This is a genomic window from Bradyrhizobium sp. PUT101, assembly GCF_052043945.1.
Lineage (GTDB): Bacteria > Pseudomonadota > Alphaproteobacteria > Rhizobiales > Xanthobacteraceae > Bradyrhizobium.
This window is the reverse complement of sequence record NZ_CP197207.1, coordinates 1,893,520-2,008,862: the sequence shown is the minus strand read 5'-3', so window position 1 is coordinate 2,008,862 and position 115,343 is coordinate 1,893,520. Positions and strand designations below refer to the sequence as shown.

Annotated in this window: 93 protein-coding genes and 3 pseudogenes (2 of these 96 only partly in view); 60 read left to right on the top strand and 36 right to left on the bottom strand. The window is 62.0% G+C overall.

The annotated features are described in order from the left end of the window. The 6 genes from ACSHT2_RS09795 to ACSHT2_RS09770 all read left to right on the top strand — a co-directional run. A protein-coding gene (locus ACSHT2_RS09795) for an HlyD family secretion protein (RefSeq protein ID WP_440641379.1) crosses the window boundary here: on the top strand, positions 1 to 1,160 show its 3' portion. 76 nt of this gene lie to the left of the window's left edge; only the last 1,160 of its 1,236 coding nucleotides appear in the window; its start codon lies beyond the left edge, outside the window; it ends in the stop codon at positions 1,158 to 1,160. 32 nt (positions 1,161 to 1,192) lie between these two features. Further along, positions 1,193 to 1,609 (top strand): hypothetical protein, encoded by a 417-nt coding sequence (locus ACSHT2_RS09790; protein WP_440641378.1) that lies wholly within the window; start codon positions 1,193 to 1,195, stop codon positions 1,607 to 1,609. Between the two features lie 97 nt (positions 1,610 to 1,706). After that, complete coding sequence (locus ACSHT2_RS09785) at positions 1,707 to 3,608, top strand: sensor histidine kinase (protein ID WP_440641377.1); 1,902 nt, start codon at positions 1,707 to 1,709, stop codon at positions 3,606 to 3,608. A gap of 104 nt (positions 3,609 to 3,712) precedes the next feature. Further along, the gene (locus tag ACSHT2_RS09780; protein ID WP_440642807.1) at positions 3,713 to 5,350 is read left to right on the top strand and encodes a DUF3300 domain-containing protein; all 1,638 of its coding nucleotides are present in this window, start codon (positions 3,713 to 3,715) and stop codon (positions 5,348 to 5,350) included. Beyond that, a complete protein-coding gene (locus tag ACSHT2_RS09775; protein ID WP_440641376.1) occupies positions 5,347 to 6,261 on the top strand; it encodes a DUF2950 domain-containing protein in 915 nt (304 codons plus the stop codon). Before ACSHT2_RS09780 ends, ACSHT2_RS09775 begins: the two co-directional genes overlap by 4 nt. After that, complete coding sequence (locus ACSHT2_RS09770) at positions 6,245 to 6,709, top strand: hypothetical protein (protein WP_440641375.1); 465 nt, start codon at positions 6,245 to 6,247, stop codon at positions 6,707 to 6,709. The genes ACSHT2_RS09775 and ACSHT2_RS09770 overlap by 17 nt, the downstream gene beginning before the upstream one ends. A 471-nt stretch (positions 6,710 to 7,180) precedes the next feature. Here the strand turns inward: ACSHT2_RS09770 and ACSHT2_RS09765 are convergent. The 3 genes and pseudogenes from ACSHT2_RS09765 to ACSHT2_RS09755 all read right to left on the bottom strand — a co-directional run bounded on the left by ACSHT2_RS09765 (position 7,181) and on the right by ACSHT2_RS09755 (position 11,068). Beyond that, a pseudogene (locus tag ACSHT2_RS09765) lies at positions 7,181 to 8,528 on the bottom strand (tyrosine-type recombinase/integrase). 636 nt (positions 8,529 to 9,164) lie between these two features. Next, positions 9,165 to 9,569 carry a helix-turn-helix transcriptional regulator gene (locus tag ACSHT2_RS09760; protein ID WP_440641374.1) on the bottom strand — a complete coding sequence of 135 codons (405 nt, stop codon included), beginning with the start codon at positions 9,567 to 9,569 and terminating at the stop codon, positions 9,165 to 9,167. Positions 9,570 to 9,652: 83 nt separating this feature from the next. After that, positions 9,653 to 11,068 carry a TolC family outer membrane protein gene (locus ACSHT2_RS09755; RefSeq protein ID WP_440641373.1) on the bottom strand — a complete coding sequence of 472 codons (1,416 nt, stop codon included), beginning with the start codon at positions 11,066 to 11,068 and terminating at the stop codon, positions 9,653 to 9,655. 518 nt (positions 11,069 to 11,586) lie between these two features. On the opposite strand from ACSHT2_RS09755, the gene ACSHT2_RS09750 reads away from it, so the two are divergent. Beyond that, positions 11,587 to 11,844 (top strand): hypothetical protein, encoded by a 258-nt coding sequence (locus tag ACSHT2_RS09750; RefSeq protein WP_440641372.1) that lies wholly within the window; start codon positions 11,587 to 11,589, stop codon positions 11,842 to 11,844. Between the two features lie 245 nt (positions 11,845 to 12,089). Here the strand turns inward: ACSHT2_RS09750 and ACSHT2_RS09745 are convergent, their stop codons facing one another. The 5 genes from ACSHT2_RS09745 to ACSHT2_RS09725 form a co-directional block, all read right to left on the bottom strand. Next, entirely contained in the window at positions 12,090 to 12,716 is a 627-nt protein-coding gene (locus tag ACSHT2_RS09745) for a sterol desaturase family protein (protein WP_440641371.1), read from the bottom strand. Positions 12,717 to 13,030: 314 nt separating this feature from the next. Further along, entirely contained in the window at positions 13,031 to 14,437 is a 1,407-nt protein-coding gene (locus ACSHT2_RS09740) for an efflux transporter outer membrane subunit (RefSeq protein ID WP_440641370.1), read from the bottom strand. After that, complete coding sequence (locus ACSHT2_RS09735) at positions 14,434 to 17,718, bottom strand: efflux RND transporter permease subunit (RefSeq protein WP_440641369.1); 3,285 nt, start codon at positions 17,716 to 17,718, stop codon at positions 14,434 to 14,436. Before ACSHT2_RS09735 ends, ACSHT2_RS09740 begins: the two co-directional genes overlap by 4 nt. Next, a complete protein-coding gene (locus ACSHT2_RS09730) occupies positions 17,715 to 20,822 on the bottom strand; it encodes a multidrug efflux RND transporter permease subunit (RefSeq protein WP_440641368.1) in 3,108 nt (1,035 codons plus the stop codon). Before ACSHT2_RS09730 ends, ACSHT2_RS09735 begins: the two co-directional genes overlap by 4 nt. Continuing rightward, positions 20,819 to 21,880, bottom strand: a complete 1,062-nt coding sequence (locus ACSHT2_RS09725) for an MdtA/MuxA family multidrug efflux RND transporter periplasmic adaptor subunit (RefSeq protein ID WP_440641367.1) — start codon at positions 21,878 to 21,880, stop codon at positions 20,819 to 20,821. The genes ACSHT2_RS09730 and ACSHT2_RS09725 overlap by 4 nt, the downstream gene beginning before the upstream one ends. A 426-nt stretch (positions 21,881 to 22,306) precedes the next feature. On the opposite strand from ACSHT2_RS09725, the gene ACSHT2_RS09720 reads away from it, so the two are divergent. The 5 genes from ACSHT2_RS09720 (at position 22,307) to ACSHT2_RS09700 (ending at position 30,462) form a co-directional block, all read left to right on the top strand. After that, positions 22,307 to 23,026, top strand: coding sequence for a response regulator (locus tag ACSHT2_RS09720; protein ID WP_440641366.1), 720 nt, complete (start codon positions 22,307 to 22,309; stop codon positions 23,024 to 23,026). A gap of 155 nt (positions 23,027 to 23,181) precedes the next feature. Further along, the gene (locus tag ACSHT2_RS09715) at positions 23,182 to 24,378 is read left to right on the top strand and encodes an ATP-binding protein (protein WP_440641365.1); all 1,197 of its coding nucleotides are present in this window, start codon (positions 23,182 to 23,184) and stop codon (positions 24,376 to 24,378) included. A gap of 1,188 nt (positions 24,379 to 25,566) precedes the next feature. Beyond that, on the top strand, positions 25,567 to 26,592 hold the full coding sequence (locus tag ACSHT2_RS09710; protein ID WP_440641364.1) for an HlyD family secretion protein: 1,026 nt from the start codon (positions 25,567 to 25,569) through the stop codon (positions 26,590 to 26,592). A gap of 2 nt (positions 26,593 to 26,594) precedes the next feature. After that, entirely contained in the window at positions 26,595 to 29,336 is a 2,742-nt protein-coding gene (rbbA, locus tag ACSHT2_RS09705; RefSeq protein ID WP_440641363.1) for a ribosome-associated ATPase/putative transporter RbbA, read from the top strand. 1 nt (position 29,337) lies between these two features. Continuing rightward, positions 29,338 to 30,462 (top strand): ABC transporter permease, encoded by a 1,125-nt coding sequence (locus ACSHT2_RS09700; RefSeq protein ID WP_440641362.1) that lies wholly within the window; start codon positions 29,338 to 29,340, stop codon positions 30,460 to 30,462. An 84-nt stretch (positions 30,463 to 30,546) separates the two neighbouring features. Here ACSHT2_RS09700 and ACSHT2_RS09695 read toward each other — a convergent pair whose 3' ends face one another. The 5 genes and pseudogenes from ACSHT2_RS09695 to ACSHT2_RS09675 all read right to left on the bottom strand — a co-directional run. Beyond that, on the bottom strand, positions 30,547 to 31,047 hold the full coding sequence (locus ACSHT2_RS09695; protein ID WP_440641361.1) for an EF-hand domain-containing protein: 501 nt from the start codon (positions 31,045 to 31,047) through the stop codon (positions 30,547 to 30,549). 616 nt (positions 31,048 to 31,663) lie between these two features. Beyond that, positions 31,664 to 33,133, bottom strand: coding sequence for a type II and III secretion system protein family protein (locus ACSHT2_RS09690; RefSeq protein WP_440641360.1), 1,470 nt, complete (start codon positions 33,131 to 33,133; stop codon positions 31,664 to 31,666). Between the two features lie 712 nt (positions 33,134 to 33,845). Continuing rightward, on the bottom strand, positions 33,846 to 36,155 hold the full coding sequence (locus tag ACSHT2_RS09685; RefSeq protein ID WP_440641359.1) for a TonB-dependent siderophore receptor: 2,310 nt from the start codon (positions 36,153 to 36,155) through the stop codon (positions 33,846 to 33,848). Between the two features lie 591 nt (positions 36,156 to 36,746). After that, positions 36,747 to 37,065: pseudogene (locus ACSHT2_RS09680) on the bottom strand (winged helix-turn-helix domain-containing protein); the annotation flags it as partial. A 998-nt stretch (positions 37,066 to 38,063) separates the two neighbouring features. Beyond that, a pseudogene (locus ACSHT2_RS09675) lies at positions 38,064 to 38,267 on the bottom strand (sugar ABC transporter ATP-binding protein); the annotation flags it as partial. A 575-nt stretch (positions 38,268 to 38,842) separates the two neighbouring features. On the opposite strand from ACSHT2_RS09675, the gene ACSHT2_RS09670 reads away from it, so the two are divergent. Further along, positions 38,843 to 40,801 (top strand): primary-amine oxidase, encoded by a 1,959-nt coding sequence (locus ACSHT2_RS09670; RefSeq protein ID WP_440641358.1) that lies wholly within the window; start codon positions 38,843 to 38,845, stop codon positions 40,799 to 40,801. A gap of 67 nt (positions 40,802 to 40,868) precedes the next feature. Then, on the top strand, positions 40,869 to 42,032 hold the full coding sequence (locus ACSHT2_RS09665) for an MFS transporter (RefSeq protein WP_440641357.1): 1,164 nt from the start codon (positions 40,869 to 40,871) through the stop codon (positions 42,030 to 42,032). A gap of 17 nt (positions 42,033 to 42,049) precedes the next feature. Here ACSHT2_RS09665 and ACSHT2_RS09660 read toward each other — a convergent pair whose 3' ends face one another. Continuing rightward, positions 42,050 to 43,081, bottom strand: coding sequence for a response regulator transcription factor (locus tag ACSHT2_RS09660; protein ID WP_440641356.1), 1,032 nt, complete (start codon positions 43,079 to 43,081; stop codon positions 42,050 to 42,052). Positions 43,082 to 43,700: 619 nt separating this feature from the next. Here ACSHT2_RS09660 and ACSHT2_RS09655 point away from each other — a divergent pair. The 8 genes from ACSHT2_RS09655 (at position 43,701) to ACSHT2_RS09620 (ending at position 54,320) form a co-directional block, all read left to right on the top strand. Then, entirely contained in the window at positions 43,701 to 44,984 is a 1,284-nt protein-coding gene (locus ACSHT2_RS09655) for an ABC transporter substrate-binding protein (RefSeq protein WP_440641355.1), read from the top strand. Further along, positions 44,984 to 45,760, top strand: coding sequence for an ABC transporter ATP-binding protein (locus ACSHT2_RS09650; RefSeq protein ID WP_271529227.1), 777 nt, complete (start codon positions 44,984 to 44,986; stop codon positions 45,758 to 45,760). Before ACSHT2_RS09655 ends, ACSHT2_RS09650 begins: the two co-directional genes overlap by 1 nt. Continuing rightward, positions 45,757 to 46,524: an ABC transporter ATP-binding protein gene (locus ACSHT2_RS09645; protein ID WP_440641354.1), complete on the top strand. Its 768-nt coding sequence runs from the start codon at positions 45,757 to 45,759 to the stop codon at positions 46,522 to 46,524. Before ACSHT2_RS09650 ends, ACSHT2_RS09645 begins: the two co-directional genes overlap by 4 nt. Positions 46,525 to 46,527: 3 nt before the next feature. Then, complete coding sequence (locus ACSHT2_RS09640; RefSeq protein WP_440641353.1) at positions 46,528 to 47,409, top strand: branched-chain amino acid ABC transporter permease; 882 nt, start codon at positions 46,528 to 46,530, stop codon at positions 47,407 to 47,409. A 3-nt stretch (positions 47,410 to 47,412) separates the two neighbouring features. After that, the gene (locus tag ACSHT2_RS09635; protein ID WP_319339121.1) at positions 47,413 to 49,062 is read left to right on the top strand and encodes a branched-chain amino acid ABC transporter permease; all 1,650 of its coding nucleotides are present in this window, start codon (positions 47,413 to 47,415) and stop codon (positions 49,060 to 49,062) included. Between the two features lie 78 nt (positions 49,063 to 49,140). After that, positions 49,141 to 51,465: a N,N-dimethylformamidase beta subunit family domain-containing protein gene (locus tag ACSHT2_RS09630; protein WP_440641352.1), complete on the top strand. Its 2,325-nt coding sequence runs from the start codon at positions 49,141 to 49,143 to the stop codon at positions 51,463 to 51,465. An 82-nt stretch (positions 51,466 to 51,547) separates the two neighbouring features. Further along, a complete protein-coding gene (locus ACSHT2_RS09625) occupies positions 51,548 to 51,913 on the top strand; it encodes a hypothetical protein (protein ID WP_440641351.1) in 366 nt (121 codons plus the stop codon). 67 nt (positions 51,914 to 51,980) lie between these two features. Then, on the top strand, positions 51,981 to 54,320 hold the full coding sequence (locus ACSHT2_RS09620) for a N,N-dimethylformamidase beta subunit family domain-containing protein (RefSeq protein WP_440641350.1): 2,340 nt from the start codon (positions 51,981 to 51,983) through the stop codon (positions 54,318 to 54,320). 367 nt (positions 54,321 to 54,687) lie between these two features. Here the strand turns inward: ACSHT2_RS09620 and ACSHT2_RS09615 are convergent, their stop codons facing one another. Further along, complete coding sequence (locus ACSHT2_RS09615) at positions 54,688 to 56,307, bottom strand: AMP-binding protein (protein WP_440641349.1); 1,620 nt, start codon at positions 56,305 to 56,307, stop codon at positions 54,688 to 54,690. Between the two features lie 520 nt (positions 56,308 to 56,827). On the opposite strand from ACSHT2_RS09615, the gene ACSHT2_RS09610 reads away from it, so the two are divergent. The 6 genes from ACSHT2_RS09610 (at position 56,828) to ACSHT2_RS09585 (ending at position 63,996) form a co-directional block, all read left to right on the top strand. After that, the gene (locus tag ACSHT2_RS09610) at positions 56,828 to 57,688 is read left to right on the top strand and encodes an alpha/beta fold hydrolase (RefSeq protein WP_440641348.1); all 861 of its coding nucleotides are present in this window, start codon (positions 56,828 to 56,830) and stop codon (positions 57,686 to 57,688) included. Between the two features lie 79 nt (positions 57,689 to 57,767). Then, positions 57,768 to 59,390, top strand: coding sequence for a GMC family oxidoreductase (locus ACSHT2_RS09605; protein ID WP_440641347.1), 1,623 nt, complete (start codon positions 57,768 to 57,770; stop codon positions 59,388 to 59,390). Positions 59,391 to 59,490: 100 nt separating this feature from the next. Beyond that, on the top strand, positions 59,491 to 60,249 hold the full coding sequence (locus ACSHT2_RS09600) for an alpha/beta fold hydrolase (RefSeq protein WP_440642806.1): 759 nt from the start codon (positions 59,491 to 59,493) through the stop codon (positions 60,247 to 60,249). Positions 60,250 to 60,388: 139 nt separating this feature from the next. Beyond that, complete coding sequence (locus ACSHT2_RS09595; protein WP_440641346.1) at positions 60,389 to 61,405, top strand: alcohol dehydrogenase; 1,017 nt, start codon at positions 60,389 to 60,391, stop codon at positions 61,403 to 61,405. Positions 61,406 to 61,532: 127 nt separating this feature from the next. Then, positions 61,533 to 62,312, top strand: a complete 780-nt coding sequence (locus tag ACSHT2_RS09590) for an alpha/beta fold hydrolase (RefSeq protein ID WP_440641345.1) — start codon at positions 61,533 to 61,535, stop codon at positions 62,310 to 62,312. Between the two features lie 70 nt (positions 62,313 to 62,382). After that, entirely contained in the window at positions 62,383 to 63,996 is a 1,614-nt protein-coding gene (locus ACSHT2_RS09585) for a GMC family oxidoreductase (protein WP_440641344.1), read from the top strand. Positions 63,997 to 64,152: 156 nt separating this feature from the next. Here ACSHT2_RS09585 and ACSHT2_RS09580 read toward each other — a convergent pair whose 3' ends face one another. Genes ACSHT2_RS09580 through ACSHT2_RS09560 form a run of 5 tightly spaced genes read right to left on the bottom strand, consistent with a single transcriptional unit; the run spans position 64,153 to position 68,610 of the window. Further along, positions 64,153 to 64,977 (bottom strand): SDR family NAD(P)-dependent oxidoreductase, encoded by an 825-nt coding sequence (locus ACSHT2_RS09580; protein WP_440641343.1) that lies wholly within the window; start codon positions 64,975 to 64,977, stop codon positions 64,153 to 64,155. A gap of 53 nt (positions 64,978 to 65,030) precedes the next feature. Beyond that, positions 65,031 to 66,524: a CoA transferase gene (locus tag ACSHT2_RS09575; protein WP_440641342.1), complete on the bottom strand. Its 1,494-nt coding sequence runs from the start codon at positions 66,522 to 66,524 to the stop codon at positions 65,031 to 65,033. Positions 66,525 to 66,558: 34 nt separating this feature from the next. After that, a complete protein-coding gene (locus ACSHT2_RS09570; RefSeq protein WP_440641341.1) occupies positions 66,559 to 67,503 on the bottom strand; it encodes a 3-hydroxyacyl-CoA dehydrogenase NAD-binding domain-containing protein in 945 nt (314 codons plus the stop codon). Between the two features lie 22 nt (positions 67,504 to 67,525). Beyond that, positions 67,526 to 67,978 carry a lipocalin-like domain-containing protein gene (locus ACSHT2_RS09565; protein ID WP_440641340.1) on the bottom strand — a complete coding sequence of 151 codons (453 nt, stop codon included), beginning with the start codon at positions 67,976 to 67,978 and terminating at the stop codon, positions 67,526 to 67,528. A 41-nt stretch (positions 67,979 to 68,019) separates the two neighbouring features. Then, positions 68,020 to 68,610 carry a DUF302 domain-containing protein gene (locus ACSHT2_RS09560; protein WP_440641339.1) on the bottom strand — a complete coding sequence of 197 codons (591 nt, stop codon included), beginning with the start codon at positions 68,608 to 68,610 and terminating at the stop codon, positions 68,020 to 68,022. Positions 68,611 to 69,201: 591 nt separating this feature from the next. On the opposite strand from ACSHT2_RS09560, the gene ACSHT2_RS09555 reads away from it, so the two are divergent. The 4 genes from ACSHT2_RS09555 to ACSHT2_RS09540 all read left to right on the top strand — a co-directional run bounded on the left by ACSHT2_RS09555 (position 69,202) and on the right by ACSHT2_RS09540 (position 73,329). Then, positions 69,202 to 69,849 carry a response regulator transcription factor gene (locus ACSHT2_RS09555; RefSeq protein ID WP_440641338.1) on the top strand — a complete coding sequence of 216 codons (648 nt, stop codon included), beginning with the start codon at positions 69,202 to 69,204 and terminating at the stop codon, positions 69,847 to 69,849. 266 nt (positions 69,850 to 70,115) lie between these two features. Continuing rightward, a complete protein-coding gene (locus tag ACSHT2_RS09550) occupies positions 70,116 to 72,299 on the top strand; it encodes a PAS domain-containing protein (RefSeq protein ID WP_440641337.1) in 2,184 nt (727 codons plus the stop codon). Further along, the gene (locus tag ACSHT2_RS09545) at positions 72,296 to 72,943 is read left to right on the top strand and encodes a response regulator transcription factor (protein ID WP_440641336.1); all 648 of its coding nucleotides are present in this window, start codon (positions 72,296 to 72,298) and stop codon (positions 72,941 to 72,943) included. The genes ACSHT2_RS09550 and ACSHT2_RS09545 overlap by 4 nt, the downstream gene beginning before the upstream one ends. After that, positions 72,940 to 73,329 (top strand): response regulator transcription factor, encoded by a 390-nt coding sequence (locus ACSHT2_RS09540; protein WP_440641335.1) that lies wholly within the window; start codon positions 72,940 to 72,942, stop codon positions 73,327 to 73,329. Before ACSHT2_RS09545 ends, ACSHT2_RS09540 begins: the two co-directional genes overlap by 4 nt. 102 nt (positions 73,330 to 73,431) lie before the next feature. On the opposite strand, the gene ACSHT2_RS09535 is transcribed toward ACSHT2_RS09540, so the two are convergent. Then, positions 73,432 to 74,238: an enoyl-CoA hydratase/isomerase family protein gene (locus ACSHT2_RS09535; RefSeq protein WP_440641334.1), complete on the bottom strand. Its 807-nt coding sequence runs from the start codon at positions 74,236 to 74,238 to the stop codon at positions 73,432 to 73,434. Between the two features lie 112 nt (positions 74,239 to 74,350). On the opposite strand from ACSHT2_RS09535, the gene ACSHT2_RS09530 reads away from it, so the two are divergent. After that, positions 74,351 to 75,907: a class I adenylate-forming enzyme family protein gene (locus ACSHT2_RS09530; protein ID WP_440641333.1), complete on the top strand. Its 1,557-nt coding sequence runs from the start codon at positions 74,351 to 74,353 to the stop codon at positions 75,905 to 75,907. Between the two features lie 22 nt (positions 75,908 to 75,929). On the opposite strand, the gene ACSHT2_RS09525 is transcribed toward ACSHT2_RS09530, so the two are convergent. After that, on the bottom strand, positions 75,930 to 76,799 hold the full coding sequence (locus ACSHT2_RS09525; protein ID WP_440641332.1) for an IclR family transcriptional regulator: 870 nt from the start codon (positions 76,797 to 76,799) through the stop codon (positions 75,930 to 75,932). A 233-nt stretch (positions 76,800 to 77,032) separates the two neighbouring features. Here ACSHT2_RS09525 and ACSHT2_RS09520 point away from each other — a divergent pair, with 233 nt between their 5' ends. Further along, positions 77,033 to 77,899, top strand: a complete 867-nt coding sequence (locus tag ACSHT2_RS09520; RefSeq protein ID WP_440641331.1) for a MaoC/PaaZ C-terminal domain-containing protein — start codon at positions 77,033 to 77,035, stop codon at positions 77,897 to 77,899. Between the two features lie 5 nt (positions 77,900 to 77,904). Here ACSHT2_RS09520 and ACSHT2_RS09515 read toward each other — a convergent pair whose 3' ends face one another. Together ACSHT2_RS09515 and ACSHT2_RS09510 are read right to left on the bottom strand one after the other, a co-directional pair. Continuing rightward, on the bottom strand, positions 77,905 to 79,431 hold the full coding sequence (locus ACSHT2_RS09515) for an acyl-CoA synthetase (RefSeq protein ID WP_440641330.1): 1,527 nt from the start codon (positions 79,429 to 79,431) through the stop codon (positions 77,905 to 77,907). Between the two features lie 40 nt (positions 79,432 to 79,471). Continuing rightward, a complete protein-coding gene (locus ACSHT2_RS09510) occupies positions 79,472 to 80,623 on the bottom strand; it encodes an acyl-CoA dehydrogenase family protein (RefSeq protein WP_440641329.1) in 1,152 nt (383 codons plus the stop codon). A gap of 121 nt (positions 80,624 to 80,744) precedes the next feature. Here ACSHT2_RS09510 and ACSHT2_RS09505 point away from each other — a divergent pair, with 121 nt between their 5' ends. From ACSHT2_RS09505 to ACSHT2_RS09465, 9 genes are all read left to right on the top strand, one after another. Then, positions 80,745 to 81,158 carry a Zn-ribbon domain-containing OB-fold protein gene (locus ACSHT2_RS09505; protein WP_440641328.1) on the top strand — a complete coding sequence of 138 codons (414 nt, stop codon included), beginning with the start codon at positions 80,745 to 80,747 and terminating at the stop codon, positions 81,156 to 81,158. A 3-nt stretch (positions 81,159 to 81,161) separates the two neighbouring features. Beyond that, on the top strand, positions 81,162 to 82,301 hold the full coding sequence (locus tag ACSHT2_RS09500; RefSeq protein ID WP_440641327.1) for a thiolase C-terminal domain-containing protein: 1,140 nt from the start codon (positions 81,162 to 81,164) through the stop codon (positions 82,299 to 82,301). 62 nt (positions 82,302 to 82,363) lie between these two features. Then, positions 82,364 to 83,278 carry an SDR family NAD(P)-dependent oxidoreductase gene (locus tag ACSHT2_RS09495; RefSeq protein WP_440641326.1) on the top strand — a complete coding sequence of 305 codons (915 nt, stop codon included), beginning with the start codon at positions 82,364 to 82,366 and terminating at the stop codon, positions 83,276 to 83,278. Between the two features lie 57 nt (positions 83,279 to 83,335). Beyond that, complete coding sequence (locus ACSHT2_RS09490) at positions 83,336 to 84,580, top strand: ABC transporter substrate-binding protein (RefSeq protein WP_131873507.1); 1,245 nt, start codon at positions 83,336 to 83,338, stop codon at positions 84,578 to 84,580. A gap of 7 nt (positions 84,581 to 84,587) precedes the next feature. After that, the gene (locus ACSHT2_RS09485; protein ID WP_131873509.1) at positions 84,588 to 85,307 is read left to right on the top strand and encodes an ABC transporter ATP-binding protein; all 720 of its coding nucleotides are present in this window, start codon (positions 84,588 to 84,590) and stop codon (positions 85,305 to 85,307) included. After that, a complete protein-coding gene (locus ACSHT2_RS09480; RefSeq protein WP_131873511.1) occupies positions 85,300 to 86,004 on the top strand; it encodes an ABC transporter ATP-binding protein in 705 nt (234 codons plus the stop codon). The genes ACSHT2_RS09485 and ACSHT2_RS09480 overlap by 8 nt, the downstream gene beginning before the upstream one ends. 12 nt (positions 86,005 to 86,016) lie before the next feature. Further along, positions 86,017 to 86,880, top strand: coding sequence for a branched-chain amino acid ABC transporter permease (locus ACSHT2_RS09475; protein ID WP_440641325.1), 864 nt, complete (start codon positions 86,017 to 86,019; stop codon positions 86,878 to 86,880). Continuing rightward, the gene (locus ACSHT2_RS09470) at positions 86,877 to 87,869 is read left to right on the top strand and encodes a branched-chain amino acid ABC transporter permease (protein WP_440641324.1); all 993 of its coding nucleotides are present in this window, start codon (positions 86,877 to 86,879) and stop codon (positions 87,867 to 87,869) included. The genes ACSHT2_RS09475 and ACSHT2_RS09470 overlap by 4 nt, the downstream gene beginning before the upstream one ends. A gap of 98 nt (positions 87,870 to 87,967) precedes the next feature. Continuing rightward, positions 87,968 to 88,258 carry a hypothetical protein gene (locus ACSHT2_RS09465; protein WP_440641323.1) on the top strand — a complete coding sequence of 97 codons (291 nt, stop codon included), beginning with the start codon at positions 87,968 to 87,970 and terminating at the stop codon, positions 88,256 to 88,258. A 595-nt stretch (positions 88,259 to 88,853) separates the two neighbouring features. On the opposite strand, the gene ACSHT2_RS09460 is transcribed toward ACSHT2_RS09465, so the two are convergent. Together ACSHT2_RS09460 and ACSHT2_RS09455 are read right to left on the bottom strand one after the other, a co-directional pair. Next, the gene (locus ACSHT2_RS09460; RefSeq protein WP_440641322.1) at positions 88,854 to 89,363 is read right to left on the bottom strand and encodes an ANTAR domain-containing response regulator; all 510 of its coding nucleotides are present in this window, start codon (positions 89,361 to 89,363) and stop codon (positions 88,854 to 88,856) included. Positions 89,364 to 89,437: 74 nt separating this feature from the next. Next, positions 89,438 to 90,613, bottom strand: a complete 1,176-nt coding sequence (locus ACSHT2_RS09455) for a transporter substrate-binding domain-containing protein (RefSeq protein WP_440641321.1) — start codon at positions 90,611 to 90,613, stop codon at positions 89,438 to 89,440. Between the two features lie 405 nt (positions 90,614 to 91,018). Between ACSHT2_RS09455 and ACSHT2_RS09450 the strand changes: the two genes are divergently transcribed. The 11 genes from ACSHT2_RS09450 (at position 91,019) to ACSHT2_RS09400 (ending at position 102,366) form a co-directional block, all read left to right on the top strand. Continuing rightward, entirely contained in the window at positions 91,019 to 92,419 is a 1,401-nt protein-coding gene (locus ACSHT2_RS09450) for an amidase (RefSeq protein ID WP_440641320.1), read from the top strand. A gap of 17 nt (positions 92,420 to 92,436) precedes the next feature. Continuing rightward, positions 92,437 to 93,432, top strand: a complete 996-nt coding sequence (locus ACSHT2_RS09445) for an acetamidase/formamidase family protein (protein WP_440641319.1) — start codon at positions 92,437 to 92,439, stop codon at positions 93,430 to 93,432. A 58-nt stretch (positions 93,433 to 93,490) separates the two neighbouring features. Continuing rightward, complete coding sequence (locus ACSHT2_RS09440; protein ID WP_440642805.1) at positions 93,491 to 94,708, top strand: urea ABC transporter substrate-binding protein; 1,218 nt, start codon at positions 93,491 to 93,493, stop codon at positions 94,706 to 94,708. A gap of 92 nt (positions 94,709 to 94,800) precedes the next feature. Continuing rightward, complete coding sequence (locus ACSHT2_RS09435) at positions 94,801 to 95,667, top strand: ABC transporter permease subunit (RefSeq protein WP_440641318.1); 867 nt, start codon at positions 94,801 to 94,803, stop codon at positions 95,665 to 95,667. Positions 95,668 to 95,679: 12 nt separating this feature from the next. Then, complete coding sequence (locus ACSHT2_RS09430) at positions 95,680 to 96,750, top strand: branched-chain amino acid ABC transporter permease (RefSeq protein WP_440641317.1); 1,071 nt, start codon at positions 95,680 to 95,682, stop codon at positions 96,748 to 96,750. Positions 96,751 to 96,752: 2 nt separating this feature from the next. Beyond that, the gene (locus tag ACSHT2_RS09425; RefSeq protein WP_440641316.1) at positions 96,753 to 97,472 is read left to right on the top strand and encodes an ABC transporter ATP-binding protein; all 720 of its coding nucleotides are present in this window, start codon (positions 96,753 to 96,755) and stop codon (positions 97,470 to 97,472) included. Beyond that, positions 97,462 to 98,187 carry an ABC transporter ATP-binding protein gene (locus tag ACSHT2_RS09420; RefSeq protein ID WP_440641315.1) on the top strand — a complete coding sequence of 242 codons (726 nt, stop codon included), beginning with the start codon at positions 97,462 to 97,464 and terminating at the stop codon, positions 98,185 to 98,187. Before ACSHT2_RS09425 ends, ACSHT2_RS09420 begins: the two co-directional genes overlap by 11 nt. 47 nt (positions 98,188 to 98,234) lie before the next feature. After that, complete coding sequence (locus ACSHT2_RS09415) at positions 98,235 to 98,996, top strand: SDR family NAD(P)-dependent oxidoreductase (RefSeq protein WP_440641314.1); 762 nt, start codon at positions 98,235 to 98,237, stop codon at positions 98,994 to 98,996. Between the two features lie 187 nt (positions 98,997 to 99,183). Continuing rightward, positions 99,184 to 100,587: an amidase gene (locus ACSHT2_RS09410; RefSeq protein WP_440641313.1), complete on the top strand. Its 1,404-nt coding sequence runs from the start codon at positions 99,184 to 99,186 to the stop codon at positions 100,585 to 100,587. Positions 100,588 to 100,809: 222 nt separating this feature from the next. After that, positions 100,810 to 101,631 carry a helix-turn-helix domain-containing protein gene (locus tag ACSHT2_RS09405; RefSeq protein ID WP_440641312.1) on the top strand — a complete coding sequence of 274 codons (822 nt, stop codon included), beginning with the start codon at positions 100,810 to 100,812 and terminating at the stop codon, positions 101,629 to 101,631. A 69-nt stretch (positions 101,632 to 101,700) separates the two neighbouring features. After that, positions 101,701 to 102,366, top strand: a complete 666-nt coding sequence (locus ACSHT2_RS09400) for a DsbA family oxidoreductase (protein WP_271533080.1) — start codon at positions 101,701 to 101,703, stop codon at positions 102,364 to 102,366. 5 nt (positions 102,367 to 102,371) lie between these two features. Here the strand turns inward: ACSHT2_RS09400 and ACSHT2_RS09395 are convergent, their stop codons facing one another. The 6 genes from ACSHT2_RS09395 to ACSHT2_RS09370 form a co-directional block, all read right to left on the bottom strand. Further along, positions 102,372 to 103,541 (bottom strand): GNAT family N-acetyltransferase, encoded by a 1,170-nt coding sequence (locus ACSHT2_RS09395; RefSeq protein WP_440641311.1) that lies wholly within the window; start codon positions 103,539 to 103,541, stop codon positions 102,372 to 102,374. Between the two features lie 106 nt (positions 103,542 to 103,647). Then, positions 103,648 to 104,127, bottom strand: a complete 480-nt coding sequence (locus ACSHT2_RS09390; protein WP_440641310.1) for a DUF6789 family protein — start codon at positions 104,125 to 104,127, stop codon at positions 103,648 to 103,650. 31 nt (positions 104,128 to 104,158) lie between these two features. Further along, entirely contained in the window at positions 104,159 to 105,598 is a 1,440-nt protein-coding gene (gene ccoG, locus ACSHT2_RS09385; RefSeq protein WP_440641309.1) for a cytochrome c oxidase accessory protein CcoG, read from the bottom strand. A gap of 36 nt (positions 105,599 to 105,634) precedes the next feature. Continuing rightward, positions 105,635 to 105,838: a YgaP family membrane protein gene (locus ACSHT2_RS09380; RefSeq protein ID WP_028181089.1), complete on the bottom strand. Its 204-nt coding sequence runs from the start codon at positions 105,836 to 105,838 to the stop codon at positions 105,635 to 105,637. A gap of 28 nt (positions 105,839 to 105,866) precedes the next feature. Then, the gene (trxC, locus tag ACSHT2_RS09375; RefSeq protein WP_440641308.1) at positions 105,867 to 106,310 is read right to left on the bottom strand and encodes a thioredoxin TrxC; all 444 of its coding nucleotides are present in this window, start codon (positions 106,308 to 106,310) and stop codon (positions 105,867 to 105,869) included. Beyond that, a complete protein-coding gene (locus ACSHT2_RS09370) occupies positions 106,307 to 107,593 on the bottom strand; it encodes an NAD(P)/FAD-dependent oxidoreductase (RefSeq protein WP_440641307.1) in 1,287 nt (428 codons plus the stop codon). The genes trxC and ACSHT2_RS09370 overlap by 4 nt, the downstream gene beginning before the upstream one ends. Positions 107,594 to 107,708: 115 nt before the next feature. On the opposite strand from ACSHT2_RS09370, the gene ACSHT2_RS09365 reads away from it, so the two are divergent. The 4 genes from ACSHT2_RS09365 to ACSHT2_RS09350 all read left to right on the top strand — a co-directional run bounded on the left by ACSHT2_RS09365 (position 107,709) and on the right by ACSHT2_RS09350 (position 112,716). Continuing rightward, positions 107,709 to 108,017: an ArsR/SmtB family transcription factor gene (locus ACSHT2_RS09365; RefSeq protein WP_440641306.1), complete on the top strand. Its 309-nt coding sequence runs from the start codon at positions 107,709 to 107,711 to the stop codon at positions 108,015 to 108,017. 124 nt (positions 108,018 to 108,141) lie between these two features. Continuing rightward, complete coding sequence (locus ACSHT2_RS09360; protein WP_440641305.1) at positions 108,142 to 109,128, top strand: efflux RND transporter periplasmic adaptor subunit; 987 nt, start codon at positions 108,142 to 108,144, stop codon at positions 109,126 to 109,128. Further along, complete coding sequence (locus ACSHT2_RS09355) at positions 109,125 to 112,349, top strand: efflux RND transporter permease subunit (RefSeq protein ID WP_440641304.1); 3,225 nt, start codon at positions 109,125 to 109,127, stop codon at positions 112,347 to 112,349. The genes ACSHT2_RS09360 and ACSHT2_RS09355 overlap by 4 nt, the downstream gene beginning before the upstream one ends. Before the next feature lie 10 nt (positions 112,350 to 112,359). Then, complete coding sequence (locus tag ACSHT2_RS09350; RefSeq protein WP_440641303.1) at positions 112,360 to 112,716, top strand: carboxymuconolactone decarboxylase family protein; 357 nt, start codon at positions 112,360 to 112,362, stop codon at positions 112,714 to 112,716. A 78-nt stretch (positions 112,717 to 112,794) separates the two neighbouring features. Here ACSHT2_RS09350 and ACSHT2_RS09345 read toward each other — a convergent pair whose 3' ends face one another. The 4 genes from ACSHT2_RS09345 to ACSHT2_RS09330 form a co-directional block, all read right to left on the bottom strand. Continuing rightward, positions 112,795 to 113,121 (bottom strand): hypothetical protein, encoded by a 327-nt coding sequence (locus ACSHT2_RS09345; RefSeq protein WP_440641302.1) that lies wholly within the window; start codon positions 113,119 to 113,121, stop codon positions 112,795 to 112,797. 114 nt (positions 113,122 to 113,235) lie between these two features. Continuing rightward, positions 113,236 to 113,706, bottom strand: coding sequence for a PaaI family thioesterase (locus ACSHT2_RS09340; RefSeq protein ID WP_440641301.1), 471 nt, complete (start codon positions 113,704 to 113,706; stop codon positions 113,236 to 113,238). Between the two features lie 19 nt (positions 113,707 to 113,725). Continuing rightward, positions 113,726 to 114,307 (bottom strand): bifunctional transcriptional activator/DNA repair enzyme AdaA, encoded by a 582-nt coding sequence (locus ACSHT2_RS09335; protein ID WP_440641300.1) that lies wholly within the window; start codon positions 114,305 to 114,307, stop codon positions 113,726 to 113,728. Between the two features lie 98 nt (positions 114,308 to 114,405). Continuing rightward, positions 114,406 to 114,810: a hypothetical protein gene (locus ACSHT2_RS09330; RefSeq protein WP_440641299.1), complete on the bottom strand. Its 405-nt coding sequence runs from the start codon at positions 114,808 to 114,810 to the stop codon at positions 114,406 to 114,408. A gap of 153 nt (positions 114,811 to 114,963) precedes the next feature. Between ACSHT2_RS09330 and ACSHT2_RS09325 the strand changes: the two genes are divergently transcribed. Next, on the top strand, positions 114,964 to 115,188 hold the full coding sequence (locus tag ACSHT2_RS09325; protein ID WP_319329653.1) for a hypothetical protein: 225 nt from the start codon (positions 114,964 to 114,966) through the stop codon (positions 115,186 to 115,188). 10 nt (positions 115,189 to 115,198) lie between these two features. Further along, positions 115,199 to 115,343: the 5' end (the start) of a pyrroloquinoline quinone-dependent dehydrogenase gene (locus tag ACSHT2_RS09320; RefSeq protein WP_440641298.1), read on the top strand. 1,889 nt of this gene lie beyond the right edge of the window; the window shows 145 of its 2,034 coding nt (coding positions 1-145); it begins with the start codon at positions 115,199 to 115,201; its stop codon lies off the right edge, out of view.

Below are 115,343 nucleotides of genomic sequence, written 5' to 3'. Positions count from 1 at the left end.
GGTTCGGTAAGGAGATCACGCTGTTCTCCGTTTGGTACGAGCTCCGCTGGGGCATCACCGGCTGCCTGATGCTGACCGTGGCGCTGATCACCAGCGTCTTCTTCTTTCATCCGGCGACCTCAAACGCGGCGTTGCTGTTCCGGACCGTCCCGATCCTGCCCGAGGGATCAGGCCGTGTCGCCGAAGTTAATGTCGGCTATAGCCAAACCGTGAAGAAGGGCGACGTCCTCTTCAGGCTGGACAATTCCAAGCAGACAGCTGCGCTTGAAACGGCCAAACGCAAGGTTGCCGAGGTTGACGCTTCCATGGCGTCCGCAAAGGCTGACGTCGTCAAGGCCGAGGCGCAGATCCAGGAGGCCAGGGCCAGCTACCGGCAGGCAAAGGACGAACTCGACGTCAAGACGGAATTGCAGCGTCGCAATCCTGGGATCGTGCCGCAGCGTGATATCGAGAAGCTTCAGGTCGTCGTCGACCAGCGTCAGGCCGGCATCGACGCCGCAACTGCGGCGAAGGAATCGGCGACCCTACAGGTGTCGACCCTGCTGCCGGCGCAAAAAGCGAGCGCGGAGGCCTCGTTGGCAGAGGCGCAGGTCGATCTCGACAAGACTTTCGTTCGCTCCGGCGTCGACGGCCGCGTCGAGCAATTTCTCGTGCGTGTCGGCGACGTCGTCAACCAGCTGATGCGACCGGCCGGAATTTTGATTCCGGAAGGCTCGGGTCGGTCGCGGCTGCAGGCTGGCTTCGGCCAGATCGAAGCGGGCGTGATGAAGGAGGGCATGGTTGCAGAGGCAACCTGTATCTCCAGACCATGGGCTGTAATTCCATTGGTCGTGACCGCGGTACAGGACTATATCGCGGCCGGACAGTTTCGGACCGGAGAGCAGCTCATTGAGGCGCAGAACCTCGCCAAGCCGGGGACGATCCTGGTGTTCCTCGAGCCCCTCTACAAGGGGGGGCTTGATGGCGTGACGGCCGGCAGCACCTGCATCGTGAACGCGTACACCAGCAACCACGAAGAGATCGTCGATCCCAAGACTTCGACCGGGAGGCGGATCGTCCTTCATGCGATCGACGCGATCGGTTTCGTCCATGCACTGCTACTACGGATCCAGGCGCTGCTGCTGCCATTCAAGACTCTGATCTTCAGTGGTGGACATTAAATCAAAGCGATTTGATCTGAAGGAAACGATGAATGTCTGAGCTGAGAAAGTCGGCTGTCGCGGTGGCGCTTTCATTGTGTGCGACATTTGCATTGACCGGGCGCGCCGATGCGTTCGACCTGAATGGTGCCTGGGCCACGAGCGCCGATCAATGCGATAAGGTGTTTACTCGTGAAGGAGGCAAACTAGGCTTTAGCGAGATGTCCGAAGTATACGGAGGTGGCGTCATTGTTGATGGCGATCAGCTCATTGGCAAGTTCGCGCGCTGCAAGGTCAGGGCCAGAAGGGATAGCGGCACAGGCATCAATCTGATCGCGGCTTGTGCTACCGATATCATGCTATCCAGTGTTCAGTTCAGCTTGAAGGCGCTGGACACGGACAGTATCGCCCGGCTGTTTCCGGGCATGGAAGACATGGAGGTCAGGTATCACCGCTGCGCACCGCGATAAGATCACGTGGCCGCAGACTTAGCGACATTAAGACTAGTGCGTCGTTGCTCAAGATGTGCTGTTATGAACTCATTCGGACGAGGTCTTCGGAGAAAGCATGAGCGGACGCAAGCTCATTGCGTCGAGCAAGTCCCGGGCCGCCGCGATCGCGCTGTTGTGCCTCGGATTGGCTTGGTTGAGCGGTCGAGCCCAGCCTTCACATGCTGCCGGGCAGCCTGAGGTCAACCCGCGCGAACCCAGGCGCGTTCTGTTGTTGCACTCCTTCGGGCGAGACTTCTTACCTTGGAGCGAATACGCCCGCAGCATCAAGACCAATCTCGAGCAGCGATCACCGTGGCCGCTCGATGTTCAGGAGCATACCCTCCTGACCGCACGATTCACGGCGCCGGGTCCCGAAAGACCCTTCGTCGAGTATCTTCGATCGGTCTATCAGGGCCGTCCGCCTGACATCGTCATGAGCGTCGGGGGACCCGCCGCGGGTTTTGTGCAGAGGCACCGGGCGGAGTTGTTCCCGAATGCGCCGATGGTCCTCACAACGGTGGAAGAACGCCTGATCGACCGAGCGAGCCTGACCGAGAAAGACACTGTCGTTTCAGTCCGCCACGACTTTGTCACCGCATTTCGCAACGTTCTCCAGGTGCTGCCAGATACGCGGACGATCGCCCTCGTCATCGGTGCGTCCAAGCTGGAGAAGTTTTGGCTTGAGGAGCTGAAGAAGGAAGTTGGATCGCTGGAAGATCGTGTCTCTTTCGTCTGGTACGGCGATTTGTCATTCGACGAGATCCTGAAGCGGGCCTCGGCGCTACCGCCGCAAACGGCCTTGTTCTGGGGCTTGATGTCGGTCGACGCGGCGGGCGTCATTCACGACGGGGAGAGTGCACTGCATCGCCTTCGCGCCGTCGCGAACGCACCAATCTTCTGCTTTGAGGAGACCTTCTTCGGGCGGGACATTGTCGGCGGTCCCATGCATTCCATTCCAGAACTCGGCCAGAAGACCGCCGATGCGGCGCTCCGAATCCTCGGTGGTGAGCCGCCTGCGGATGTCAAGATCGAGCCCGTCGCCTATGCTGCGCCCAAGTATGACTGGCGCGAGTTGCAGCGGTGGGGGATCAGCGAGAGCAACCTGCCGCAAGGCAGCGAGGTTCTGTTTCGCGAGCCGGGTATCTGGGAAAAGTACCGCTGGCAAATGGCGTTGATCGCTGCGGTGATCCTGATCCAGGCAGGGCTCATCAGCGGCTTGCTTGACGAACGCCGGCGCCGCCGGCTTGCCGAGGTCGAGTCGCGACAGCGCCTGGCCGAGCTTGCGCACGTCAACCGCTACTCTGCCGTCGGCGAGCTGACGGCGTCGATTGCCCACGAGCTGAACCAGCCCCTCGGTTCGATTCTGACCAATACGGAGACGGCGGAATTGATGCTGAAGGGCTCCGCGCCAGATCTCGAGGAAATCCGCGAGATTCTCGCCGATATCAGGCGTGACGATCAGCGTGCCGGCGAGGTGATCCGTCGGTTGCGCAGCGTCCTCAAGAAGGCTCCGTTCGAGATCAGAGATATCGAGTTGAAAGAAACGGTGCGAGAGGTGATGGGGTTTGTTGGCGATGTGGCCGGGGGACGCAAGATCGAACTGAGCTTTTATGGGCCGGCCGACACCGACCTGCACGTCAAGGGCGATCCCATCCAGCTGCAGCAGGTGGTGCTCAATCTCATTCTCAATGCATTGGACGCCGTCTCGGAGGCTCAGACCGGCAAGCGAGAGGTCAGCGTGATCATGGCCCGCGCCGGCCATTTTGCCGAGATTCGCGTCGGAGATACAGGACCTGGTATCGCGGTTGCCGATCTCAAGGCCATCTTTGATCCGTTCTTCACAACCAAGCCGGAAGGCATGGGGATGGGGCTGGCGATCGCCAGAACGATCGTCGAGGCGCACCACGGCACGATTATCGCGGAAAACCAGCCATACGGCGGTGCGCTGTTCACCGTTCGGCTTCCGCTAGCGAGCTAGTCTTCCGCGTTGCAGCAGGCGACACTCTCGTTTCGTTTGATTTTTGTCAATGAACGTCCCTCTCTCCGTCTCATGGTCTCGGCAGAACCGAGATGGAGGATGCGATGATCCGCTGCGGCAAGACGTTGATCGCGCTTGCGCTGTTGCTGGCTACGCCCGTTTGCGTGTCGGCCCAGACGACCGACAAGCCCGCCGCCCCCGCCCCGCAGGCGCAAGCGGCGAATTCGGCTGTACCGACGGCTGAGCTGCTGAAGCCCGAGCAACTGGAGGCTCTGGTTGCGCCGATCGCGCTCTATCCGGACGAACTGCTTGCGAACGTGCTGGCCGCCTCGACCTATCCGCTGGAAATCGTGCAGGCCGATCGCTGGCTGAAGGAACGCAAGAGTCTGAAAGGCGATGGGCTGAAGACGGAGGTGGACAAGCAGGGCTGGGACGATAGCGTCAAGGCACTGGCCAGCACCGCGGATGTTCTGACCATGATGAGTGACCAGCTCGACTGGACCAAGAAGCTCGGCGATGCCTTTCTGGCGCAGCAGCCCGACGTGATGGATGCGATCCAGCGCCTTCGCACCAAGGCCTACGACAACAAGAAGCTGGTCACCACCAAGCAGCAGAAGGTCAGCGTCCAGTCTCAGGAAGGCAAGCAGGTCGTCGTGATCCAGCAGGCAGATCCCGCAGCGATGTACGTGCCGTATTACGAGCCGGCCACCGTCTATGGCGGTTGGCCTTATGCGGAGTATCCGCCATATTACTGGGGCTATCCGTCCTATATCGGTGCGGGAGTGGTTGCGGCCGGCATCGCGTTCGGCACGGCCTGGGCGATCGGACGCTGGGGCAATTACTGGGGAGGCGGCTGCAACTGGGGCAACCGCAACGTCTACGTCAATCATCGCACGACGAATATCGGCAATGGCTGGCAGCACAATCCCGCGCATCGGCAAGGGGTGCGCTACAGCAACACCAACGTTCAGCAGCGCTTCGGCAACAACAACCTGAAGGCGGGCGCATCGGACCGGATGGACTTCCGCGGCCGTGACGGCAACCAGGTGCTGCGTCCCAATCAGGGTGCGAGAGACCGGGCGGGGGATCGCGCAGGCGACCGTGCTGGTGATCGTGGCGGACCGGGTGACCGGGCTGGCGACCGCGCCGGGGACCGCGCCGGCGATCGGGGCGACCGGCCCGGCGGCGGCGACCGTGCTGGTGCCGGGGACCGAGCCAAGGGTGGCGGTGACCGGTCCAAGGCTGCTGCCAAAGGCGGCGGCGATCGCGCCAAGGCCGCGAACCGCGGCGGCGCGATGAACGTCTCATCCGGCCGATCGGCGGCCGCCGCATCGGCGCGCGGTCGGTCAAGCATGGCGAGCATGCCGCGTGGCGGCGGCGGCCCGAGCATGGCCGGCCGAGGTGGCGGAGGCGGAATGGCGATGCGTGGCGGGGGCGGAGGCGGCTTCCGCGGAGGCGGCGGGGGCGGCGGCCGGCGCTCCGACATTGCACTTAAGCACGATATCGTCCTGCTCGGGCACCTCGCCAACGGCCTCGGTTACTATCGCTTCAGCTATATCGGCAGCGACAAGGCCTATGTCGGTGTGATGGCGCAGGAGGTCGCGCAGGTGATGCCTGACGCCGTCACGCGAGGTCGCGACGGGTACCTGCGGGTCTACTACGAAAAACTTGGGCTGACATTCCGCACCTACCGCGATTGGCTCGCCAGCGGCGCGAAGCTCCCCGCAGAGGTGATGCCATGATCGGCCTGAAATCTTTCCGATGTGCGGTGTTGCCGGGCATGTTCGTGCTTGCGCTGCTTGGCTCTGCGGCCCAGGCGCAGCAATCCTACAAGACGCCGGAGGATGCGGCCGCAGCGCTTGCGGCCGCAGTCAAGAGTGGCCCTCGCGACATCCTGAACGTGCTCGGAAGCGCGGCAGATGACATTGTCTTCTCCGGCGATAAGATCGCCGACAACGATATCCGCCAACGCTTCACCTCGATGTATGACGCCAAGCACGGCATCAAGGCGGACGGCAACAAGAGCGCGACACTCATCCTAGGGTCCGACGATTTCCCATTCCCGATTCCGCTGGTGAATACCAAGGCGGGATGGGAGTTCGACACCGACGAAGGACGCATCGAGGTGCTTCGCCGTCGCATCGGGCGCAACGAGCTTGATGCGATCCAGACCGCGCTCGCATTCGTCGACGCGCAGAACGAATATGCTGACAAGGACCGCGGCGAGGGCGTCGGCGTCTACGCGCAGCGCATCGTGTCCTCGCCCGGCAAGAAGGACGGCCTGTTCTGGCGTGACGACAGCGATCCGAGCCCGCTCGGCCCACTGGCGGCGCAAGCCTCGAGCGAGGGCTACAAGGCCGGCGAGGGAATGACGCCCTATCACGGCTACTACTTCCGGATCCTGAGGGGGCAGGGACCCGATGCCCCCGGCGGCGCCATGCATTACGTCGTCAAAGGCAAGATGATCGGCGGCTTCGCGCTGATTGCATGGCCGGCCGAATACGGCAATTCGGGCGTGATGACTTTCCTGGTCAATCACGCCGGCGTCGTCTACCAGAAGGATCTCGGCAAGCGCACCGACTTCGTGGCCAAGCGCCTCACGCTGTTTGATCCCGACCAGACCTGGAAGAAGGTCGATGCCGCGAAACCGTGAGATGACCAGCGCCATGCTGCGCTCGATCAGCCGCCTTGCCGCGATCGTGCTGTTCGCCGTCACCGCTCCGGCCGCTCCCTTGCTCGCGCAAGCTGCCGGCCATGTCCGGGTCAAGATCGTGAAGGCGGGCCTGCTGGTCGGCGGCGGTGCCGGCACTGGTGTATTGAGCTATCGCGGCCGCAGCTATCCCTTCCGCGTCACAGGAATAAGCCTCGGCATCACCGCCGGCGCCACAGCCGGCCGCCTGGAAGGCTGGGCCTCCGGCATCAGAGATGTCCGCGACTTCGCGGGCACCTACAGTTCGGTTGGCGGTGGTGGCGCTCTCGTCGGAGGTGTGGGGGGTGTCCATCTAAGGAACGACAACGGCGTCGTAATGGTGTTGCAAGGCCCCAAGGCCGGATTGGAGATGGCCGCCAACCTCAGTGCTATCGTGATTTCATTGAAGTGAGGCCATCTACATTCTTTCTCCGTAGAGGCCTTTATCCACCTGATATGGTTGTCGCGCCAACGACCGCTTCCCTTTGACCACTGCTTACTCCAAGGCGCTTGCATGCGTGATAGCGCGCGCCATGCCTAAGCGAATCCGAAGGGCAGCTGCGTTGCTCGATCGATCGCTGGCTGCCCTATTTTCATTTGGAAACAGTACCAACTTACTGAAATTACTGGAGTGTGTTTCGACCATTCTTTCCAAATACGCCTTGAAATCACTATATAATCAGGCGGATTTTGATTCCGCCATTCGGAGGTTCGATCCGTTTTGCTCAAAAGGACGCTTAAGCCCTTGAGTTTGTTACCTACAGAAGGCCGGTAGGCGCGGGTCCTTGGGGTGCGTTTGGAAACCGCTGCCTAACTCTCGGCACACCGTCCAGAACAGTCTCCCGAGTTACACTGCCGCACTCCTCAGGCGGCCAGCTGGAAGTCATGCTGCCTGCTGAACTCGTTCTTGCTCCTCACCCAGAGTGTTTGGCTCCAATCGGACTTGGGTCACGGCTCTTCGGCTAGCGCCGGGACCGAGCCAATTGATCAGAGCTTTATGTTCCTTTAGCGAGTCACCAAGTGAGGAAAACACAACGGTACTGATAGCTTGCTGTTGGCTGCGCAGGTGGTCTTCAACCAGCTTGTGCCGAGTGACATAGCCCGCGTTCACGCCAGGGATAGAATGGTTCATGAGGAGCTTAGCATCGAATTCGGAAACGCCGGCAGCGGTGGCAATCGTCCGAAATGTTTGACGAAGGTCATTGCCCCATTTTGACAAGACCTCTCGATCCTCCTTTGTTTCCGCTAAGCGTCCTAAGGCGCTCTCAGCGGGGAACAACCACTTTTGCGCCTGAGACGGCTGCATTTGCCGGCCGAAACGAAGCAGCCGAATGAGGCACAGGATCATTTGCCGAGATAGCGGGATGTCGAACGCTCGCTTACTGCCTCCTTTGGGCTTTGGGATGTGGAGCGTACGCCGTCGAAAATTTATGTGTTCGGGTCTGGCCTGCTGCAAGGCGGTGGGTCTAGATCCACACAGCAATGCCAAAAGATGGAATTCGCGCCGGATTGGGTTCTCTAGATTGGCCAGTTCGAGAAACCATCCTTTCAAATCGCCGGTCCCCATACCAGTATTCCTGCGCTCTTCCTGATTCCAATCGACAGCATCTGCGGGGTTGTCACGCGGCAGCGATCGATTGGTCTTCCGCGCGTGATTGTAGATGGCCCGCAGCGTCCGCATGCTGCCATTCGCGATGTAGGGACCGTTCTCCTTAGTAAGCTGATCATGCTTTTTGGCGACGCGAGCGGGATCATTCGCGAGATCCAGCAAAGGGGTCTTCAAAGAGACGTTCAACGTGATCACGATACCCGCTGATCGTTTTCTCGCTACGGCCTTTTCGGATCAAGTGGGCTTCCAGGTAGCGTTGCCAAGCGTGCTCCAGGGTAGGGGCTCCTACAGCACCATTCCCATCGGTCGCGGCTTGTTCGGAGTTTCCGTTCTCCCTCGCTTTCGGGTGCTGTCCCTTGCTGATCTGCGCAAGATATTCCTTGGCAATCGCGCGGGCTGCCCTGGTCGTCAACTCGCTGGCGTCACCAATCGATACTCTGATGGAGGAGGCCCGCTTTCCTCGCTGTCTAAGATCACCTTGAACAGTGAAGGTCCTTTTTCGCTTCCCGACAACCACGAAGAAGCCTTTCAACTCGGTGTCCCGAGCCAAATACCAGCCATCTTCAGGAGTCGGCAGCTGAGCGATCGCCTTATCGCTTAGAGCAATGCGAATGTCGGTCATGAGGGGCGACGTGAACTGCTAAAACGGCTTTCAAACGGTTTTGGCGAACTGAGTTGTTTGAAGGTCAGGGTTCGCTGGGCTGCGAAGCTATGCGACAAGTCTCTAAAAATAAAAGACCTTTCTCGACTTCATCGTAGTGTGGCGCAGATTCAGAAATCGCAGAGAGGCGCCGGCTTTGAACTCTTAATCAGCGGGTCCCAGGTTCGGTGCGCCCACCATTAAATCCCCCGACATTACAGTCGCTTAGGTAGGCAGGCCTCGTTTCGTTCTTTTGGCCGCCGTGCGACAGGCTATGCGGCAAAATCTGTCCCATGCCGTGCAACGATGCGGAAAAAATCTTCCCGCCTCAGTTTATTGCGGGGCGCGACCTGCTCAAATCAGAGGTCGAGAAGAGGAACGTGTTCGAAAAACTCGATCTTATTCTGGCGCTTCGGGGTAAGGACAAGCTTGATCGCGGCGTAACTTCGTTCCAGGCCGTGAAGATGCTTGGACTGCTTCGCAACCGCCTGACGCATTTCAAACCCGAATGGTCTCACGAGGCAGAGAGACACAAGGCTGTTTCGCAAAGCTGCGAGGGTTGTTCACACTCGATCCATGGTTCGGTCGCGAGGTGGCCTTTCCGAGCGGCTGGGTCGGTCACAGCCGTACGATTTGGGCGATGAGCTCGGCGGTCAAATTCCTGAGGGAGTTCGAGGAACTGGCCGACTTGCCGGACCAGGATCGGCGTAGCCATTTGCAGGTATTCCAGATATTTTTCTCGGCCGTCGCCCCGGGGTAGCGCTCGTCCAAAATCGTCCTCAGGTGCAAACGATCGACGCGGAAGTGGCGGAAGGCTGATCTGTGTTCGCACCAGGCCGCCAATACACGCACTTCGTCGAAATAGACGATAGCGATCGGCCAGATGGTGCGATCCGATAACGAGCCGTGGGCGTCTTCGTAGCTGATCGCGACTTTGCGTTGCCGACGAATGGTGTCTCGCAATAGTGCGACCTGAAGTCCGAAAGCGCCTGTAGAGGCATCACTGCTGCGGCGGCTATGCAAAGGCGACTCACGAAGACGCAGCCTGGCCCGGATGCTTGCATTGTGCGCTCAACCGCAGCGTGGCGTCTTACACGAGCTCATCATCATGGGTTCAGCGCGCCAGATGCTTTAGTCCCGAACCATTTGTTGCGCACCTGGAGGTAATGGGCGCTCGGGTCATAGATGGCCGTTCTTAGACCGAGGACTCGCGGCGATAGGCGTCCGATTGCGCTGAGAACGTTGTAGGATGCGATCACCCGGTCATGCTGTGCCTTGACCAGCGAGATGCGCGCGTTGACCAACGCGAACTGCGCGTTGAGAAAGTCAAGGGTTGTGCGTTGCCCAGCCCTGGCTTCGTTGCGAACACCGTTCAACGCGATCTCTGAGGCCGACACCTGGGCTTGGGCCGACTGCACCTGGGCCTTTGTCGCACCGAGTTGCCCCCAACGCTGAGCAACAGTCGTTCGAACCCCGTCGCGCACCCTCTCAAGCGCAAGCTGCTGTTCGGCGAGGAGTTCCTTGGATTGCCGAATGAGCGCGTGCTCAGCCCCCCCTTGATAGATGGGAACGGAGGCTTGCACGGCCGCGGCTGCTCCGAACGATCGGTATGTTCTCGTCAATTGTTCGTACGACTCGTACGAATTTTGGACAGACGCTTGCAGAGCGACCGTCGGGAGAAGTGCACCCTCGTTGATCCTGACCTGAAGATGATTGGTATCAATGTCATGGATTGCACCGACGATGTCAGGGCTTTCAACGAGCGCAATCTCCGTCGCCGCGCTCAAGCTTCCGGGCAGAAATCGGTCCACGGGCGAACCAGGCGCGGGCTTAACTGGATCGTCGCCGATATCGCGCCGGAAGTTGGCTTTTGACGTTGCCAGCTGCGATTCCGCGGACCGTTCCTGCGACCTACCAGCAGCGAGTTGCGCCTCGGATTGGGCGACATCGGTGTATGTGACTTCTCCGAGCAGAAACCGATCATGTGCCTGCGTTGCGGTCTGTTCGAGAACCCGCACGTTGGATTTCTGAACGTCAAGAGACGCAAGGTCTCGAAGGTAGTCCATATACGCTGTCACGGCGGATAGAAGGACGCTCTGTTCGAGCGATCTTAGCACTTCGCGCGCAGCAAGAACCTGCGTCTCGGCGGCGCGTGCTTTATTTGCCGTCTGATTACCATTAAATATAGGTTGCGAGACGGTAAGCGCCGCGCTTCGTGGGACGTCACGGTAGTCAGTCTGGACCCAGGTTGTTGCGCTACCGCTGCTCTTGGACAGGGTATCCAAGTATCGATAACCGGCGCTGCCGGTGAGTGTCACCTTTGGGCGATAGCCCGACAAGGCCTGAGGCACATTCTCATCGATCGATCGGACTTGAGCACGCTGCGCGTTGAGCTTGGGGCTATTCTGATAGGCCCGTGCCAGCGCATCCTCCATGGTCTCGGCGGATGAGAAAGCAGATCCTGCTCCCAGAATGACGCCTAAGACCGTTAGCGACCGAACGAGTAATCCCAATTGCGTCATCGGCAAAGTCACAATCGATTGGCCAACTGCCCCGCAAGCCTTTCGGAGCGCTGCGAGGCTAGCGAGTAGCGACGCCGGCATCGGGTCACATTCCGTGCCGCGTGCAGTCGTTACTTGCTTCGGAAAGCATATCGATTATCTGCGCCGTCAATGCGTCGGGGATGTTGCTCGTGATCTAATTTGATTTCGTTCTGCAAGCCTGTGCGGCGGCGGTATCCGTGGGCGTGGCACCACATGCTGCGCCAACCCACTGCAGCTCGTCGCGCATATCCGTGCAACAAGCCCGCTTGACGCCGCGCCTGCCTTCGATTGCGAGCGCTTGGGATAACGCATGCTCCGAGGTCTCGTCTCGATTGTCGTGTATGGAGGCCACTCTCAATGGTGCACGTGGCGATACAAATCCCTCTGGCGATCGGTGTTGGTAACCGAAATGAATTCTACTGCCGCAAAGCAGCGCCAATCTTATGCTTCTCCTGAGCTTGCACGGAGAAGAGAGATCAGTCCTTGGAGCTCTTAGGATGTTCGTCACGAGTGGGCACGGGCTTTCGCCCGAAAGCGTTCGATGGCAACTCGGTTACTGCCACGGAGAAGAATACCGGATACCACTGTTTCCCGACGACGCGGACTATGCCTCGGGGTGGTCTCACGGCCACAATAGTGTCCATCAATGCTCCATTGAAGTGAGCGAGGCGACCTTCTTCGAGCTTAGGCTGCGCGTCGGCACGAGGCTGAACGACTTCGCACAAGAGCTGGTGGCGGACGCGAAGGATGCGTGAGCGACACCTCGCAAACTCGGTGATGATCGCGACGATGCTCAGTCTGTTTGGCTAGCGAGCATGGCAACAAGGCCCGATACGCAAGCTCTGGCTATTGGATCGAAAGTCTGTGACAAATATCGGTTTCATCAGCTCGCTTTTAGCCTGATGAGACCGGCAGTTGCTCGCTTTTCTATCAAAATGTGAACAACCCTCTGGCGATAAAGTCGAGGCTCCGCCCAGGAGTCCGGCTTCGAACGGGCGGATCATGTTTTGGTAGTATGGGGCCCGCCGCTACTGACGGAGGCCACGTCCTGGCCAACAGGCAAATTGCGCGCACCGGGTCGGTGGTCACGTATCGGCGGTGTAATCGTTGTGGCAAATACGAAGTCCCAGAGACCTGTGGTTACTCCAAAGTTTCCGGGCGTGGGACTGCGATGATGACGAAGATGGCGAAGCCTCAGAGGGCGGATCCAGGAACTCCCGTCCACACGCCAACGGTGCACGGCGTCATGGATCACAAGATACCAAATGTATCCAACAATGAGGCCGCACGTCGCACCACTCGCCATCTGGAACGTCCAGAAGTGCGAGAGGATCAGAAGCACCGCAGAGAACCCGAGGAGGCTCGTCCACAGCGGTGAACCGACAAAGTCGATCGGCCGCGCGTGGTGCATTGCGTGGAGTTCTTTCACGATCGGCATGTCATGATAGACGAATCGATGCAGCAAATATTCAACCAGCGTCCAGAGCACAGCTCCAAGCAAAAACGTGCACCACCACCTTGCATGCAGGGTGAAGCGGCTCGTTTCAACGTCAAGCACTAAGAAACCCACTACGACAATCGGATAGACGAAGAGGTCTGCGTAGTACGCGATCCTGCTTTGGCTCATCTTGTATCCGCTTCCCTATTGGACCGTCGCTGCATATTCGCGTCGGTCACGATGACGTCGGCTCCTTGCGGGAGCGTCTCGCTTCCCCGATTAGTTCGGCAATTCGGTGCGCCGGTGGCCGTTGTGTAACTCGTTCTAGCGAATTGTGAACGGCGGATTGCAGTACTTGCACCAGGCATTGCAGCGGCTTGGGAGATCCGAACAAGGCTTTCGATCTTCGTTTGCGGGCCGATGACGGCATTGCGACGACTGCCGCGATCAATAGTCGCTGTCGCCCGAGTTCACCGTCATCCCCGACGAAGAAGAAAAGCCGGTTATTTGGAGTCAGCAGTTTGCAGTTGCGACGCGCTCCAGCCGCCGCCGAGCGCCTTGATCAGGTTGGCGCTGGCGACAAGCCGGTTCTGCTGGATTCCGAGAGCGGTCTCTTCGTTGGTCAGCGCGGTCGCCTGCGCGGTCACGACGGTCGTGTAGGTCGTCGTCCCGGCCTGGTATTCATTGATTGCAATCGTGACGGCCTGCCGCGCGAGTCGGACTGCTTCAGCTTGGGCAGCGGCCTGGCGCCGGTAGATCCGCAGGTTGGACAGCTCGTCCTCGACGTCCTTGAAGGCCGAAAGCACGGTGTGGCGATAATTGGCAACGCTCTGGTCGTAGGCTGCTCCGGCCGCGTCGACGGCGGCGGAGCGTTTGCCGCCGTCGATAAGCGTCTGGCTGCCGCTTGCCGCGAGGGACCAGACCAGGTTGGTTGCCGAGACGAGTGGCGACGCGCCGGAATATCCGGCGACGGCCGATAGATTGACCGTCGGATAGAAGGCCGCGACGGCAACGCCGATCAGCGCATTCTGCTGCTGCATCTTGCGTTCGGCTTCGGCGATGTCGGGACGACGTTCGAGCAGGGTGGATGGCACCGTAGCGGGGACGTTGGGGGTCGCCTGCGGCAGGGCTGCCTTTGGAATCGTCAGTTCCGCGGGCGCGCGGCCGATCAGGAGCGCGATGGCGTGCTCATACTGGGCGCGCGATTGGCCCGCAGCGATGGCGGAGGCGCGCGTCGAGGCCAGCTGCGTCTGCGCGGTGATGACGTCGGACCGCGCCGCGGTGCCGGCGGCATATTGATTCTGCGTGATCGTGAGGGTGCGCTCATAGGCTGCCACCGTGTCGTTCAGAAGGCGCTCGAGCGAATCCTGATAGCGCAGGTCGAAGTAGTCGATCACCAGCTCGGCCTGTGCTGACAGCGTGAGATCGGCGAGTTCTGCCGCGCTTGCTTCGGCGGCAGACTGGTCGCTTTCGATCTGGCGGCGGACCTTGCCCCAGAGGTCGACGTCCCAGCTCGCACTGACTTCGGCCGTCTGGGTGGTCGTGGTGACGCCCGAGGATCGTGCGCGCGTGATGGACGGATTGGCCGTCACGGTCGGAAACAGCGAGGAGCGTGTCTCTCGCACCACGGCCAGGGCTTCGCGGTAGGCAGCTTCATAGGCCTTGAGGTTCTGATTGCTGATCGCGACCTGCGGCACCAGCCGATTGAGCAGGGGGTCCTTGTAGACGCGCCACCACTCGCCACGATCCAGGCCATTGGAGGGCTGGGCGATCTTCCACCCCTTCGGGGCCTCCTTGAAGGCAGGCGGGGTTGTGACATCGGGCCTGAGATAGTCTGGGCCTACGGCGACGCAGGCTTGCAGCAGCAGGGAGATGGCACAGAGCGCACCGACGGATCGCAACCTGCTCATCGTGCGACTCCGGTGATGGGCGGTCCCGGGAATACGTGGCGCCAGACTTTGAGCGCGCGATGTCGGAAGCGATCGAGATAGAGATAGACGACGGGGGTGGTGTAGAGTGTCAGCAATTGGCTGACGATGAGGCCGCCGATGATGGAAATGCCGAGCGGGCGGCGTAGCTCCGCGCCCATGCCGTGATCGAGCACCAGCGGCACCGCGCCGAGCAACGCCGCGCAGGTCGTCATCAGGATCGGGCGGAACCGCTTCAAGCAGGCCTCCCGGATCGCCTCAGCTGGCGCCAGCCCGTCGACGCGCTCGGCCTCAAGCGCGAAATCGACCATCATGATGGCGTTCTTCTTGACGATTCCGATCAGTAGGAAGACGCCGATCAGGGCGATCACGCTGAATTCGGTGTTGGCGAGGAGCAGCGCCAGCACGGCGCCGACGCCCGCCGAAGGCAGCGTCGACAGGATGGTCACGGGGTGAACATAGCTCTCGTAGAGAATGCCGAGCACGGCGTAGACGGCGAGCAATGCTGCCCCGATCAGCAACGGCATCGTCGCAATGACCGATTGCGCCGTGCCGGCAGAGCCGGCGAGGCCACCGTGGATCGAGGTGGGCATGTGAATGGCCTGCACCGACTGCGCGATGGCCGCCGTCGCGTCGCCGAGCTTGGCGCCGGGAGCGAGGTTAAAGGAGATCGTGGTCGCGGCGGCCTGGCCCTGATGGTTGATCTGGACCGGCATGGTGGCGTCAGTCAGCCGGGCGAAGGCGGTGAGCGGGATCATGCTGCTAGCGCTGGTCGAGACCGCCGCGCCGCTCGAGGCGGAGCCGCCGCTCGACGTCGCGATGGAATTGGTGGCCTGGTTCGTGGCCGACGAACTCGTGGATGTCGTCGAGGATGCGCTGCTGGACGACGCACTCGTCACCGTCCCGGACACGGCATTGGTGGAGGAGGTGCCACTGGCCGATTCGCCGGAGGCGCTGAGATAGATCAACTTGAGCGACTCAGGATCTTCCAGATAGCGCGGCGCCAGCTCCATCACGACATGGTATTGGTTCTGCGCCTTGTAGATGGTGGAAACCTGCCGCTCGCCGAAGGCGTCGTAGAGGGTTGCGTCGATGATGTTGGGCGAGAGGCCGTACCGCGCCGCCGTTGCGCGATCGATCACGACCCTGCTCGCAAGCCCGCCGATCTGCAGGTCGGATGACACGTCGGCGAGGACCGCACTCTGCTTCAGCGCCGCAGTCAGCTTTTCGGACCAGATCCGCAGATCGGCGATGCTGTCCGCCTGCAGCGTGTATTGGTATTGGGCAAAGCTCATGCGCCCGCCGATAAAGAGGTCTTGCATCGGGAACATCATCAATTGGGCGCCGGGGATCGCGGCGAGTTTAGCGCGTAGCCGTGCCATGACCTCGAAGGCCGAGGCGCTGCGCTCCTCCAGCGGCTTCAAGGTGACGAAGACCTGCGCCTGGTTCGTGCTGCGTCCGCCGGTGAAGCCGACCACGGTTTGGACGGCGGGATCGGCCTCGACGATGGCCTGGGCCTGGGCCAGCTTCGCCTTCATGGCCTGGAAGGAGATGCTCTGGTCGGCCGTGATGCCGCCCATCATCAGGCCGCCGTCCTGGTTCGGAAACAGGCTCTTGGGGACGATCGCGAACAGCACGACGTTGACCGCCATCGTGCCAAAGACGACGAGCAGGACCAGGAGCGGATGCGCCAGCGCCCGCCGCAGCGAGATGTCATAGAGATGGTGCAGGCCGTCGATCGCGCCGGTGACCATGCGGGCCAGACGCGACGGTGGACGGGTCTCCGTATCCCGCAGCAGGAGTGCGCACATCATCGGGGTCGTGGTGAGGGCCAGCACCAGAGAGATGCCGATCGCCACCGACAGCACGATCGCGAACTCGCGAAACAGCCGTCCGACGAGGCCGCTGAGCAGCAAAATGGGAAGGAAGACCGCGACCAGCGAGACGCTCATCGAGACGACGGTGAAGCTGACTTCGCGGGCGCCGCGCAGCGCCGCCTCGAGGCGCGACAGCCCGGCCTCCCGATGGCGCGCGATATTCTCCAGGACCACGATGGTGTCGTCGACGACGAAGCCCGTGGCGATGGTCAGCGCCATCAGCGACAAATTGTCGAGGCTGTAGCCGCACAGCGCCATGACGCCGAAGGTGCCGAGGATGGAGACCGGCACCGTCACGGCCGGAATCAGGGTCGCGCGCAGGCTGCGCAGGAAGAGAAGAACCACGAGCACGACCAGGATCACGGAGATCACCAGCGTCTGCTCGGTGTGCTCGAGGGAAGCGCGAATCGTGTTGCTCCGGTCGCCAGAGAGCGTCAATTGGACGTCGGCAGGCAGCGCGGCCTGCAATTGCGGCAGCACCTTCTTCACCCGATCGATGATGTCGACGATATTGCCGCCCGGCTGCTTGAACAGCATGAGAAGCACGGCGGGCCGCCCGTTGACCGAGCCCTCGTTGCGCAGGCTCTCGACGGAATCGACCACCTCGGCCACGTCGCGCAGGAACACCGGGCGGCTGTCGCGCCAGGCGATGACGAGATCGCGGTAGTCGTCCGCCTTCAGGGCCTGGTCGTTGGCGTAGAGCTGGTAACGCTGGCTGCCGTCCTCGATCGCGCCCTTGGCGCTGTTGGCGTTGGCGGCGGAGAGCGCTGCGCGCACGTCTTCGAGGCCAATGCCATATTGCGACAGGGGACCGGGGTTGAGCTCGACCCTCACGGCGGGCAGGGAGCTGCCAGCGACATTGACATTGCCGATCCCCTGAACCTGAAGCAGCCGCTGCTGGAGCACGGCGGCGGCGCTGTCGTAGAGCTGCCCCTGCGTGAGCGTCTTCGAGGTCAGGGCCAGGATGAGCACCGGCGCATCGGCGGGATTGAACTTGCGGTAGGTCGGATTGCTCTTCAGGGCGGACGGAAGGTCGGCGCGCGCGGCATTGATGGCGGCCTGAACGTCGCGGGCTGCACCTTCGATGTTCCGATCGAGACCGAATTGCAGGATGACGCTCGTCGAGCCGGTGCTGTTCTCCGACGTCATTTCGGTGACGTCGGCAATCTGGCCGAGACGGCGTTCGAGCGGCGCGGCGACCGTGCTCGCCATGGTCTCGGGACTAGCGCCCGCCATCTGGGCCTGGACGCGGATGGTGGGGAAATCCACGGCCGGCAGCGGCGCGACCGGAAGCCGGCCGAAGGCCACCGCGCCGGAGAGGGCGATGGCGAGCGTCAGCAGGATCGTGGCAACCGGCCGACGGATGAAGGGGGCGCTGATATTCACGGTGCGGTCGCCTCCGGCTCGGCGTTGCCGAAGCTGATGCCGCGTTCGCGCAGCCAGCCGGCGGCGAAGTCCAGCACGAGATAGATGGCTGGCGTGGTGAACAGGGTCAGCAACTGACTGACCGCGAGCCCGCCGATCATGGCGATGCCGAGCGGCTGGCGCAGCTCCGAGCCACTGCCCGAGCCGAGGGCGAGCGGCAGCGCAGAGATCAGCGCCGCGAACGTCGTCATCAGGATCGGCCGGAAGCGCATCAGGCACGCCTTGTGGATGGCATCGCGCGGCGTCAGACCTTCGTCGCGTTCGGCGACGATGGCGAAGTCGATCATCATGATCGCGTTCTTCTTGACGATGCCGATCAGGAGGATGATTGCGATGACGCCGATGATGTCGAGGTCCGCGCCCGTCACCTCCATCGCCAGCAGCGCACCGATGCCTGCGGACGGGAGCGTCGACAGGATCGTCAGCGGATGAATGAAGCTCTCGTACAGCACGCCGAGAACGACATACATGACGAGGACAGCCGCGAGCACGAGATAGAGCTCATTCGAGAGCGACGACTGGAACGCGGCCGTCGTGCCCTGGAAGTTCGTGCCGAAACTGGCGGGTAGGCCGATGGCCTGCTCCGCTTTCTTCACGATGCCGACGGCGCTGCCGAGCGAGGCGCCTTGTGCGAGATTGAAAGAGATCGTGGTCGCCGGGAACTGGGCGAGATGCCCGATCTGTACCGGCTTGCGGCCGACCACGACTCGCGCAATGGCCGAGAGCGGCACCTGGCCGGTGCCGGTCGAGGACGGCAGGTAAATCGAATCGAGCGATGCCAAGCCCTGGTTCAGCTTCGGATCGGCTTCCAGGATGACCCGCATCTGGTTCGACTGGGTGAAGATCGTGCTGACGATGCGCTGGCCGAAACTGTCGTAGAGCGCATTGTCGATCGTCGCGAGCGTGATTCCGAACCGCGCGGCCGTCGCCCGGTCGACCGTCACCGTCGCCGACAGGCCGCTGTCCTGGAGGTCGCTGGTCACGTCCGCGAGCTCCGGCGCCGTGCGCAGCTCCGCAACCAGCTTCGGCGTCCAGACGCTCAACAGATCGAGCGAGGGATTGTCCAGAATGAACTGGTACTGGGTCGCGCTGATCTCCGTATCCACCGTCAGGTCCTGGACGGGCTGCATGTAGAGCGTGATGCCCGTGACCTCGGCGACCTCCTGCTGCAGGCGGCGGATGACCTGGCTCGCCGTGGCGGTGCGCTCGTCCTTGGAGCGCAGGTTGATCTGCATCCGGCCGACGTTGAGGGTGGTGTTGGTGCCGTCGACGCCGATGAAGGAGGACAGGCTGACGACGTCCCGGTCCTTGAGCACGGCCTCGGCCAGCGCTACCTGTCGCGCGCTCATGTCCGCAAACGAGATCGACTGGTTTGCCTGCGTGATGCCCTGGATGACGCCCGTGTCCTGAACCGGGAAGAAGCCCTTGGGCACCACGAGATAGAGCCAGGCGGTGACGCCGATGGTGGCGCCGGCAACCGCCAGCGTGACCCATTGATGATCCAGCGCGACGGTGAGCACCCGGTCATATCCGCCGAGCAGGCGATCGAACCATCCGCGCCGGGCCGGAGTTGAAGGCTCACTGTGTTCGCTGCGCAGCAGCCGCGCGCACATCATCGGCACCAGCGTCAGCGAAACGATCGCCGACAGCACGATGGCCGCGGCGAGCGTCACGGCAAACTCGTAGAACAGCCGCCCGATCACGTCACCCATGAAGAGCAGCGGAATGAGAACCGCGAGCAGCGAGACGGTCAGCGAGATGATCGTGAAAGCGATCTCGCGCGAGCCCTTCAGCGCGGCTTCGAGCGGACTCAGGCCCGCCTCGATGTGCCGGTTGATGTTCTCGATGACGACGATGGCGTCGTCCACGACGAAGCCCGCGGCGATGGTCAAGGCCATCAGCGACAGGTTGTCGAGGCTGAAATCCCACAGATACATGACCGCGAAGGTGCCGACCAGCGATAGCGGCACCGACAGGCTCGGGATGATCGTGGCGCGCAGATTGCGGAGGAACAGGAATATCACCATCACCACCAGGCCGACGGCCAGCGCCAGCTCGAACTGAACGTCCTCGACCGAGGCGCGGATCGTGGTCGTGCGGTCGGTCAGCACGCTGACGGTGACCGAGGACGGCAGGTCCGCCGTCCACTCCGGCAGCATCTTCTTGATGCCATCCACGACCTTTATGACATTTGCGCCGGGCTGACGCTGAACGCTCAGGATGATCGCCGGCGTCGTGTTCATCCAGGCGCTGAGCTGGGTGTCCTCCGCGTCGCGGACCACATCCGCCACGTCGGATAGCCGGACCGGCCGGCTGTTCTTGTAGGCAATCACCGTGTCGAGATAGTCGGCCGGATTCTCGATCTGGTCGTTGGCGTCGATCGTGTACGACCGGTGCGGGCCGTCGAGCGTGCCCTTCGGCGTATTGACGTTGATGTTGTCGAGCGTCGTGCGCAGATCGTCGATGTTCAGGCCGTAGGCCGCCATCTTGCGGATGTTGGCGCGCACCCGGATCGCCGGCTTGTGGCCGCCGCTCAACGTCACCAGCCCGACGCCAGAGAGCTGCGAGATCTTCTGCGCGAGGCGTGTGTCGGCGAGCGTACGGACGTCGGTGAGCGGCAGCGTCGGTGACGTCATTGCCAGGGTGAGGATGGCCGTGTCGGCCGGGTTGACCTTGGCGTAGACCGGCGGTGCCGGGAGATCGTCGGGCAAGAGAGAATTGGCCGCGTTGATGGCGGCTTGAACCTCCTGCTCGGCCACGTCCAGCGTGACGGAGAGCTCGAACTGAAGCGTGATCACCGAAGCGCCACCCGACGAGCGCGAGGACATCTGCTTGAGCCCCGCCATCTGCCCGAGCTGCTTCTCGAGTGGTGCGGTGACGGCGGAGGTCATCACGTCCGGGCTCGCGCCCGGATAGAAGGTCTGCACCTGGATGGTGGCATATTCCACGCTCGGCAGGGCCGACAGTGGCAGGTAGCGCCAGGCGATGACGCCGACCGTGAACAGCGCCACCATCAGCAGCGTCGTCGCCACCGGTCGCCGGATGAAGAGGCTTGAGGGGTTCATTTCGCCGCCGGCGTCGCGGCGGCAGGAATGCCAATCTTCGCTCCGTCGCTCAGGCGATCGGCGCCGTCCACCACCACCTTGTCGCCTTCGGAAAGGCCGGACAGCACGGCGATGCGGCCATCGGCCGAGGGGCCGGTCGTGACCTTGCGCAGCGACGCCGTGTTGTCGGCATTCGCAAGATAAACGAAGGTGCCCGGCGTGCCGCTCTGCACCGCTGCCGCCGGCACGGTGATGGCGTCGTGCAGCGTATCGATCAGCACCGTGACGTTGACGAACTGGTTCGGGAACAGTGTCCCATCCGCATTGTCGAACGCTGCCCGCAGTTTGACAGTGCCGGTGGTGGTGCTGATCTGGTTGTCGACCGCGTCGAGCGTACCGTCGGCGAGCTTCTCGATGTTGGCCTGGTCATAGGCGGCGACGCTGATCTTCGCTCCGGTCCGCAGCCGCTTCGTCAGTTGCCGCAGGCTGGTTTCGGGCAGCGTGAACACCACCGAGATCGGTTCGATCTGCGTGACGACGACGATGCCGTCGGTATCGGAGGCGGTGACATAGTTGCCCACGTCGACCTGCCTCAGCCCAGCCCGGCCGTCGACCGGCGAGACGATGCGGCAATATTCGAGGTTGAGTTTCTGGGTGTCGACCTGCGCCTTGTCGGCCCGGACCGTGCCCTCGTACTGACGGACCGTCGCGGCCTGGGTGTCGACGGTCATCTTGGACGTCGAATCCTGCTTGATCAGCCGCTGGTAGCGCTCGAGGTCGAGGCGCGCGTTGTCGAGCAGGGCTTGGTCTTTGTCGAGCGTGCCTTGATATTGCGCCAGCAGCGCCTCATAGGGGCGCGGGTCGACCTGGACGAGAACGTCACCCTTCTTCACCATCTGCCCTTCGCGAAAGTGAATTTCCGTCAGATAGCCGCTGATCTGCGATTTGACCGTCACCGTGGCCAGCGACGTCACTGTGCCAAGAGAAGTGAGCCTGACTGGGATGTCGCCTTTCGCCGCCGCGGCAACTGCCACGGACTGCGCGGATTGCGACGAGAACCCGCCTGGCGGACCGCTCATCGCCGACTTCCAGGGCTGGCGCCAGACGATGATCCCGGCGATAGCGACAACGAGCAGCAGGAGCCAAGGCCAGACACGCCGGCCCTGTGTTCGTTCGGCGCGAAGCGGAGCATCCGGTTTCAACGGAGGCTCGACACGTGTATCCATGGAAAATAACCGCTCATTGACGCTGGCAGGATGCTGGCTGAGAGACAGCGTCCGGAACCATCAAACCGAATGGCGGTGCGGGATCAACTAACTAATTGAAGCGTATGTGCATCCATATATTGTGTCAGAATTGACAAGTTCGATGGTATTGCCTGCCCGGAGACTTCTCTCTAGTTCAAATTGAATATGAACAACCGCTGACGCCTGAGCAGAGTCGCATGAGCGTTAGCCGAGCAATGAGTTGAAATGAGTTAGATTGACCGCCAAGCCGAGGAAGCCTTGACTCAAGCCCATATCCTCATCGTCGAGGACGATCCGGACATCTCCGAACCGCTCGCGGGCTTTCTGCGCGGCAACGGGTTCACGATCTCCGTCGCCGAGAGGGCGGAAGCAGCCGACGAGGTTCTCGCGCATGATGATGTCGATCTCGTCCTGCTCGACGTCATGCTTCCCGGGGAGGACGGTCTTACCCTCTGCCGGCGGTTGCGAGCGGCGGGCGGGCCGCGCATCATCATGGTCACCGCTCTGTCCGAGCCGACCGACAAGGTCGCCGGTCTCGAGCTCGGGGCCGATGATTATGTCTCGAAACCCTTCGATCTCGGCGAACTGCTGGCTCGCATTCGCGCCGTGCTGCGACGCGGGCCGATCGCCGACGAGGAGCCGCGGCGGCCCGGTGCGGAACCGGTGCTGCGTTTCTCGGGCTTCGCGTTCCATCCGCACCGGCGTTTTCTGCGCTCGCCGGCAGGCGTGCGGATACCGCTGACGGGCGCCGAGACTGACCTGCTGCTCGTGTTCTGCCAGAATGCGCGCAAGGTCCTCTCGCGGGAGGAACTGATCAAGCTGACGCGCGGCGAGGGGTTCGCCATCTCCACGCGATCGATCGATCTCCTCGTCAGTCGTCTGCGTCGCAAGCTCGCCGGCGACGATCCGCTTGCCGACCCGATACGCACCGTCCGGGCCGATGGATATGCCTTCCATCCCGAGGTCGTGGGCGAGTGATGCGTCGGTTCTTTTCCACGACGCTCGGACAGATTCTCGCGATCATCGCCACCTCCTCGGCAGTCACCTTCGCGCTGTTCCTGGCGTTGCTGTGGGAGCTGAACCCGATCGTGTCGCGGCAGCCACCCTGGCCTTGGCCGCCGGCTTATCGCATCGTGAACCTCGTCGATGCCTTGCGGACATTGCCTGAGAGCGGGCGCTCCCTTGTCATTGCCGAGGCGCAGCGTCCCGACCTGTCGATTCGATTGACGCAGGCGCCGGCGCTCTGCGAAACGCTGACGACCGACGCCCGTGATCTCGAGTCCGTGCTGCGGGCTCAGCTTGGCAAGGATGCGGCGAACGTCACGGTCCGCTCATGCGCTTCGGGCGAGCCGCAGCGGCGGATCCAGGCCGTCATCCGACTGCGCGATCAGACGCTCGACATTCGCACCGGCAGGACCACGCCTGATCCGCCGGTTCTCACCTTTCAGTTTGTCGGCGCGCTGCTGTTCCTCTGTGTCGCCCTTGCTGCCATGTCCGCGTGGGCCGTCTGGCGCGTGATCTGGCCTTTGCGGCGCCTGTCGGAGCAGGCTGACGCCTTTGGCCGCAGCATTGCGATCTCGCCGATCGAAGAGGAAGGCCCGCTGGAGATTCGGCGTGTGGCGCGCGCCTTCAACCTGATGCAGGAACGCGTCACGCGCTCGCTCCAGGGCCGTACCCGCATGTTGGCCGCCATCAGCCACGACCTGCGCACGCCGCTCACCCGCATGCGCCTGCAGCTCGACACCAGCTCGACGGATATCGCACGCGGAAAGTTGCTCAGGGATGTCCGGCTCATGCAGGCGATGGTATCCTCGGCGCTCGCATTCCTGAGCGGAGGATCGGATCAGGAGCAACGCGAATGGCTCGATCTCGGGGCGCTGCTGTCGACCGTCTGCGACGAATTCGAGGAGCGTGGCGCGGCCATCAGCTATGAAGGACCTGAGCAGATTCGGTTCTTCTGCCGGCCTAACGCGATCACTCGCGCGCTGACCAATCTCGTGGAGAATGGCATCAACTTCGGCTCGTCCGTAGTTATCACGGCTTCAACCAAAGGCGACCGCATCGAGATCGATGTCGCCGACGACGGTCCCGGTATTCCGAAAGACAAGCTCAAGGACGTTCTTGAGCCCTTCGTTCGCCTCGACCCTGCTCGGTCTGGCAGGCCCGGGAGCGTCGGTCTCGGCCTCTCCATCGTGAAGGAGATCGTCGAGGCGCATGGCGGAACCTTGGAGCTGATCCAAAGGCAGCCGACTGGCCTCGTTGTGCGAGTGACCTTCCGTATCGAAAGCGAAGAACCTGTCTCGCCATTCGAGCAAATATGCCCGAAGTGAGCCCCGCTGAAGTTCTTAAGACGGCCTACGCGCGCTGCGGCTTATCGGAGGAAGGATTAAACGGAATACAAGAACTCACGCCGTATGCTCCTCAACCGCTCGCTCAGCATCGTGAAGCACGCAGGTCTGGAATTGCAGGCCTTGCCCGAGTTCTCTGACGTCGAGCAGCTCCAGCGGGGCCAATCCGTCTCGTCAATGAGCTATTGATCTGGAAATAACCTTGAGGCTTCCGCTTCACCAATTGTTGCGCCCGTGGCGGACTTTACGATGACTTGATATGCAAACAGTCCAGGGTTGCATGGCGCAAACGTATGGATTGCACCCGCAGGCACAGTTCCGGAAGCGGGGAGTGTAATTTCCTGTCCGCCTAACTCCCAGCCTTTGTCTCCACGCAGGCGAATAAGAACGCGGGATCCGCCCGCCGGAAGATTTTGGAGCCTGATTTCAGGGTTGGGAAATAGCGTCTTGCAGCCTGTAGTGCCTTTGAACGAAAAACTTATCGCAAATGGCTCTGAAGCGGCGAGTGGTCCAGCAAACAAGGTAGCAAAAGCGGCAAGGGCAATGTGGCGATGCACTACCAACAGTCCTTCTGTACACGAGAGGCTTCCCCAGTCTAGTGACGGTTCATAGACCGTCCATCAACTTAGGATTTCCAGAGATATAGAAATGTTGCTCGAAGTGTCGACCGTCCCAAGGTCGCATTCGTGTTCCATGCCACGACATTTCGATCGCAGTCTGCGCTCAGTAGATCAGCCGCGGGAAGTGAGCCGCCGGCTTTCCAGCGAGTATCGGCCGACGGCTCGTGCCTGCGGTCGAGATTCCGCGGAGGCGACCAACTGACGGGACCAGAGGGCGCGGTTCGGTGCTGCGGCGACAGTGGAAGCTCCAACTCCTTTCAGCCCGACCATTACTCCGATCTTCGGCATGGCAGGCTACTCGTGCTGCGGAGTCGTTCCCGCGCAGCTCAATTGAATTGTTTCACATTACTTCTGATGAGCGGCGCCTGCTCATCGGCATGCCAATCGGCTTGCCCGAACTATGCACTCGCACGCCGGAGACGACAGCGCTTTTGTTCTGGCGTACGCCATTCGAGCGGGGGCCGAGCGATCACGGAAGCGGATTGGGCATTGAGCTAGATCAGAAAGTATCGCCGATTGTACAACTAAGGTCCTTCGTCTGAGAAAAGAAGTGACCGCTGTGAAGATGCTTGGCCTCAATAAAGCTGCTCTATTGATATTCATTTTGCTCGTCGCAGCTGGCGCTGGCGGCGTCTGGTATTGGCGGCAGAGCCAGCAGGGCAAGCTCCCCGAAGGGCTTGTGTCGGGGAACGGGCGCATCGAATCCAACCAGGTCGACATCGCCGCGAAGTCGGCCGGACGCGTCCGGGAGGTGCTCGCCCAGGAAGGCGATCTCGTCATGGTGGGCCAAGTGCTCGCCCGCATCGATACCACGGAGTTGCAGGCGCAACGCGCCAAATATGCCGCGGACGTGGCTTCTGAGGAAGCCTCGATGCTCGAGGCGAAGGCGACTGTCGCTCAACGGCAGGCGGAGCTGACCCTTAAACAAACAAGCCTTCGCAGAGCGCTTACGCTCGTTGGGACCGGGGCGGTCAGCCAACAGGCCCGCGATGAGGCGCAGAGTGAACACGATTCTGCGCGCGCTGTCCTTGAGGCTGCGCAGAAGACCGTGACGGCGCGCGAGATGTCGATTGCGGCCGCAAAAGCCCTCGTTGATCAGATCGACGCCCAGATCGCTGATGCCATCCTCGTCGCGCCAGTGCGAGGCCGCGTTCTTTATCGCCTCGCCAATCCCGGCGAAGTCGTTTCGGCCGGCGGCAAGGTCCTGACGATCGTCAACCTGTCGGAGATCTACATGGAGATCTATCTTCCCTCCGAGCAGGTCATGCGGATACCGATCGGGTCGCAGGCACGAATTCAGTTCGACGGTGCCGATTTCGCCGTTCCGGCCAAAGTGAGCTTCGTATCTCCAGAGGCCCAGTTCACGCCCAAGCAGGTCGAAACGCGCAGCGAGCGCGACAAGCTGATGTTCCGGGTCAAGCTGCGGATGCCGCCGAGCCTCCTCGAACGTCACCTCGACCAGGTGAAAACGGGCACCCGTGGCACCGGCTATGTGCGCCTCGATCCGAACCCGCCCAATTGGCCGGACTTCCTGCAAAAGCGCATCCAGAACGATCCTCTTGACGCGGGGGATTGACGATGGCGGCTTCCGCACCACTGATCGCCGAAGTCTCCAGCGCTACGCATAGCTATGGTAAGATTCGAGCGCTCGACAATGTGTCGCTCGAACTGCCGAGCAGCCGAATGGCGGGCGTCATCGGCCCTGATGGCGCCGGAAAGTCCACGCTTCTCGGCCTGATCGCAGGAGCCCGAAAGCTGCAGACAGGATCGGTCGCGGTCCTGGGCGGCAACATGGCGGAGGCACGGCATCGCCGCTCGGTCTGCACGCGCATAGCCTATATGCCGCAAGGCCTCGGCAAAAACCTCTATCAGGAGATCAGCGTCCGCGAGAACCTGACCTTCTTTGGAAGTCTCTTCGGTCTATCCGCGTCAGAGTGTGATACGCGCACGCGGCGCCTGACGGCCGCGACAGGCCTGCTCCCGTTTCTCGATCGGCCTGCCGGAAAGCTGTCGGGCGGCATGAAGCAGAAGCTCGGTCTGTGCTGCGCGCTCATTCACGACCCCGATCTTCTCATCCTCGACGAGCCGACGACCGGGGTCGATCCGCTGTCGCGCCGGCAGTTCTGGAACCTCATTGGCGAGTTGAGGCGCGAGCGACCGACGATGAGCGTCTTGGTCTCCACCGCCTATATGGATGAGGCAAATTATTGCGATTGGCTCGTCGCGATGGATCGCGCACGAGTGCTCGCCTCCGGCACGGCGGATGAGCTGCGCGCGAAGACCGGCGAACAGGACCTCGAAGCTGTCTTCGTCGCCCTGCAGCCGGGACAAAAATCGGCGTCTCAACGCCTCGTCATTCCGCCACGCAAGCCGAGTACGGAAGCTCCGGTCATCGTCGCGAAGAATTTGACATGCCGTTTCGGCGATTTCACCGCGGTCGATCGCGTCAGCTTCGCCATCGAACGCGGCGAAATCTTCGGCTTCCTCGGCTCGAACGGCAGCGGCAAGACCACGACCATGAAGATGCTGACCGGATTGCTGGCGCCGAGCGAGGGCGAGGCCGAGGTGTGCGGAAGCCCGGTCGATGCCAACGACCTGTCGATCCGCCGGCGGGTCGGCTTCATGTCGCAATCGTTTTCGCTCTACGGCGAGCTCACCGTGCGGCAGAACCTGCTGCTTCATGCCCGCCTTTTCCATCTGGCCGCAGACCGGATGAGCGACCGTATCGCCAAGCTTCTGGTCGATGTCGGTCTTGTTGACTATGCCGACACCGAGGCCAATTCGCTGCCGCTCGGCGTGCGGCAACGCCTTTCTCTGGCCGTGGCGATCGTGCACGATCCCGAGCTGCTGATCCTGGACGAGCCCACATCGGGCGTCGATCCGCAGGCCCGCGACGAGTTCTGGCGCCTGCTCGGCAATCTGTCGCGAAGCCGCAATGTCACGATCTTCGTCTCCACACATTTCATGACCGAGGCGATGCGCTGCGACCGCATCTCATTGATGCATGCGGGCCGCGTCCTGATCTGCGACACGCCGCAGAACGTCATCGCCACCAAGGGCAGCGCCAATCTCGAAGCGGCGTTCATCGCCTATATCGAAGACGCCGAGGCGTCTTCGCCTGCGCCCACCGCGGCCGAGGCCCCGCCGATGACCTTGCACGATGCGGAGACTGCGTCGCCCGGCAGCGCGACCCTGATGCCGGTGCGGCGCGCCTTCGCCTATGCCAAGTGCGAGACGCTGTCGCTGATGCGCGATCCGGTGCGGCTTGCCTTCGCATTCGTCGGCTCCTTCATCATGCTTCTGATCTTCGGCTTCGGCGTCTCCAGCGACGTGACCAATCTCACCTACGCCGCGTTTGACCACGACGCCACGCCGGAGAGCCGGGCCTATCTCGCCAATTTCTCGAGTTCGCTGTACTTCACTGAAAAAGCGCCGATCCGCAGCCTCGATGAAATGGAACAGCGCCTGAAGTCAAACGACATTGCGCTGGCCGTCGAGATTCCGCCGGGCTTCGGCCGCTTGGTCAAGCGCGGCTCGGATTGGCAGATATCGGCCTGGATCGACGGCGCTAACACCTCGCGCGCCGCCACCATCGAGGGCTATGTCCAGTCGGCGCATAATCTTTTTTCCGAACAGAGAAGTCGCGAATCCAGCACCGTGGCGAGCTCCGACCCGACCACCAGCATCCTGGTCCGCTACCGTTACAACCCGACGGCTGAGAGTATCTACGCGATCGGCCCGGCCGTGCCGGCGATGCTACTCATGATGTTCCTCGCCATTCTGATGGCTGTCAGCGTCGCCCGTGAAAAGGAGATCGGCACGATCACCAACTTCTACGTCACGCCCACGACGCGGCTGGAGTTCCTGATCGGCAAGCAACTGCCCTATATCGGCGTCGGCATGATCAACTTCCTCATCATGACCGCGACCGTGCTGTTCCTCTTCAAAGTCCCGCTCAAGGGCGATGGTCTCACGCTGGCTGTCGGCGCGTTTCTCTATGTGGCGGCAGCCACCGGCTACGGGCTTTTCATCTCGACCTTCACATCGAGTCAGGTCGCGGCGGTGTTCGCCGGAGCGGTGCTTTCGATGCTGCCGACCATGCAGTTCTCTGGCATGATGCAGCCTGTCTCGACATTGGAGGGCAGCGCGCGCCTCATGGGGTATCTGTGGCCGACGAGCTACTACATGCATATGAGTGTCGGTGCGTTCACCAAGGGGCTTGGCTTCGGCGACATGGCGACCGATCTACTGGCGTTGACCCTGTTTTGTCCGGCCTTCCTGGCGCTGTCCGCGCTCCTCCTGCGCAAACAAGAGAAATAACGTGTCGAGCCTTTCCAACATATTCTGGCTCGGCACCAAGGAGCTCCGCACGCTCGCGAAGGACCTGATGATGATCCTCTTCATCATCTATTCCTTCGGCTTCAGCATCTATACGCAGTCGACAGGAGCTGGCGAGACCGTCAACAACGCCTCCGTGGCGATCGTCGACGAGGACAATTCCAGCCTCTCGCGATCGATTGGCGGACTTTTCTATCCTCCCTACTTCCAGAAGGTCAAAACGATCGGCGCCGCCGATATCGATAGCGGCATGGACGAAGGTCTCTATACCCTCGTCGTCGTCATTCCGCCGCGCTTTGAAGCCGATGTACGCAAGGGGCGCGATGTCGAAGTTCAGGTTAACGTCGATGCCACCGCGGTCCAGCAGGCGTCCTTGGGCGCGGCCTATATCCAGAACATGGTGACCAACCAGGTCAAGTACTACCGACAGCAGGCGGAACAAACGACCGGGCTCTCCTCCGATCTCGTCGTCCGCCGTGCCTTCAATCCGAACGGCACGCAATCCTGGTTCCGGGCGATCGTCGGCCTTGCCGATCAACTGTCGATGCTGATCATCATCCTGACTGGCGCGGCGCTGTTGCGCGAGCGGGAGCACGGCACGATCGAACACCTTCTGGTGATGCCGTTGACGGCCTTCGAGATTGCCCTCGCCAAGGTGTGGTCGAACGGGCTGGTGATCATTGTCGGCTTCATTTGCTCGCTTTTGTTCGTGATCGAGGGCCTCCTCGACGTTCCCATTGCCGGCTCGCGCGAGTTGCTGCTGCTCGGCACCGTCATCTACGTCTTCGCCGCGGCGGCGATCGGCATCTTCCTCGGCACGCTCGCCCGCACCATGGCCCAGTTCGCCCTTCTGATGATTATGGCCGTGATGCCGATGATGATGCTCTCGGGCGGCATGTCGCCGATCGAGAGCCAGCCGCAGTGGGTCCAGTTCGTGACGTGGTTTTTCCCGTCACGCCACTATGTAAGCTTCATGCAGGCGATCGTCTATCGAGGCGCAGGTCTCGACATTGTTTGGAAAGAGTTCATGACAGTCTTGGTGATGGGAGTGACGTTTCTCGCCGCAAGCCTGAGCTTGTTCCGACGTTCGATTGCAGTAGTGCGTTAGAGCTTGGTCGATTCTCCCGGATCAATTGATATCACTTAACGAGCCAGATCGCTTCAGGATCAATCCCCCAGTTGCACTAAGCACCTAGTACTTCGGGCCGAAGCCTCCCGGACCACTCGGACCCGGCGGGCTGCCGCCGGGTCGCGCGGATGTGCTGTTCTTCAACTCCGCAGGCGTGACCTTGCAATCGGCATTCTTGTCGTACAGGCCGATGAACCGGCTTGGCTTGTCCACGAATTCGGAGCGGCTCACCTTTCCATCGCGGTTGTCGTCGAAATATCCCAGCTCTGCCTGCGCGAACATCCGCTCGACGCGACGAATAGCGGGGAATTCAGATCCGCTCAGAACCCCGTCGCGGTTCTGGTCGGCAAATCGGAACAATTGGTCCATGTATCTCTTCCATTCGTCGCAGCTGTACGTTCCGTCGCGATCGTAGTCCCAGACCGGCGGCCCGTCAGGAAAGGGATCGGCTCGGGGCGGCGGCGCGCCCCCCGGCGGCATTTGTGCATGAGGACGAGAGATCCAAACGAATGAGGATACGATGGCGACGAGCGAACACAGGGCGGCTCGGAGTGCGCGAGTCATGCGAGTGAACCAGAAGGTGGGACCAGCGTGATGGGCCGAGCAACCAGCCGCCAGCGGCGGCAATGTGGCCTCGGCCTGCGGCAATCGACTGTTATAAGTCGGCGAGAGTTCGGGACGGGTGAGAGGACCGCCGCTAGTTGCTCGGGATGCGTCAACGTCGAGGGGCCGAGGCGACGGTCCTCAAGCGCGAACATCTGGAAAATCCTGAGTTCGAACGAAGCGATGTTGTTGCGATGCAGCTCCATCAATCGGCGAGGAATTGCTGCGTATGAAGAATTGACGCGCATGAGCCAGATCACTTCACTTCATAAGCCATCTTGCAGCGAACCTTCTCGCAGGGGCCGTCCGATGGCTTCATCGTGCCGGTGCCGGACTATACCCCGGCCAGACCGTCGAACACCGGCTCTGCGCGCAACGGGCTGATTCCGACCAGGGCGAGGCAGGCCGCACCAATTCCATGCGCACCGCCAAGAATTCAAAGAGCATTTCGCCAATCCTGATCCGTAGAGCCCCGGTGCGTCCTATGCCCGGACAACCGCGGGATATTGACGAAGATGTTTATGGATGTTGCAGAGATTGCCTGAACGTTGCCGGGGCGCGACGGGCGGACAACGCGTCAATCGGTGATGAAGCCGATATCACCGCGACGGGCTCCGGTTGATCCTGCTCGGCCATATAGGCGATTGATGTTGCCGATGAGCGTGGCTTGCGGGTCGCTCGGCCCGACAAAGCCGTCATCCGGCCGCGACAGTTCTCTCGGACTCACGGCGCGAACGAGGTAAGGCGTCACGAGGACGACGAGCTCGGTCTGGTTATTGACGAAGTCCTGACTCCTGAAGAGCGCACCCAGCAGCGGCACCTGCATCAGTCCGGGCAAGCCATTCACGGCTCGCTTTGTCTGGTCCTGAATCAGACCGGCGATTGCCATGGACCCGCCCGACGGGATCTCGAGCGTGCTCTCGGCCCGGCGCGTCTTGATGGAGGGAACCGTCAGAGAGTTGGTCGTGTTGTCGCTCACCGCCTGGGACAAGGTGATCGAGTTCTCGTTCGAGAGGTCCGACACCTCGGTCATCAAGTGCAAACTGATGCGGCCTTCCGCCAGTACGACCGGCGTGAAGCTCAACGACATCCCGAATTTCTTGAAGCTGATCTGCGTCGTGCACACATGGGTCGTTGGGTCGCAAGAATACCCCGCGGGAACGGGAAACTCCCCACCGGAAACAAAGGTGGCGGCCTCTCCCGATATCGCCGTCAGCGTAGGTTCCGCCAACGTGCGTACGACGCCCGCCTTCTCCATCGCCCTCAACGTGGCCGTCGTTCCACCGGCCGACAGAGTCACACTGTTGCCATCGACAAGATTCTTGCCGTAGGCCGTGAATGGATTCGAGTTCGCCAGGCTCACAACCGATGTGCCTGAGCTGAGGCTCGTGCTGAGATCGACACCAAGCTGCTTTACGATCTCGCGTGAAATCTCGGCGACCGTCACCTTCAACATGACCTGGTCGCGGCCCCGAACCGCGATCGAGTTGACGACCTTGTCGGCCGCTCCCGTGAGGCGTGTAGCGATATCGTTGGCTTGCTGGGCCTCGAGGGGTGTCGCGACGGTGCCGGTCAGGATTACGCCATCGCCGACGCCGTCGATCTGGACATTGGCGGTGGGAAGAGCTTGCTTCAATGCGGCACGAACACCGTTCAGGTCGCGCTTGACGGCGATGTCGTAGGCGACGATCGACTGGCCGACAGTATCAAAGAACACGACGTTGGTTTGCCCAACAGCGGCGCCGATGATGTAGGCGCGCTGTGTCGATCGCAGCACGACGTTGGCTATCTTGGGATCCGCGACCAGCACGTCCTTCACATCGCGTGGAAGATCGATCACGATCGATTTGCCTATGCCGAGGGACACAAACCTCGCATCGGACTGGCTGATCGCGTCTCCTTGTCTCGCGGATTTGCGGTCCGCAGCGGCCGCTCCCGACGACGGTCCACAGGAAACAACCGCCAGAACGAGCAGCGCTGAAAGCCAGTGCCCGGAAGCACGCAGCGATGGTCTGATGCCGCCCTGCATAACGATTATCCTTGCCATCTCATCCTCCGAGGACGTCACGGGTTCCTCGCAGGAGCATGTGGCGACCAACGCGGATTGAACGTTGCGGGTCAGGCGTTCAGGCGCCTCCAACACAACTGAAACAAAATTGAGGTCAGCGACATGCGAGGGAAAAGAACGCCAACATTCCCCCCCAGCGGCAGGCACGAACCGATGGCTGGCAATGCCAGTGCCTTCGTATGACGCATCCGCTTCCGCACCAATACCGCAACATAGCCAGCCGTTGCCCGATGCCATAGATTTTGCGTTCAATGCGTGTCGAGTCGCTCGGTGAATCAGGGTTTAATCGCCCGCAAGAGCCTTTGCCGCGCGTGCTGGCCGAAATCGCGCGCTCGGGCGCAGGACGATGAGGAAACCATCTTCAAGCTTCTCTAAGCCTGACGCCGCCACTCGCCGCCGAGTTGGAAGCTGCAAGAAGCCGGATCGAGTGCTGATTGGGGTGGCAGAAGGCGCCACATTGCATCCGGGACAACAAACGGAATTCCCCAGTGTCGAATAGGTCGGAGACGGTGGCCGGCCGGTGCCGGCGGCATAGTCCGCTGATACGCTCGACGGCACGTCATGCCCGCACGAAGACTCCTCTGGCCTCTATTGTAATCCGGTGGCCCGTGACAGCAGCTCGGAGCTCCGACTTGCGATCGCGACATTCTGCACATGCCGGCGGCTCCAATATCCGTTACTCACCTTTGTCTCACCAGCGATACTTTGCGATGAGAGTCACCACACGTGGAGACGTGTATTGGCAGCCGCCCGAGACCGTGCAGGCCGTTCTCACCGTGTCGCCGATGTTCCTCACGTTGAGCGCCAGGGTGACTCCATTGTCCATCTTGTAGTGAAGGCCCGCATCAAACGTCGTGTAGTCCGGATTGACGATGGTGTTCGACTGATCGGAAAATGTCTTGCCATTGTAGCGAATGCCGGCGCCAAACCCGAAATTGGCAAGCGCGCCACTCTGAAACGTGTAGTCAGCATAGGCTGAGGCCATCGTTCCCGGCACGAGCACCGGCGCCTTGCCCGTATAACCATCATTGCTCTGCGTCACTCTGACGACTTGTTGAGTGTATGAGGCGATAACGTTCAGGCCCGGCAAAAATTCCGCGATGACTTCAGCTTCGAATCCGCGAGAATTGACTTCGCCAATCTGCACTTTGTAGTCGCTGTGCGACGGATCCTGGGTCAGCACGTTTTGCTGTGTCAGGTCGTATACTGCGCCCGTCAGCAGGACGCTGCGGGCGGGCTGAAACTTGACGCCGCCTTCATACTGCTGCGAGGTTGTCGGTTTGAAGGCATTGCCAGAATAGTCGACGCCCGTCGTTGGCAGGAATGACTCCGAGTAGCTGACGTAAGGGACAAGGCTGTCATTGAGCACATAGGATAGGCCGATGCGTTTGGTGAAGGCCGTGTCGTCCGAGCTGCTGCTGCTGGTCGGAGTCAGTAGATTGAGCGTTCGCTGTGTCGCGGTATCGAACCGACCGCCGATGGTCAAGAGCCAGTTCTGGAGCTTAACTTGGTCCTGCATATAGACCCCAACCTGCTTGATGCTTTGGTCGATACTTTGGTACGGGGTCGTGGGTGTCGCAACCGACACGCCGTAAGCTGGATTGAGCCTGTTGAGCGACGGTGCCGAACCGGTAAAGGTTCGATCAGACACGTTGTACATCAGGTAGTCGGTGCCGAGCAGGGCCGTATGTTGTAGCGGACCGGTAGCGAATGTGGCGGTCAGGTTGTTGTCGAAGGTCAGTGTGTCAGAACTCTCGAAGACCTCGCGCGCAACGCGGGAGTAGGTGGTCTGAGTGATGAGCGGTGTGCCCGAATACGTTAGATAGCGATAATCCAGATCAATATGTCCGTAACGTGCGCTCGCGCGCAGGATCAGGTCGTTGCTGAAGCGGTGCTCGAACTGATAGCCGATCCGATACTGTTGTTGGTCGAATTTGTTGAAACTCGGATCTCCAAGAAATAGTGGAAACGCGGAGACATTCGTGACTGTGGTGCCTTTCAGTGTGGCTACCGACAAAGGAAAAGCGTTTCCCGTCACGTCGTGCAGGTAGTCCGATAGGACGGTGAGGGTGGTATAGGCAGTCGGCTTCCAGGTTACCGTAGGCGCGATGAACTGGCGATCGTCCTTCACGTAATCCGAGAAATGCGCGATCTGCGCATCGGAGTCGCGGAGCAAGCCAGTCAACCGGTAAAATAGGGTCTTGTCCTTATCCACCGGACCGCCCAGGTCGAATGCGCCCTGGAAACGATTGTAGTTGCCCAGGGTGCCGACGATCTCACCGAACGGTTGGTCCGGCGGTCGCTTGGTGATGAGGTTGATCAAGCCGCCGGGCGCGTTCTGGCCATAGAGCACCGAGGTTGGTCCCTTCACGACATCGATGCGCTCCAGTCCATACGGCTCAGAGCGATACAGCGATGAGTACGTCGGGTTCGCACTCTCCCGCAGGCCATCGCGATAGTTGCCGTAGCCGTTGCTGTCGAAACCGCGCATGTACACGTTGTCATAGCGCGGGTCCTTGCCGCCGGGCTGAACGTTAACGCCGGCGGTATACTGCAGCGCCTCGACGACGGACGAAACGCCGCGAGCATCCATGTTGTCGCGGCTGATCACCGAAATCGACTGGGGTGTTGCGATAATTGGCGTGTCGGTCTTGGTGCCGGCGGAGCTAACGCTGGCAACGAAGCCGGAGATTGGATCAGTGCCGCGCTGGAAGACCGAAGGCGCGGACGATTGAGCCAACGGCGGGATCTGGGTCTGGCGCGCCGACTGAGTTGCCGTTCGCGTCGCTGGGATATTGCGGGCTGTGCGTTGTGAGCGAACTGGGCTGCGCCGGCTCTCGGTCGGATGCACGACCACCGGAGGAAGCGAGTTCGCGACCTGGTCCGCGGATTGCGCTCTGCCACGCGTGGGCGCGAGCACCATCAGCGCGACGACCAGTGCGGTGGATAGACACACCTGGAAACGATACCCGTGAAAGCCGGGCGGACCGAAGAGTTGCATTAGTATCCTCCGAGCCATGGGCTTTTGTCATGCCGAGTGACTGGAGACGCCGCAAACGAATTTCGCGAAAGCCGCGCAGTGAAGAACTAGAATCGCTGGAAAACGCGGCGTACGAACGAGTTTCGCAACAAGCAGAAACGTCGAGCGTCATTACGACGTAGACAGCGGCATTACGAAAACATTGCGTATAGTTGTCGCCCGGAAAAGCTGCAGATCGGCGACGACTCTGTCAGCCAGTCATGGCGCTTCCGGACCTGCACTCCGCAGGTCGCCTTTCAGCTCAAATTCGACACGCGTCATGCCCTTGGATTGCAAGCGGAACGTTTTTTGCGATAGCCCACTCGATTTCCGAGCGCTGCAGATCCCGAGATCGCGCAATGTCCGATCGTCGAGAGCGGCGGCGGCTCTTCCGATCTTTCGTTCCCGGCCCACATGGCGAGAGCCAGCCGGTCAGCGTCTCTCCGCCCGAACGTAACCAACTCCAACGGGTGCTTCGGTCGCGCGTCGGATGACATGGGCGCGATCGAACTTGACGACATTGCCGTTGCTCCCGGCCGTGCGCTGGAACGGATCTGCGGGAACCGCGAAGACTTAGCCGACGCCGCGTTCGGTCTGAACGACGCGTGGCGCACTCGGATCGACCTCCAGCCTGGGCCGCAGCCGCAGCATCTGAACGTCGATGCTGCGGTCGAAAAAGTCTTCATGAATGCGGGCCGCCTGAAGCAGATGCTCGCGGGTCAGGGGACGTTGTGGCGCCTCGAGGAACGCCAGCAATAAGGTGTACTCTCCCTTGCTGAGCGGGACCTCCGCCTCGCTGGGATCGATGAGCTTTCGGCCACGTCGTTCCAGCTTCCAGCCGTTGAAAGCGATAGCCTCCGCGCTCGGGATCGCGGGCGCGCGCGGCTCGTCCATTCAGCGCGAGCTAGCGCCGGCCATATCGCACGAGTTCGCCTTCGATCCCAACCGCACCGCGCTGTTCGGCCACTCCTTCGGGTTGCTTGGGCTTTACGCGCTCTTGACCCTGCCGACGCTGGTCCGTCGCTACGTTGCGGCCAGGCCGTCTATCTGGTTTGCACCCGATGCGCTCACGGAGCGACTGAAGACCTTTGCTGCGCAAGCCTGGCGCGTCGCCGCGTGCTCGTCACAGTCGGTAGGCTGGAGCAGGGCAGGATGTCGTCGGTGACGCCGATGCCGACGATTATGGATCATGGATAAGGCGCAACCGCATGAACGATGATGCCCGTGAATTTGTCGCCGTGCTCGCGCGGACTGGGGGATGCAGCGCTCGACGCTCGTTTCGGATCTTTGGGGAGGAAAGCCATGCCTCTGTTGTTCCGTCCGCCATCAGCCTTGTGCTCCGATTTGAGCTGCCGCCATGGTGATGCAGCAGCTTGCCGCGTCCGGAAATGCAACCTTGCGCACGGGCGTGGTGTTTCGGCCGGAGCCGCCTGCCGATCTGACAGCTTGAGAAGCAATCATGTCGGGCAACGGAGCCTCCTCGGGTTTCGGGGATGATTGGCTTCAATTTCGACGCGGTTCAATGCTTCTGATGAGGGTCGCGGCAGTTCACCCGTCTGCTAAGACTCGACCGCACTGTTGAAGGAGAAGGCCGGATAAGAGGCGAAAATGCGACCAGCCGAGCGGGCTGCCGTTGGCGAACACAGGACATACACGCCAGCACTAGGACGGATCAGCTGCGCATCTTGGCTCTTGCGGACGTGGACTGACGTGGACCCCGCTTGTTCGCTGTTGCCCGATCGGCGCGAGATGCGAATTGAGCGCTGGACCGGAGGTAAGTGGAGAAACACCCATATCGTCTCGCCCATGAAGGGCGGTTTGGTCGGAAGCGCAGCCCATCCCAGATCAAAGAACCCAAGATCAATTGACCCCGTTCGTCAAATCCAGCGATCAATGGATCGCCGCGTACATGATCTTCTCCTCGCTCGCCTCGGTCGCCGAAAACTCCTCGACGACCTTGCCCTGACGGGAGACCAGGATGCGGTCGGACAGGGCCATGATCTCCGGCAGATAGGAGGAGATCACGACCACCGCCCTGCCGTCGTCGGCGAGCCGGTTGATCAGCTCGTGGATCTCGACGATGGCGCCGACGTCAGCGGTTGAAAATTGGCGAGGTTCTTGTCCGGGCGACTGTTGTAGGGGTTCTGCATGTCTCCTCCCGTTGCATGGACGTTGGACTGGCGTTCAGAACGTCTGGTCGCGAGCCAGCCGGGTGCAGCGACTGCCGTGACGGATTCACAAGAAAGTGTTGCCGTCGCATTGCAACGTTTGTCCGCGCGACGATGGTGGGTGCGTCTACCAAGTAAGGAGCGCGCGCGAGCTGCTGGGCCATGACCGCCTCGACTCGTCCATTCGCGCATTCCGTCACTCTATGCGTGCCCCCCTAACTCTCTGCAGTTTTCGACGGGCGAATTATCAAATCGGTCAACTGACGTATTGTCGGGTGGCGATGCCCGGAAGAAAGTCGGCCATCTGTCAGCGAGCAAACCGGACCAGGCGTTCGTCCGATGAGTAACGATCCATCGAGGCGTGATCTGCGCTTAGACTGCCTGGCGGCTGTCGTGAGTCGCCAGCACCGCGGTGGTACGGCTCTTAATGGATGCACGCGTGCGCGCGCATTCCGTCGCTGCGCTCGTCTGCGCCCAGTCGCCTATGCAAGGAGCTAACCTATGGACACTGTCACTGCCTCGTCGTCCTGCACGTGCGTCCCGGACGCGCCGAACGCGGATGCCGTGAAGCATCCTCTCGATCCCTTGACGGCTGCCGAAATCGGCGCGGTGGTTCGGATCGTTCGCAATGATCCACAGTACGGTGCCGAGTTTCTCTTTGAGACGATCGAACTTCTCGAGCCTGAGAAATCACTCGTGCGTCAGTATAAGCCGGGTGATTCCACAACAAGAGCGGCGCGGGTCAATCTGTTCAAGGTCAGGGAGAATGGCATCTGGCGCCTGACGGTTTCGCTTGCGGAAGGGAAAGTTCTCACGTCGAAATATGTGCGAACGGCCAAGCCGATGATCCAGCTCGAGCAGTTTACGGCCATCGAAGACGCTGTTCGCGCGGCTCCCGAGTTCATTGCAGCTTGCAAGAAGCGCGGCATCGAGGACATGTCTCTTGTCTGCATCGATCCGTGGTCGGCGGGCAATTTCGACATTCCGGGTGAGGATGGCCGATATCTCGCGCACGTCTTCGCCTGGCTGCGTCTGCGGGAGAACGACAATCTCTATGCGCACCCAATCGGCGGCCTGAACGCTGTGGTCGACATCAAGACCTACGAGATCATCCGAGTCGACGACCACGAGATCATCCCGATTCCCAAAGCGGAGGTGAACTATGAGGCGGAGTTCATCAAGAACCATCGAACTCCCTACAAGCCTCTCAACATCGTTCAACCGGAGGGCGTTTCCTTCAGGCTTGACGGACATCGGCTTGAGTGGGATCGCTGGTCGGTGCTCGTCGGCTTCAATTCCCGCGAAGGGCTGACCTTGCATGACATCAGCTATGACGGACGGCCGATCGCGCACCGTGTATCGCTGGTGGAAATGGTCGTGCCATATGGCACCACCGACAAAGGTCATTTCCGAAAGAACGTCTTCGACATCGGCGAATACGGGATCGGCAAGCTGGCCAATTCGCTCAAGCTCGGCTGCGATTGCCTCGGCGCCATCTCCTATCTCGACGCACACCTTGCGACGATGGACGGCAACGTGGTCACGATCCAGAATGCGATCTGCATTCATGAGGAGGATGCAGGCCTGCTGTGGAAGCATTGGGACTTCCGGTCCAACAATGTCGAGTCGCGTCGCGCCCGCAGGCTGGTTGTTTCCTGCATCGCGACCGTCGCCAACTATGAATACGGCCTTTTCTGGTACTTCCACACCGATGGCTCGATCCAGTTCGAGCTCAAGGCAACCGGCATCATCAACACCGCCGCGTGTCATCCGGGACGGCCAGGCAAATACGGCAAGGAAGTCGCGCCCGGCGTCGTGGGCCACATTCACCAGCACATCTTCTGCGCGCGGCTGGACATGAACGTCGACGGCGACGAGAACAGTGTCGTCGAACTCAATACGCATGCCGATCCCTGGGGGCCGGACAATGTCTATGGCAACGGTTTCTACGAGGAGGAAACGGTTCTGAAGACCGAGCTGGGCGGTTGTCGCCAGGCGAACCCGGCGACGCATCGGGCCTGGAAGGTCATCAATCCCGGCCGCAAGAATTGGGTCGGCACGCCGACGGGCTACAAGCTCGAGGCAAGTCATCCGGTGACGCCGTTCATCCATCCCGAGTCGCCGTCGGGCCGGCGGTCGAGCTTCATCAAGAACCAGCTCTGGGTCACCGCCTTCGATCCCGAAGAGCGCTATCCGGCTGGCGAGCACATGAACCACTCGGATGGAAGGGGAGGTGTCTCCGATTTCGTCAGAAACAACCGGAGCATCGAAAACACGGATATCGTGCTCTGGCACGTCTTCGGCCTTCACCATCAGGTCCGTCCCGAGGACTTTCCGGTTCAACCCTGCATCTTCACCGGCTTCAAGCTGATGCCGAGCGGCTTCTTCGACCGCAATCCCGGTATCGACCTTGCGCCCGACAGGAACGCCGCAAGCTGTCATGCGCAGCCCGCCGAATAGGGCACCGCTCGCCGCCGCACGGCCCCTGTTCGTCGGACGGCAAGCGTGCGCAATGTCGGGGGCCCCGGTGGCCGTCACTCTTGCGATCTTTGTGAGCTCGGCCGCGCGTGTCCTCCCCGCGCTGCTGGCCATCCCGGTTCAGCAGGATCTGGGTTGGCAAACCTCCGACGTCGTCTGGCCGATCACGCTCGGCATTGCCGTCTCTGCATTTGCGTCGCCGCTTGCGGCGCATGGCCTCGTGCGATGGGGCGTTCGATCTCCGCTGTTCACCAGCCTGGTTCTCCTCGCGATATCGCTTGCGTTGACGACGCGCGCGACATCGCCCTGGCATCTCGTTCTCGCCTGGGGAGTTGGCGTCGGCTTCAGCGGATCGCTGAGCGCATCTATTCTGGGCGCCATGGCCGGCAGTCGTGGAAGCGCGGCGCATTGTGGCACGCGCTTTGGCGTCGTGATGTCGATTCAGATCCTCGGATCGATGGCGGGGCTGCTGTTCGCATCCCGTATGGTGGAGGCTACCGAATGGCGCACCGCCTTCCATGCCGCCGCAATTGTTGTCCTGGCGACGGCCTTCGTGGCATTCCTGCTTGCCTCCGCATCCAGGCAGGGCGCCGAACCGCATCGGTCAGCATCCAGCCCGCACGCGCTTTCGTGTTCGGAGAGGAGGAGTTGGCGGTTCTGGGCGCTGGCTGTGATCTTCTGCATCTGTGGCGCGTCGACATCCGGCTTGATCGACGGCCAGATCGGTATCCTCTGCATGAGCGCGGGTCTCGGCCTTTCGTCGAGCGCCGACGTGATCGTCATCGTCCTGCTCGGCGGCGCGATCGGAGGTGTGGCGAGCGGGTATCTCGCGGACCGCTATCCCGCACGAATGCTGCTGGCCGCCTACTTTGTCGCCCGCGCGTTCGTCCTGCTCTGGCTGCCGTTCACCGGCCTCAGTCTTGTCGAGCTGGCGCGATTCGGCGCGCTCTATGGCCTCGATGCGGCGCTGACGTTTCCTGCGCTCGTGAGGTTGATGTCCGCAAATCTCGGCAGTCGCGGCATCGGCCCGGCGATGGGCTGGATGATGGCAGCGCACGTGACGGGAGCCACTATCGCTTCCGCCGGCGTCGGGGCCCTCGGCCTTGCGGACTACCTGGTCGGCTTTGCATGCGTTGGCCTCGCCTGCCTCGTGGCGGCCGGGCTCGCGATGCTGCTGAAGGGGGCCTCCGGGAAGGAGAGGCTATCCAGCTGATGCCGTCGCGGGACTGGTCAATCGCCTCGTAGCTTTCGGGATCGTCGCGACGGGTTCTCCGCCAGCAGCAGTCCTTCGGACACCGCCAAGGCCGCGAGCCGCGTGCGCGAATCGCAGCTCATCTTGGCGAGGATGTGTTCGATATGCGTGGAGACCGTACGGGGCGATACGAAGAGCTGCTCGGCAATGTTGGGATTTGAAGCGCCGCTGGTCACGAGGTGCAGGATTTGAATCTCGCGGAGCGAGAGATTGTACGGCCAGCGAATACATTCTTCCGTGATCAGGAGGATGTTTCCCCGGCAGGGCGTGATCGTGACCTGATGGCAGCGGCCGGCCTCGTCGGGCCAGATGAAGCGTTGCGGCTTCGAGGATTTGGCCTTTTCCAACACGAGCCGGCGAAGCTCTCCGCCTTCGCCGAGATGCGGCCCCGGACTGCGGTTGGGCAGGTGGAATGCGAAACCGTTCGGCGAGACGGCGAGGGCGTATGAGCCCGGCGCCAGCTCATCGGCCAGAAGCTGTGGCGCTCTCAGCTGATCGCAGATGTTGAGCAGAATCGGGCGGAAGCGCTCCGTCATCTCGCGGCGCTCGTCGGTGGCGTGCGCCTCCCTGGACCAGCTCATATGGATGGCCCCAATGTAGCGGCCATCCGCGACGCGCAGGCACATCGTCGAACCTTCGCTGAATCCATCCGGCATCAGGTATTCCTGGGCGGTGAATGTATCCGGCAGATGGAGATTCCAGTCACGCCTGTAGTCTCGCCAACGCAGTGAGTGCGTGTCCTTCTCGCGCGCGATGGCGTAAGCCGGGCAGGCGGCAGGGAATCCGTCGAGCACGTAGGCCATCGTTCTGTCCGTGTATCCGTCGTCGGCCAGAGGGCGGTGGGTTCGGGATATCGGGTCCATCGCCACAAGGGCGATTGCCTCGCTCCGCACGAACTCGCGCAACAGACGGGTGACCTGGGTCGCCTGATCGATGATCTGATCATTCAGGGCTGCCGCCGGCGCGTCGAGCCGTACCGTTGCTGACATCGCATGGTCGATCGCTGCCAATTTCACGGTGAGCCTCCAGCTCGTGAAAGATCCTGCCGACGGTTCGTGATCGAATTCTTTTTCTTGGCCGTTGACGATCGGTCTGCTCGGCCGATTGCAACCTCAGAGCAAGGACCGCGCCAACCAAGGCGAGCTGCCGCATCAACACGGTGGATTCTCACTCCGCTGATCCGATCGTCCGGATCGAAAGCAAACACCGGGCTGAAAATTGCAAGTGCATGTTAGAAGCGGTCGCTCCTTTAGTCAAAGGAGTGTCACACTTGGTCTCGTTCAGGGCCAGCATTCCTGACGCAAGCGGACCCGCAGCGCCGCCGATTGATGAAATTCTGGGCTTGGCTTGCTGCGCAAGTTGTCACCCCGAGCCCTTGTCTGCACCTGCGGCGTAGTTCTGGACCGCTCCGGGCCCTCCAGATCCGACTCCAAAATCGGTCAGCTGACGTATTGCTGAAAATCGGCAGAAAACGGAGGCTTTGGTCCAGGCGGTTCGATCGCATCGACACGGGTCGGAGCCGCTATCACACGTCGGCTGACAGCGCCGTCTTAGCCCAACAGGAATCCGGCCAGGTCCCGGTCGCGATGCCGAGGACACGTGCGCTCGATTGCAGGAGAGGTTACTTAGATGGTTTCCCAGCTCACCAGACGCTCAGTGACCGCGGGCATCGGCGCGGCCGTCGCCGCACCATTTGTTGGACGAACGGCATTTGCCGCGCAGCCGATCGTTCTCGGCGTTCCCTACTGCCAGACCGCCGCCGCCGGCGTTGCGGATCATCAGGACTTTCTGAACGGCACGACGCTCGCGATGGAGGAGATCAACGCCGCTGGCGGCATCCTCGGCAGGCCACTGAAGCTGTTCACGACGGACATGAATGTTCTGTCGCCGGAATCCTCCAAGCAGGCGCTCGCCGCCTGTGTGGACGCCAAGGTCGATGCGATCTCCCTCGCATTCACGCTCGTCCCGCTTCCGGCGATGGACGCCACCGTGAAATACAAATGTCCGTACATCAACGGCAACGCGCAACGCGCCGGCACCTCTGCCGTCAAGGAGCATCCGGACAAGTACAACCATATCTTCCAGTTTTGCCCGTCGGAAGTGAACTACGGGTGGAGCTATGCTCTCTGGCTGGAGGACGAGGAGCGGCGGGGCGTCTGGAAGCCGAAGAACCGCAAGGTTCACATCATCCAGGAGCAGATCGGTTACTGCCAGACCATTTCGCGAGCAGCGCAGGAAGCGATCAAGCGGCGCGGGAAGTTTGAAGTCGCGCGGATCACGGACATCCAATATCCGGTGCAGGACTGGGCGCCGGTCATCCGCGAGATGAAGGAAGTCGATGCCGCCGCGATCATGGTGGACCATTGGGTGGCCGCCGAATACGCCGCCTTTTGCAAGCAGTTCGTGGCGAGCCCGGTGCGCGACTCGCTCGTGTATCTCCAGTACGGCCCGTCCCAGCCGGAATTCCTCGAGCTTGCCGGGTCGGCTGCCAACGGCTTCGTGTGGGGTACGACCATGGGCATCTACGGCGACGAGAGAGGTCTCGCCTACAGGCAGAAGTACAAGAAGCGTTTCCCGGGCATAGCCGGGCTCGCCTACACCGGTATAGCGTATGACCAGACCTACTATCTCAAGAAGGCCTGGGAAGCTGTCGGCGATCCCCGCAAGTTCGGCGAAGTCTGCAACTGGATCCGTGCCAATCCTCAGCGCGGCGTCTGCGGCTACGTCGATATGGGCAATCCCTACCAGGAGGCACTCCACTTTCCCGACAATGGCGGCGACGAACTGCAGGCACACAAGCTCGAGGCCGGCGTCGCGCAACTCTATGTCCAGGTCCAGGGTGGCGAGCACAAGATCGTCTATCCCGGTCCGGTCTCGGAAACGAAGCTGATCTCAGCGCCGTGGTGGAGCTGATGCTCAGGCAACTCTCCTCCAGCGAAAAGGCCGAACAGGGCGGCAAGCCCATCCTGTTCTCCTGCAGCGGCATTTCACTCGACCTTGGTGGCCGCGAAATTCTCCGCGACATCAACCTGCACGTCCATGCCGGTGAAGTGCTGGGCATCATCGGCCCGAACGGTGCGGGCAAGACCAGCCTGTTCGAGATCCTGTCCGGACGGATGCGTCCCAAGAGCGGTGCGGTCCTGTTCAAGGGTGAGAACGTCACCGCATTGCCGCTCTATTCCCGCTCGCGACTGGGGATCGGCCGCACATTCCAGACCCCGGTTGTCCCTGACGAACTGACCGTCGGCGAAACATTCAAGGCGGCGCGCCAGGCCTACCATCCGTTTCTCACCAGGTTCGACGCGGAATATGGCGCCGACCTCGTTGGCCTGAAGGTCAGCGACGACACACCGGCAACGCAGCTCGAAACCTTCAACCGGCGCAAATTGCTGCTGGCGTGCCTGTTGATGCGTCGGCCGTCGCTGCTGCTGCTGGACGAGCCGGCGGCGGGCCTGATCAATTCGGAGGTCGACGAGATCGACACCCTGCTGCGCATCCTCGCCAAGGAGATGAACATCGCGATCCTGATCGTCGAGCACCGCATCGAACTCCTTGGGACGATTTCCGACCGCATTCTGGTCATGGATGCAGGGGAGGTCATCTCCGAGGGACTGATGGAGGATGTGATGGCTGATCCGAAGGTTCACGCGGCCTATTTCGAGGATTTCAGCGAAGAGGGCGACGCATGAACATCGCCGTGAACAATCGCGCCGCCGGCGGTCCGGCGCGTCGGCCCCAGCGCGAGGTCCTGAACGTCAAGGGGCTGTCCGCTGGCTATGGGCCGGTCCGTGTCATCCATGATCTCGATCTCGTCGTCCAATGCGGTGAGCGGATCGGCATCGTCGGCCTGAACGGTCACGGCAAGTCGACACTGTTCTACGCGATTGCGGGGCTCACCGGCTGGCAGCGCGGCTCGATCAGGCTGAATGGCAAGGAAGTCGGTCGCACGCGTAGCCAGGGGCCGGGACGCTATACCCACGAGATTGTGCGCGCGGGCTTGGCCCTGATACCCCAGGGTGACGAGATCTTCCATGGCCTGACCGTCGAGGAGCACCTCGATTCCGGAGCCTATACAGCGGTGGCCTGGCGCGATCGGGCGGCGCGCAAGCGCCGTATCCTGGAGATATTTCCCCCGTTGCGGAAGCTGATGGAGGTGCCGGTGGGGCGCCTGTCGGGCGGCGAACGGCGCATGGTGTCGATCGGCCGGGGCCTGATGACCGATGCGTCGCTCTTCCTCGTCGACGAGCCATCGCTCGGGCTGGCCCCCAAGATCGGCAAGAGCGTGATCAATGCACTGATGGACGTCAAGCTCGGGGACGCCGCCATGATCATCGCGGAGCAGAACGTTGCCTTGCTCGAGGGACGGGTCGACCGCGTCATCGGCATGCATGTCGGCAAGCTCAAGGGCGAGGCCTCTGCGGCTCTCGCGTTGAACGTTCATCGAAAGGGCTAAGACGTGGATATCTGGTTCGTCGTCAGCAACACGATCGTTCTTGCCTGCATCTATGGCACGCTCGCGATCGGCATTTCGATCACGTGGTCGAGCCTCGGTCTATTGAACCTGTCCTACGGTTTCATCTTCGCGTTCGCGGGCTACGGCGCTTGGCTGTTCTCCCAGCATCTCTCCGCCTGGGGCCCTGCAGTGCTGGCCGCCGGAATCCTCGCCGGCGCGCTCGGGGGCGTGATCATCTGTGCGATTGGCTTCATACCGATCCACGACAAGCCGAATTTTACCATTCGCGGCCTGGTTGCGACGCTCGCGATCAATCTGATCGGCACGCAATTCCTGCTCTGGTGGTTCGGTCCGCGCTCGAAGAGCCTGCCCGAGATCTTCGGCAACTGGTCGGTATCACTGCCGGGCGTGGTCTTCACGGCGGACAAGGTTGGCAACGTGGTAACGTCCATCCTGATGCTGGCGATCGTTCTCAGGTGGATGCAGTCGAGCCGCCGCGGCCTCGAAATCCGCGCCATGATGATGAATCCTCATGCGGCCTCCATCGTCGGCATCGGCGTGCGGCGGACCTCCTTCTACGTCATGGGTATCACGGGCGGATTGGCGGGTCTCGCGGCCGTCCTGCTCTCCCAAACCTACTACATCTCCCCGTTTGGTGGGCTGATGCCAATGATCAAGGGCGTCAGCATTGCGCTCTGCGGCGGACTCGGCAGCGTGCGCGGCGCCGTCATCGCCGCGATCGTGCTCGGCCTGAACGAGGCGCTGACAGGCATGTTGATCGGTGGCCGTTACGTCCTCATCACCCAGTTCGTCGTGATTATCGTCATCCTCTTGGTCCGTCCGCGCGGCATCGCCGGGCTTCTCGACAAGGCAAGGGAGGCCTGAGCAATGTCCGGTGATAGCGGCATGAAATGGCGCAATCCACTCTTCGTCTGGGGTGGCAAGCGCGACGTGGAAGAACTTCCGACCATTCCGTTCCGAAGCCATCAGGAGGTCTGGGAAAGCGCCCGTCAAGCGAAGACGAAGCTGAACCCGGTCGGACGCCTGCGCTACTACTACAAGTGGCCGGGCCATGGCGGAATGATGTGGAATCGTCTTCGCTACTGGCCGACGCGCCGCCGGGTGCTGCGCCTGCGCGGGGAATACAATCCCAAGACGCTACGCGCGGAGAAGACGATTGTCGACAAGCGGCCGATCTGGTGGGTGCTGGGGCTTCTTGCGCTGGCGATCGCACCGCTGTTCACGCCCGTCGATCTGCAGAATACGCTGCTGACGGCGGGAGCCACGTTCGGCATCTATTCCGCCATCAGCCTTTGCTGGATGCTCATCATGGGCACCGCGGGTGTCTTCTCGCTCGCCACCTATGCTGTGGTCGGTACGGCCGCCTTCGTTACGGCACTGCTCGCGGTCAAGTTCGCGCTGCCCTGGTGGTTGTTGCCACCCATCGGCGCGCTTGTGGGCCTGGTCTTCGGCGGGATCATCGCGCTGCCGGCCACGCGGCTGGATGGCTTCTACTACGCGCTCCTCACACTCGGGCTCAACGAGCTCTGTCGAGTGTACTTCGTCACCTCGAAGGAATTCGGGTCCGCCAACGGCGGCTTGTATGGCGCAACGACCTATGTGCCGGAAGATTGGTCGCAGTTGGGTCAGCTGCTCTTGGCGTACTACGCCTGCTTCGGTCTGACGCTGCTCGCGTTGCTGCTGTACCGGTTCGTCAACGGCCGCAGGCTTGGCCGAATCCTTCGCATGGCGCCGGAAAAGCGCGAGGCTTTCGCCGAGGCGACCGGAGTGAATTTTCGCCAGGCGCGTATCTGGGTGTTCCTCATCTCCTCGGCCGCGCTGGGCTTCATCGGCGGATTCTATACGTCGAATTTCGGCGGCGTGGCGTTCTCGATCTTCAACTTCGACACCGTCCTGCTCGGCCTCGCCATGCTAGTGATCGGCGGCGTTGGACGTGCGGAAGGCGCGGTGGTCGGTACCCTCATCGTCGTGTTCTTCGATCAGGTGCTGAACACATTGGGGCCGGCGCGCTTTATCATCATCGGCCTCATCATGCTGCTGGTCGTTCTTTACCTGCGCAACGGGCTGTTCGGGATCAAGGCGCAGTTCCGTGCCTGGCGCGACAAGAAGAAGAGCGAGCGGAGATCCACGAGGGCGGAGAAGGGCGGCGAGATGCTGCCCGAGGAGGCGACCGAGATCGACGACAAGAGCCTCATCTATCAGCGGCGCTACGACAAGATGACCCGCGACCATCTCAAGACGCTGGTGTCGCAGGAGCTCATCGAGGAGCATCGCCATTCCCTCAATGGACAGCACAGCGAGGCGCTCGAGCGGCTTCTGATCTATTTCCGCACCCGTCCGCAAGTGGAGAAGTACGCCATCATGGCCGTGGAACGCTTCGAGGGGTACCGCATAGTGGCGCTATCCGGCCATCGCGGCGTAGCACCGCGCGTGGTCGAGGACAGGATCTACTCGACCCCGGACGAGGCCTGCCACGGCGTCTTCATGCGGCGCGTTCAGGACCTGCTGGAGTCCTGAACTGCTCGAATTCACGAATGGAGCCGTGTCCGGCGTGCACGGCGGACATTCGAGTGACCATGATCAAAGGAGTTGGTGGTGACACCGGTCAGGCTATTTGGCTACACGGACAAGATCTCGGTCAAGCCGGGCGAAGCTATCCAGTTTCACGTCAGTGCAGAGGGAACGGATGCCGCCGAGGCGCAGCTGGTGCGCCTGATCCACGGCGACGAAAATCTCGCCGGACCGGGCTTCGTCGAGGAAGAGGTGGCATGCGACGCGAACGGCACGTGGCGAGTCCAGCGGCAGTTCACGCAGGTCGGATCGTTCCTCGAGGTCGATGATCGCGAGGGCTGGCTGGCCTTCAAGGGCAGCTTCTCTCTGTTCGCTTTCATCCACCCGACCTGGCCTGCATCCGGAAAGCGCCAAACCATCATCGGCCGGTGGGACGGCGACCTCAAGCAAGGCTATGGGATCGGCCTTGACGAGAACGGCCGTCTGCAGTTCTGGATCGGACGCGGCGGAGAGGCGGTCGAGTCCCTGACAGCCGATGCGCCGCTGCAAGTGCAGATGTGGTATTTCGTGGCCGCGACCTTCGATGCCGAAACTCGGCACGCGACCCTGTATCAGGTTGGCGTCGGCAACAGGTACAACGGCCTGCTGGGCAAGGTTGCGCTGCTCGATTACGATTGCCGGGGCACCACGAGCTTCCAGGCCGGGCCCGCCAACCCCTCCGCGACTCCGTTCCTGATGGCGGGGTCGTGCGGCCGCGACGCGCAGCAGCGTGCATGCGTGTCGGAACTCTATTGGGGCAAGATCGACCGGTGCGGCGCGTTTGACCAGGCTCTAAGACCCGCCGAGCTCGACACGATCCGGACCGGCCTTGTCCCCGCGATGGAAAGCCTGATCGCGTTCTGGGACACGAGCGCAGGATATACCGATCGCGGCATCGGCGATCTCGTGGTCGACGTCGGGCGGCATAAGTTGGATGCCCGAGGATACAACCGGCCGGTTCGCGGCCAGACCGGCTGGAACTGGCGTGGCTTCACCGATTGCTTCCGGCTGGCGCCGCACGAGTTCGGGGGTATCGAGTTTCATGCCGACGCGCTGACGGATTGCAATTGGAAGGCGACCAGGATCGTCACCCTGCCGCGCGGGCTCAAAAGCGGCTGCTATGCCATGCGGCTGCGTTCCGGTAGCGGTGAGGGCTTCAGCGAGGAGCACGTTGTCTTCTTCGTGCGGCCGGAAAAACCGCGGGCGCGCATCGCATTCCTGTTTCCGACGCTGACCTATCTTGCCTTCGCGAACGAGCGCTTGAGCTTCGATCATCCGGAACGCGAAGCATTGACCGGTCAGCCGGCCGTGCTGTCCGACATCGATATCGAGATGTACGAGCGAGTCGATTTCGGGCTGTCGACCTACGATACGCACGCCGACGGCAGTGGAGTTTGCTACAGCTCCTATCATCGTCCAATCATGAACATGCGGCCGAGATACAGGACGCCGAGCCTTGACGTTGCCTCGGGATTGGCTGCGGATCTCTCGATCATCGCATGGCTCGACCAGAGCGACTTCGAATACGAGGTCCTGACCGACGAGGACCTGCATCGCGATGGATCGGCGGCATTGTCGCCCTACGCCTGCGTTATCAGCGGCGCGCGGCCTGAATACTACACCGAGCGCATGCTGGACGCGACCGAGGACTATATCGCCGACGGCGGCCGCTACATCTATGCGGGCGGCAACGGATTCAACGCCACGGCAGGCGTTCGCGATGGCGAACCTTGGATCGTGGAGTGTCGCCGACGTGATGACGGGTACAAGCCGTGGATATCGCGCTACGGCGAGCACTACATGGCCACGGACGGGATGCGCGGCGGCCCCTGGAAAGTGCTCGGACGGGCAACCCAGAAGCTGGTCGGGATCGGCCTAAGTAGCTCGGGCGGTGGACGAAGCGAACCATACCGGCGGATGCCGGACAGCTATCACCGCACCGTGTCCTGGATCACCAAAGGTGTCGATGGCGAGATCATCGGCGACTTTGGCCTTGCCAACAACGGCGCGGCGGGGCTGGCTCTCGATTACTACGACCGCGCCCTGGGCACACCGCCGCACACCAGGATCATCGCATCGTCGGGGGGGCACACCGACAGCTACGTCGTGAACCAGCAGCTCGTTCTCTATTCCTATCTCGGCCTCTATGGGTCGTATGACTGGCGCGTTCATGCCGACATGACCTACTTCACGGCGCCGCATGGGGGAGCGGTGTTCGCGTGCGGCTCGGTCGCGTTCGCGCAATCCCTGCCGGTCAACAATTTCAGAAACAGCGCGTCCCGCGTGCTGGCCAACGTCGTCGAGGCGTTCGTCGGGACGGGCAGGTTGCCCGGATTTGCCTGGGTCAATGAGGAAAAGCAGTGGGCTTGAAACATTCGTCACGGGATGCCGTGCCGGTACGCCCGGCCGGGACCGTTCGCGACAGACATTTGCAGAAGGCGCGGAGTTGAGCATGCTGCCTCTCGAATACGACAGGTCTCAGGACCGCGACATCATCGTCCGGGATCGCTTCGACGGCTTCCGCCGCGAGTTCCTGCGAACGCTTGTGACGCCCGAGGTGATCGATGAGCACCGGCGGTCGCCGCTCGGCCAACACAGCGAGCGGCTGGAGCGACTGCTGATCTATTTCCGCCAGCGACCATTGGATGAAAGATATGCGGTCAGGGTCGTCAAGCCGTTCCGCAAGTATCAGGTGGTCAGGCTGTCGGGGCATCGGGGCGTTCCCCCGCGCGTGGTTGATGAGGCCATCTATGCGTCGGCGAACGACGCCTGTCATGGCCTATTCCTGCGCTGCATCCGAGATCTTCTCGAAACCTAGAGCTAGCTGCAACACGCTGGTTGGGGCCTGAGGCCTCGTCCAGCTTCTCGATTGGAAACTCCGCACCATGGCGCAGATCAAGATATTCGGCTACGCAGATAAGATCTCGGTGAAGCCCGGCGATACCATTCAGTTCCACGTCAGCGCCGACGGCACGTCGACGGCTGAAGCCCATCTCGTGCGCTTGATCCATGGGGATGAGCATCCGCACGGTCCGGGATTCATCGAGGAGGAAATCGACTGCGTCGCCAACGGCACCTGGCGGGTCGAGAAACAATTCACGCAGGTCGGATCCTTCCTCGAGGTCGTCGATCCCGGCCGCAAGCTCGCGCTGGATGGCAGCATCACGCTCTGTGCATTCATCTGGCCGACCTGGCCGGATGTCGGGCATCGTCAATGTCTGCTCGGCCGCTGGGACAATGACAAGAATCACGGCTACGGCCTCGGAATCAATCCGAGCGGCAGGCTGGAGTTCTGGGTCGGGAACGGGAACGAGGTCGACTATCTGCACGCCGAGCTGCCGCTGCAGAAGCAGGCCTGGTATTTCGTTGCGGCCACCTTCGATGCCCGAAGCGGTCGTGCCACCCTCTACCAGGAGGGGGTCGTCAACCGTTACAACAGCCTGTTCAGCAAGGTCGCGCCGGTCGAATATCGCTCGCATGTGTCGGAGGTGTTTCGGTTTCGGCAGACCAACCTGGCCGATACGCCGTTCCTCGTGGCCGGCTCACGCGACTGGCACGCGCTCCGAGGCCATTTCGTGTCGCAGCTCTACTGCGGGAAGGTCGATCGCTGCGGCGTGTTCGATCGGCCATTGACTCGCGAGGAGCTCGACGCGATCCGCTCGGGCGAGCAGCCTCCATCATACGGCATGGTGGCATACTGGGACACCACGAAGGGTTACACCGATCATGGCATCGGCGATGTCGTGGTCGACATCGGACCAAACCGTCTCGATGCGAGCGGCTACAACAGACCGGTGCGCGCGCAGACCGGCTACAACTGGAACGGCCGCAACGACTGCTTCCGTCTCGCCCCGCATCAATACGGCGGCATCGAATTCCATGCCGACGCGATGATCGACAGCAACTGGAAAGTCACAAAGGCGCTCGAGCTGCCTGCAACCCTGCGCAGCGGCGCCTACGCGATCAGGCTGCGCGGCGGCGACGGTAAGGGCTTGGCCGAGGAATACATGGTCTTCTTCGTGCGGCCTCGCGTCCCGACAGGGCGTATTGCCCTGCTGTTCTCCACTGCGACCTATCTCGCCTATGCCAACGAGCGTTTCGCAACCGACGGCCACATCGTGCAGCCGATGGCCGGTCAGCCGCCGACGATCTCCGAGGTCGATATCGAAATCTACGAAAATCCGGAGTTCGGCGGAGGTTGCTACGACTCGCACGCGGATGGCGCCGGCATCTGCTACTCGAGCTACCATCGCCCGATGGTGAACATGCGGCCGAAATATCGGATCTCGGCGTTCGACCTGCCCTGGAATTTTCCAGCGGATCTCTCGATCCTGGCCTGGCTTGAGCACAAGGGATACGACTACGACATTTTGACCGATGAAGATGTTCATATGGAGGGTGTCGCCGCAATGGCTCCCTACGCGTGCATCCTTAACTCCAGCCATCCGGAATATCACTCCGAGCGGATGCTCGATGCGCACGAGGATTATATCGCCGGTGGCGGACGCTTCATCTGCATGGGCGCCAACAGCTTCTGCTGCAATGTGGCATTTCGCGACGACGAGCCGTGGATCATGGAATGTCGTAAGACCGGTGGGCACTGGATAGCCTGGGCGGCACGACCGGGCGAGTACTACCTCGCCACGACGGGGCAAATGGGCGGAATCTGGACCGGCTTCCAGCGCTGGGGGCAGAAGCTGGTCGGCAATACTTTTGCGGGCGAGGGCTTTGCCCATAGCCAGCCTTACCGGCGGATGCCGGACAGCTATGACCCCGCACTGGCCTGGATCACCGAGGGGATCGAGGGGGAGCTTATCGGCGATTTCGGCCTCGGCAACGGTGGAGCGGCCGGCATCGAGATCGACTGCTACAAGCTGGGGTTCGGCACGCCGCCCAACACCAAGATCATTGCTTCCTCGGGTGGTCATCCGGACAACTACATCGCCCACGACGAGGAGGGGACTCACGCGCATCAGGGTTTCAGTGGGACGCACAACTATATCCTGCGGGCCGACATGGTGTATTTCGAGGCGCCGAACAACGGCGCGGTGTTAGCAACCGGATCCATCGCATTCGGCAGTGCCCTGCCGATCAACGGATTCGAGAACAACGTCTCGCAGCTTCTGGGTAATGTGGTGGATGCGTTCGTCAAGCCGGGGCCGTTGCCTAGCTCGGTAAGCAAGTCCGGAACGAAGGCAACGGGCGTCAAGCGTCTTGCCGTCTAGTCGGCATGGGAAATTAGATATCATTGGCTGGATTTAGCTCCAACTTGCCCATGATGGATTGGTGCGATAGGTCAACGTTTTTAGACGGTTAGCTGGCCGCGTGTGCGCCGAGAGATCAAGAAAGATCCATTGAAGTCCAGCATCGGCCGTCGTTCTTGGGACCGGACGAAGGCGCACGTATTTGGTGCAGCTCCCGTTGCGCTGATCTCGATGGAGCCAAAAAAGATCACTAAGCGACTGGGCCCGCCAGGATTCGAACTTGCCGCCGGACCGTTGCGAGTGGTGGGCTGACCCAAAGCGCGTAGGCTTGGTGCAGCCTTCACACCAACGAGTTGCCGCGCACAGACCCATTGGTAGGGTCGAGCGCTCACCCGGACGTCGCTTCGTCGTTGAGATAGAGTTCGCGGAGCTTGAATTTTTGAGTCTTGCCGGATGCTGTTTGCGGAAAGTGCTCTGCAAATCGCCAGATGCGCGGCACCTTGTACGAGGCGAGTCGCTCCCGACAGAACGCAATCAGGTCGTTCGCGACGCACTGATGCCCCGGTTTGGTCTGAACAAATCCGACGGGGACCTCGCCCCAGTCGCGATCAGGTACGCCAACGATCGAAGCATCGAGAACAGCCGGGTGTGTATGAAGGATATCCTCGATCTCGCGCGGGTAGATGTTCTCGCCTCCGCGAATGATCATGTCCTTGCGACGCCCTTGTACACGGCAGTAGCCATATTCGTCCAGACTTCCAAGGTCTCCGGTGTGCAGCCATCCCTCAGAGTCGATCGCTGACGATGTGGCGTCCGGATCGTCGAAATAGTCTTTCATGATCGAGTATCCTCGTGCGCAGATCTCGCCGATTTCTCCTCGTGGCACAGTCGCGCCGGTATCGGGATTGACGATCTTGATTTCTGTCTGCGGCAACGGCGGGCCCACGGTCGATGTCCAGTCGGGATGACGATCGTCGGGCCGCGTATGTGTCAAATAGGGGGAGGCTTCCGTCTGGCCGAAGCCGATTGCGACTTTCAAGCCGTATAGCTGCGCCTGCCGGACCAATTCGGGAGGAACAGGCGCGCCTCCGAGCGTGACGAGTCGCCATGATGAGAGATCTCGATCGACGGCCGGGAGTGCATCCAGCATGCGCACGAGCATGGTCGGGACGCAGAGTAATGTCGTTCCACGCTCCTCCTCGAACAAGCGAAGCATATGTTGCGGATCATAGGCAGGAGGCAAGACATGTGTTCCGCCCGTTTGCAGCGCTCCGAGCGTGCAGAGGCTGCATCCGGCCGTGTGAAACATCGGCATCGGGTTGATCCATATGTCGTTCTCCCCGGCCCCTATCGTCCGCGCGAATATCCGGGCGTTGTTGGCCAGATTTCGATGGGTAAGGCGAGCTCCCTTCGGTGTCCCCGTCGTGCCTGACGTGTATTGGATCTGAGCAACATCGTCTGGCGTCACAGAGGCGAGTCGCACAGTTTTGTCGCCGCTCTCAACAAAATCCGCCCATGAGGACAATGGGATGACCTCGCGGAGATTCGGAAGCAAGTGGCGGACTTCGTTCGCGGTGGCGACGAGGTCCCGATCTCTATACGTATCCTGTACAAATACACCGCATGTGCGCGATTGCTTCAGCAAAGATGCAAGCTCGGCGCCGAGATAGGCTGGATTGACTGTAACAAGCGTCAATCCCGCAAGAGCCGCGCCGAACTCAATCAGGACCCATTCCGGCACATTTGACGACCAGATTGCGACATGTTCGCCTGAGCTGAAGTGCATCAAGAGCGCGCGAGCGACCGCTTCGGAATCAGCAAGAAGCTGTTCGAAAGTCCAACGGCGCCGCGCCGCCCTGTCTGAAGTGCCTTCGACCAGCGCCAAACGAGTTGGCCATGTGGCGGCTGCCCTGCGGAGAGCATCGCCAAGCGTAATGTCCAAGATGGGTTCGCTGAGATCGGCGGACTGGTAGGAAAGATGTGAGGAGTTGCAACGTGTCTCGCACATGACCGCGCTCCATGCAGTTCCTAAGAAGATTAGCCGATCATTCGAAGCATATGGTCTGTATCGTCAAAGTTCTCTTCTAGGCGCCGCAACTCATTTCAGCGTTTGGTGCCGCACGAGGCGCAATGTTGGATGAGAGAAAGGTGGCAATATTCTGAGCCAAGACCCAGGATTGATAGCTGCTGCGGTCCTTCCGACCATGCCCGGCCAAACCAGCCCGACGCAGAAAGCGAATCCACAGATGGCACGGCAGCTGAGCTCACGCCTGCCTTGTTTGAGCCAGACGGGCGAGGTCTGACCATCGCGGAGGACAGCCCGTTGACGAGCTCACGGCGCTGAACGGTAAGGCTGTTGATCACGGCGGCCTCCTGTTCGTCGACCACGTCTTCGCGACGATCAACATCGACCGGCCTGACTCGTACCAGCGCGTCGGTGGAGCCCGCTATCATGTGAATGTGTGATGGAAACTGTTTCGACGGCGTGGCCAAACTTCAGCCTGCGACGAAAACGTCTGGAGGATGACATGGCCAAACTTGACACAGCGAACCGTAAGGGCTCCACGCTGGAGACTGCACCCACCCTCTACGTTGAAGGCAGCGGGATCCGCTTCGCCTACCGCCAACTTGGCCCCTCGACCGGAACGCCGCTGGTTCTGCTGCAGCACTTTTCCGGCAATATCGACGCGTGGGATCCCGCCGTCGTGAACGCTCTCGCAGCCGATCGTCCGGTGATCGCTTTTGACAACGCCGGGGTCGGCCGTTCGACAGGCCAAACCCCCGACAATGTCGCAGCGATGGCGCGCGACGCGGTCACGTTCATCAACCTGCTCGGCCTCTCCGAAGTCGACCTGCTTGGCTTTTCTCTTGGCGGTTGCGTCGCTCAGCAGATGGCGGCCGATAACGGTCGGCTGGTTCGCAAGCTGATACTCGTGGGCACCGCTCCCAAAGGCGGAGAAGAGCATCTGTTGGCTGTTCTCCAGGAAGCGTTCTCCAAGACAGACACACCGGATCCGCGCCTGCCATTGTTCTTCACGCCGTCGTCGGCCAGCCAGTCGGCTGGCCTGGCGTTTCTGAAGCGGGCGAAGGTCCGCGCGGAAGATCGGGACACCGATAACGGCAGCGCAGTGACCGATCCGCAGGCCAAGGCGCTGATCACCTGGTGTGCAACGCCCGACCCCGAGCACGCCATGCTGCGTGCCATCAAGCAACCCGCCCTCGTGGTCAGTGGCAGCAGCGACACCATGCTGCCGGCGGAGAACGCCTATACGATGTTCAAGGCCATGAGCAATGCGCATTTGATGCTCTATCCCGACTCGGGTCACGGCGCCCTGTTCCAGCACCACGAGGCTTTTGTCAGCCATGTGCGGACCTTCCTGGATGCGTAGCCGATAGCTGGCTGCGATCCCGCCAGAGGCCAAATCGGCTGACGCCAAATCCCGGTTTTCCAATCTGTTGGAGCAGAATATGAGCGAAACATCGACTCGTCACGATACGGAATTCGCCCGCGAGGTCGAAGAAAACCAGCTTCGACTTCGTGGCGCTCTTCGAACGACCTACGACTTTATAGTCTGCGGGGCCGGCTCATCAGGCGCGGTCGTGGCACGGAGGCTGGCCGAGAATCCGGAGGTCTCGGTATTGCTGATAGAGGCCGGCGGGAGCGACGACGTACCGGAGGTGAGAATGGCGGCGGCCTGGCCGCGCAATCTGGGCAGCGAGCGCGACTGGTGTTTCGAGGCATTGGCCAATCCACATCTCAACGAGCGGGCCATCCCCATGAGCATGGGCAAGGTGCTCGGGGGAGGCTCGAGCATCAACGTGATGCTCTGGGCTCGTGGCCACAAGAGCGATTGGGATTACTTTGCCGCCGAGGCCGGCGATCCCGCCTGGAGCTATGACTCCGTTCTGGCCATCTACCGCGAAATCGAAAACTGGCAGGGCACGCCCGATCCTGCCCGACGCGGACAAGAAGGCTTCCTTTATATCGCGCCTCCGACCGAGCCGAACCCCGTCGCAACCGCGATGCTCGATGCGGCCACCGAACTTGGCGTCCCCATCTTCGACGATGTGAATGGCTCCATGATGGAAGGCGCCGGGGGCGCGGCCTACTTCAACTTGCGCATTCGCGACGGCCGGCGTCAGTCGATCTTCCGATCCTACACCTTCCCGCTGATGAACCAGCCAAATCTTACGGTGCTGTCCGGCACTCTGGTCACGCGCGTGCTGATCGAGCGTGGAGCGGCGGTCGGCGTGGAGTGCATCCTCGACGGTCGGAGCCATCGCTTCCGCGCCTCGCAGGAGGTGACCCTGTCCCTTGGCGCCATCCACACCCCCAAGGTGCTGATGCAGTCCGGAATTGGCGATGCCGAAACGCTGACATCCCTGGATATTCCGGTGGTCCAACATCTGCCGGGAGTGGGGGCCAACTTCCAGGACCACATCATGGTTACCAGTTGCATCTGGGAATATCCGGAGCCGGTCGCCCCCCATGGCAATGGCGGCGAAGCTACCATCTTCGCCAAAAGCGCGCCGGCGCTTGACAGTCCTGATATCCAGTTGCTCCAGATTCAATTCCCGGTGCCAACCCCCGAGCTCGCCGGGCGTTACGCCATCCCGGCCGGATCCTGGGGGATCTTCCCGGCGCTGCTGCGTCCTCACAGCGTGGGGCGTCTACGCCTGACAGGCGCCAAACCCGAAGATCCCATCTTGATAGACTCCCAGATCCTCTCCGATCCGGCCGACCTGACCGCATTGCGACAGTGCGTTAAGCTTGCGCGAGAGGTCGGCAATGCGAAGGCGCTTCGGCGCTTCGTGAAGCGGGAGGTCATGCCGACAGCACTCGATCCTGCGGCCATGGACGATTTTATCCGCGATGGTGTCTCGACCATTTGGCATCAGAGCTGTACCGCCAAGATGGGGCGGGATGAGATGTCCGTCGTGGACAGTCGCCTCAAGGTCTACGGCGTCGACCGTCTCCGTATTGCCGATGCTTCTGTGATGCCGCGGGTTCCCTTGGCAAACACCATGGCGCCGAGTGTCATCATCGGCGAGCAGGCGAGCAGGGCAATCGCCCGCGAGCGGCAGCTTTGATCCCCACCCTTCAAACGAACAAAGGAATACTTCAATGAAACTTATAACGCGCTTCAAGAAAGCGGCATCTCCCGTGCTCGTGGCTCTTGGCGCCATCGGCATGCTGACCGTGCCAATGGCTAGAGCCTCGGCCGCCACGATTGAACCGACCAAGGCCACCATTGTTCTGGTCCACGGTGCGCTGGCAGGCTCGTCGAGCTGGGACGGTGTCATCTCCAGGCTTCAGGCCGACGGATATATGGTCATCGCTGCCGCCGATCCGCTTCGAAGCCTCAAGGGCGATTCGGATTACGTTTCCGGCATCGTCAAAAACATCAAAGGACCGGTGGTCCTGGTCGGTCACTCCTATGGAGGTTCGATCATCACGGACGCCACGACCGGCGCCGACAACGTCAAGGCTCTGGTCTATGTAGCGGCCTATGCTCCGGATGCTGGTGAGAGCGCATTCGATCTCACCGGAAAATTCCCCGGAAGCATCCTTCCTGACGCATTGGCCCCGCCTATTGCGCTGGCCGATGGCGCCCATGATCTCTATGTCCAACAAAGCAAGTTCCGCCCTGTATTTGCGGCCGACGTTGCCGAGAAGCAGGTCGCGCTCATGGCAGTGACACAGCGTCCCGTGACCGACGTGGCGCTCAAGGGCGTTTCTGGTGCGCCAGCGTGGAAGAGCATTCCCTCCTGGTTCGTCTATGGCAGCGCCGACAAGGTCATCCCACCAGCCGTACATGCTTTCATGGCGCAGCGTGCGGGTGCGAAGGATACCATTGTCGTGCGGGGTGCTTCCCACGTCGTGATGATCTCCCATCCGTCAGTCGTAGCAAATCTGATCGAAAAGGCCGCGGCGGCTGCCGCTAAGTAAGAATGGCGCGCCCAACTCCGGTGGGTCCTTCTTCAGAAGGTCTATCTCCGAAACGGAGATGACATCTTGGCGTATTCAACAACCAAGTGACGCCGACATGTCGATAGCCGGCGCGCCGCACCCGCAAGGAGAATCGATCATGATGATTGCAATGCAAGTGCCCCGACCGGGCGCCAAATTCGAACGAGTCGAGTGCGAGGTTCCGACGCCCGGCGTTGAAGAGCTCCTGATCCGGGTTCATGCCTGCGGCGTTTGCCACAGTGATGTGGTGACTGTCGAAGGCCATTTCCCGGGTCTTCAATATCCTCGCGTGCCCGGGCACGAGGTCATCGGTTCGGTGGAGGCAGTCGGGGCCAACGTGCGTGGATGGGCCGTTGGTGATCGGGCAGGTGTCGGCTGGTTCGGAGGCTCGTGCGGGCACTGCCGGCGCTGCCGCCGCGGCGAACAGTTCGCTTGCGAAAAATACTTGGGAGCAGCGACCGGCGTGACGCGGGACGGCGGCTATGCCACCCATATGCTCGCGGATGCATCAGCCGTCGCCCATGTGCCGTTGGACCTCGACGAAGTGGAGGCCGCGCCGCTGCTTTGTGCGGGCCTCACCACGTTCAATGCTCTTCGGAATAGTGGGGCGGGACCAGGCGATCTCGTCGTGATCCAGGGCGTGGGCGGTCTTGGCCATCTTGGCATTCAATTCTCTGCACGCCTCGGCTTTCGGACGATCGCCGTCAATCGCGGCCGGGAAAAGGAGGCGATCGCCCGAGCTCTCGGCGCCCACGACTACATCGACAGCGAGGACGGCGACGTCGTCGAGGCTCTGCAGGCCCGAGGGGGCGCCAAGGCGATCATCGCAACCGTGAGTAATGCCGACGCAATGAAGGCGATTGTAGGAGGCCTCGGACCAAATGGGACGCTGATGGTGATCGGCGCGGTAGGCACCTTCGATATCGACACGTTTGGTGCCCTGCTTATCAAGCGTGCTGCCGTGAAGGGCTGGTATTCGGGCGTCGCAGTCGATTCCGAGGACACGTTCGCCTTCAGCAAGCTACACGGCATCAGTTCGAGGAATGAAGTCTTTCCGCTCGAGGAGGCCCAGGCGGCGTACGATCGCATGATGAGTGGCAAGGCGCGGTTCAAAGTTGTCATCAGGATGGACTGAGCCGCCGACCCGTTCAATGTCTGCTCAATGGCATGGGCGGACGACGTCAGCATCTCGACGGTGGTGATGTCGCTGCCATTCCCCTGCCAAAAGCAAGCGTCCCACCATAAAGAAAGGAAGACGGATCATGATGATGAGCAGACGTCGCTTCTCAACGACCGTAGTCGCCGGCGCCGCTGCGTCGCTAATCGCCACCCGCGGCATGGCCGCCACTTCCACGCCGCCGAAGGCGCGCAACGTCGTCCTCGTGCACGGATTGTTCGCCGACGGGTCATGCTGGTCCGAAGTCATTGCAAGATTGCAGGCGGCGGGGCTCAACGCCACGGCCGTGCAAAACCCTCTGACGACGCTGCCCGAGGCGGTCGCCTCGGCGCAACGCGTGCTGGATCGGCAGGATGGCCCGACCGTTCTTGTCGGGCATTCGTTTTCCGGGATGATCGTCACCGAAGCCGGCATGCATTCGAACGTTTCGGCCCTCGTCTATGTGGCGGCGCGGGCGCCGGATGCGGCGGAGGATTACACGGCCTTGGCCAAGACCTTTCCCACACCGCCGGCATCCGCCGGAATCGTCTTCGACGGCGAAGAGGGGCGTTTGAGCGAAGCTGCTTTCCTGCGCGATTTCGCGGGTGACCTGCCGGAAGCGAAGGCGAAGGTTCTCTACGCAGTTCAGGAACCGTTCCAAAAAGCCCTGCTGACTGGCAAGACGGCGCATGCGGCCTGGCGGTCGAAGCCGAGCTTCTATGCCGTTTCGACCGAAGATCGGACGATCAATCCGGACCTCGAACGCTTCATGGCCAAGCGCATGGGCGCCAAGACCGTCGAAGTGAAATCAAGCCATCTCTCGTTGATTTCCCATCCCGACGAGATCACCCGGCTTATCCTGGAAGCTGCCGGCCAACCCACCTAGCCGCCGGCCGCCAGGCGAAAGCGATCGCGTCTGGAGCGGACGGGGCAATCCACCGGTAACGGATATTGGTGTGACCGTCTCTTTACAAAATTCCGAGACCGCTGCATTTATTGAGCGGGTGCGTATCAATCAGTGCAAACTGGCTGACAATCTGCGATCCCGGTACGACTTCATCGTCTGCGGGGCCGGCTTATCGGGCTCGGTGGTGGCGCGACGGCTGGCCGAGAATTCCGAGATCAGTGTTTTGTTGATTGAGGCTGGAGGTTCCGACGACGTGCCCAGCGTAATGGACGCGGGCCAGTGGGCGTCCAATCTTGGGAGTGAACGCGATTGGGATTTTCAAGCGCTGCCAAATCCCCACCTTAACAATCGCATCCTTCGAATGGCGATGGGCAAGGTGCTGGGCGGTGGGTCCAGCATCAACGTCATGTATTGGGTACGTGGACACAAAAATGATTGGGACTTCTTCGCAGCGGAGGCTGGCGACGAGGCATGGAACTATGAATCTGTCCTGGAAATCTATCGTTGCATGGAAGACTGGCAGGGTATGCCGGATCCGAAATTCCGGGGAACCGGAGGACTCGTATACGTAGAACCCACCCGCGCGACGCCTCTTTCTCTTGCGGTGTCCGAGGGCGCGCGTTCGGTCGGTATTCCTGCATTCGAAAACCTCAACGGCCGAATGATGGAGTGCGAGGGAGGATGGTCCCAAGTTGAGTTGCGACAGCGCGATGGCAAGAGGCTCTCGATATTCCGGTCATACACATTCCCATACATGGATCGACCGAATCTGACGGTACTCACACGGGCCATGGTCACGCGTTTGGTGTTCGAGGGGAAGCGGGTAACCGGAGTCGAAATCGCTTACGATGGCAAAGTCCGTCGTATCTCTGCCGGGCGCGAGATTGTCCTATCGCTGGGCGCGATCAATACGCCGAAAGTGTTGATGCAGTCCGGCATTGGACATGAAGATGAATTGCGGCGTTTCGGAATTCCGGTGGTGCAGCATCTTCCTGGAGTCGGCAAAAACTTTCAGGATCATCTTCTGCTTTTCGGCTGTGTGTGGGAGCACGAAATCGACGATGCGCCACCTGGTGGGAATTCTTGCCTTCTATGGAGGAGCGACGGTGCTCTCGACACCCCGGACATGCAATGTGTCCATCTTGAAGGTGCTTATACAAGCCCTGAAACAGCGAAGTTTAATGCGCCCAAGAACGCGTGGACGCTCGTTCCAGGTGTCGTGCGGCCCAAGAGTCGGGGGCAGCTTCATCTGACAGGACCAAATCCGCTCGACACGATGGAGATTGACGCCAATTTCCTCGGAGATCCGGACGATCTGAAGGCGTTTCTGGGCAGCATCGAACTTTGTCGTGAAATAGCTCATTCCTCTGCACTGCGTCCGTTTGTGAAGCGTGAAGTGATTCCCGGCGGCCTGAAGGGGCCTGATCTCGAACATCTGGTTCGAGATTCCATTCTCACTTATTGGCACCAGACTTGTACCGCCAAAATGGGGCGGGACTCGATGTCCGTGGTAGACAACAAGCTCAAGGTCTACGGGATAGAAAATCTCCGGATTGCCGACGGGTCCATCATGCCCCGCGTAACGACAGGCAATACCATGGGCCCCTGCGTCGTGATCGGCGAGCGTGCGGCGGAAATGCTGAAGCGCGAGCACCAGATGTGACTCGAAACGGCTTCGTTCCAGCGATTGAAGATCAACTGCCGGGTGGGGAAGGCGCGCGTCTCTCCGCGGAAGATTGCCCGTATCGTGGAGGATCGCAAGCAATGAGCACGTCGGTGGCCAAATCGGTCGCCAGGAACGTGCCAGCGGCGACATTTGTCATTCGGCCGCAGCACCGCCACGACCCTCTCTCGCCTTGCGAGCCAACAAGCTCTGTCGCAGCGACCAGGGCAGCAAAGCAAACAGTCGTATAAGTGCCCGGTTACGCCATCCAGGCACCACGAGATGCTTCCCCTTTTCCAATCCCGCAAGCGAAGCGCTGACCACGTCGCTGGCCGTCGACCACGATTTGGGCGGAGCCACCTTCTTGGGGTCTAAGCCCATCGCCTGCTGGAACTCCGTATGCGTGTAACCCGGAGCGAGCGTCTGCATCGTTACTTTCGAGCCCGCGGCGCGTAAGTCGATACACACCCCGTCGCCAAATGCCTTCATCCAAGCCTTCGTGGCCCCATAGCTGACGTTTCCAAACCACACAAAGCCCGCGACAGAACTCACATTGATCACGCCACCAGAGTCCTTCGCAACGAGGTTCTTCAATGCCGCGTGGCTCAACTTGATTGTTGCCATGACGTGCAGGCGGTGCATTCTCTCTTGCTGAGCAAGCTCGGCCTTCCAAAAATATCCTTCCAGCCCGAACCCAGCGCAATTCACGAGAAGAGCGAGTTTGTTTTCGTTGGCGATCCGCTCAGCGACCATCGACAGCTCCGCCTCGCTGGTCAGGTCCGCCGGCAATATCTGCACTTGTGTCCCGAACTTTCGGCCGAGTTCGGAGGCCGTGGCCTCAAGCAAGTCCTTACGCCGGGCGACAAGGATTAGATCGTGCTCCGAAGCCAACTGCCGGGCAAATTCCAGCCCTATCCCGCTTGATGCTCCTGTAATCAGTGCGACCGGCCTTCCCGGGGAACGTGACTGCTTCTTAGTCATAGGAAACTCTGGTGAGGACACAATCTCTCCTGTTACGTGGCCGCGTTGCCCGGTCAGTCCGCGACCGTCCATTCGGGCCGGTTCGCGCCTCGCGGGACCAGCGGGATGCGGTAGAAGCCCGGCGTGCGGGACATGCGCACCTGGTCGGTGACGCCCTGGTAGTCGCCACAGGCGGTTTCGGCACGAAAGAGCTCCGGCGGGCGATATTCATGCTCGCCCTGGCTGCCGGCGACCGATGCCGCGTAAGCCTTGTCGAAGATGCCCATATGCAAAAGCCACATCGACAGGCGGGCAAGACTGATCCGGATGCGATAGCTTCCGCCTTCAACGGCGCGCCGCTTCAAGGCCGCGGCGACCGCGACGCTCGAGATCCACGACATGACGTAGTCATTGACGACGAAAATCTCCGTCAATTTCGGCTGCTGCGGCGTCCCCTCGCGGGCAAGCACGCCGGACACGCCTCCGGCGTTCTGGTCGAAGCCGAACCGCCCGGCCCACGGCCCGGACCAGCCATAGAGCGACATGTCGACATGGATCAGGCCAGGCCGCAACTCGGCCAGCTCCTCTGCGGTCAGGCCATACTTTTCAAGGTACCCGGCGCGCCGGTTGGAGAAGAACACATCAGCGCCCAAGACGAGCGCCTTGAAACGGGCCATGGCGTCGGGCTCGGCGATATCGAGGATCGACGAGCGCATGCCGACATTGGCCGTGTAGTAGACCAGATCGATCTCGAAGTCCGTCGGCCGCCAGATGTTGAGCACGTCGGCTCCGTGATAGGCCAGTGCCCTGCCAAGGCCGGAGCCGGCAATCACGTGTCCGAGTCCGAGCGCTCGAATCCCATCAAGGGGTGCCTTGGGAACCGGTGTGAAAGGCACGCGGTCGCTCTCGCCGATTTTATCGATCTGAACCAAGTCCAGCGCGGCGAGGTGGCGAAACTGCTCTTCCGCCAAAAATTCCTCGACCGTTCGCACCATCGTCGCCTGCAGGCCGGCTCCATTGGCCGCCTCTTCCAGATCGAGGCCGCTCCAGCATGATACCGTGTTGGCGATGGCGTCCGGATTGTCGTTTGTCTTCAGAAACGCGAGAGCGGCTGTCTTGGCGCGTGGGTAAATGTTGAGTAGTTGGACCCATCGCCCGTCACGCGTCCGGTACATGTGGCTGGGCATGAACGGGTTCGTGGGATCGGACGGCGCGCCCGGCGCATAGCCGTTCAGCAATTCCCACTTTCTATCGTAGAACGGGCAGAGCCTGTGCAGGACCTGTCGCAGGTCGACCGACAGGTCCTGCGCTTCACCGGTGCGCAGCCGCCATATGTCCGCCATGGCGACGGCCTTCGCCATCAGCGCCACGCCGGCCATGGTCGCCAGCGGCCATGGACTGGAGATGATGGGGTCGCGCCCTTCAAAGTGAACGGAGCCGCCTCCATCGGCGGGGGTGTGTCCCGTGGCGGCGAGCGCCTCGCGCAATTCGCGCATCGGATCGATGGTTCGGTCATCGGAGATGGGCTTGGCTATCGCCGCGCTGATGCGTGTCTGGATAGGGAGCATGGTGGACGTCCTTCGTTGCCTGCGGCCCGCACGGTCAGGGCAGCGTCGGCGCGGCGGCTTTAAGGGAGAGGAGCTGAATCAGGACATCGTCGCGGGCCCGGGTCATCGCCTCGAGGGACCGCGTTTTCAGTTCTTCCTCGATGCCGCTGACAGCCTCGGCGCGAACGGTCGGTGTGAACGACAAGTCGCCTAGATCGCGCCACCAGCTTTCGATCGGCGGTCCCAAATGATCGATCACATGGCCGATGCCGTCGGCGCCGCCCGACAGATGCAGGTTCATGAACGGCCCCAGCAGCGCCCAGCGCAGGCCGGGTCCGTGGGCAATCGCCGTGTCGATGTCGGACACGCTCGCGACCCCTTGGTCGACCAGGTAAAATGCCTCGCGCCACAGCGCGGCCTGGAGGCGGTTGGCGATGTGCCCCTTGATTTCCCGCCTGATATGGATCGGTTTCTTGCCGATAGCGGTGTAGAAGGCCAGTGTCTGCTCGATCGTCTCCGCCGAAGTCAGTTTTCCACCCACCACCTCGACCAATGGAATGAGGTGAGGTGGATTGAAGGGGTGGCCTAGAACGATCCGGCCAGGGTTCTTCGCCGCGTCCTGCATATCCGAAATGAGAATGCCGGAGGAGGAAGTTGCGATGATCGCGTCGTCTGCGATAGCGGACGAAATCTCGGCAACAAGACGACGCTTGATGTCGAGCCGCTCGGGCCCGTTCTCCTGCACAAACCCCACGCCCGCGAGCGCCTTGCCGAGATCGGCGTCGAAGGTCAGGCGGTCGAGAGAAGCGCCCTCGGCAAGTCCGCCGCGGCTGAGCGGCTCCCAGAAACTTTGGATCAGATGGCGAAGCTTTTCCTCGGCAGCTGGCGCCGGATCTGTCGCCGAAACGTCGAAGCCGCGAGACAGGTAGTAGGCCGCCCAACTCGCGCCTATAACGCCGGTCCCGACGATGCCGATCCTGGTGAATCTATTCTGAGACATGGCTCGTCTTCGCCTCTTCAGTTCAGGAATTGGGGAGGGCGCGCTTCCAGATCAGGCTCGCGGTCTTGAGCCGGCCGTTGAACGGCATGGGGCGGTCCGGACCGAGATGAAGCCTGTCGTTGTCGATCGCAGCGATACGCACCTGCCGTTGCCCCTGCCAATTCGGGAAGAAGCTCACGAACATTTCGTGCTCCAGCCGGCCATTGCTCTCGTCGAAGTAGAAGGGGCCGCTATAAGCAATGTAACTGCGCCCGGCTGCCGTGTACTCTTCGCTCGATGCGCCGTAAGGGTCCTGGCTTTTGAAGCGATCGCGCCTGCCAGACCCCAGTTGGGCCGACATATACCCATCGGACGTATAGAGGATCAGTCCTTCGGGGTGCCTCCCCATCGGATAGCTGACTTCGCCGGACTGGACGTCGGTCTCCGTGTAGCTTTCCAAAGACCAGGCGCCGGCTAATTGTGTTCGTGTAATCATCGCGCACTCCTAGAGCGATTGCCCGGTCGCTTTCGAACGGATCAGGCCTCGGCGCCGGTTGCGAGGATCGCCAGAGCGCGGAGCTTGGCATCGAGCTTAAGAGCTGCGGCTGACACGTTGTCGTTGTGCAGCCGGCTCATCAAAGACGAAGGCAGATCATAGGCCAGGCGAACCTCGCCGGATGGCGTTTGGTAGATCAGGACTCTTACTGGAACATTGAGGCCGACGCCGGGGTCATGCGTGATCATGGTCTGGGCCACCAGCGGATTGCCGATCGTGTACGACCGGATCTTGGCTTGCGCGCCCACCCTCGCCATCCAGGCGCCGTGGTCGTTGGTCAAGAAGCGCATGAAACCGCTTCGGCCTTCGTAGGCCCTGATGCGGGCCTCGAAGTCGGCTTGGCCGGTCGCCGCAGCGACTTCGCGCGGGATGATGTCGCGGTCCTCGACGCTGCCGAGCTCTGCTTCGAAGGCCGCGACGACGGCCGCGAAAGGACGCTGACTTACATGTTCGCAGTGCTGGACGGTAAAGCTGTCGATCATGTCTGCCTCGTGTTTGCGAGCCACATCGTCGCCGCGATCGATGTCGACCGGCTCAACTTGTATCATCACGTGCAGCGAGCCAGCTATCATGTGAATGCGTGATGGAAACGGTGCTGCGGCGTCACCAAAGCTTCGGCCCCGTGATCGGTCGGTCTCTCTATCAGCATCAAGACGAGAATGGCGAGCCGAACGGAGGATCCGCGATCCCGACGCACCCGTTCCATGGGCTCAAAACCGCAAACAAGCGAACCGTGGGACACCGTCCTGCGTCGCAGTGCCGGGGCTTCATTCACTGCGTGATCAAATGATGTTGAACATGCAATGAAGGCGGCGGCTCTTGAAGTGAGGTCCGCTTACTGGATTCATGATAGTCAATTGCACGGATACGGTGCTCGAAGCATCAGTTGTCGGATCGGCTGGCTCCCGTCCTTTCTGGCACTTGAGATGGTTGGCATTCTTGGACGCTTTTTTGGCACGATATGACGTTGCGATCGTCTACCCCCAGCCCAAATAGCACTGAATAAATGCACCAAACCGCAGCATGAACGATTGTCCACCTGGCATGGATATGAGTCTGGAGATTTGTATCTCGATCATCAAGGCCAACGACGGTCGGCTGCGCGCCGAGCCACGCCGAGCCATCCTCATATTCACCCTTTTCGCGGATTCGAGTACGTCGCAATGATTCCCGAAGAGCAGGTCGTCTTCATCGTGGGCGACGACCAACACGTGCGCGAGTTGCTTTGTGAACTCTTGACGCCGCGAGGCTTGCGCGCTCACGGGTTTGGGTCTGCCGGCGAGTACGCTGCCTTTCCGAGACCCGACCTTCCCGGCTGTTTGATTCTGGACGTGGAGCTCCCTGATATCAGCGGTCTTGAGTTTCAAGAGCAGATTGCCGATGGAGATCACCCGCCCGTCGTATTTGTTACCGGACATGGCGATATTCCATCTTCGGTGCGAGCGATTAAGGGCGGGGCAATCGATTTTCTAACGAAGCCGTTTCGTGAATCGGAGTTGATAAAGGCGATCAATGCGGCGATAGACCAAGATCGCATATCCCGCCTGGAAAGGTCGGTGCTGGCCGATCTCCGGAAACGTCTTTCTCGCCTGACACCTCGTGAACGCGAAGTTCTGCCGTTGGTTGCGAGTGGCCTGCTCAACAAGCAGGCAGCAGCCGAACTCGGTATCAGCGAGGTGACACTTCAGATCCACCGCTGCAAGATCATGCAAAAGATGGAAACGGCGTCGTTGCCCGATCTTGTCAGGATCGCCGGGAAGCTGGGGATACCAATAACCCATTCGCGAAATGCGGGAATAGTTTCGAAATGAAGGGGTGTTGAAACCAAAAAGTCGGCGTTCGGCGCCGACACCCGAGAACAGTTCTTGTGAGCGGCGATCCGGCCAAGGCAAGCTGTCGCCTTGTCCATAACGTTTCTCCATTACGTCTTGCGGCAATTCGCTCTGATATAGTCCGGGACGAATCCTGATCCTGTTTGCGGGCCTATAGAAATTCAGGCCGACGATCACGCCCCCGGGGTTCGATTCACGACGGCATCAGCACCGCAGAGGCTCAGTAACAGAGAGGGTCCTATGCGATGACGGCATCTTCTTCGGTCCATCCGTACGGCCCGGCCATTGCGGTCGGCGCAGCTGGGATGGTCCTGGCCTGCATTTCCGGTGAGGTATCCGGCCTGCTGGCCGCGGTTACCGCGCTCTACATTTGTAGAGGCGAATCTTGCGGTATCCTCTCCATCGCAACTTGCGGTCTCGCGGTCGGCCTCTTCGTTTTGCTGCCCAGAATCGACATCGCGCCAGATATCGAAATCTATCTCCAATCTGCTGCATTTCTGGCTGCGGTGATCGCCGTCGGCCTGCTTATTCAGGACTCACGAGCGCGGGACGGGATAGATCGCGCTGGCTATGAGACGCGTATCGTGGAAAGCATTCCCGGCCTAGCTTGGACCTGCGACGCAGAAGGGCGGCTAACCGATATGAATGCCAACGCTCGAGCGTACCTCGATGTCCTCGACATCGGCGGTTTCCGTTGCAGGCACGCCATTCATCCGGACGACCTTGAGCGAACTTTGGTTCTCTGGTCGCGATCCCTGGAGACTGGAGAAGAGTTGCAAGTCACGCACCGTGCCCGTGGCCCCGATGGCACCTATCGCTGGTTCCGCTCTGTTGCTCGTCCCAAACGGGACCTGAGGGGCAAGATCGTCAGATGGTACGGAACCGGGATTGATATCGACGACCAGAAGGGAGCTGAGGAGAGTGCGCGCGCCACCGAGGCCAATCTCAGGTCGATTCTCGACAATGTTCCCGGAATGATCGCCACAGCCGATTCCCACGGCAGGCTCGACTACGCCAACAAGAGAGATCTGGATTATTTCGGAGTGGTGATGTCCGACCTGGCCGGGCACAATTTTCTCGACGTCATTCATCCGGAAGAACGCGAGGCCACGCTGACAGCGTGGCTACGCGCAGTGCAGACCGGCGAGCCAACAGATTTCCAACACCGCTTTCGACGCCATGATGGCACCTATCGCTGGTTCCACTCACGCGTCGAGCCGACTGTTGACCAGCATGGCAACGTGGTGCGCTGGTATGGATTGTTCACGGACATCGACGACCGCAAGAGCGCGGAAGATGCGCTGCGCGACAGCGAGCGGCAGTTCCGTCTACTCATCGACGCCATTCCAGCGCTCGTCTGGTGTGCGACTCCCGATGGTGAGCCATCCTATTTGAACAAGCGCATGGTCGACTTTACGGGCATGACGTTGGACAGCTTCGAGCATTCGGAAGGTCGAAGCCTGGGATCCCTTGCGAGGCAAGCCATTGTCCACCCGGATGAACTTGCTGAGCTGGAACGACTTTGGTCTCACTCCGTGCGAACCGAAGCAGCACTTGGCATGAGGCATCGGCTTCGCCGGGTCGATGGGGTGTACCGTTGGGTCGATTTACGTGCCGAGCCGTTGCGCAATGGCGATGGCGTTATCGTCCAATGGTACGGCGTGTGCGTCGATATCGAAGATGAGACACGGATGCAGGACGCGCTTCGCGCAACGCAGGACAGGCTGTCGCGCGCTTCGCAGGCGGCAAGCCTCGCGGAGCTATCCGCCTCGATTGCGCACGAAGTCAATCAACCGTTGGCGGCTGTGATCGCCAACAGTCATGCGTGCCAACGCTGGTTGTCCACTGAACCTCCCAACCTGCAACGCGCGCAAGTCACGGTCGAGAGGATCATTCGCGATGCGAATGGGGCAGCCGAAGTGGTGAGCAGAGTCCGCGCGCTGTTCAAGCAGACCGCCTCGACCAGGCTCGCTGTCGACTTGAATGAGGTGATTTCCGAAGTGTGCAAGCTGATCACCGATCATGTCACAAAGAAAGGCGTCAGTATCGAAACCGACCTGGAAGAGAACTTGCCCCTGACTTTGGTCGATCGCGTGCAGATTCAGCAGGTTCTTGTTAACCTGACTCGGAACGGAATCGATGCGATGGAGTCGAGCGTCGACTATCCAAAGTCGCTGTTGATCCGATCGCGGCGGGATGGGATGAACGAGGTGCTGGTCGAAATCTGGGATTGCGGCGGCGGAGTCGAGGACGTGGAGAGGATATTCGAACCGTTCTTCACCACGAAAGAGAACGGCATGGGCATGGGCCTGGCGATCTGTCGTTCGATCATCGAGGCCCACGACGGTCGCCTGCGGGCTACCAAGAACCAGCCCCGCGGAACAACGCTCACGTTCACCCTTCCTGCGTATTCGAGAGAGTCGCAATGACTGCGGAAGAGCCTATTGTGTTCATCGTGGATGATGACCATCGGATACGCGAAGCACTTTGCGAACTCCTGATGTCCCTGGGTTTGCGTGCTCTCGGATTTGGGTCAGCCGCAGAGTATATCGCCTTTTCGAGGCCCGACCAGCCCGCCTGCCTGGTTCTGGACGTGAGACTGCCGGATATCAACGGCTTGGAGTTTCAAGAGCAGATTGCCGATGGAGATCACCCACCAATCGTATTCATCACGGGACATGGTGACATTCCGTCGTCGGTGCGAGCAATCAAGGGTGGCGCCGTTGATTTTCTAGCGAAGCCGTTCAGCGAATCGGAGTTGATAGAGGCGATCAACGCGGCGGTAGGTCAGGATCGCGTCTCCCGCGTGGAGAGAGCGGAGCTGGCCAAGCTGCATCAACGCCTTTCCTGCCTGACTCCCCGCGAACGCGAGGTTCTGCCGTTGGTCGCTAGTGGCCTGCTCAACAAGCAGGCCGCCGCGGAACTCGGAATCAGTGAAGTGACGCTTCAGATCCACCGCGGCAGGATCATGCAGAAAATGGAGGCCGCGTCGCTGGCCGATCTCGTAAGAATTGCCGAGAAGCTTGAAATACCAATCACTCATTCTCGTCATGCAGGAATGGCTTCGAAATGAGGGGTTCGCATCAGTCTAAAATCGCCGTTGTTGACGACGACGTCCGAATTCTCGAGTCACTCCAGGATCTCCTGGAGTCGGCGGGACATTCGGTTTGCTCGTTTTCCTCTGCCCAGTCTCTCCTCGAAGACGATGTTCTGCCCGAGATCGATTGTCTGATCGCCGATATCGGAATGCCGCTCATCAATGGCTTCGAGCTGCATCGGTTGGCACGAGATGTGCGTCCTGACTTGCCTATCATTTTCATTACGGCGCGACCCGAAGCCGCAACCCAAAAGCGCGCCGCGGCCCAGGGCCATCAAGGCTTTTTTCGAAAGCCGTTCGATGGTCCAGCGTTGCTGGCGGCGGTCAAGCATGCCCTCTTGGCTTCGTCACAAGGCAAGTAATCATGGCAGATGGAGTTCATGACTCGAGAGGTCTTTGCTAGTTAGGCAGCGCAGCATTGTCGCGCTTCGCTGACGAGAGTGCATGGGCTGTGCAGCCTCCAATCAACGGTTGCGCGTGACCTTCCGGAAATCCGGCTTCCGCTTGTGCAGGAATGCATCGACGCCCTCGGCGAATTCGCGACTGCCGAAGGCCACACCCTGCGCGAAGGCTTCTGCCGCGAAGAAGTCCTCGATCGTTCCGTAGGCGTTGTTCAGCAGCGTCTTGGTGAGCCCAAGGGACGTCGCCGGCCCGGCGGCCAGTTCCTTGGCAAGCGCCACAGCCTCATCGAGCAAGGTGGCGGCCGGAACCACCCGCTTGGCGATGCCGATCGACACGGCTTCAGCAGCCTCGACGCGGCGATTGGTCAGCAGGATGTCCTTAGCGCGCGACGAGCCGATGGCCCGCGGCAGCGTCAGTGCGAGGCCGAGATCAGGCGCCGCACCGAGGCCCGGAAAGGCCGCGCGGAAATATCCCTTGTCGGAAACGAGAACGAGGTCGCAGAGCAGGGCGAGTGAAAAGCCGGCCCCGGCAGCTGCGCCGTTGACCGCCGCCACGACCGGCTTCTCCGCGGTGAGGAGCCTCTTGGCCCATGCATGTGTGGCTTGCATCCGCTTTCTGACGCTGGGTGCATCCCGCTCGCCCATGTTGTTGATGTCGCCGCCCGCGCAGAATGCGTCGCCGGTCCCTGTGATGACGAGGCAGCGGATCGTTCGGTCACCGAGCAATTCGGGAATCCCGGTTTCGAGTTTCTGTTTGACGCGGAGTTCGAGTGCATTCCGCCTGGCGGGACTGTTGAGCCGCACAACGACGACGTCCTCGTGGCGTTCGAACAGGACAGCCTCGCCGTCCCGCGTCATGTCTGATGTCATCTGGTTTCCACCCATATCGCTGTCATTCTGCCATATACAGCACTCTCGGGATTTGCGAAATTCATTTTCGCAGTGCTAAGAGAGCACAGGGAACGGAAGCGCGGAGGATGACATGAACTTGACGGCAGGACTCCGCAGAGCGGCATCCTTCAGGAGCACCACGACGGCGCTTGTCGCGGGCGAGCTTCGCCTGACCCATGGAGAGCTGTTGGACCGGGTCTCGCGGTTGGCGTCCTCGCTCCGCAAGCTTGGCGTCGGACCGGGGGACCGCATCGCGATCCTGGCCGTCAATGGCAATCACTACGTCGAGTGCTACTTTGCTGCGCTGTGGGCCGGCGGCGTCGCGGTGCCGGTGAATTCGCGCTTTTCGCTCGCCGAGATGATCGAACAGGTGCGTGACGCGGAGCCGACAGTGCTGATCTGTGATGGAACCTTCCTGGAGCACGCGGTGCAGGTCATGGAGGCCTGCTCCAGCCTGACCGCGCTCGTCGCGGCATCCGGAGGGCAGGGCTTGCCGAGAACGCACGACTACGAAGCGTTGGTCGCGGCGGCCGCGGCCTGCGAGGACGCGCTCCGAAGCGGCGATGACCTCGCGTGCATCTTCTATACCGGCGGGACCACGGGCAAGGCCAAGGGCGTCATGCTGAGCCACCGCAATTTGTGGGTCAACGCCATCGTGACCTCGATGAGCTTCGGCTTCGGCCAGTCGACGGTCGCCCTGCACGCGGGACCATTGTTTCATCTGGGTGCCGGCGCGCGCGTCTACACGACGTCTCTCATGGGCGGGCAGCACGTCGTCATTCCCCGTTTCACGCCGTCGGATGTGCTGGAGGCGATCGCCAGGCACAAGGTGACGGTCGCGACATTCGTGCCGACGATGCTCGGCATGATCCTGCAACTACCCGACCTCGATAGGTACGATCTCTCCAGCCTGAAGCTGATCACCTATGGCGCCTCGCCGATGCCCGAGGCGGTTCTCGGCGAGTGTCTTCACCGCTTCCCGGGAATCCGGTTCGCGCAGTCATACGGGATGACGGAGCTGTCGCCGGTTGCAACGATCCTCGGGCCGGACGATCATCTGCCGTCCGCTCCAAGGCATCGTCTGCGCTCGGCCGGCCGACCGATCGTTTCGGCTGAAGTGCGGATCGCGGATGCGGACGATCGCGAGGTGAAGCGAGGCGAGGTCGGCGAGATCCAGGTGCGGGGACCGATGGTCATGATGGGCTACTGGCGGCAGCCTGAACTCACCGCGAAAGCGCTGCAGGGCGGATGGATGCATACCGGCGATTCCGGCTATTTCGACGATGACGGCTATCTGTATGTCTCCGATCGCATCAAGGACATGATCATCACCGGCGGCGAGAATGTCTATTCGATCGAGGTCGAGAACGCGGTCGGCTCGCACCCCGAGGTGCTGCAGTGCGCCGTGATCGCCATACCGCATCCGAAATGGGGCGAGGCGGTCCACGCCGTCGTCGTACGGCGTCCGGGATCATCGCTGTCGGCGGCCGATATCACCGCGCATTGCCGGGCGGTCATCGCGGACTACAAATGCCCGCGCAGCATCGAGTTTCGCGATGATCCGCTGCCGCTGTCCAGCGCCAACAAGGTCAACAAGGAGGCGCTGCGCAAGCCGCATTGGGACGGGCATGCCCGCCGCGGGAACTAAGCGATGTGTCCGCGCCGGCGCCTCATGCGCCGAGCGAGGCGCTGATTGTCTTCGCCGCGGCGGCAATGGCAGGACCATATTCGTGCTCGAGCTGTTCCTGCGAGACCAGGTAGGCCGGTCCGCCGAAGCTCAACGCGTACACGGTTCCGCCACCCGGCGGAATGATGGCTGCGCCGACCGCATTGATGTCCTTGCGCCACTCTCCTGCCGACGTGCAAAACCCGCGCTTCTCGATCTCCCCGATGGAGCGTTCGACCGACTTCACGATCGTACGCCATTCGCTTCCATGCTGCTTGCTGATCTCGGAGAGAATCTTGTTCCGTTCGTCTTCACTGATGGCCGCGAGGTAGGCCTTGCCGATCGCGGTGATCGCCATCGGTACGCGGGAGCCCGACGGTAGCCGCAGACCCACCAGGCCGTGGCCTTCGCAAGTTTCGATGTTCAGGATCATGAGCTGGTCGCGTGTGCCGAGCGCGACGTGCAGATTGTTGGTCTCCGCCAGTTCGGTCATGATCGGCCGCGCGATGTTGCGGACGTCCAGATTGGCAAGCGCGGCGTAGCTCAGCGAAATGGCGCGGCTGCCGAGCTGATAGGTCGTCGACCGCGCATCATAGGAGAGATAGCCGAGCTGGGTCAGCGTATGCGTGATCCGCGAGATGGTCGGCTTCGGCAGGCCGGTCCGCTCCGCAAGCTCCTGGTTGCCGAGCGCGCGGTCGCGGGCACGAAACGCGCTCAGCACGTCGAGGCCTCGCGCGAGCGCGGATACGAACAGGCGGCCGCCGGCATCGTCGGCCTCGGTCTCGGTCGAGCGTGGGCGTCTTGCCGCGCGCTGCAGCTGCTGCTTGTCGGCTCGCGGCCTGGTTTCGGCTTCGCCGGCTCCGGCCTGCGCCATGCCTGCAGCCTTCTTCGATCCGGCCGGACTGGGGCTTCCAGTCCGGGGATTTCGCTTCCTGTTCGTCATTCTTTGCTCCAGCGGCACGAAGGTCCTGCGTGCGCTTGTCCACCTCGTTTGTTCTGCAATCCGTCGAATTCGTCAACCGGACAAATGCGGAAATCGATTTCGCATATTGTCTTCGCGACCTGCCGATGGCAAGTTTCCCGTCAGCTCAACAGGAAACACCGACAATGGCGATCGACCCCCAAGCGCTGCGCAACTGGCCCATTCCGACCATCGAGCAGACCTACACCGAGCGCGATACGATGTTGTACGCGCTCGGCGTCGGCCTGGGCTCGGATCCGCTCGACGCACGCCAGCTGCAATATGTCTATGAGGACGGTCTCAAGGTTCTGCCCTCGATGGCCGTGGTCCTTGGATATCCCGGCTTCTGGATCGGCGATCCCCGGACCGGAGCCGACTGGCGCAAGGTCTTGCACGGCGAGCAGGGCTTTGAAATCTTCAAGCCGTTGCCTGCGAAGGGCTCCGTGGTGGGACGTTCGCGCGTCACCGGCCTGATCGACAAGGGCGCGGACAAGGGCGCGGTCCTTCTGTCGGAGCGCGACGTGGTCGACCGCGAATCCGGCGAATTGCTCTGCCGGCTGACCTCGACCACGATGCTGCGCGGCGATGGCGGCTTCGGCGGCCCGTCCGGGCCGTTGCCGGCACCGCATCCCCTACCGGAACGGGCCGCAGACATCGTCTCCAGCATCAAGACGCTGCCGCAGGCCGCGCTGATCTATCGGCTCTCCGGGGACTACAATCCTCTCCATGCCGATCCGGCCGTGGCGATAAAGGGCGGCTTTGAGCGGCCGATCCTGCATGGCCTTTGCACTTTCGGCGTTGTGTGCCGCGCGTTGGTCGAGATGGTGTGCGGCGGCGAGCCCTCGCGACTGACCAAGATGCAGGTCCGCTTCAGCTCGCCGGTCTATCCGGGCGAGACGATCGTCACCGAAGCCTGGACCGACGGTGCCGGCGCAGTCTCCTTCCGGGCCAAGGTCGCCGAGCGCAACGTCGTCGTCATCAACAACGGGCTCGCCAGCGTCGCGGCCATGTGAGCGCGTCAGATACTCCGGCCTGAATTCTGCCAATAGGGATCGCGCAAGCGTCTCTTGAATATCTTGCCGGAGTCCTCGCGCGGCAACGAGGACCTGAACTCGAAATATTTGGGTACCTTGTAGTTTGAGAGCAACGACTTCAGACCCGCGCGAATTTCGTTCAGATCGGGATTCGCGCCGGCCACGGGTTCAATGACGGCCATCAGCGCCTCGCCGAACTCCTCGTCCGGTATGCCGAACACTGCGCAGTCGTGAACTCCGGGCAGCGACTGCAGCGCGGCTTCGACTTCAGCAGGGTAGATGTTGACGCCGCCCGAAATCACCATGTCGCGCTTGCGATCGGAGATGAACACATAGCCGTCGTCGTCGACGTAACCGACGTCGCCGCTCGTGATCAGGCCGTCGCGCTCGATCTCGCGGCGCTTCTCCGGCTGGTTCTGGTAGGTGAAGTCGGGATTGTAGCTGGTCCTGCTGTAGATCTCGCCGACCTCGCCGGCCGGGAGCCAGGCGCCCTTGCCGTCGGAGAAGCGCAACTCGCATCCGTCGAGGACGCGCCCGACCGTGCCCGGCTTGCGGCGCGCGTCCTCGGGGGTGGCGAAGGTTATCGCGCCGGATTCGGTGCTGCCGTAATATTCGTGGATCACCGGTCCCCACCAATCCAGCATCTGCCGCTTCACATCGGGCGGGCAGGGCGCCGCGGCGTGAACGACGTGGCGCAGCGAGGACAGATCGTATTTGGCGCGCGCCGCTTCGGGGAGGCGCAGCAGCCGCACGAACATCGTCGGCACCATCAGCGCGCAGTCGATCCGCTCCCGTTCGATCAGTTCGAGAAGTGACTCGGCGTCGAAGCGCGGCATCAGGACCAGCGCGCCGCCCAGACGACCGGCGCGGAGCGCGAACGCGTTCGGGGCCGAGTGGTAGAGCGGCCCGGGCAGCAAGGCGCGAACGCCCTGACGCAGGCCGTAAACGGTCTCGCGCACCCGCTCGTTCCTGGCGATCTGCTCCGGCGAGGGAGGATCGCGCCGAACGCCCTTGGGATGTCCGGTCGTACCCGAAGTATAGATCATGCTCGCGGGTGCAGGCATGGTCGGACCGTCATAGGGCTCTTGGACCGCAAGCCAGGCTTCGAAGTCCTCGCCGGCGGGCGGAGCGATGCTCTGCACGCCGAAAGCGGTTACGATTTCCTGCGGCACTTCGACACAGAGCCGATGGACTTCGCCGGGAATGACTGTGCCGAGCACGCGCATCAGATCGGCATGTCCGGCAAGGACGCGGGTCCCGGTATCCCCGACCACGTAGGCGACTTCGTCGGGCTTGAAATGCCAGTTGATCGGAACGGCGTAGCCTCCGATCAGCATCACGGCATAGGTGATCTCTAGAAAGGTGATGTCGTTGCGCATCAGGATGCAGACGCAGTCACCCTGCCGGACGCCGAGGCGATGCAGTCCGCCGGCGATTTGTCGAACCCTTTGCCCAACCGCGTCGAACTGACGCGAGCGCGTTCCGCTGATCAGCCCGTTTGACGTGCTCATCCTGTGTTCTCCCTGGAATTCTCGGCGCTGTCGGACAGTGTCACGAGGCCGGCTGCAGCGACCTTGCGACAAGCTCGCGCATGATTTCGTTGGAGCCGCCGTAGATGCGGCGGACCCTGGCGTCGGCGTAGGCGCGGGTGATGGGGTATTCCAGCATGTAGCCGTAGCCGCCATGCATTTGCACGCATTGGTCCACCACGCGGCACTCGAGCTCCGTCGACCAGTATTTGCACATCGCGGCCGCCTCGACGTTCAACTGGCCCTGAAGATGCAGCTCCATGCACCGGTCGAGGAAGACGCGGCCGATCTGAACTTCCGTCTTCATTTCGGCCAGCTTGAATCGGTTGTGCTGGAAATCCGCCAGCGGCTTGCCGAAAGCCTGTCGCCGATGGGTGTAGTCGATGGTCCATTCGATGGCGGCTTCAGCGCCGGCAATGGCGGTGATCGCGACAAGCAGCCGCTCCTGTGGAAGCTCATGCATGAGGTAACGGAAGCCGCGCCCCTCCTCGCCGAGCAGGTTCTCCACGGGAACGCGGACATTGTCGAAGAACAGTTCGGAGGTGTCCTGAGCCTTCATGCCGAGCTTCTCGAGATTTCGGCCTCGCGCAAAGCCGGCGCTGCTGCTCTCGACCAGGAGCAGGCTGATGCCCTTGGATCCGCTGCGTGGGTCGGTCTTGCAGGCGAGGATGACGAGATCGGCAAGCTGGCCGTTCGTGATGAACGTCTTCGAACCGTTGACCACGAAGACGTCGCCATCACGGACGGCCGTGGTGCGGATCGCCTGCAGATCGCTTCCGGCGCCCGGTTCGGTCATCGCCAATGCCGCGACCGTCTCTCCGGACGCCATCCGAGGCAGCCATTTCTCTCTCTGCGCCTCGCTGCCGTGGTTGAGGATGTAGAAGGCCGCGATGTCGGAATGCACGCGGAAGCCCGGTCCGTTGAAGACGGCGCGCGACAGTTCTTCGGTCACGATGGCGCTATGCAGGAAATCGCCGTCGCCGCCGCCATATTGCGCGGGAATTGACGTGCAGAGCAGGCCGGCCTCGCCGGCGCGCCGCCACAGATTGCGGTCGACAACACCGTCCTTTTCCCACTGGGCGTGAAACGGCGCGATCTCCCGCTCGATGAACTTTTTTACCGTGTCGCGGAAAAGCTGGTGGTCGGGTGTGTAGATCGCTTGGGGAATGGCCATCTCGGCTCCGCTTGTCATTTGCGAAATTGATTTTCGCAAAATTGACATTTGCGGTTCTGCATGGCAAGTCCGGTGTGAGCTGGAAATCCGGAAAGCGATTCCGGGAGCGAGGAGGATACGAATGTCAGCGCCGATGCGCGCGCGTCCAAAGCCGACGCCGGAGACGCAGCATTTCTGGGAGGGGACGAAAGCGGGCGAATTGCGCCTGCAGCGCTGCGATGCCTGCGCGCATGTCTACTTTCCGCCGCGCCCGTTCTGCCCTTCCTGCGCCTCGCGCAAGGTCAGCATCTTCAAGGCGAGCGGCAAGGGCTTTCTCTACAGCTACGTGATCAACCATCGTCCCGCCGCGCCGGGCTTCACGCCGCCTTACGCCATCGCCGTGGTCGAGCTCGACGAGGGCCCGCGAATGATGAGCAACATCATCGACTGCCCGCAGACGCCGGAGGCGCTCGAGCTCGACATGAAGCTCGAGGTCGCGTTCCAGGAGCTCGACGACAAGATCACCCTCCCCGTCTTCCGTCCGGCGAAGGGATAAGCCATGCGCAAGAACCAGGTTGCCGTCGTCGGCGCGGCCGAGACCACCGAGCTCGGCGTCATCCCCAACGCCTCGCAGCTCCAGCTCCATGCGGACGCCGCGCTCAACGCCATTGCAGACGCCGGGCTGAAGCTATCCGACATCGACGGCTTCGCCACCGCGGTCGAAACCCCGCAGCAGGTCTGCCACTATCTCGGCATCAAGCCGACCTGGGTTGACGGCACCTCGGTCGGCGGCTGCTCGTTCATGCTGCACGTTCGCCATGCCGCCGCGGCAATCGAGGCCGGCCTGTGCAAGACCGTGCTGATCACCCACGCCGAGAGCGGCAAGTCGATGATCGGCAAGCTGCCGCGCTCGACCCCGCCGGACAGCCTCAACGGCCAGTTCGAGGCGCCCTATGGCGTCTACGGTCCGCCCAGCATGTTTCCGATCCCCGTGCTGCGCTTCATGAAGACCTATGGCATCACCCACGAGCAGCTCGCCTCGGTTGCGGTAATGCAGCGGGAGTGGGCGGCGAAGAATCCGCGCGCGATGATGAAGGAGCCGATCACGGTCGCCGACGTGCTCAACTCGCGCATGATCGCCTATCCGTTCCGCCTGCTGCAGTGCTGCCTCGTCACCGACGGCGGCGGTGCGCTGATCTTGACCTCCGCGGACCGCGCCAGGGACTTTCCGCGCAAGCCCGTCTACATCATGGGCACCGGCGAGAGCGTGGAGACGCCGATGGTCAGCCAGATGGAGACGTTCAATTCCTCGCGCGCGTTCAAGGTCGCAGGGCCGCTGGCGTTCAAGGAGGCCGGCATTGCGCATGAGGACGTCGATCATCTCATGATCTACGATGCGTTCGCGCATCTGCCCCTGTTCGGCCTCGGCGATCTCGGCTTCATGCCGTACGAAGAAACCGGCCGGTTCATCGCGGACGGCAACACGCGGCCTGGGGCTAAGTTGCCGCTCAACACCAATGGCGGCGGCCTGTCCTACATGCATTCGGGCATGTACGGCATGTACGCGCTGCAGGAGAGCGTACGCCAGATGCGCGGCATCGCGCCGGCACAGGTGCCGAACGCGAAGATATCGGTGTGCCACGGCGTCGGCGGCATGTTCGCCGCAAGTGGCACGATCGTGTTTACGAACGAGAGATAGTGCCTCGTCGTTCCGGATGCTTCGCAAGATCCCGGAAGGATGGACACGGAGGAGACAGCCACATGACAAAACTACTTCAAGATAAGGTCGTCATCGTCACCGGCGCGGGCCGCGGCATCGGGCGCGAGATCGCGCTGCTCTGCGCGGCACAAGGCGCCAAGGTCGTGGTCAACGATCCCGGCGGAGCGCCGGATGGCGCCGGGACCAATGCCGCGCCGGCGGAAGAGGTCGTGGAAGAGATCCGCAAGGCCGGCGGCACGGCAGTGGCGAACTTCGAGACCGTCGCCGAAGCCATTCCCGCGAGCAAGATCGTCAAGCAGGCGGTCGACACCTACGGTAAGCTCGACGGCGTCGTCAACAATGCCGGTATTCTGCGTGACGCAATTTTCCATCGCATGAGCGTGGAGGCGTTCGAAGCCGTCATCAAGGTCCACCTGATGGGCTCGTTCTACGTCAGCCACGCCGCTGCACGGCTGTTTCGCGAGCAGGAGAGCGGCTCCTTCGTGCACTTCACCTCGACCTCCGGTCTGATCGGTAATTTCGGCCAGGCCAACTACGCCGCCGCGAAGCTCGGCATCGTCGGCCTGTCGAAGTCGATCGCACTCGACATGAACCGCTTCAACGTCCGCTCCAACTGCGTCTCGCCCTTCGCCTGGAGCCGCCTCATCGGCACGATCCCGACGGAGACCGACGCAGAAAAGGCCCGCGTCGAACGCATGAAGCAGATGGGTCCGGAGAAGATCGCGCCGCTCTCGGCCTTCCTGCTGACGGATGCGGCAAAGGACGTCACCGGTCAGATCTTTGCGGTGCGGATGAACGAGATCTTCCTGATGGGACAGTCGCGCCCGATCCGCTCGGTGCAACGGAGCGAGGGCTGGACGACCGAGACGATCGCCGAGCACGCGATGCCGGCGCTGAAGGGCTCGTTCTACAAGCTCGACCGCTCGGCGGACATTTTCAGCTGGGACCCGATCTAGAGTTCGCATATAAGACCGCGCCTGCAAGTAACGACCAACAAACATCGAGGAACGCCTTTGTCCATCACCCGACGCTCATTTGGTATCGGCACGACCAGCCTCATGCTCGGAACGGTCGCTGCACCATGGATCCGCCGAGCCGCCGCCGCCGACGGGCCGATCAAGATCGGCGTCATCAATTCGATGAGCGGGGGCCTGTCGGCCTATGCCCAGGAAGGGCAACCTGCGCTGCAATACATGATCAAGAAGATCAACGACGCGGGCGGTATCAAGAGCAAAGGCGGAGCGAAAATCGAGCTGATCCAGGCGGACGACACCAGTCAGCCCGCGCGTACCGCCACCGAGGCGCGTCGGCTGATCACTGAAGAGAAGGTGCATCTGCTGACCGGTACCATTCTCAGCGCGCAGATGCTGGCGTTGACGCCGGTGCTGGACGAATTGAAGGTCCCGACGCTCTCGATATGGGCCGGCGGAGCGCATTCGAAATACATGTTCTCGCTCGGCTATCCCTATGACCGCGGCTACGCGCAAACGTTGCATGATTTCATCATCTCGCTGCGCGACAACAGCAAGTTCGCGATCAAGACCGCAGTGATGAGCTATTCGAACTACGAGGCCGGGCAGCAGGTCAACAGCTTCCTCGCGCCGAAGCTGAAGGCCAGCGGCATCGAGATCATCGGCGAAGCGCCGCTCGATACCCGCGCCCAGGATCAGACCGCTGCCATGATCCGCATCAGGTCGCTGAAGCCCGACGTCGTGACGGGCCTGGTGACCCCAAGGGACGGCATCCTGCTGCACCAGGCGCGCTACAACCTCAACTATCACGGCAGCTTCTTTTGTGGCGGTACTGGCGGATATTCGGACCTCTCGCTTTGGAAGGATCTCGGTCCAGAGATCGGCAAGGCCGTGCTCACGAGGAATCTCTTCGCCATGACCGGCTTCAGTGCCGGCGCCAAGATCGATTCGATGCAGAAGGTCGTTGCGGAATTGCGCGACGTCGCCAAACTGGACCGGATCGGCCAGGGCGCCATTCAATACGCGCAGGGCGCGCGCGTGCTGCAGCAGGTACTGGAAACGACGTCCTCGCTCGAAAGCGACGCGTTGCTGGATGCCTTCAGGAAGTTCAATATTCCGTTTGGTGACCCAAATTTGTACATCGCCAAGCCGAAGGGGCTGCAGTTCGCTGAGGACCGCCTGCTCAAGGACGGGACGGCCATGATGGTGCAGTGGCTGCCGGATCAAGGGCAGGAAGTGGTGTTCCCGAAGGAATTCGCGCAAGCCGCGCCGCGGCCGCGTTCCTGAGGCGACCGTGGCGCTGCTCGAGGTCGATAAGGTCAGTAAGCGGTTCGGCGGCCTTCAGGCGCTGAACGGGGTAAGCTTTTCCGTGGAGAGGGGCGAGATCCTCGGCATCATCGGTCCGAACGGTGCCGGCAAAACGACGCTGTTCGGCGTCATCTCCGGCTTCACCCCGCCCTCGAGCGGCGACGTCCGCTTCGATGGCAGGCGCATCGTCGGCGTGTCGCCAGACCGGCTGACGCGCCGGGGCCTGATCCGCAGTTTTCAGATCGTCCAGACTTTTGCCGACATGACCGCGCTCGATGTCGTGACGACGGCGGCGCTGACCCGCAGGCCGATCCGGCAGGCGGTCGACTATGCCGCGCAGGTCCTGACGCGCGTGGGGCTGGGGAGCAAGCTCGACGACACACCGGCGACCCTGTCGCTCCAGGACAAGAAGCTGCTGGAGCTCGCCAAATGCGTGGCGACCGATCCGCAATGCATTCTGCTGGACGAGGTCATGGCCGGGCTCACCATGGCCGAGACGGAGGCACCGATCGCCATCATCCGCGAGTTGAACCGGCAGGGTGTCACGTTCGTCATGGTGGAGCATGTCATGCCGGTGATCATGCGGCTTGCGACGAGGATGGTCGTGATCAATTTCGGCGAGAAGATCGCCGAGGCCTCGCCGGACGAGATCATCAATGATCGCCGGGTCATTGACGCCTACTTCGGAGAGCATCTCGATGCTTGAGGTCGATGGCCTCGTCGCGGGCTATGGCGACATTCCGATCCTGCGCGAGGTTTCCGTCAAGCTCGCTCCCGGCGAGATCGTGGGCTTGCTCGGCGCCAACAACGCCGGCAAGACCACGCTCATCAACAGCCTGTCGGGTATCGTGAAGCCGATGTCCGGCCGCATCCTGTTGGAGGGCCAGGACATCTCGGGCACGACGGCCCGGCAACGGGTCGAACTCGGCATCATTCAGGTGCCCGAGGGCAGGCTGGTGTTTCCCGAGATGAGCGTGCGTGAGAATTTGCTCCTTGGCGGATTTTGCGACCGGGCGCGACCGCACCGTCCGCGGCAGATGGAGAAGGTGCTTGCGCTGTTTCCGCGGCTGAAGGAGAGATTGCAGCAGCCGGCCGGCACGCTTTCGGGCGGCGAACAGCAGATGCTGGCGATCGGCCGCGGCCTGATGGCCGAGGCCCGCATCCTGATGCTGGACGAACCCTCGCTCGGTCTGTCCCCGCTGTTCGTGCAGCATATTTTCGAGATCATCGACCAACTGCACAAGAACGGTCTGACCATGCTGCTTGTCGAGCAAAATCTCAATTTGACGCTGCGCCATGCGCAGCGCTGCTATGTGCTCGAGCGCGGCCATATTGCAGTTGAAGGCACCGCCGAGGTCGTCAGGGACGATCCGCGCACGCGACAGGCCTATCTCGGGCTATGAACGGAGAGTGAATTGAGCGAACTGTGGCAGGCATTGGCGCAAGGCATTCTGATCGGGAGCACCTACGGGCTGCTCGCGCTCGGCATGGGACTCGTCTATGGCGTGAGTGGCATCGTCAACTTCGCGCATGGCGACTTCATCTCGCTGGCCATGTTCATGTGCCTGGCGTTGTTTTCGGCCTTTGCCCTCGATCCCTATGTGTCCGCCCTCATCACCATCCCCGTCATGACGGCGATCGGCGCACTGGTCTACCGATTCCTTCTCAGGCCAATGGTGGGCTACCAGTTTCTCATGGTGGTCCAGTTGACCCTGGGACTGAGCCTGGTGCTGCAGAACGGCATTCTGATGGTCTTCGGCGGGCAGCCGGCGCGCACGCCGTCGGTCGTCGAGTCGAAGCTGATCATTCTTGGCGACGTTGTGCTGAGACTGCCGCATCTGATCGCGTTCATCGTGGCTTTCGCAATGGCGATTGGCCTCTTCGTGATGCTGCGTTCGACCGACTTCGGTCGCTCGATACGCGCCGTGCATCAGAATGCACGGGCCGCAGCACTGATGGGCGTTGACGTCGGCCGCGTCCAGGTCCTGACCTTTGCGATTGGCATCGGCATTCTCGCGGTCGCTGCCGCGCTGCTTCTGCCGGGCACCCCGATCCAGCCCACGCAGGGCCTGCAGTACACTGTGATCACGCTGTTGGTGGTGGTGCTGGGCGGTATGACGAACTTCGTCGGCATCATGCTCGGCGGCCTCGTGATCGGGATCTCCGAGGCGTTTGGTACGATCTACGTCTCGGACACGCTGGGCCGGCTCGTGCCCTATGTGATCTTTGTTTTGATCATGCTGTTTAGGCCGCAGGGCCTCACCTGGAGAGCCTCGTGATCAGGGAAGATTTCTACAGAACGCTGCGTTCACCGTGGTTGTGGACCATCCTTGCGCTGAGCGCTGTGCTGCCGTTCATGCTGAGCAGCTATCACGTTCATATCCTGACGATCGCGCTGGTCTATGTCGCGCTGGCATCGGCCTGGAATATCGTCGGCGGCATGGGAGGGCAGATCTCGCTGGCCCATAGCCTGTTCATCGGAACCGGCGCGATGCTGTCCGCTGCGTTGCTGGTGAAGTTCGGCGTCAATATGTGGGCCGGGCTTGTGATCGCTGCAGCGACGGCCGGGATGCTTGGCGCGATCATCGCCTGGATCGACTTTCGCTTTCAGCTCGGTCACCTGTCCTTCGTGCTCATCACGCTCGCCTTCGCGGAAATGGCCGCCATCGTCGTCGAGGGGTGGGATTTTCTTGGCGGGGCGTCCGGTCTGCTGCTGCCGCGCGACACCGGCGATGTATTGGCGTTTCAATTCGGCGGCGGGCGTGGCGCATTCTGGGTTATGCTCGGGCTTGCGGCGCTGACCGTGCTGGTCAATGTCGCGATCCTCAACGCGCCGCTTGGCTATTATCTGCGTACCATCCGGGACAATGAAAAGGCCGCGCAGGCGATCGGCGTCAATGTGTTGCGCCACAAGACTATCGCGATGATAGTCTCCGCCGTGCTCACGTCGATCGTGGGGACCGCTTATGTGCGGTATCTGACATTCGCGGACCCTTACCTGCTTGCTTCGCCTGTGATCACGATCGAAATCGTGCTCTTTGCGACGGTCGGTGGTCTTGGCCGCGCCTATGGTCCAGCGCTTGGAGCGCTGCTATTGGTGCCGCTGGGCGAAGTACTGCGCGGTAAACTTGGCGGTGTGGTGCCGGGACTGCACTACTTCATTTACGGCATCGTCGTGATCGTCGTCATCCTCGCAACGCCGAGCGGCTTGCTGCCGCTGTTTGAGAGGCTCCTGACGCGGTGCATTCCCAAGCTGACGAAGACCTGAGTCCAGCGCAAGAATGGCTCGCCGAGAAGGGGCGATCTCCCGGCTCGCTTGGCTGCGCTCGCTCGCAGCGGACTGACGAAGGTAGGCGCCGGCCTGTCGTGCTCGCCTCCGACGTCAGCCATTTCTACGAGAACATCAACAGCGAACGTCCCTTCACGACAGCGTTTCATGTCGGCGACATGCTCGTGGGCTACGACAAGTTGCGCGCAGCGGCAACCAGCGCCGGCCACATCGTTCCCGGCCACGATCCGCTGGTCATGAAGTTCTATCCGGCGTCGAGCTCAGATCTGGATGGTGTTGCTGTTCGCCTCGATGTGCCATCATCGAAGGGCTGCTCATTTCTAGGAGGTGCTCAGCAGGAGCATCAATTGCCTCCTCGACCTGTTTAAACCGCCGTTCTTTAGCCGGTGCTTGCTCAAACCTGCCCATGATGGATCGGACTGGCTGATCTTAGACGGCATTGTGCGATGAGGGAGCGCGTCAGCTCAGCCTGGACGAAGCTAGGCGTCTTTCCCCCGGTCATCAGACGCCGATGGGCCCGATCCAGCACTAATATGGCGGTTGGCGATTGCCAGCCAATGGGCCGTTTGGAATGTACCGGTATTTGGAAACGTGGCTTGAGCCGCTCCGGTGTCCGCAGCTACACCGCTGCTTCAGTTTTGATAGCGATCGATGAGGCTTGCCGGTGACCTGGCTTTCGGTGATCCGCTCCCACGGGTTCATGCCAGCTTGCCTGTCAGAAGCAATGATAGAACGGCATGCCAACGCGCGTTCGATGAAATGGTCAGCAAGGCGAGCCGGAAGGTCAATGCAGCGACAAAGAGCGTCCCTTGGGCAAAGCCCGGTGAGCAACGTCGAGTGGGTCAGCCGCGCGCTATGCGATGCGCGTGCTGCGGCTCATCTGCTCAATGCACGATGCAAACCCAGGGGTTGGAGCACAGCACGGGAGATTGCGACCTGATCCCAGCCCGCGTCGAAGGCGACCTAACCGGTTGCGCGCGGGAGCATGCCCCGTGCCGTAATCTCCGCCGAGAGTTCTTCGATCGTCTTGCGTTGCTCCATCGCGGTTCTGCGTATCAATGTGAAGGCAGCGGGCTCGGCCAGCGCGTGCGAATGCATCACCTGGAGGACTGCGGCAAGCACAACGCGACGTGACCGCAGACGCTGCTCGAGCTTGAGGACCTGCTGCCTCAATTCCCTTGTGCGTTCGCTTCGCTCGAATGCCATGACGAGCGCTGCATAGATGCCGGCCGATCGCAACGGTTTGACGAGAAACGAGGCTGGGTCGAGTTCAAGCACCAGCTTCAGGCGGCTCGGCGTCTCCGTGCCGAGCAGGGCGATGACAGGCGATCGCGCCACGAACGCGCGTTGCTCCGGTTGCAGCAACGGCAGGAACTCGTCATCGATCAGCGACAGATCCGATGCGACATCGACCAGCTCGCCCGGGGTCCACGCGACGCCTTCGATGCCGAGGCGCTCGAACTGGCGTCGCACGATGGTCGCGTCGCGTTCGTCCTTGATGGCGACGAGGGCCTTGCGACCGCGCAGCGAAAATGAAGACGGTCTGCTCATTTCACAACCCGCAAATGCGGCGCATTCGGCAATGCGCCTCCCGCCGAGGTGTCCCTCGATAGGCTGACGGCAAGGTCGAGCTGCGTCAAGTATGGATCAGGCTTAACAGGTGCGTCGGCTTCCCAGAAGATATCAAACTGCCCGTTTGGATTGGACACGGCAAGTCGCGGTGTAAGGACGCAATGATTGTTGCCTCCGTCAATCCAGACGGGACCTTGCGGCGAATTGTAGCGATACCCGGCCGCGGCGCGCCGCACTTCCGCGATGGCGGACGTGCCAGCGCGCTGTAGGGCGCGCGCCAGCAGATAGACTGCGACATAGGCGGATTGCCCGTCAACGGAGGGGCTGCTGTCCTCGCCGTAGCGCGTCTTCCAGCGCGCGACGAAGGCGCGGTTTTCCGGCAGGCGGATGCTCTCGAAATAGGCGGACGATGTGATGCAGCCGGCGGAGGCCGGTCCGACAATCGCCAGTTCCGGCTCGCACAGGCTGCAGCTTAGCATCGGAATCTCCAGCCCCGCAGCCTTGGTGCCGGCGTGGAACGCGCGGATGAAGTCGTAGCTGGAGCTTCCGACGAGGGTGTTGAAGACGATCGGTGGCTTGCGGCGGACGATCTCGTCGACGATGTGCCCGACAGCGCTCTCGCCGAGTTCGAGCAGTCGTTCGGCTAGGATGTGGCCTTTGGCCGCGCTGACCAATTCCCGGGTGACCCGATTGGTCTCCCATGTCCACACATAATTGGAACCGACACAGAAGATCTCGCGCGACAGATTGTCGAGCACGTAACGAACGAGCGGCAGGACGTTGTGATTGGGTGAGGCGCCGACATAGATGACGTTGTCGGAGCACTCGAACCCTTCATAGCGCGCAGGATACCAGAGCAGGCGATCGGTGCGCTCGACGATCGGCAGGACCTGCTTGCGCGATGCCGACGTATAGCAACCGATGATATGCTCGACGCCGACATTGCGGATGAGGTCGTCGCAGACCGTGTGATATTCGGAGACGACGCCGCGGGGATCGCGGATGTGGGGTGTGATCGAGAAGTCGAACTCCGCCTGGCTGTTGATCTCGTCGACCGCCATCATGGCGCTCTTGAGGATCTCGCGGCCCATCGCCTGATAGGGCCCCGACTGCGAGCAGATGATGCCGACGGGAACAGAAGGCTTGGTCATGGACGGCTTTCGATTGCGCAATGCGAAGATGAAATCATCATGGCCGAGGACAGCGCAAGTAGCTTGCCGTTTTGCTGCGCAGCACTCTCGAAATTTAGGCAGACAGCATCGTTGACAATGCGATGGGCAGTTACTTAGACTTTTCTCCTACAGGGCTACCTGTAGAACCTAGCGTGCGCCGATCTGGCCGATGACGTCCAGCTCTTGCACTAAGTGCTTCGTTCGATCACGGACCCTGAGCGACAGATCATAGCCGCGGCATTTGAGCCATTCGTCACCTCATTCGGGAGGGGCGGGTGGCTTTTTTCTTTTGCCGCCAAGAAAGCTGGCGATGCGTCCGCATCGCCAGAACGGTGACGCACGCGTGAAACGGATGCGTCACGTCGAGCGGGAGGATGAAGAGCGATGGCGGCAGGAGATCTCCACTATCTCGGGCTCGTCGACATTGGGCGGAAGATCCAGACGAAGGAGTTGTCGCCGGTTGAAGCGACCAAGGCGATGCTCGGGCGGATCGAGAAGCTGGACGGCAGGCTCAAGAGTTTTGCGTATGTGATGGCCGACTCGGCGCTCGCAGAGGCGGCTGCGGCTGAGAAGGAGATCGCTTCCGGCAAGATCAGGGGACCGCTGCACGGAGTGCCGGTGGCGGTCAAGGATCTCTGCTGGGCCAAAGGCGCACCTGCTGCGCATGGCATGACGATTCACCGCGACTTTCGTCCCACCGAGGATGCAACGGTGGTCGCGCGGCTGAAGGATGCCGGCGCCATCATTCTCGGCAAGCTGCAACAGACCGAAGGTGCCTATGCCGATCATCATCCGAAGATCGACCCGCCGAAGAATCCCTGGAATCCGGACCTCTGGCCCGGGGCCTCTTCGAGTGGGTCCGGCGTTGCCACCGCGGCTGGGCTTTGCTTCGGCTCCCTCGGCACCGACACCGGCGGATCGATCCGCTTTCCGTCAGCGGCCAATGGTGTCACCGGACTCAAGCCGACCTGGGGACGCGTCAGCCGGTACGGCGCGTTCGAACTCGCGGCAACGCTGGATCACATCGGCCCGATGGCACGGAGCGCAGTCGATTGCGGCGCCATCCTCGGCGTAATCGCGGGGCAGGATCCCAAGGACATGACATCGGTACCCCTCGCCGTGCCGGACTATCTCAAAGGTCTCTCCGGCGACCTGCGGGGCGTCACGATCGGCGTCGACCGTCGCTGGACCACCGAAGGCATCGACGGCGATGCGGCCAAGGTGCTCGCCGAGGGCTTGCGTGTGGCGGCCGATGTTGGCGCGAAGATCAAGGAGATCGAGTTTCCCGATCCCAAGGCGATTATCGACGACTGGTTCCCGCTCTGTGGTGTCGAGGTCGCGGTCGCGCACGAGGACACCTATCCGGCACGCAAGGATGAGTACGGCCCGGCGCTCGCGGGCCTGCTCGATCTCGGCCGGCAGCAGTCCGGCATGGACTATCAGAAGATCGTGCTCCGGCGCGAAGCGTTTCGCGGCGCGGTGCGCATGCTGTTCGAGACTGTCGATCTCATCGCTATCCCGGCCCAAGCGTTCGCGGCGCCCACTCTTGCCAAGATGGCGGCGCTCGGTGAGGACGCCTCGCTGATCGGTGGCCTGCTCCGCTTCACGTGTCCTTTCGACATGACGGGAAGTCCGACCGTGACGCTGCCCGGAGGTTTCGCTGCGAATGGGGGCCCGGTGGGCTTCCAGTTCGTGGGCCGTCATTTCGATGAAGCCGGCCTCGTTCGTGCAGGCGATGCGTTCCAACGCGTGACCGACTGGCACAAGCGTCATCCCGGGATCTGAGCGGAGGGGCCGATCACATGTCCGAAGACTGGTTGAAGACATCCATTATGGCCAAGCGTGCCCTTGCCAAAGGCGCGACCGGCGCGACGCATAGTCTAACGATCGAGCAGCAGGGCGGCTTCCACTACGTCTATGGTCCCTATGCGAAGCCGACCCTGTCGATCGACCCCGGCGGGGTGGTCGTCGTCGAGACCGAAGATGCCTTCGGCGGCGTGCTCACCAAGGAGACCGACAGCCCCACCGCCAAACTCAACTTCCCTTATCTCAACCCGCAATGCGGGCCGATCGCGGTGAAGGGCGCCAAGAAGGGCGATTGTCTTGCGATCTATATCCGCGATGTCGAGACCCGGGGCGAGCAGCCGGCCGGCACGACCTGCATCATCCCGGAGTTCGGCGGACTGGTCGGAACCGGCTCGACGGCGCTGCTGAATCCGCCGCTGCCGGAGCGCGTGAAGAAGTTGCACGTCGATAGGAACGGCGTGCGCTGGAACGACAAGCTCACGCTGCCTTACGAGCCGTTCATCGGCACCATCGGCGTCTCGCCGGAGATCGAGGCGATCTCCTCGCTGCAACCGGACTATCATGGCGGCAACATGGATTTGCCCGACGTCGCTCCGGGTGCAATCATCTATTTCCCGGTCCATACCGACGGCGGAATGCTCTACGTCGGCGATTGCCACGCAACACAAGGCGACGGCGAGCTTTCCGGCGTGGCGATGGAGCAGCGCGCGACCGTCACATTGCAGGTCGACCTCATCAAGGACTGGAGCTTCGCCTGGCCCCGGCTTGAGACCAAGGACTTCATCATGACGATCGGAAGCGCGCGTCCGCTCGAGGACGCGGCGCGCATCGCCTATCGCGAGCTCGTCCGGTGGATGGCGGCCGATTACGGCTTCGACGAGATCGACGCCTACATGCTGCTCAGCCAGGCCGGACGCATGCGCCTCGGCAACATGGTCGACCCCAAGTACACGATGGGGGCCTCGATCCTCAAGAATTACCTCAAGCCTTGACGTCCAACCGCTTTCAATCACAGGGGACATCACGATGAATTCGGGACATAAGTTACGGATGGCTTTGCTCGGCGCCATGCTCGGTGCAGCGACGACGATGAGTGCTGCTCGGGCCGCGGACCCACCGCTGAAGGTAGGCCTGCTCGAGGACGTGTCCGGCGATCTGGCTTTGATGGGCATGCCGAAGCTGCACGGCTCGCAGCTCGCCGTCGAGGAGATCAACAAGAGCGGCGGCATCATGGGGCGTCAGATCGAGCTAATCCACCTCGATCCGCAGGGCGACAACGCACGCTATCAGGAATTCGGCCGGCGCCTGCTCAATCGGGACAAGGTGGACGTGCTGATCGGCGGCATCACCTCGGCCTCGCGCGAAGCGCTGCGTCCGATCGTCGATCGCACCACGACGCCTTACATCTACACCAATCAGTACGAAGGCGGCGTTTGCGACGCCAGCATGATCAGCATGGGTGCGGTGCCCGAGCAGCAATTCTCGACGCTGATCCCCTGGATGGTCGAGAAATTCGGCAAGAAGGTCTATGTGATCGCTGCCGACTACAATTTCGGTCAGATTTCGGCCGAGTGGAACCGCAAGATCATGAAGGATCTCGGCGGCGAAGTCGTGGGCGAGGAGTTCATTCCACTCGGCGTGTCCCAGTTCGCGCAGACCATCCAGAACATCCAGAAGGCAAAGCCGGATTGGTTGCTGACGATCAATGTCGGTGCTGCCCAGGACTCGTTCTTCGAGCAGGCGGCTGCCGCCAACCTGAACCTGCCAATGGGCTCGTCGATCAAGGTCATGCTCGGATTCGAGCACAAGCGGTTCAAGCCGCCGGCGCTCAACAACATGCACGCGACTGCGAACTGGTTCGAGGAGATCGATACGCCCGAGGCCAACGAATTCAAGAAGCGCTGGCGCGCCAAATTCCCCGACGAGCTCTACATAAACGACATGGGATACAACGCCTATAATGCGCTCTACATGTACAAGGCGCTGGTCGAGAAGGCCAAGTCGGTCAAGCTCGAGGACATGCGCAAGGTCATTGCGACCGGCGATGCCTGCATCGACGCTCCGGAGGGTAAGGTCTGCATCGATCCCAAGAGCCAGCACACGTCGCACCGCATGCGCCTGATCTCGGTCGGACCGAAGCACGAAGTGAAGGTCGAGAAGGACTACGGCACGATCCAGCCTTACTGGCTTGGCGAGATCGGCTGCGATCTGACCAAGAAAAACGACAAGGATCAGTACACGCCGAGCCATCTCCCCAAGAAATCGTGATGTCCGGGCGCGGATCTTGCTCGTGTTGCGCATCACGATCTCGAAGGCCGGCGCCGTAACGATGCGGCGCCGGGAGCGACAAGGGGATCAAGATGTCGGCTGAATTGTTCTCGGCATTCTATCAGTTCGCCGACGTGTTCGCGTTTCTCATTCTCTCGGCGGCAGGCCTCGCCATCGTGTTTGGGATGATGGGGGTCATCAACATGGCACATGGCGAGTTCATCATGTGCGGCGCCTATGTCACCGTTGGCCTGGTGAATCTTGGCGTGCCGCTCGCGATTGCCCAGATCATGGCCGCGGTGACCGCGGGTCTCATCGGTGTCGTCGTCGAGTTCCTCGTCGTGCGACGCTTCTACAAGCGGCCGCTGGATTCGCTGCTCGCGACCTGGGGACTGAGCCTCATCGTGACGCAATCGATGCTCCTGATCGTCGGCTCCACCGTGCGCGGCATCGGAACGCCCGAGGGAAATTTCGCGATCGGCGGCTACACTTTCTCTACCTATCGCCTCGTGCTGTTCGGTTGCGCCGTGGCCGTATTGGCCGGACTTTACTTCATATTCATGAAGACGCGGTTCGGCGTGATCGCCCGCGCCACGATGCAGAATGCTGCAATGGCGAAGTCACTCGGCGCGCGTACCGGCCGCATCTATGCGATCAGCTTCGGGATCGGAGCCGGCCTCGCCGGGCTTTGCGGGGCACTTTACGCGCCGACCATGACGCTGATCCCGACCATGGGCGCGACCTTCGTAGTCGAAAGCTTCGTGACGGTGGTGATCGGTGGCGCCAACGTGCTGCTCGGAACGGCGCCGGCCGCCGTATTCTTAGCCATGATCCGGATGGCATTGAATGCGAGCTACGGTCAGATCATCGGACAGATCGGCATGCTGGTTGCCGTCATCCTGATCATCCGGGTGTTGCCCGAAGGGCTCTCCAGCGTGCTGGTTCGTCGTGGCCGCTAAAGGGAGATCGTGATGTTCAAGCTGCTGGAAGGGCCGCAGACGCTCGGGCGCGGCAAGGTCTTTTGGTCCTGCTTCCTGGCGGTGCTGGCGGGTGCACTGGTCTATCCGCTGTTCGCCGATTCCTACGATGTCGGTAATTTTGCCTACTTCCTGATCTGGATCTTCATGGCGCTCGGTCTCTGCCTGATGTGGGGCTACGGCGGCATGTTGTCGTTCGGGCAGACGCTCTTCTTCGGCATCGCAGGTTACGGCTACGGCGTGCTCGCGATCAACATGGGCGGCGGCACCGCGACGATCGCCGCGCTCGTGCTCTCCGTCGCCCTCGCGATGATCGCGGCCGGCATCCTCGGCTACTTCATGATCTGGGGCGGGATCAACGGCATATTCTTCGGCATCGTGACGCTGTCCGCAACGCTGGTGCTCGCCTTTTTCCTCGGACAGACGGCAGGGCCGGAATGGCACATCGGTCCGGCGCGGCTGAACGGCTTCAACGGCATGAAGGGGATGGACCCGCTGACCGTGGGAGATTTCTATATCGAGGGCGCAGCACTTTACTACGTCATGGTCGCGCTGATCGTGATCGTCTATCTCGCGCTGCGCATGCTGGTGAACTCGGACATCGGCAACGTCATCGTGGCGACGCGCGAGAGTCCGGAACGCGCCGAGATGCTGGGCTATGATGTGCGGAAATATCAGCTGCTGACCTTTGTGATCGGCAGCGGCCTCGCAGGCCTCAGCGGCGCGCTCTACACGTCTTGGGGACAGTTCATCACGCCGTCCAGCATTGGCTTGCCTGCGGCCGCCATGCCGATCGTGTGGGTGGCCTTTTCCGGGCGCAGCGATCTGACTGCGACGCTGGTCGGGTCATTCCTGCTGCTGTTCGGCTTTCAGACCATCACGGTCTACAGCCAGCAGGCCGCGCTCGTGCTGATGGGAGGGCTGCTGCTCGCCACGGTGATGCTGGCGCCACAGGGCTTTGTGCTCGGCATCGGCAAGCTCGCCGCCGACTGGTGGCGCGGACGACGTGGTGGTGACGGAGCCGTCATCGCGGAGGCCGGTCGCTTGCAGTCGGGAGAGTCCTGATCATGCCGCTGGTCGAAGTCAAAGGTGTATCGAAGCGCTTCGGCGGGTTGACTGCCGTCTCCGGCGTTGATCTCACGGTCGGTGCGGGTGAGGTCCACTGTCTGATCGGGCCCAATGGCGCCGGCAAGAGCACGCTTTTCAAGCTAATCGTGGGTCTCTATCCTCCGACCCAGGGTAGCATTCTGTTCGATAGCGTGGACATCACCAAGGAACGCCCCTATGCGCGCGTGCAGCGGGGGATGAGCATCAAGATGCAGGCTCCGAGCGTGTTCAAGGAGCTGTCGGTCCGGCAGAATATCCAGACTGCTCTCCAGGATCGCGTGTCCGGCGCGGAGCGCAGCGCCGAGGAGGATCGCCTGCTGACGCTGCTCCATCTCGCGACGGATAGCAACAAGCTCGCGGGCGCGCTGTCGCATGGCCAGCAGCAATGGCTCGAGATCGGCATGGCGCTGGCGCTAAAGCCGCAACTCCTGCTGCTAGACGAGCCGACGGCCGGGATGTCGCCTGAAGAAACCTTCAAGACCGGCGAGCTGATCAAATCGTTCAATGCCGAAGGCATGACGGTGCTCGTCGTTGAGCACGACATGGCCTTTGTCCGTCAGGTCGCCCAGCGCGTCACGGTGCTGCATCTCGGCAAGATCTTTGCGCGCGGCAATCTCGAGAGCATTCTGCAGGACGAGAAGGTCGCGGAAATCTATCTCGGTAAGACCCATGCTCACTAAGCCCAATCCTGCCGACAAGATCCTGGACGTATCGGAACTATGGGCCGGATATGGTGCGACGCCAATCCTCCAGGGAGTCACCATGTCGGTCGCGCGCGGCGAGATTGTCGGCGTGATCGGTCGCAACGGGGTCGGCAAATCGACCCTGATGCGCTGCCTGATAGGCCTGCTGCAAACGTGGCGTGGCACGATCAGCTTCATGGAGCAGGACGTCACAACGCTGGAGGCAGACGCGCGGGCGAGGGCGGGCTTCGGCTACATCCCGCAAGGACGCGACGTGTTTCCACAGATGACCGTCGAGGAAAACCTGCAGGTCGGCGAGCTAATCGGCGGCCCTGGGGGCAGAAAGCTTCCGGAACTCGTCTATGAGTATTTCCCGCGCCTGAAGGAGCGCCGGCGGCAAGTCGCGGGTACCATGTCGGGTGGCGAGCAACAACAGCTCGCCATTGGCCGCGCGCTGATCGGCAATCCGATTTTGATGATCCTGGACGAGCCGTCCGAAGGCATCCAGCCCTCTATCGTTCAGCACATCTGCGAGTCGCTGAAATCGTTCCGGGACGAGCTCGGGACGACGATCATCTTTGTCGAGCAGAATCTCGACACGATCCTGGCGATCGCCGAGCGCTGCTACATCATGGAGAAGGGCAAGATGACGCGATCGCTGGCAAGTGGCGAGGTCAACGAGGAAAATGTCCGCGGACAGCTCCTGCTCTGAACGGCAGCATGCATGTTTCTGAAATCTCTAAATGGGAGGGAATGGAGATGGATCTCGGGCTGAAGGGAGCAAAGGTTCTCGTCACCGGCAGCACCAAAGGCATCGGCAGGGCGATCGCCGACACGTTCGCGGCTGAAGGCGCCAATGTCGGCATCTGCGCGCGCAACCAGGCCGACGTCGACAACGCGGTCGCCGCGATCAGAGCGAAAGGCGTCGCTGCGTTTGGCAGTTCGGTCGACGTCTCCAATGGCCCGGCGCTCAAAGCCTGGGTGGAGGACATGGCCTTCAAGCTCGACGGCATTGACGTCGTTGTCGCCAATGTCAGTGCATTGTCGATCGGGCAGGATGAAGAAAGCTGGGAGAAGGAATTCTCCACCGATATGATGGGCACGGTGCGGCTGGTCAATGCGGCGATGCCTTATCTCGAGAAAAGCAAGGCTGCCGCGATCGTCACCATCTCCAGCGTATCGGGACGCGAGGTCGATTTCGCCTGCGGTCCCTATGGCACGTTCAAGGCCGCGATCATCCACTACACGCAAGGACTTGCCTTCCAGCTTGCCGGCAAAGGCATCCGCGCCAATTCGGTCTCGCCGGGCAACACCTATTTCGAGGGCGGCGTCTGGAATCAGATCAAGGACGGTAATCCCGAGCTGTACAAGGCCGCACTGGCGCTGAACCCGACCGGCCGCATGGGCACGCCGCAGGAAATGGCCAACGGCGCGGTGTTCCTAGCCAGCAAGGCTGCAAGCTTCATCACGGGGACCAACCTCGTGGTCGATGGCGCGCTCACGCGCGGAGTGCAGTTCTAAAGCGCGATGCGATGAGGATGAATCGTCATTGCGCTTTAGGTCGTTGTTTAAGCATGATCTTCTCGGAAAACCGCTGCGCACTTTTCCGGATCATGCTTTAGGCGCACCCAGAGGCGTGCAGTCACGAGACCGGTCCGTCTGTGGCGCCGGTCGGCGAAGCCGTTTCCGACAACAACAGGGCTGTCAAATGTCAACAGATCCAATCCACTACAAGTCGATCACCGAACTCTCCGAGCTGTTCCGCCGGGGTGAGCTCCTGCCCTCGAAGGTGGCCGAGGCCATGCTCAGCCGGATTGCCAGGCTCGATGGCAAATTCCACGCTTATGCATTCGTCCTCGCCGAGCGCGCCTTGGCGCAGGCGAAGCGCTGCGATGCCGAGCTTGCGAAGGGCATCTGGCGCGGGCCGCTGCACGGCGTGCCAGTCGGACTGAAGGATCTCTGCTACACGACGTTCGCGCCGACCGCCGGCGGCACCACGATCCACGCCAAGTTCATTCCCTCCTTCAACGCGACGATCGTGGATCGGCTCGAACATGCCGGTGCTGTCACGCTCGGCAAGCTGAAGATGACCGAGGGTGCCTACACCAGTCACCATCCGAATGATCAGGCTCCGCTCAATCCCTGGGGCGTCGATTACTGGGTCGGTTCCTCATCTAGCGGATCTGGCGTGGCGACCTCAGCGGGACTTTGCTTCGGCTCGATCGGCAGTGACACTGGCGGCTCGATCCGGTTTCCGTCGGCAACCTGCGGACTGACGGGAATCAAGCCGACGTGGGGACGCGTCAGCCGTCACGGCGTCTTTCCGTTGGCAGACTCGCTCGACCATGTTGGGCCGATGTGCCGGAGTGCGGCCGATGCGGCGGTGATGCTCGGTGTCATCGCGGGTGGCGATGTCAACGACCCGACAGCCCTCCGGGCCCCAGTGCCCAACTATCTGGCCGGGATTGGCGGCGGCATCCGGGGCGTACGGATCGGCGTCGATCGCAGCTACACCCAGAACGGAATCGATCCGCAGGTGGTCGCCGCGTTGCTGGAAGCCGAGCGCACGCTTGCAGAGCTCGGCGCTGATATTCGCGAGGTCAAATTTCCGCCCTACGAAAAGCTCGTCAGCATGTGGATTCCGATGTGCTCGATCGAGACCGCGGAGGCGCATCTGGAGACCTATCCGTCGCGCAAATCCGAATACGGCCCCGATCTGGCGCAGCTGATCGAGCTGGGCCGGTCGGTGAGTAGCGTCGAGATTGCGCAGATCCATCATGAGCGGTTGAAGTTCTGCGGTAGCCTCGCGGCATTGTTCGGTGACGTCGACCTGCTGCTGGTCCCCACCATGCCCGTTCCGATCCCGACGCTGACCAAGATGGGTGAATACGGCGCCGATCCGAACGTGCTGCTCAGCATCCTGCGCTTCACGGCGGTGTTCGACTTCTCGGGTAGCCCGACGATCACGCTGCCGAACGGCATGTCGTCGGACGGCCTTCCGCTCAGCATGCAGCTGGTCGGCCCGCATCTGTCCGAGGATGTGCTCGCCCGCGCCGGGCATTCCTTTCAGTCGGTGACGGACTGGCACACGCGACGCGCTCCGATCGATTGAAGCTATCTCGGCTCGGCCAACTCGCTGGCGAGTGCTGTTGATGATCCATCGGTCTGCTCAAGTGTTTTTGCTGTCGATCGATGACTTCGAACTGTTGGTATTTTTGTTGGTATCCAGCAAGTTCAGTGAGAACAAACTCAATTCTTTCATGTGGTTGCATGCCAATATCCATTACCTCGCGGGTAATGGAAGGGCCGAAATCCGCATGTTAGGTTTTCGACCATGAACGCACATGCTTCCACGGCACGTACCGAACGCAGCCAGCCCGTCCATATCGGCGACCATCTGCGCGAATGGCGGCAGCGCCGCCGCATGAGCCAGCTCGATCTCGCGGGCGAAGCCGAGATTTCCGCGCGGCACTTGAGCTTCGTCGAGACCGGTCGTGCGGCGCCTTCGCGCGACATGGTGCTGAGGCTCGCCGAGCGCCTCGACGTGCCCCTGCGCGAACGCAACGTGCTGCTGGTCGCCGCCGGTTTCGCGCCGGCGTTCCCGCAGCGCCCGCTGGAGGATCCCGCCTTGAAATCAGCCCGCCAGGCGATCGACCTCGTCCTTAGGGCGCACGAGCCCAATCCGGCGCTTGCGGTCGACAGGCACTGGAACCTGGTCTCCGCCAATCGCATGGTGGCGCCGCTGCTCGACGGCATCCCGCAGCATCTGCTTGGCCAGCCCTTCAATGTGCTGCGGCTCGCCTTCCATCCCGAGGCGCTGGCGCCGCGCACCGTCAATCTGGCCGAATGGTGCGGGCACCTGCTGGAGCGGCTGCACCGGCAATGCGAGGCCACCGCCGATCCCGAGCTGATCAAGCTCTACAATGATTTGAAGGGCTACCCTATCCCGGCGCGCGCGGCACCGCTGTCGAGCGACAATGTCGCGATTCCCTTCAAGCTGCGCCATGGCGGGGAGATCCTTAGTTTCTTCTCCACCACCATGGTGTTCGGCACCCCCGTGGACATCACGCTGTCGGAGCTGGCGCTGGAGACGTTCTTTCCGGCCGACGAGCGCACGGCCGAACGCCTGAAGCAGATGGCAGCAGCCATGACCTAGCGCCCTTGCCTCGGGGCGGGTTCTGCTTATCTTTGGGCGAACCCGCACCGCCCGAAGGAGGCGCCTGACATGAGCACGCTGAAACCGCTCCAGATCGACGTCGTCTCCGACGTGGTGTGCCCCTGGTGCTATATCGGCAAGCGCCGGATCGAGAGCGCGCTGGCGCTCGTGCCCGACGTTCCCGTCAAGCTCAATTTCCGTCCCTTCTTCCTCAATCCCTGGGTGCCGCGCGAGGGCATCAGCCGCGAGGCCTATCTGACCCAGAAGTTCGGCTCGGTCGAGGCCTACAAGGGCATTGCCGGTCGCGTCGTCGCGGCCGCGGGCGAGGAGGGCCTCGTGTACAAGCCCGAGCTGGTGGCGCGCCAGCCCAACACGACCGACTGCCATCGCCTCATCCTGTGGGCGGAAGCGATTGGCAAGGCGCCCGAGATGAAGCAGCGCCTGATGGAGCTGTACTTCCGCGACGGCGGGGATCTCACCGATGTGAACGTGCTGGTGCAGGCGGCCGCCGATGTCGGTCTCGATGCCGACGACGTGCGCAAGCGCCTCGCCACCGACGAGGACGTCGCGCGCGTTTCGGCGGATGCGCAGGAAGCCGCCGAGAAGGGCATCTCCGGCGTGCCGACCTATGTCTTCGCGCAAAAATACGCCGTCTCCGGCGCGCAGGATCCGAACCTGCTTGCGCGCGCCATCCGCCAGGTCTCGGCGGAGATCAACGCGCAGGCGGCGGAGTAGCTGTTCTATTCACGAAGCAGGCGAACTGCGCGGCGCGCCGTTGCGTACGCGATGCCGTGCGCCGCGACCGCCGCGTGAACCAGCGTCACGACCGGATCGTAACGGCGCAGCGGGAGCAGCACCTCACCGATCGCGAAGCGTCCGCGCCAGATCGGATTGATCATGGGGTGATCGGCGCTCGCCGTCGAGTCCGCGCTGGCGATGGCGGGATCGGCGCAGAGGTGGCGGGTGAGCTCGAGGGTGAGCTGCACGCCCGGCGAATATTTTGCGAAGTGTTCATCGACGCCGAGCTTGAAGAAGAAGGCGCGATCCTGATGACGCAGCACGATGCCGGCGGCGACCGGCGTCGTGCCGGCGCGCAACGTGACGATCTCGCATTGCGCGGTCTCTGCAAGCGCGGGGACGGCGCGGCGGATGAAGGTCGCATCGCCCGCATGCTGGACCAGTGCGGTGCCGCGCTTGCCCTTCCAGCCGCCGGCTTCAAGCCGCAAGAATGTCTCGAGCGCCGGCCCGATCTCGTCGGGCTTGCGCGCGACCTCGAACACGACAGGCCCATGCTCCTCCAGGCGATGGCGCTGGCGCCGCAGCTCCTTGAGCTTCTTGGCGCCAAGCGCGTCGCGCAACAGCGTTTCGCCATCCTGTGTCGCATCGAGGCTGGCACGGATGTAGGAGGAGAGGACACGCGGCCGCAGGCCGTCGCGATCCAGGGCCTGTTTCAGCGAATTCATCGCCGCGCCGTCGAGCGCGACGTCGGTCAGCACGAGCGCATGCGCTCCGGCCTCGCGCGCCTGCTGCAACAGCCGCCTGGCGGCCTCGATCGGCGCATCGCGGTCGATCAGCGGGCTGCACAGCGTGCCGTAGGGATGCGCGCTCACCAGCGCGGGCAGGGGGATCTTCCAGGCGCGCCAGAGCGAGATCACCGGCATCAGCCCGATCAGCCGCGTCGACGATCCGTCGAATGCCGGCAGTGCCGAGGCATTGCTGCGACCGCGCGCGGTTGCACTGACGGCCAGCTCCCAGGCGGGCAGATAATATCCGTTCGGCTCGACCGCGCGCTGCGCGAGCGCGCGCCACTGGCCGGGGTCGATCGCCGTGAGTGGGATGCGCGCGCGCGCGGCTCCGGCATCCCTTGCCGATGCCGCATGAATCGCTGCCTGTTGCGCGATGTCGACCACGTCCCGTCATCCCCGTTCACGCGGGCTGAGCCCGTGTTACGCAGCCATCCTTAGCGCAAAGAATGGAAAATGCCGTTGGGACGCCGCTTCAATTCGAGCGGTAGCGTTAACCGCGCGTTGACCACAGCCGGCGCGGCTCGGAATGCAGCACCGAAAACGCGATGCCCATGAACGTGCTGTAGGCCAGCACCATCGCAAGCGAAAATGCGGCCGGAAGGACGCCGAGTCCCAGGTCGGAGGCGAACGGTCCTCTTCCGAGGATGGGGAAGTAGAGCAATCCCATGGCGATCCAGCCCATGATGCCGAAGAGGAATCCCTTCGCGACGGCATTGTGCCCGGGCAGGACATGATAGGTGGAACGGAACAGGATGCCGAGCACGAGAGTGCCGTTAACGAACGACATTGCCCATGGCGTGGCGGGGTGGACGGGGCCGCCGCCCAGCCAATGGCTAAGGCCGAGCTGCAGATCTTGATACGGATGGAAGGTGGGAAGCCAATTCATCCACCGCTTGAGGAACATCACGCTCGAGTGCGCGGCGTTGCCGCACAAGCCGGCCGCGATGGATTTCCAGACGTGATGGATCATTATGTGCTGCATCGCTGCTCCGCCGGCTTCCTCATTGGTCCGACGGCACGAAGTGGTCGCGGGCGGTCGCGGTCTGGCCGCTGGCGATGTCGGTCGCTTCGATCTCGATGTCGGCGGCTGCCTTCGGCATCTGCGCGGGCGCGACCTGCACCGACATCCGGATCTCTCGGGTCTGATCCTGCCCGACGTCGACGACCAGTCGGCCGTCCGGCTTGCGTTCGACACCGGCGATGCGCACGCTCGCTCCCGGCAAGTCCTTGACCTCGATGGCAAAGGATCTCGTGGCGCCCTTGTTAAGCAGGCGCACCGTGTAGTCGTTGCGCACCCCGCCATCAACCAGTTGGACGAACAACGGATTGCGCTCATGCAGGACGTTGATGCTCATCGTGCTACGGGTCGCGAGCGCGTAGAGCATGATGCCGCCAACGATCGCGATCGCAGCCGTGTAGACCACGGTGCGCGGACGGATGATGCGGTAGATCGGTGGCTTGCCTTCGCGCCGGCGCTGCATGTTGATGTCGGTGTCGTAGCCGATCAGGCCCGCGGGCCGGCCGATTTCGTGCATGACGTTGTCGCAGGCATCGATGCACAGGCCGCACTGGATGCAGCCGAGCTGGATGCCGTTGCGGATATCGACGCCGGTCGGACAGACATTGATGCATTGATGGCAGTCGACGCAGTCGCCGGCGAGTTCACCATGGGCGCGCGCGGCATCCGCCTTCTTCACCGACATGCGCGGCTCGCCGCGGTCGCGGCGATAGGTGACGTTGAGCGCCCATTCGTCGGTCAGCGCCGCCTGGATCCGCGGCCACGGACACATGTAGATGCACATCTGCTCGCGGGCATGACCGGCGAACAGATAGGTCGTGGCGGTCAGGATGCCGATCCAGATATAGGCGAGGAGCGGGGCCTGGAAGGTCGCGAGCTCCTTCACCAGCGTCGGCGCGTCGGCGAAATAGAGCACCCAGGCACCGCCGGTCCACCATGCGATCATGATCCAGAGGAAATGCTTGAGCGCGACCTTTCGGATGTGACCGAACGTCCAGTAGTTCTTGTCGCCCTGCATGCGCTCGCGCCGGTCGCCTTCGACCCAGCGCTCGACCGCATAGAACAGGTCGGTCCACACGGTCTGCGGACACATGTAGCCGCACCACAGCCGGCCGGCGACCGCATTCATCAGGAATAGCGTCATGGCCGCGATGATCAGCAGGCCGGTGAAGTAGTAGACTTCCTGCGGCCATAGCTCGATGAAGAAGAAGTAGAAGCGGCGGTGCGGCAGGTCGATCAGCACGGCCTGGTCGGGCAGGCCGGGTCCGCGATTCCAGCGCACGAACGGCAACAGATAATAGGTGCCGAGCGTGACGCAGAGGATCGCCCATTTGATGCGGCGGAAAGGGCCGTGGACCGACTGCGGATAGACCTTCCTCCGCTTCTCGTAGAGCGGTCCCTCGATGAAGGTGTCGTCGGTCATGGCAAGTTCCCCCGCATCACAGGCTGGATTGCGCGTTCAGGAGAACGCGCAGCCGCTGCTCAGGCCCAGCTTCCTGAACACGATCGCCGCCGGGCAGAAGCCGGTGAACGAGGCCTGCAACATGTTCAGCCCGGCAAATGCCGTCAGCAGGTACCAATACGCATTCACATAGGTGCCCAGCGCGAGACCGAGCAGGACGACGAATCCCGCAAACGCGAGAACGGCTTTGTCGACATTCATGGTAGACTCCTTTTCTAGGTGCGGAACGTTACGAACGGGTCAGGTTGGCTTCGGTCCAGGCGACGATGCTGCGGGCATCCATCGCACCGGAATGGCGGGCGATCTCGCGACCGCCGCGCATCAGCAACAGCGTGGGAATGCCGCTGATGCTGAGGCGCGACGACAGTGCAGGTGCGTTGTCCGAGTTGAGCTTCAACAGCCGGACATCCGGCTCCAGCTGCTGAGCGGCGCGCTCGAACATCGGTGCCATGGCGCGGCACGGGCCGCACCACGGTGCCCAGACGTCGACCAGCACGGGAATGTCGCTGCCGGCGACATGACGGCCGAAGCCTTCCTCATCCACCTCAATGGGGTGGCCGGTGAAAATCGGCTGGTGACAGGCACCGCAGCGCGCACCGTGCGGTGCGCGTTCGGTCGGCAGGCGATTGATGCGCCCACAATGTCCGCAGACGATCTGGCGTGTCGTGGTCATGTGCCGGTTCGGACCTCCTTGATCTTGGCGATGTTCAGCCGGTCGAGCAGGAAACGCTCGTAGAACGGCTCGCTCTCGCCGCGCCGCATCTTGCGCAGGAAGTATTTCTCGAAGGCGACCTTGGCGAGATGCACCCATTCGCCCTTGGAGGACCAATTGACGTTTCGCGGCGGGATCTGCGGCTGCGCCAGGAAGGCAATACCGGAGTCGCCGAAGTCGGCGAGGCAGATTGCGTTCCAGGTCGGCTGCGCCGTGGGCGCCTTGCCGCGAAGCAGGGCGCCGATGTTCATCGCAGTCGCCGTCACCATGGATTCGATCATGAATCCGGTCTTGGGAACTCCGACCGGCACAGGTGTCGCGCCGACCGGCGCGATCGCGACGCAGACACCGACCGCAAAGACGTTGGGGAAGGCGGGGTTCTGCTGGTGCTTGTCGACGACGACGAAGCCGCGCGGGTTGGTCAGCTTCTCGATGCCGCGCACCGCCTCGACGCCGCGAAAGGCGGGCAGCATCATCGAATAGGCGAATGGCAGCTCGTGGGCCTTGCGAGACGTGCCGTCGTCGCCGAACTCCTCCACCGACATCAAGCCGGGTGCGACGCTATCGACGCGTGCGTTGGTGATCCACTTGATGTGCTTCTCGCGCATCTCGCTTTCCAGAAGCCCCTTGGTATCCCCGACGCCGTCGAGACCGAGATGGCCGATATAGGGCTCCGAGGTGACGAACGTCATCGGGACCCGGTCGCGCAGCTTTCGCCGGCGCAGCTCCGTTTCCAGGATGAAGAGGAATTCGTAGGCCGGCCCGAAACAGGAGGCGCCCTGCACCGCACCGATGACCACTGGACCCGGGTTCGCCGCAAGCTTTTCAAAGGCTTCACGGGCATGCGTGGCATGATCGACGTGGCAGATCGACTGGGTATGGCCTTGCGGCCCGAGACCGGGAATCTCGTCGAACGCCAGTTCGGGACCGGTTGCGACGACCAGGTAGTCATAGTCGATCGACGTCCCGTCGCCGAGCTCGACACGGTTCTCGGTCGGGTGGACGCGCCTTGCACCCTGCGTCAGCAGTCGCACGCCCTTGCGTTTCATGACGTCCGCGAGATCGATCTCGATCTCCTCGCGCTTGCGCCAGCCGATTGCGACCCAAGGATTGGATGGGACGAAATGATAGACGGCGCCTTGCGAGACGACGCTGAGGCGATCCTCCTTTCTCAACTGCGGCAGCAATTCATAGGCCATCAGTGTTCCGCTCAGACCAGCTCCGATTACGACAACTTCCGCCATGGGTACCTCCGTTGGGGTTCACCGCTCCGCCGGTTCATCTCCGGCTGTCCTGCGGCGCTTGACTATATATTCGTAATTGCGTATATACGCAAGTATGAAGGTTAATGCTGAAGTCATGGAGCAGGCGGCGGATCGGGCGAGCGATCTGCTGAAGGCGCTCGCCAACCGGCACCGCCTGCTGATCATCTGCCAGTTGATCGACGGCGAGCGGTCGGTCGGCGAACTCGCCGAGTTCCTGAACCTCCGGGACTCCACGGTTTCCCAACATCTTGCGCTCCTTCGCAAGGATGGACTGGTGTCTGCCCGGCGCGAGGCGCAGACGATCTTCTATTCGATTGCGAGCGAGCCGGCGCGCGAGGTGCTGAAGACGCTCTATCAGGCGTTCTGCGCGCCGAGGTCCGCAAGGACGAAGCGCACTTTATGAGCGCCCGGAGCGTGGCGCGTTGAGCGAGATCAACGTCCGCTTCGATGATGCCGATCAAATACTCAAATACAGAGGACACCCGCGAGCGCGGTGTGATGGTTTCATGCTTACACGGATACGCCCCATGCGGCTCATAGGAATTTTGGCTGTCTTGGCCGCCGGCCTGGGTGCAGGCGTTGCGCGCGCAGAGACGCTCACCGTGGCGCAGCATCCGGTGGCCGACGAAAAGGCCGTCTTTGCCACGGTGGAAAGCATCAGCGTCGTGCCCGCGCGCGGGCGTATCGGCGGGACCGTGGTCCAGCTCCACGTCAGGGAAGGAGATCGCGTAACCGCCGGTCAGGCGATTGCCGCGATCGGCGATGAGAAGCTCGGCCTGCAGATGAAGTCGCTGGATGCGCAGATCGAGGCGCTGCAGGCGCAGGCCAGCCAGGCGCAAATCGATTTCACGCGAATCGAGGGGTTGGTTGAGCGTGGCATTCTGCCGCGCGTCAAGCTCGACGAGCAGAGGACGGCGCTGAATGTGGCGGATAACGGCCTGCGCGCCAAGACCGCGGAGCGTGCCGTCATCAACGAGCAGCTCAACCAGGGTCAGGTGCTGGCACCGGCAGGGGGACGTGTGCTGAAGAGGCTCATCACGGTTGGTTCCGTCGTGCTCGCGGGCGATCCCATCGTCACCGTCGCGCAGCAGAACTTCAAGCTGCGGCTGCGCGTGCCCGAGCGCCACGCGCGCTCTCTCAAGGCCGGAGACAAGGTCCGCGTCGATGGTGCGGAGCTTGGCGGCGAAGCCGCCAGATGGGGCGTCATCGATCTCGTCTATCCGCAGATCGAGGAGGGACGCGTCATTGCGGACGCGACCGTCGAGGGGCTCGGCGAATATTTCGTCGGCGATCGGCTGCGGGTGTGGATCTCCGGCGGCAGGCGGTCGGCTTTCGTGATTCCGGCAGGCTACGTGAAGACCCGGTTCGGCATCGACTACGTCCAGCTTCAAAAGGCCGGCGAAGTGGTCGACGTGCCGGTGCAGCGCGGCCGCGAGCTGCCGACGCCCGCTCTTCCCGATGGACTTGAAATCCTGTCCGGCATCCGTGCCGGCGACCAGTTGGTGCGGCCGTGAATCTCGGACTCTCAGGCCGGCTGACCAAGGCGACGATCGGGTCGCCGCTGACGCCATTGTTCCTGCTTGCATCGCTCGTGGTCGGCCTCATCGCTGTCGTCGTGATTCCGCGCGAGGAGGAGCCGCAGATCAGCGTGCCGATGGTCGACATTCGCGTCAATGCCGATGGCTTGCGCGGACCCGACGCCGTCGAGCTCGTCACCAAGCCGCTGGAAGCGATCGTCAAGGGCATCGACGGCATCGAGCACGTCTACAGCCAGACCGAGGACGACCGCGTGATGGTTACCGCGCGGTTCCTGGTCGGAACGAAGGCGGAGGATGCGATCCTCCGCGTCCACGAGAAAATCCGCGCCAATCTCGATCGCATTCCCGTCGGGATCCCCGAGCCTTCGATCGTCGGCCGCGGCATCAATGACGTTGCGGTGACGGTTTTGACGCTGTCGCCGAAGCCGGAGGCCGCCGAGCGCTGGACCGATAAGGATCTGTTCGAGCTCGCGGACAAGCTGCGCTCGGAGTTGATGAAGGTCGACAATATCGGTCTGACCTACATTTCCGGCGGCGCGGCGCAGCAGATCCGGGTCGAACCCGATCCGGAAAAGCTGTCGCTGTTCGGCGTTACGCTGCAGCAGCTCGTCGCCAAGGTGAAGGATGCCAACCGCTCGTTCCTGGCGGGCCAGGTCCGCGATGCCGGTATCGTGCGCAATGTCGCGGCCGGCCAGACGCTGTCCGGCATCCCCGACATCGGCCTCCTCCTGATCTCGACCCGCGACGGACGGCCGGTCTACGTCAAGGACGTGGCCTCCGTCGTCATCGGGCCGAATACGCTCGAGCACCGCGTCTGGAACGATGCGCGCGATGCCAAGGGGCAGTGGTCGCGGGTGCCCGCGGTCAGCCTCGCGCTCGCCAAGCGCGCCGGCGCCAACGCGGTGGTGGTCTCGGCCGACATCGATCATCGCCTGCAGGGACTGAAGGCGCGGCTTATCCCCGACGACATCCAGGTGACGGTGACGCGCGACTATGGCGAGACCGCCAACGAGAAGGCCAATGAGCTCCTGTTTCACCTCGGTCTCGCGACGCTCTCGATCGTCGTGCTGATCGCGGTCGCGATCGGCTGGCGCGAGGCGGTGGTGACCTTTGTCGTGATTCCGACGACGATCCTGCTCACGATGTTTGCGGCTAACCTGATGGGCTACACCATCAACCGCGTCAGCCTGTTCGCGCTGATCTTCTCGATCGGCATCCTGGTTGATGATGCGATCGTCGTGGTCGAGAACATCGCGCGGCACTGGGGCATGCGCGACGGCCGGCCGCGGCTGCAGGCGACCATCGAGGCGGTGGCCGAGGTCGGCAATCCCACCATCGTCGCGACCTTGACCGTGGTCGCGGCACTGCTGCCGATGCTGTTCGTGTCGGGCCTGATGGGCCCCTATATGGCGCCGATCCCGGCGAACGCCTCGGCCGCCATGCTGTTCTCGTTCTTCGTCGCCATGGTGGTGGCGCCCTGGCTGATGCTCAAGCTGGCGCCGAAGGGCGAGGTGGCGGCGGCTCATGCCGCGCACGATGAAGGTCGGCTCGGCCGGATCTACCGGCGCTTCGCCACACCGATCGTGCGGAGCAAGCGCTCGGCCTGGATCTTCCTGCTCGGCGTCGGCATCGCGACGCTGCTGTCGATGACGCTGTTTGCGACCAAGTCGGTGACGGTCAAGCTGCTGCCGTTCGACAACAAGTCCGAGATCGCCGTCGTGGTCGATCTGCCGGAAGGGGCGAGCCTGGAGGCGACCGAGCGTACCCTGTTCGGCGCCGCCGAGATTGCGCGGCAATTGCCGGAGGCGACCTCGCTGCAATCCTATGCCGGCACGCCGGCGCCGTTCAATTTCAACGGCCTGGTGCGGCACTACTACCTGCGCGAGAAGCCGGAAATGGGCGAGCTGCAGGTCAATCTGGCCGCGCGCGGCGAACGCAAGCGGGCGAGCCACGACATCGCGCTCGAGCTGCGCGAGCGGCTAAAGGCGCTCGATGTTCCCAATGGTACGAGCATCAAGGTGGTCGAGGTGCCGCCCGGGCCGCCGGTGTTGGCGACGCTGCTGGCCGAGATCTACGGACCCGATGCCGCGACGCGCCGCGCGGTCGCCGCGGAGATGAAGAAGATCTTTGCCGAGGTGCCGTTCATCGTCGATGTCGACGATTCCATCGGCGTGAAGCGGCCGCGGCTGCGGCTCTCGATCGATCAGGACCGGCTCGAATTCTTCGGCGTCGAGCAGCGCGACGTCTATGACACCATCCAGACGCTGTTCGGCGGCACTTCGATCGGCTATTCGCATCGCGGCGAGGACCGCAACCCGATCGAGATCGCGGTGCATCTGCCCAAGCGCGGCCTGGTCTGGGACGAGGCTCTGGCCTCGACGCCGGTGCCGGCCAATACGCTGCCCGGCAGCAAGACGGTGGTCGAGCTCGGCCAGGTCGTGAAGGCAACCATGGAAGAGGGCTCGCCGACGATATTCCGCCGCGACGGCCGCTTCGCCGACATGGTGATGGCCGAACTCGCCGGCCGCTTCGAGGCGCCGCTCTACGGCATGCTTGAAGTCGCGGACCGGGTGGAGGCGCATGACTGGGGCAGCCTGCCGAAGCCCGCGATCAGCCTGCACGGCCAGCCGTCGGACGAGTCGCGTCCGACGCTGCTGTGGGACGGCGAATGGGAAATCACCTGGGTGACCTTCCGCGACATGGGCGCGGCCTTCGGCGCAGCCATCCTCGGAATCTACGTGCTGGTCGTCGCCCAGTTCAGGAGCTTCCGTCTGCCGCTCGTGATCCTGACGCCGATTCCGCTGACGCTGATCGGCATCCTGATCGGGCACTGGCTCCTGGGTGCGCCGTTCACCGCGACCTCGATGATCGGTTTCATTGCGCTGGCCGGCATCATCGTGCGCAACTCGATCCTGCTGGTCGACTTCATCCGGCACAGCGGCGCCGAGGGCAAGTCGCTGCGCGAAGTGGTGCTGGAGGCCGGCGCTGTCCGCTTCAAGCCGATCCTGCTCACCGCGCTTGCGGCCATGATCGGGGCCGCAACCATCCTGCTCGATCCGATCTTCCAGGGATTGGCGATCTCGCTCCTGTTCGGGCTTGCGTCGTCGACGCTGCTGACCGTGCTGGTGATTCCCGCGATCTACATCGCCTTGCGCGCGCCGCGCGAAGAGGCTCCGACCACGGCCAAATCCAGCTAGCGAGGAACCGATGGACAAGGACTACGTCGACATCACCAGGAATATCTCGGCCAACCTGAAGAAGCTGCGGAGCGACATTCCCGACACCATGAAGGGATTTGCCGTACTTGCCCAGGCGGCCACGCGTGACGGCGCGCTGGACAAGAAGACCAAGGAGCTGATCGCGCTGGCACTCGGCGTTGCCGCGCATTGCGACGGCTGCATCGGCTTCCACACCGAGGCGCTGGTCCGGCTCGGTGCGACGCGCCAGGAGATCGAGGAGACGCTCGGCATGGCCGTCTACATGGGCGGCGGGCCGTCGCTGATGTACGCCGCGGATGCGATCGCGGCCTATGAGCAGTTTCAGCAGCAATCGGCCGCCGGATAGCGCCGGTCATCTGATGCGATTATGCGAACGGGACCGGGCGAGTCGTCTCGCCGGTCCCGCCCATCAAGCCTTGATCGATTACCAGCGATCGCCGATGCCGACGCTGACACCGGGCGCGCGAATGCCGACTCCGGTGCGCGGGCCGTCGTCCCAATGGCGATGATAGGTCCGGCGCTCGTAATGGCGATCGCGCGGCATGTGGTTATAGGAATCGCGTACGATCACACGCGAACCGCCGCGTGTGCGATAGCAGCGGCCGGCGTCGTCACAGACAAGTCGTACCTGCTGAATGAGATCCGGATTGGTATACTCGCTGCTCGTATAGATATCGGAAGCCTTCGCACTCGACGCGGCTGCCAAAGCACCGACGCCCGCCAACAGCGCAATCGTAAACGTCCTCATCATGTCCTCCTCCGAGACTGCCCTCGCGGTAACAAGAAGGGGAGGTGCTGATCGTTCCCGGCCGCTATGCTGGTTTTTCCCGGAACCGGTACTTTGTGGTCGGCTTGTTCCTTGATCTCAAGTCGGGAAGATGAGGCACGTGGTCGTGCCGTGAGCGAGCAATCGGCCCTTGGTATCCGTTACGCGTCCGTCGGCCGTTCCGATGCGTCGGCCGCAATTCAGAACCTTGCCCTCGGCCGTGATCAGGCCGGTCTCAGGCGTAATCGGTCGGAGCAGCGAAACCTTGAACTCAAGCGTGGTCTGGCCGGTCCCCTTGTCGAGGGCCGACTGGATCGCCAGCCCCATGCAACTGTCGAGCAAGGTGGCCGTGAGACCACCATGCACAGTGCCTGCCGGGTTGAGGTGAGCGTCGGTGGGGACGAGCGCGACGACGACACGGCCAAGTTTAGCCTCCACCACATCATAGCCCAGTGTTTGGGCGATCGTGTTGAGAGGCAGGGTTCCGTCGGCAAGGCCTTGGACGAACTCGAGCCCGCTCATCCGTTTCTGTCGTTCGACGTCGACTGTTCCATAGCTCTTCGCGGTCATCTGAATCTCCTCATCGCACTCACCTGTGTTGAAGGCGCGAAGCTTCTGGCTTTCTTCGGAAGGTCGATGGCGGCCGGCCGTAGAGTCGCGTGAATGCGGTGCTCATGCGCCGGGTGCTCGAAAAGCCCGCGCGTTCCGCGACGGCGGCCATCGGAAGATCGCTTGCGTCAAGCAGCCGCTTGGCGCGTTGTACTCGGATCGACAGCGCCACTTGCACTGGAGACGCATCGAGATGTCGGGCGAACAGGCGTGCCAGGTGGCGCGCACCGACTCCCAACCGCTCAGCCAGCCGCTCCACGCCGCCGCGATCGAGCTCTCCCTTTTCGATGAGCGCCACCGCGCGTTCGACGGTTGTTCTGGAGCCTTTCCATGCGGGACAGAACGGCGCCGTTTCCGGGCGGCATCTCAGGCAAGGGCGGAAGCCGGCGTGCTCGGCCGCGGCCGCGCTACGATAAAAGGTCACGTTGCGGGCGAGTGGCGTGCGCGCCGGGCAGACGGGGCGACAATAGATGCCCGTTGTTTTCACCGCGACGAATATCACTCCGTCCAATGTTGCGTCGCGGCGGCGGAGGGCATCGTAGTAGGCGTCAAAGTCGAGCATGGCGCCCGCTATAGCGTCTCCATTTTTACAGAGCGAGTCTGATGCGATGACCGTGTCCGAAAACGACCGGGGGGACGTCCATCGTCGAGGGCGGGTTCCTAGATCCGCTCGTAAGGCTCCGTGCCGCAGATGTCGTCGGCTTCCGCCCGACGGCGGTCCACGATCTTCCCGTCGTTGATCGTCACGATGTAGGTCTGCGCACCGAGCGGCGTGCCGGTCGCGGAGGTGAGCTGCGCGCGGACGCACGCCGTCCAGCCCGGTCCTCGCACCTCACGATGGGGCGGGGCGACGTGCACCTCGCGCGGATAGGACGTTGCGAGAAAGACGACGTCGATCTGCTCGCGCACTACGCGCTTGACGTCGGGCGGCGCTTCGGGAGGCGGCTGTTCCGCCTCCTTCATGCGCATGAACTCCGGCACCGGTGCGCGGCTGTCGGCAAAGCCGCAGGCACTGAGCGCTAGCGCGCCACCGAGCAGCGCTGCATGAGAAATGATCCGCAACATCCGTGAAGGTCCCCTGCGGGCCGACAAGATAGGCACGAATGCGATCCGACGAAGTCCCCGCCGATCAAGATTTGCTGAAGGCCTGGAACTCGCGGCAGTTGCTATTCCGCGATTGCCGGCTAGTTTGTACCCCACACGAGGGGGATTGCATCGATGAGGATTTTGGTCATAGCGGCCGCGGTCCTGGCACTGACGGCGGCCTCGGCGCAGGCGCAGGGGCGGCGCCAGCCCAATGACGGACCCAAGCCGGCGGACAACACGCCGAAGGTCGACGAGAAAGCCTACAAGGCCGCGCTCGAGCGCATTCCCGAGCCCAAGGACAAGTACGACCCCTGGGGCGGCGCCCGCCCGAGCGAACCTGCCAAGAAGCCGAAATGAAGTGAGGCAGATGTTGCGGATCTGCCTGTTGAGTTCGGCCGGGCTCGCACTCCTGTTGTTCACAGTGCGGCCGTGCTCCGCCTGGGAGAGTTGGGGCGGCGATGTCGGCGGTTCGCGTTTCTCGACATTGCGAGAGATCACGGCGGACAATGTCG

Excerpts from the sequence above, each read along its gene's own strand:
- ACSHT2_RS09790 (WP_440641378.1), top strand. The coding sequence starts at position 1,193 with ATGTCTGAGCTGAGAAAGTCGGCTGTCGCGGTGGCGCTTTCATTGTGT.
- ACSHT2_RS09785 (WP_440641377.1), top strand. The coding sequence starts at position 1,707 with ATGAGCGGACGCAAGCTCATTGCGTCGAGCAAGTCCCGGGCCGCCGCG.
- ACSHT2_RS09780 (WP_440642807.1), top strand. The coding sequence starts at position 3,713 with ATGATCCGCTGCGGCAAGACGTTGATCGCGCTTGCGCTGTTGCTGGCT.
- ACSHT2_RS09775 (WP_440641376.1), top strand. The coding sequence starts at position 5,347 with ATGATCGGCCTGAAATCTTTCCGATGTGCGGTGTTGCCGGGCATGTTC.
- ACSHT2_RS09770 (WP_440641375.1), top strand. The coding sequence starts at position 6,245 with ATGCCGCGAAACCGTGAGATGACCAGCGCCATGCTGCGCTCGATCAGC.
- ACSHT2_RS09755 (WP_440641373.1), bottom strand. The coding sequence starts at position 11,068 with ATGACGCAATTGGGATTACTCGTTCGGTCGCTAACGGTCTTAGGCGTC.
- ACSHT2_RS09750 (WP_440641372.1), top strand. The coding sequence starts at position 11,587 with ATGTTCGTCACGAGTGGGCACGGGCTTTCGCCCGAAAGCGTTCGATGG.
- ACSHT2_RS09745 (WP_440641371.1), bottom strand. The coding sequence starts at position 12,716 with ATGAGCCAAAGCAGGATCGCGTACTACGCAGACCTCTTCGTCTATCCG.
- ACSHT2_RS09740 (WP_440641370.1), bottom strand. The coding sequence starts at position 14,437 with ATGAGCAGGTTGCGATCCGTCGGTGCGCTCTGTGCCATCTCCCTGCTG.
- ACSHT2_RS09730 (WP_440641368.1), bottom strand. The coding sequence starts at position 20,822 with ATGAACCCCTCAAGCCTCTTCATCCGGCGACCGGTGGCGACGACGCTG.
- ACSHT2_RS09725 (WP_440641367.1), bottom strand. The coding sequence starts at position 21,880 with ATGAGCGGTCCGCCAGGCGGGTTCTCGTCGCAATCCGCGCAGTCCGTG.
- rbbA (WP_440641363.1), top strand. The coding sequence starts at position 26,595 with ATGGCGGCTTCCGCACCACTGATCGCCGAAGTCTCCAGCGCTACGCAT.
- ACSHT2_RS09695 (WP_440641361.1), bottom strand. The coding sequence starts at position 31,047 with ATGACTCGCGCACTCCGAGCCGCCCTGTGTTCGCTCGTCGCCATCGTA.
- ACSHT2_RS09690 (WP_440641360.1), bottom strand. The coding sequence starts at position 33,133 with ATGGCAAGGATAATCGTTATGCAGGGCGGCATCAGACCATCGCTGCGT.
- ACSHT2_RS09685 (WP_440641359.1), bottom strand. The coding sequence starts at position 36,155 with ATGCAACTCTTCGGTCCGCCCGGCTTTCACGGGTATCGTTTCCAGGTG.
- ACSHT2_RS09670 (WP_440641358.1), top strand. The coding sequence starts at position 38,843 with ATGGACACTGTCACTGCCTCGTCGTCCTGCACGTGCGTCCCGGACGCG.
- ACSHT2_RS09655 (WP_440641355.1), top strand. The coding sequence starts at position 43,701 with ATGGTTTCCCAGCTCACCAGACGCTCAGTGACCGCGGGCATCGGCGCG.
- ACSHT2_RS09650 (WP_271529227.1), top strand. The coding sequence starts at position 44,984 with ATGCTCAGGCAACTCTCCTCCAGCGAAAAGGCCGAACAGGGCGGCAAG.
- ACSHT2_RS09645 (WP_440641354.1), top strand. The coding sequence starts at position 45,757 with ATGAACATCGCCGTGAACAATCGCGCCGCCGGCGGTCCGGCGCGTCGG.
- ACSHT2_RS09635 (WP_319339121.1), top strand. The coding sequence starts at position 47,413 with ATGTCCGGTGATAGCGGCATGAAATGGCGCAATCCACTCTTCGTCTGG.
- ACSHT2_RS09625 (WP_440641351.1), top strand. The coding sequence starts at position 51,548 with ATGCTGCCTCTCGAATACGACAGGTCTCAGGACCGCGACATCATCGTC.
- ACSHT2_RS09620 (WP_440641350.1), top strand. The coding sequence starts at position 51,981 with ATGGCGCAGATCAAGATATTCGGCTACGCAGATAAGATCTCGGTGAAG.
- ACSHT2_RS09615 (WP_440641349.1), bottom strand. The coding sequence starts at position 56,307 with ATGTGCGAGACACGTTGCAACTCCTCACATCTTTCCTACCAGTCCGCC.
- ACSHT2_RS09610 (WP_440641348.1), top strand. The coding sequence starts at position 56,828 with ATGGCCAAACTTGACACAGCGAACCGTAAGGGCTCCACGCTGGAGACT.
- ACSHT2_RS09605 (WP_440641347.1), top strand. The coding sequence starts at position 57,768 with ATGAGCGAAACATCGACTCGTCACGATACGGAATTCGCCCGCGAGGTC.
- ACSHT2_RS09600 (WP_440642806.1), top strand. The coding sequence starts at position 59,491 with ATGCTGACCGTGCCAATGGCTAGAGCCTCGGCCGCCACGATTGAACCG.
- ACSHT2_RS09595 (WP_440641346.1), top strand. The coding sequence starts at position 60,389 with ATGATGATTGCAATGCAAGTGCCCCGACCGGGCGCCAAATTCGAACGA.
- ACSHT2_RS09590 (WP_440641345.1), top strand. The coding sequence starts at position 61,533 with ATGATGATGAGCAGACGTCGCTTCTCAACGACCGTAGTCGCCGGCGCC.
- ACSHT2_RS09580 (WP_440641343.1), bottom strand. The coding sequence starts at position 64,977 with ATGACTAAGAAGCAGTCACGTTCCCCGGGAAGGCCGGTCGCACTGATT.
- ACSHT2_RS09575 (WP_440641342.1), bottom strand. The coding sequence starts at position 66,524 with ATGCTCCCTATCCAGACACGCATCAGCGCGGCGATAGCCAAGCCCATC.
- ACSHT2_RS09570 (WP_440641341.1), bottom strand. The coding sequence starts at position 67,503 with ATGTCTCAGAATAGATTCACCAGGATCGGCATCGTCGGGACCGGCGTT.
- ACSHT2_RS09565 (WP_440641340.1), bottom strand. The coding sequence starts at position 67,978 with ATGATTACACGAACACAATTAGCCGGCGCCTGGTCTTTGGAAAGCTAC.
- ACSHT2_RS09560 (WP_440641339.1), bottom strand. The coding sequence starts at position 68,610 with ATGATAGCTGGCTCGCTGCACGTGATGATACAAGTTGAGCCGGTCGAC.
- ACSHT2_RS09555 (WP_440641338.1), top strand. The coding sequence starts at position 69,202 with ATGATTCCCGAAGAGCAGGTCGTCTTCATCGTGGGCGACGACCAACAC.
- ACSHT2_RS09550 (WP_440641337.1), top strand. The coding sequence starts at position 70,116 with ATGACGGCATCTTCTTCGGTCCATCCGTACGGCCCGGCCATTGCGGTC.
- ACSHT2_RS09545 (WP_440641336.1), top strand. The coding sequence starts at position 72,296 with ATGACTGCGGAAGAGCCTATTGTGTTCATCGTGGATGATGACCATCGG.
- ACSHT2_RS09540 (WP_440641335.1), top strand. The coding sequence starts at position 72,940 with ATGAGGGGTTCGCATCAGTCTAAAATCGCCGTTGTTGACGACGACGTC.
- ACSHT2_RS09535 (WP_440641334.1), bottom strand. The coding sequence starts at position 74,238 with ATGACATCAGACATGACGCGGGACGGCGAGGCTGTCCTGTTCGAACGC.
- ACSHT2_RS09530 (WP_440641333.1), top strand. The coding sequence starts at position 74,351 with ATGAACTTGACGGCAGGACTCCGCAGAGCGGCATCCTTCAGGAGCACC.
- ACSHT2_RS09525 (WP_440641332.1), bottom strand. The coding sequence starts at position 76,799 with ATGGCGCAGGCCGGAGCCGGCGAAGCCGAAACCAGGCCGCGAGCCGAC.
- ACSHT2_RS09520 (WP_440641331.1), top strand. The coding sequence starts at position 77,033 with ATGGCGATCGACCCCCAAGCGCTGCGCAACTGGCCCATTCCGACCATC.
- ACSHT2_RS09515 (WP_440641330.1), bottom strand. The coding sequence starts at position 79,431 with ATGAGCACGTCAAACGGGCTGATCAGCGGAACGCGCTCGCGTCAGTTC.
- ACSHT2_RS09510 (WP_440641329.1), bottom strand. The coding sequence starts at position 80,623 with ATGGCCATTCCCCAAGCGATCTACACACCCGACCACCAGCTTTTCCGC.
- ACSHT2_RS09505 (WP_440641328.1), top strand. The coding sequence starts at position 80,745 with ATGTCAGCGCCGATGCGCGCGCGTCCAAAGCCGACGCCGGAGACGCAG.
- ACSHT2_RS09500 (WP_440641327.1), top strand. The coding sequence starts at position 81,162 with ATGCGCAAGAACCAGGTTGCCGTCGTCGGCGCGGCCGAGACCACCGAG.
- ACSHT2_RS09495 (WP_440641326.1), top strand. The coding sequence starts at position 82,364 with ATGACAAAACTACTTCAAGATAAGGTCGTCATCGTCACCGGCGCGGGC.
- ACSHT2_RS09480 (WP_131873511.1), top strand. The coding sequence starts at position 85,300 with ATGCTTGAGGTCGATGGCCTCGTCGCGGGCTATGGCGACATTCCGATC.
- ACSHT2_RS09455 (WP_440641321.1), bottom strand. The coding sequence starts at position 90,613 with ATGACCAAGCCTTCTGTTCCCGTCGGCATCATCTGCTCGCAGTCGGGG.
- ACSHT2_RS09450 (WP_440641320.1), top strand. The coding sequence starts at position 91,019 with ATGGCGGCAGGAGATCTCCACTATCTCGGGCTCGTCGACATTGGGCGG.
- ACSHT2_RS09445 (WP_440641319.1), top strand. The coding sequence starts at position 92,437 with ATGTCCGAAGACTGGTTGAAGACATCCATTATGGCCAAGCGTGCCCTT.
- ACSHT2_RS09440 (WP_440642805.1), top strand. The coding sequence starts at position 93,491 with ATGGCTTTGCTCGGCGCCATGCTCGGTGCAGCGACGACGATGAGTGCT.
- ACSHT2_RS09435 (WP_440641318.1), top strand. The coding sequence starts at position 94,801 with ATGTCGGCTGAATTGTTCTCGGCATTCTATCAGTTCGCCGACGTGTTC.
- ACSHT2_RS09430 (WP_440641317.1), top strand. The coding sequence starts at position 95,680 with ATGTTCAAGCTGCTGGAAGGGCCGCAGACGCTCGGGCGCGGCAAGGTC.
- ACSHT2_RS09425 (WP_440641316.1), top strand. The coding sequence starts at position 96,753 with ATGCCGCTGGTCGAAGTCAAAGGTGTATCGAAGCGCTTCGGCGGGTTG.
- ACSHT2_RS09420 (WP_440641315.1), top strand. The coding sequence starts at position 97,462 with ATGCTCACTAAGCCCAATCCTGCCGACAAGATCCTGGACGTATCGGAA.
- ACSHT2_RS09415 (WP_440641314.1), top strand. The coding sequence starts at position 98,235 with ATGGATCTCGGGCTGAAGGGAGCAAAGGTTCTCGTCACCGGCAGCACC.
- ACSHT2_RS09410 (WP_440641313.1), top strand. The coding sequence starts at position 99,184 with ATGTCAACAGATCCAATCCACTACAAGTCGATCACCGAACTCTCCGAG.
- ACSHT2_RS09405 (WP_440641312.1), top strand. The coding sequence starts at position 100,810 with ATGAACGCACATGCTTCCACGGCACGTACCGAACGCAGCCAGCCCGTC.
- ACSHT2_RS09400 (WP_271533080.1), top strand. The coding sequence starts at position 101,701 with ATGAGCACGCTGAAACCGCTCCAGATCGACGTCGTCTCCGACGTGGTG.
- ACSHT2_RS09390 (WP_440641310.1), bottom strand. The coding sequence starts at position 104,127 with ATGATCCATCACGTCTGGAAATCCATCGCGGCCGGCTTGTGCGGCAAC.
- ccoG (WP_440641309.1), bottom strand. The coding sequence starts at position 105,598 with ATGACCGACGACACCTTCATCGAGGGACCGCTCTACGAGAAGCGGAGG.
- ACSHT2_RS09380 (WP_028181089.1), bottom strand. The coding sequence starts at position 105,838 with ATGAATGTCGACAAAGCCGTTCTCGCGTTTGCGGGATTCGTCGTCCTG.
- trxC (WP_440641308.1), bottom strand. The coding sequence starts at position 106,310 with ATGACCACGACACGCCAGATCGTCTGCGGACATTGTGGGCGCATCAAT.
- ACSHT2_RS09370 (WP_440641307.1), bottom strand. The coding sequence starts at position 107,593 with ATGGCGGAAGTTGTCGTAATCGGAGCTGGTCTGAGCGGAACACTGATG.
- ACSHT2_RS09365 (WP_440641306.1), top strand. The coding sequence starts at position 107,709 with ATGGAGCAGGCGGCGGATCGGGCGAGCGATCTGCTGAAGGCGCTCGCC.
- ACSHT2_RS09360 (WP_440641305.1), top strand. The coding sequence starts at position 108,142 with ATGCGGCTCATAGGAATTTTGGCTGTCTTGGCCGCCGGCCTGGGTGCA.
- ACSHT2_RS09350 (WP_440641303.1), top strand. The coding sequence starts at position 112,360 with ATGGACAAGGACTACGTCGACATCACCAGGAATATCTCGGCCAACCTG.
- ACSHT2_RS09345 (WP_440641302.1), bottom strand. The coding sequence starts at position 113,121 with ATGATGAGGACGTTTACGATTGCGCTGTTGGCGGGCGTCGGTGCTTTG.
- ACSHT2_RS09340 (WP_440641301.1), bottom strand. The coding sequence starts at position 113,706 with ATGACCGCGAAGAGCTATGGAACAGTCGACGTCGAACGACAGAAACGG.
- ACSHT2_RS09335 (WP_440641300.1), bottom strand. The coding sequence starts at position 114,307 with ATGCTCGACTTTGACGCCTACTACGATGCCCTCCGCCGCCGCGACGCA.
- ACSHT2_RS09330 (WP_440641299.1), bottom strand. The coding sequence starts at position 114,810 with ATGTTGCGGATCATTTCTCATGCAGCGCTGCTCGGTGGCGCGCTAGCG.
- ACSHT2_RS09325 (WP_319329653.1), top strand. The coding sequence starts at position 114,964 with ATGAGGATTTTGGTCATAGCGGCCGCGGTCCTGGCACTGACGGCGGCC.